The sequence below is a fragment of the Arthrobacter sp. zg-Y916 genome, from assembly GCF_020907385.1.
GTDB lineage: Bacteria > Actinomycetota > Actinomycetes > Actinomycetales > Micrococcaceae > Arthrobacter_B > Arthrobacter_B caoxuetaonis.
Genome location: NZ_JAJJOD010000007.1, coordinates 1 through 115343, shown reverse-complemented (window position 1 = coordinate 115343; position 115343 = coordinate 1). Strand labels below are relative to the sequence as shown.

95 protein-coding genes (1 of these 95 running past the window's edge) are annotated in these 115343 nt (G+C 66.1%); 61 read left to right on the top strand and 34 right to left on the bottom strand.

What is annotated here, in order from left to right; genetic code table 11:
• Nucleotides 1-733, top strand: partial view of a DUF4190 domain-containing protein gene (locus LOC59_RS12500; protein ID WP_229972319.1) — the end only. 767 nt of this gene lie to the left of the window's left edge; 733 of the gene's 1500 nt are visible here — the last part of the coding sequence; its start codon lies off the left edge, out of view; its stop codon occupies nt 731-733.
• Nucleotides 734-901: 168 nt separating this feature from the next.
• On the opposite strand, the gene LOC59_RS12495 is transcribed toward LOC59_RS12500, so the two are convergent.
• From LOC59_RS12495 to LOC59_RS12485, 3 genes are all read right to left on the bottom strand, one after another.
• Nucleotides 902-1492, bottom strand: a complete 591-nt coding sequence (locus LOC59_RS12495) for a rhodanese-like domain-containing protein (protein WP_229972317.1) — start codon at nt 1490-1492, stop codon at nt 902-904.
• Between the two features lie 134 nt (nt 1493-1626).
• Complete coding sequence (locus LOC59_RS12490; RefSeq protein WP_229972315.1) at nt 1627-2181, bottom strand: hypothetical protein; 555 nt, start codon at nt 2179-2181, stop codon at nt 1627-1629.
• Nucleotides 2182-2346: 165 nt separating this feature from the next.
• Complete coding sequence (locus LOC59_RS12485) at nt 2347-3471, bottom strand: thermonuclease family protein (protein ID WP_229972313.1); 1125 nt, start codon at nt 3469-3471, stop codon at nt 2347-2349.
• A gap of 401 nt (nt 3472-3872) precedes the next feature.
• On the opposite strand from LOC59_RS12485, the gene chvE reads away from it, so the two are divergent.
• From chvE to LOC59_RS12465, 4 genes are all read left to right on the top strand, one after another.
• Complete coding sequence (gene chvE / locus LOC59_RS12480) at nt 3873-4994, top strand: multiple monosaccharide ABC transporter substrate-binding protein (protein ID WP_227895445.1); 1122 nt, start codon at nt 3873-3875, stop codon at nt 4992-4994.
• 89 nt (nt 4995-5083) lie between these two features.
• On the top strand, nt 5084-6652 hold the full coding sequence (mmsA, locus tag LOC59_RS12475; protein WP_229972311.1) for a multiple monosaccharide ABC transporter ATP-binding protein: 1569 nt from the start codon (nt 5084-5086) through the stop codon (nt 6650-6652).
• Nucleotides 6649-7857: a multiple monosaccharide ABC transporter permease gene (mmsB, locus tag LOC59_RS12470; RefSeq protein WP_442860590.1), complete on the top strand. Its 1209-nt coding sequence runs from the start codon at nt 6649-6651 to the stop codon at nt 7855-7857. The genes mmsA and mmsB overlap by 4 nt, the downstream gene beginning before the upstream one ends.
• 23 nt (nt 7858-7880) lie before the next feature.
• A complete protein-coding gene (locus LOC59_RS12465) occupies nt 7881-8354 on the top strand; it encodes a hypothetical protein (RefSeq protein WP_229972303.1) in 474 nt (157 codons plus the stop codon).
• 43 nt (nt 8355-8397) lie between these two features.
• Here LOC59_RS12465 and LOC59_RS12460 read toward each other — a convergent pair whose 3' ends face one another.
• On the bottom strand, nt 8398-9960 hold the full coding sequence (locus tag LOC59_RS12460) for a serine hydrolase domain-containing protein (protein WP_229972301.1): 1563 nt from the start codon (nt 9958-9960) through the stop codon (nt 8398-8400).
• Entirely contained in the window at nt 9953-11263 is a 1311-nt protein-coding gene (locus LOC59_RS12455; protein ID WP_229972299.1) for a M20/M25/M40 family metallo-hydrolase, read from the bottom strand. The genes LOC59_RS12460 and LOC59_RS12455 overlap by 8 nt, the downstream gene beginning before the upstream one ends.
• 234 nt (nt 11264-11497) lie before the next feature.
• Here LOC59_RS12455 and LOC59_RS12450 point away from each other — a divergent pair, with 234 nt between their 5' ends.
• The 7 genes from LOC59_RS12450 to LOC59_RS12420 are packed head-to-tail and all read left to right on the top strand — an operon-like array spanning nt 11498 to nt 19951.
• Entirely contained in the window at nt 11498-13339 is a 1842-nt protein-coding gene (locus LOC59_RS12450; RefSeq protein WP_229972297.1) for an ABC transporter substrate-binding protein, read from the top strand.
• Between the two features lie 2 nt (nt 13340-13341).
• A complete protein-coding gene (locus LOC59_RS12445; RefSeq protein WP_229972295.1) occupies nt 13342-14382 on the top strand; it encodes an ABC transporter permease in 1041 nt (346 codons plus the stop codon).
• On the top strand, nt 14379-15278 hold the full coding sequence (locus LOC59_RS12440; protein ID WP_227895439.1) for an ABC transporter permease: 900 nt from the start codon (nt 14379-14381) through the stop codon (nt 15276-15278). The genes LOC59_RS12445 and LOC59_RS12440 overlap by 4 nt, the downstream gene beginning before the upstream one ends.
• The gene (locus LOC59_RS12435) at nt 15278-17017 is read left to right on the top strand and encodes a dipeptide ABC transporter ATP-binding protein (protein ID WP_229972292.1); all 1740 of its coding nucleotides are present in this window, start codon (nt 15278-15280) and stop codon (nt 17015-17017) included. Before LOC59_RS12440 ends, LOC59_RS12435 begins: the two co-directional genes overlap by 1 nt.
• Nucleotides 17014-17937 carry a S66 peptidase family protein gene (locus LOC59_RS12430; RefSeq protein WP_229972290.1) on the top strand — a complete coding sequence of 308 codons (924 nt, stop codon included), beginning with the start codon at nt 17014-17016 and terminating at the stop codon, nt 17935-17937. The genes LOC59_RS12435 and LOC59_RS12430 overlap by 4 nt, the downstream gene beginning before the upstream one ends.
• Before the next feature lie 5 nt (nt 17938-17942).
• Nucleotides 17943-19079 (top strand): serine hydrolase domain-containing protein, encoded by a 1137-nt coding sequence (locus LOC59_RS12425; protein WP_229972288.1) that lies wholly within the window; start codon nt 17943-17945, stop codon nt 19077-19079.
• A 29-nt stretch (nt 19080-19108) separates the two neighbouring features.
• Entirely contained in the window at nt 19109-19951 is an 843-nt protein-coding gene (locus LOC59_RS12420) for a serine hydrolase (protein WP_229972286.1), read from the top strand.
• Between the two features lie 10 nt (nt 19952-19961).
• Here the strand turns inward: LOC59_RS12420 and LOC59_RS12415 are convergent, their stop codons facing one another.
• Both LOC59_RS12415 and mdlC read right to left on the bottom strand, forming a co-directional pair.
• Nucleotides 19962-21113, bottom strand: coding sequence for a mandelate racemase/muconate lactonizing enzyme family protein (locus LOC59_RS12415; protein ID WP_229972284.1), 1152 nt, complete (start codon nt 21111-21113; stop codon nt 19962-19964).
• A 33-nt stretch (nt 21114-21146) separates the two neighbouring features.
• Nucleotides 21147-22742 (bottom strand): benzoylformate decarboxylase, encoded by a 1596-nt coding sequence (mdlC, locus tag LOC59_RS12410; protein WP_229972282.1) that lies wholly within the window; start codon nt 22740-22742, stop codon nt 21147-21149.
• 380 nt (nt 22743-23122) lie between these two features.
• Between mdlC and LOC59_RS12405 the strand changes: the two genes are divergently transcribed.
• The 3 genes from LOC59_RS12405 (at nt 23123) to LOC59_RS12395 (ending at nt 28378) form a co-directional block, all read left to right on the top strand.
• Complete coding sequence (locus LOC59_RS12405) at nt 23123-23443, top strand: MazG-like family protein (RefSeq protein WP_229972280.1); 321 nt, start codon at nt 23123-23125, stop codon at nt 23441-23443.
• Between the two features lie 88 nt (nt 23444-23531).
• Nucleotides 23532-25163 (top strand): DNA/RNA helicase domain-containing protein, encoded by a 1632-nt coding sequence (locus LOC59_RS12400; protein WP_331460456.1) that lies wholly within the window; start codon nt 23532-23534, stop codon nt 25161-25163.
• Nucleotides 25164-25240: 77 nt separating this feature from the next.
• Nucleotides 25241-28378 carry a DUF3427 domain-containing protein gene (locus LOC59_RS12395; protein WP_331460454.1) on the top strand — a complete coding sequence of 1046 codons (3138 nt, stop codon included), beginning with the start codon at nt 25241-25243 and terminating at the stop codon, nt 28376-28378.
• 330 nt (nt 28379-28708) lie between these two features.
• On the opposite strand, the gene LOC59_RS16790 is transcribed toward LOC59_RS12395, so the two are convergent.
• Together LOC59_RS16790 and LOC59_RS12385 are read right to left on the bottom strand one after the other, a co-directional pair.
• Nucleotides 28709-31945 (bottom strand): hypothetical protein, encoded by a 3237-nt coding sequence (locus LOC59_RS16790; protein WP_229972278.1) that lies wholly within the window; start codon nt 31943-31945, stop codon nt 28709-28711.
• Between the two features lie 812 nt (nt 31946-32757).
• Nucleotides 32758-33138 carry a hypothetical protein gene (locus LOC59_RS12385; RefSeq protein ID WP_229972276.1) on the bottom strand — a complete coding sequence of 127 codons (381 nt, stop codon included), beginning with the start codon at nt 33136-33138 and terminating at the stop codon, nt 32758-32760.
• A 34-nt stretch (nt 33139-33172) separates the two neighbouring features.
• Here LOC59_RS12385 and LOC59_RS12380 point away from each other — a divergent pair, with 34 nt between their 5' ends.
• The 11 genes from LOC59_RS12380 to LOC59_RS12330 all read left to right on the top strand — a co-directional run bounded on the left by LOC59_RS12380 (nt 33173) and on the right by LOC59_RS12330 (nt 46704).
• The gene (locus tag LOC59_RS12380) at nt 33173-33568 is read left to right on the top strand and encodes an excalibur calcium-binding domain-containing protein (RefSeq protein WP_229972274.1); all 396 of its coding nucleotides are present in this window, start codon (nt 33173-33175) and stop codon (nt 33566-33568) included.
• A gap of 101 nt (nt 33569-33669) precedes the next feature.
• Nucleotides 33670-34179: an FAD-dependent oxidoreductase gene (locus LOC59_RS12375; protein WP_229972272.1), complete on the top strand. Its 510-nt coding sequence runs from the start codon at nt 33670-33672 to the stop codon at nt 34177-34179.
• A 139-nt stretch (nt 34180-34318) separates the two neighbouring features.
• The gene (locus LOC59_RS12370; RefSeq protein WP_229972270.1) at nt 34319-35032 is read left to right on the top strand and encodes a GntR family transcriptional regulator; all 714 of its coding nucleotides are present in this window, start codon (nt 34319-34321) and stop codon (nt 35030-35032) included.
• A gap of 51 nt (nt 35033-35083) precedes the next feature.
• Nucleotides 35084-36076 (top strand): ABC transporter substrate-binding protein, encoded by a 993-nt coding sequence (locus LOC59_RS12365; RefSeq protein WP_229972269.1) that lies wholly within the window; start codon nt 35084-35086, stop codon nt 36074-36076.
• Nucleotides 36077-36098: 22 nt separating this feature from the next.
• Complete coding sequence (locus LOC59_RS12360; protein WP_229972266.1) at nt 36099-37307, top strand: alpha-hydroxy acid oxidase; 1209 nt, start codon at nt 36099-36101, stop codon at nt 37305-37307.
• 113 nt (nt 37308-37420) lie between these two features.
• Complete coding sequence (locus LOC59_RS16785; protein ID WP_229972264.1) at nt 37421-40330, top strand: McrB family protein; 2910 nt, start codon at nt 37421-37423, stop codon at nt 40328-40330.
• Nucleotides 40327-41634: an McrC family protein gene (locus LOC59_RS12350; protein ID WP_229972262.1), complete on the top strand. Its 1308-nt coding sequence runs from the start codon at nt 40327-40329 to the stop codon at nt 41632-41634. Before LOC59_RS16785 ends, LOC59_RS12350 begins: the two co-directional genes overlap by 4 nt.
• A 527-nt stretch (nt 41635-42161) precedes the next feature.
• Complete coding sequence (locus LOC59_RS12345; RefSeq protein WP_229972260.1) at nt 42162-42593, top strand: excalibur calcium-binding domain-containing protein; 432 nt, start codon at nt 42162-42164, stop codon at nt 42591-42593.
• 216 nt (nt 42594-42809) lie between these two features.
• Entirely contained in the window at nt 42810-43250 is a 441-nt protein-coding gene (locus tag LOC59_RS12340; RefSeq protein ID WP_229972442.1) for a DinB family protein, read from the top strand.
• 174 nt (nt 43251-43424) lie between these two features.
• Complete coding sequence (locus LOC59_RS12335) at nt 43425-44489, top strand: hypothetical protein (protein WP_229972258.1); 1065 nt, start codon at nt 43425-43427, stop codon at nt 44487-44489.
• Nucleotides 44490-44592: 103 nt separating this feature from the next.
• On the top strand, nt 44593-46704 hold the full coding sequence (locus LOC59_RS12330; RefSeq protein WP_229972257.1) for an FAD-dependent oxidoreductase: 2112 nt from the start codon (nt 44593-44595) through the stop codon (nt 46702-46704).
• Between the two features lie 105 nt (nt 46705-46809).
• On the opposite strand, the gene LOC59_RS12325 is transcribed toward LOC59_RS12330, so the two are convergent.
• Both LOC59_RS12325 and LOC59_RS12320 read right to left on the bottom strand, forming a co-directional pair.
• Entirely contained in the window at nt 46810-47301 is a 492-nt protein-coding gene (locus LOC59_RS12325; RefSeq protein ID WP_229972255.1) for an anthrone oxygenase family protein, read from the bottom strand.
• The gene (locus LOC59_RS12320) at nt 47298-48182 is read right to left on the bottom strand and encodes an NmrA family transcriptional regulator (protein ID WP_229972253.1); all 885 of its coding nucleotides are present in this window, start codon (nt 48180-48182) and stop codon (nt 47298-47300) included. Before LOC59_RS12320 ends, LOC59_RS12325 begins: the two co-directional genes overlap by 4 nt.
• Nucleotides 48183-48316: 134 nt before the next feature.
• On the opposite strand from LOC59_RS12320, the gene LOC59_RS12315 reads away from it, so the two are divergent.
• The 6 genes from LOC59_RS12315 (at nt 48317) to LOC59_RS12290 (ending at nt 55851) form a co-directional block, all read left to right on the top strand.
• Nucleotides 48317-49252, top strand: coding sequence for an AraC family transcriptional regulator (locus LOC59_RS12315; protein WP_229972251.1), 936 nt, complete (start codon nt 48317-48319; stop codon nt 49250-49252).
• A 150-nt stretch (nt 49253-49402) separates the two neighbouring features.
• Entirely contained in the window at nt 49403-50002 is a 600-nt protein-coding gene (locus LOC59_RS12310) for a phosphatase PAP2 family protein (protein WP_227916247.1), read from the top strand.
• A 323-nt stretch (nt 50003-50325) separates the two neighbouring features.
• Complete coding sequence (locus tag LOC59_RS12305; RefSeq protein WP_229972248.1) at nt 50326-53313, top strand: beta-glucosidase; 2988 nt, start codon at nt 50326-50328, stop codon at nt 53311-53313.
• Nucleotides 53314-53469: 156 nt separating this feature from the next.
• A complete protein-coding gene (locus LOC59_RS12300) occupies nt 53470-54441 on the top strand; it encodes a D-2-hydroxyacid dehydrogenase (protein WP_227895416.1) in 972 nt (323 codons plus the stop codon).
• Nucleotides 54442-54599: 158 nt separating this feature from the next.
• Nucleotides 54600-55241, top strand: coding sequence for a DUF2867 domain-containing protein (locus LOC59_RS12295; RefSeq protein WP_227895415.1), 642 nt, complete (start codon nt 54600-54602; stop codon nt 55239-55241).
• Between the two features lie 13 nt (nt 55242-55254).
• Complete coding sequence (locus LOC59_RS12290; protein WP_229972246.1) at nt 55255-55851, top strand: TetR/AcrR family transcriptional regulator; 597 nt, start codon at nt 55255-55257, stop codon at nt 55849-55851.
• 512 nt (nt 55852-56363) lie between these two features.
• Here the strand turns inward: LOC59_RS12290 and LOC59_RS12285 are convergent.
• From LOC59_RS12285 to LOC59_RS12265, 5 genes are all read right to left on the bottom strand, one after another.
• Nucleotides 56364-58076, bottom strand: a complete 1713-nt coding sequence (locus LOC59_RS12285; RefSeq protein ID WP_229972245.1) for an amidase — start codon at nt 58074-58076, stop codon at nt 56364-56366.
• Complete coding sequence (locus LOC59_RS12280) at nt 58076-59194, bottom strand: agmatine deiminase family protein (RefSeq protein WP_227895412.1); 1119 nt, start codon at nt 59192-59194, stop codon at nt 58076-58078. The genes LOC59_RS12285 and LOC59_RS12280 overlap by 1 nt, the downstream gene beginning before the upstream one ends.
• Before the next feature lie 24 nt (nt 59195-59218).
• Nucleotides 59219-60907, bottom strand: a complete 1689-nt coding sequence (locus tag LOC59_RS12275) for an amidohydrolase (protein ID WP_229972243.1) — start codon at nt 60905-60907, stop codon at nt 59219-59221.
• The gene (locus tag LOC59_RS12270) at nt 60907-62190 is read right to left on the bottom strand and encodes an MFS transporter (protein ID WP_229972241.1); all 1284 of its coding nucleotides are present in this window, start codon (nt 62188-62190) and stop codon (nt 60907-60909) included. The genes LOC59_RS12275 and LOC59_RS12270 overlap by 1 nt, the downstream gene beginning before the upstream one ends.
• 101 nt (nt 62191-62291) lie before the next feature.
• A complete protein-coding gene (locus tag LOC59_RS12265) occupies nt 62292-62906 on the bottom strand; it encodes a TetR/AcrR family transcriptional regulator C-terminal domain-containing protein (protein ID WP_229972238.1) in 615 nt (204 codons plus the stop codon).
• A 187-nt stretch (nt 62907-63093) separates the two neighbouring features.
• On the opposite strand from LOC59_RS12265, the gene LOC59_RS12260 reads away from it, so the two are divergent.
• Entirely contained in the window at nt 63094-63627 is a 534-nt protein-coding gene (locus tag LOC59_RS12260) for a hypothetical protein (protein ID WP_229972236.1), read from the top strand.
• Between the two features lie 162 nt (nt 63628-63789).
• Nucleotides 63790-64296, top strand: a complete 507-nt coding sequence (locus LOC59_RS12255) for a hypothetical protein (RefSeq protein WP_227895407.1) — start codon at nt 63790-63792, stop codon at nt 64294-64296.
• Here the strand turns inward: LOC59_RS12255 and LOC59_RS12250 are convergent.
• Nucleotides 64280-65221, bottom strand: a complete 942-nt coding sequence (locus LOC59_RS12250; protein ID WP_229972234.1) for an EamA family transporter — start codon at nt 65219-65221, stop codon at nt 64280-64282. The two genes, LOC59_RS12255 and LOC59_RS12250, sit on opposite strands and share 17 nt — an antisense overlap.
• Before the next feature lie 45 nt (nt 65222-65266).
• On the opposite strand from LOC59_RS12250, the gene LOC59_RS12245 reads away from it, so the two are divergent.
• Nucleotides 65267-65743, top strand: coding sequence for a MarR family winged helix-turn-helix transcriptional regulator (locus tag LOC59_RS12245; RefSeq protein WP_229972232.1), 477 nt, complete (start codon nt 65267-65269; stop codon nt 65741-65743).
• 226 nt (nt 65744-65969) lie between these two features.
• Here LOC59_RS12245 and LOC59_RS12240 read toward each other — a convergent pair whose 3' ends face one another.
• The gene (locus LOC59_RS12240) at nt 65970-66122 is read right to left on the bottom strand and encodes a hypothetical protein (RefSeq protein WP_229972230.1); all 153 of its coding nucleotides are present in this window, start codon (nt 66120-66122) and stop codon (nt 65970-65972) included.
• Between the two features lie 18 nt (nt 66123-66140).
• On the opposite strand from LOC59_RS12240, the gene LOC59_RS12235 reads away from it, so the two are divergent.
• The 5 genes from LOC59_RS12235 (at nt 66141) to LOC59_RS12215 (ending at nt 73674) form a co-directional block, all read left to right on the top strand.
• On the top strand, nt 66141-67796 hold the full coding sequence (locus tag LOC59_RS12235) for a bifunctional metallophosphatase/5'-nucleotidase (RefSeq protein WP_229972228.1): 1656 nt from the start codon (nt 66141-66143) through the stop codon (nt 67794-67796).
• Between the two features lie 203 nt (nt 67797-67999).
• Nucleotides 68000-69898 (top strand): FAD-binding monooxygenase, encoded by a 1899-nt coding sequence (locus LOC59_RS12230; RefSeq protein WP_229972440.1) that lies wholly within the window; start codon nt 68000-68002, stop codon nt 69896-69898.
• A 171-nt stretch (nt 69899-70069) separates the two neighbouring features.
• Nucleotides 70070-71362 carry an ion channel protein gene (locus tag LOC59_RS12225; RefSeq protein WP_229972226.1) on the top strand — a complete coding sequence of 431 codons (1293 nt, stop codon included), beginning with the start codon at nt 70070-70072 and terminating at the stop codon, nt 71360-71362.
• 97 nt (nt 71363-71459) lie between these two features.
• On the top strand, nt 71460-72533 hold the full coding sequence (locus LOC59_RS12220; RefSeq protein ID WP_229972224.1) for an NAD(P)-dependent alcohol dehydrogenase: 1074 nt from the start codon (nt 71460-71462) through the stop codon (nt 72531-72533).
• A complete protein-coding gene (locus tag LOC59_RS12215; protein ID WP_229972222.1) occupies nt 72526-73674 on the top strand; it encodes an NAD(P)/FAD-dependent oxidoreductase in 1149 nt (382 codons plus the stop codon). The genes LOC59_RS12220 and LOC59_RS12215 overlap by 8 nt, the downstream gene beginning before the upstream one ends.
• Before the next feature lie 18 nt (nt 73675-73692).
• Here the strand turns inward: LOC59_RS12215 and LOC59_RS12210 are convergent, their stop codons facing one another.
• Nucleotides 73693-74901 carry an ROK family protein gene (locus LOC59_RS12210; RefSeq protein WP_227916264.1) on the bottom strand — a complete coding sequence of 403 codons (1209 nt, stop codon included), beginning with the start codon at nt 74899-74901 and terminating at the stop codon, nt 73693-73695.
• Nucleotides 74902-75074: 173 nt separating this feature from the next.
• On the opposite strand from LOC59_RS12210, the gene xylA reads away from it, so the two are divergent.
• The 11 genes from xylA to LOC59_RS12155 all read left to right on the top strand — a co-directional run bounded on the left by xylA (nt 75075) and on the right by LOC59_RS12155 (nt 86367).
• Nucleotides 75075-76262, top strand: coding sequence for a xylose isomerase (xylA, locus tag LOC59_RS12205; RefSeq protein WP_227895398.1), 1188 nt, complete (start codon nt 75075-75077; stop codon nt 76260-76262).
• Nucleotides 76263-76295: 33 nt separating this feature from the next.
• A complete protein-coding gene (locus LOC59_RS12200; protein ID WP_229972220.1) occupies nt 76296-77735 on the top strand; it encodes a xylulokinase in 1440 nt (479 codons plus the stop codon).
• A gap of 25 nt (nt 77736-77760) precedes the next feature.
• Nucleotides 77761-78690, top strand: a complete 930-nt coding sequence (locus LOC59_RS12195) for an aldose-1-epimerase (protein WP_229972216.1) — start codon at nt 77761-77763, stop codon at nt 78688-78690.
• 227 nt (nt 78691-78917) lie between these two features.
• The gene (locus LOC59_RS12190; RefSeq protein ID WP_227895395.1) at nt 78918-79859 is read left to right on the top strand and encodes a carbohydrate ABC transporter permease; all 942 of its coding nucleotides are present in this window, start codon (nt 78918-78920) and stop codon (nt 79857-79859) included.
• Nucleotides 79856-80770 carry a carbohydrate ABC transporter permease gene (locus LOC59_RS12185; RefSeq protein ID WP_229972214.1) on the top strand — a complete coding sequence of 305 codons (915 nt, stop codon included), beginning with the start codon at nt 79856-79858 and terminating at the stop codon, nt 80768-80770. The genes LOC59_RS12190 and LOC59_RS12185 overlap by 4 nt, the downstream gene beginning before the upstream one ends.
• Before the next feature lie 58 nt (nt 80771-80828).
• Nucleotides 80829-82226 (top strand): ABC transporter substrate-binding protein, encoded by a 1398-nt coding sequence (locus tag LOC59_RS12180; RefSeq protein WP_227895393.1) that lies wholly within the window; start codon nt 80829-80831, stop codon nt 82224-82226.
• A gap of 178 nt (nt 82227-82404) precedes the next feature.
• A complete protein-coding gene (locus tag LOC59_RS12175) occupies nt 82405-83556 on the top strand; it encodes a zinc-dependent alcohol dehydrogenase (protein ID WP_227895392.1) in 1152 nt (383 codons plus the stop codon).
• Between the two features lie 27 nt (nt 83557-83583).
• On the top strand, nt 83584-84171 hold the full coding sequence (locus tag LOC59_RS12170; protein WP_229972212.1) for a hypothetical protein: 588 nt from the start codon (nt 83584-83586) through the stop codon (nt 84169-84171).
• 108 nt (nt 84172-84279) lie between these two features.
• Nucleotides 84280-84810, top strand: coding sequence for an ArsR/SmtB family transcription factor (locus LOC59_RS12165; protein ID WP_229972210.1), 531 nt, complete (start codon nt 84280-84282; stop codon nt 84808-84810).
• A 1-nt stretch (nt 84811) separates the two neighbouring features.
• Nucleotides 84812-85912 (top strand): serine hydrolase domain-containing protein, encoded by a 1101-nt coding sequence (locus tag LOC59_RS12160; RefSeq protein WP_229972208.1) that lies wholly within the window; start codon nt 84812-84814, stop codon nt 85910-85912.
• Nucleotides 85909-86367: a hypothetical protein gene (locus LOC59_RS12155; RefSeq protein ID WP_229972206.1), complete on the top strand. Its 459-nt coding sequence runs from the start codon at nt 85909-85911 to the stop codon at nt 86365-86367. Before LOC59_RS12160 ends, LOC59_RS12155 begins: the two co-directional genes overlap by 4 nt.
• On the opposite strand, the gene LOC59_RS12150 is transcribed toward LOC59_RS12155, so the two are convergent.
• The 5 genes from LOC59_RS12150 to LOC59_RS12130 are packed head-to-tail and all read right to left on the bottom strand — an operon-like array spanning nt 86350 to nt 92807.
• Nucleotides 86350-87342 carry an acetylxylan esterase gene (locus LOC59_RS12150; RefSeq protein WP_227895387.1) on the bottom strand — a complete coding sequence of 331 codons (993 nt, stop codon included), beginning with the start codon at nt 87340-87342 and terminating at the stop codon, nt 86350-86352. The two genes, LOC59_RS12155 and LOC59_RS12150, sit on opposite strands and share 18 nt — an antisense overlap.
• Nucleotides 87343-87353: 11 nt before the next feature.
• The gene (locus LOC59_RS12145) at nt 87354-89708 is read right to left on the bottom strand and encodes a glycoside hydrolase family 3 N-terminal domain-containing protein (RefSeq protein WP_229972204.1); all 2355 of its coding nucleotides are present in this window, start codon (nt 89706-89708) and stop codon (nt 87354-87356) included.
• Nucleotides 89709-89711: 3 nt separating this feature from the next.
• Nucleotides 89712-90530, bottom strand: a complete 819-nt coding sequence (locus LOC59_RS12140; RefSeq protein ID WP_227895385.1) for a carbohydrate ABC transporter permease — start codon at nt 90528-90530, stop codon at nt 89712-89714.
• On the bottom strand, nt 90531-91484 hold the full coding sequence (locus LOC59_RS12135; protein WP_227916275.1) for a carbohydrate ABC transporter permease: 954 nt from the start codon (nt 91482-91484) through the stop codon (nt 90531-90533).
• A 12-nt stretch (nt 91485-91496) separates the two neighbouring features.
• On the bottom strand, nt 91497-92807 hold the full coding sequence (locus LOC59_RS12130) for an ABC transporter substrate-binding protein (RefSeq protein ID WP_227895383.1): 1311 nt from the start codon (nt 92805-92807) through the stop codon (nt 91497-91499).
• Between the two features lie 166 nt (nt 92808-92973).
• On the opposite strand from LOC59_RS12130, the gene LOC59_RS12125 reads away from it, so the two are divergent.
• Nucleotides 92974-93996: a LacI family DNA-binding transcriptional regulator gene (locus LOC59_RS12125; protein ID WP_227916276.1), complete on the top strand. Its 1023-nt coding sequence runs from the start codon at nt 92974-92976 to the stop codon at nt 93994-93996.
• On the opposite strand, the gene LOC59_RS12120 is transcribed toward LOC59_RS12125, so the two are convergent.
• Nucleotides 93993-95294 (bottom strand): multidrug effflux MFS transporter, encoded by a 1302-nt coding sequence (locus LOC59_RS12120; protein WP_227916277.1) that lies wholly within the window; start codon nt 95292-95294, stop codon nt 93993-93995. The two genes, LOC59_RS12125 and LOC59_RS12120, sit on opposite strands and share 4 nt — an antisense overlap.
• A 172-nt stretch (nt 95295-95466) precedes the next feature.
• On the opposite strand from LOC59_RS12120, the gene LOC59_RS12115 reads away from it, so the two are divergent.
• From LOC59_RS12115 to LOC59_RS12085, 7 genes are all read left to right on the top strand, one after another.
• Complete coding sequence (locus LOC59_RS12115; RefSeq protein ID WP_227916281.1) at nt 95467-96390, top strand: DUF5996 family protein; 924 nt, start codon at nt 95467-95469, stop codon at nt 96388-96390.
• An 18-nt stretch (nt 96391-96408) separates the two neighbouring features.
• Entirely contained in the window at nt 96409-97206 is a 798-nt protein-coding gene (locus tag LOC59_RS12110) for a nitrilase-related carbon-nitrogen hydrolase (protein ID WP_227916284.1), read from the top strand.
• Between the two features lie 96 nt (nt 97207-97302).
• On the top strand, nt 97303-97758 hold the full coding sequence (locus tag LOC59_RS12105; RefSeq protein WP_227895374.1) for a DUF3817 domain-containing protein: 456 nt from the start codon (nt 97303-97305) through the stop codon (nt 97756-97758).
• A 62-nt stretch (nt 97759-97820) separates the two neighbouring features.
• Entirely contained in the window at nt 97821-98735 is a 915-nt protein-coding gene (locus LOC59_RS12100; protein WP_229972199.1) for a LysR family transcriptional regulator, read from the top strand.
• Nucleotides 98736-99066: 331 nt separating this feature from the next.
• Nucleotides 99067-100401: an MFS transporter gene (locus LOC59_RS12095; protein WP_227895372.1), complete on the top strand. Its 1335-nt coding sequence runs from the start codon at nt 99067-99069 to the stop codon at nt 100399-100401.
• 54 nt (nt 100402-100455) lie between these two features.
• Nucleotides 100456-101715, top strand: coding sequence for a M20 family metallo-hydrolase (locus LOC59_RS12090; RefSeq protein WP_229972197.1), 1260 nt, complete (start codon nt 100456-100458; stop codon nt 101713-101715).
• Complete coding sequence (locus LOC59_RS12085) at nt 101712-103187, top strand: amidase (protein ID WP_229972195.1); 1476 nt, start codon at nt 101712-101714, stop codon at nt 103185-103187. Before LOC59_RS12090 ends, LOC59_RS12085 begins: the two co-directional genes overlap by 4 nt.
• A 242-nt stretch (nt 103188-103429) precedes the next feature.
• Here the strand turns inward: LOC59_RS12085 and LOC59_RS12080 are convergent, their stop codons facing one another.
• Genes LOC59_RS12080 through LOC59_RS12070 form a run of 3 tightly spaced genes read right to left on the bottom strand, consistent with a single transcriptional unit; the run spans nt 103430 to nt 105922 of the window.
• Nucleotides 103430-104275 carry an SDR family oxidoreductase gene (locus tag LOC59_RS12080; protein ID WP_229972193.1) on the bottom strand — a complete coding sequence of 282 codons (846 nt, stop codon included), beginning with the start codon at nt 104273-104275 and terminating at the stop codon, nt 103430-103432.
• Nucleotides 104276-104303: 28 nt separating this feature from the next.
• Nucleotides 104304-105005 carry a type 1 glutamine amidotransferase domain-containing protein gene (locus LOC59_RS12075; RefSeq protein ID WP_227916294.1) on the bottom strand — a complete coding sequence of 234 codons (702 nt, stop codon included), beginning with the start codon at nt 105003-105005 and terminating at the stop codon, nt 104304-104306.
• A gap of 47 nt (nt 105006-105052) precedes the next feature.
• A complete protein-coding gene (locus tag LOC59_RS12070) occupies nt 105053-105922 on the bottom strand; it encodes an aldo/keto reductase (protein ID WP_227916295.1) in 870 nt (289 codons plus the stop codon).
• A gap of 161 nt (nt 105923-106083) precedes the next feature.
• Between LOC59_RS12070 and LOC59_RS12065 the strand changes: the two genes are divergently transcribed.
• Together LOC59_RS12065 and LOC59_RS12060 are read left to right on the top strand one after the other, a co-directional pair.
• Nucleotides 106084-107562, top strand: coding sequence for an aldehyde dehydrogenase family protein (locus tag LOC59_RS12065; protein ID WP_229972191.1), 1479 nt, complete (start codon nt 106084-106086; stop codon nt 107560-107562).
• Between the two features lie 140 nt (nt 107563-107702).
• Nucleotides 107703-108077 (top strand): VOC family protein, encoded by a 375-nt coding sequence (locus LOC59_RS12060; RefSeq protein WP_229972189.1) that lies wholly within the window; start codon nt 107703-107705, stop codon nt 108075-108077.
• Between the two features lie 24 nt (nt 108078-108101).
• Here LOC59_RS12060 and LOC59_RS12055 read toward each other — a convergent pair whose 3' ends face one another.
• From LOC59_RS12055 to LOC59_RS12030, 6 genes are read right to left on the bottom strand one after another with little or no spacing between them, the layout of a single operon-like run.
• Nucleotides 108102-108869, bottom strand: coding sequence for a glucosamine-6-phosphate deaminase (locus LOC59_RS12055; RefSeq protein WP_229972187.1), 768 nt, complete (start codon nt 108867-108869; stop codon nt 108102-108104).
• Entirely contained in the window at nt 108866-109909 is a 1044-nt protein-coding gene (locus tag LOC59_RS12050) for an amidohydrolase family protein (protein ID WP_229972186.1), read from the bottom strand. The genes LOC59_RS12055 and LOC59_RS12050 overlap by 4 nt, the downstream gene beginning before the upstream one ends.
• An 11-nt stretch (nt 109910-109920) precedes the next feature.
• A complete protein-coding gene (locus LOC59_RS12045) occupies nt 109921-110856 on the bottom strand; it encodes a carbohydrate kinase family protein (protein ID WP_229972185.1) in 936 nt (311 codons plus the stop codon).
• Nucleotides 110853-112343: an argininosuccinate lyase gene (locus LOC59_RS12040; protein WP_229972184.1), complete on the bottom strand. Its 1491-nt coding sequence runs from the start codon at nt 112341-112343 to the stop codon at nt 110853-110855. Before LOC59_RS12040 ends, LOC59_RS12045 begins: the two co-directional genes overlap by 4 nt.
• A 2-nt stretch (nt 112344-112345) precedes the next feature.
• On the bottom strand, nt 112346-114157 hold the full coding sequence (locus tag LOC59_RS12035; RefSeq protein WP_229972183.1) for an ABC transporter permease: 1812 nt from the start codon (nt 114155-114157) through the stop codon (nt 112346-112348).
• Complete coding sequence (locus LOC59_RS12030; protein ID WP_227895359.1) at nt 114154-115242, bottom strand: ABC transporter ATP-binding protein; 1089 nt, start codon at nt 115240-115242, stop codon at nt 114154-114156. Before LOC59_RS12030 ends, LOC59_RS12035 begins: the two co-directional genes overlap by 4 nt.
• Between the last annotated feature and the right edge of the window lie 101 nt (nt 115243-115343).

Below are 115343 nucleotides of genomic sequence, written 5' to 3'. Positions count from 1 at the left end.
GTTCCCCCTGGCAATCGTCGCGCTCGGCCTGGGAATCCCGGCGCTCATCAAGGGCAACAAGGCCCGCAACGTTGCAAAACCACTCTCCATCGCCGCGCTGACCGTAGCGGCGTTGTCCATCGTTACGGCCATCGTTGTGAACACCGTCGTCGTGGACTCGCTGCGGGACGCAGGTCTCTGGGAAAGCGAAAGCGAGACGGGGACGGAGTCCTTCACTGAGGTCGAGGACTACTCCGAGGAACTCACCGAAGCTGAGAAAGAGGATTACTCCTACCAGTTCACTGACTCGTACATCAGCGATATTGCCGCAGAGCCGGCAAACGCAGCCGGCGAGGAAGTGACCGTGGGTGACTACACTGTCACCCTGGTGGAGCTGGACCGCGACGCAGCGGCCGAGGTCCAGGAACGGGACCCGCAGGCCGGCGCACCGGACTACAACTACGTTCTGGCCCGCTTCACCGCCGTCTACAACGGCACCGGAGACGGACGTCCGTGGCTGGACCTGCCGCCGGAACTCATTGGAACTGACAGCAGGCTCTACACCGTCATGGGGTGCTCCAGTGGCCTCGGCCAGCGGAGCATTGACCAGGAACTGCTCAGCAAGGGGGACACCGTCACGGTGGAAGCCTGCTTCGACGTTCCCGATACCGCCCTGGGCGAGGACAGCCGCCTGGGCATGCGCATGATCCTCGCCGAGCAGGACAACGACTACGTCTACTGGCGCCTGCCGTAACCGAAGCGACGTAAGAATAGTCCTCAGGCTGCTGAAACTCAATGGTGCTGGAGATACTTGAGTGCTTTACGAGGAAGAAGTCGGCTGAGGAAGAACTGGCTGTTTTAAGCTGGAAAAGGCCCGCTCCGTTGGGGCGGAGCGGGCCATCACCAGGGAAGGCGTTCGCGGCTAGCGGTCGAGGTTCGCCTGGATCTCTTCCCACGACGGCTCGGAAGCACCCTGGTTCCACGGCAGGTACGCCAGCGCCTTGCCCATGGCGCAGGTGTTGGACAGGGCAGAGAAAACCAGGCCACCGCTGACACCCCCGGCGAGCACCCGGAACTTCGGCGATGCGATCCGCCCTGCCAGCAGTCCCAGCCCCACGAGGCCTCCGGCGGCGAAACGCACCTGGCGCTCCATATCCCAGACCTGCTTGCCGCGCACCACGGAACCGCCGGCCTTCTCGACGTCGTCCACGCTGCCGGTGAGCACCTGCCCGCCCTGAAGGCCGGCTGCGGCCAGGCGCTCGTGCGCCTGCTTGGCGCGGACACCCGACTGGCACAGGATCACGACTTCGCTGCCCAGCCGGGCGGAGAGCTCAACGGTGTGCGCGGAGAGCATGGGCAACGGAATGTTGTGGGAGCCCGGGAGATGTGCGGACTCAAACTCGGCGGGATTGCGGACGTCGATGACCGTGAGGTTCGGGTTGTCCTCAAGCAGTGCCTTCAGGGTGGGGGCGTCGATGGTCTTGGTGGTCTCTGCGGTGGCAGCGGGGGACATTCGGATCCTTCGGGAGTGGTGGCCGGAGTGAAGCATCCACCCTATGGGCCGAATCTGGGAGAAGGCCGGGGACGTTTCGCCGGATGGCCCCGGGCAGCTATTCCCCGATGGACCAGGGGTCCCTGCGCTGGCTCCTAAGGTCCTACCCGCAGAAGACGCCGGTACAGCGCGCCAACCAGGAGTACGGGGACAGCGAACATGATGACAATCAGGGCAGTGGAAGGCAATTCGAGGAACCGTGCCATGGCCGGGGACGCCGGTGCTGCGTCGCTGTAGACATGGCGCAGGAGCATCAGCGCGGCGTGAAGCAATGCCGGTGTGGTGGCGGCTGCCGCTGCCAAACCGCCCAGGACCCGGGACCTCGGGGAGGGTTCGACGACGGCATCCTGGGTGATCTCGTAGATCACCGGCGCGAGGACCGCGGGGATGAGCAGCCACAGCGAGGCGACGGCCAGCCCGGTCAGGAAGACGCCACGGGCGTACGACGGGGCTGCGGGCTGCGAGGTCATGACAAGGACCAGTCCAGTGACACCGACCAGGGAAATGAGTCCCGCGATGACCGGAGCTATGCGCTTCACGGCGTTCATCCCGCGCGCTTGCTGTGCCAGCCTCTCGGCTACCTCTTCCCAGTGCCGGTCTTCGCTGCCGCTGCTGTAAGCGGCTTCGCCGTCCCTGCCCCACGATGCCATGTCCGGATCCCCCCCCGATCTATCGTTTCGTCAGCAAGAATACCGGCTGGGACGGGTGCGGATTGCGGCGGGAGGGAGATCTCCCTAGCTGGGATCGGCCAGGACGGCGTAGGAAAGAGGCGCGCCCGGTCTGCCGGACGCGCCTCATTCGTCAATCAGTACCGGCTATGGGCAGGGCTTCCAGGTTTTGCCGCCCGGTGCGTAGCAACGCGGTCCGGTGTACCCGTCGGGATTGCTTTGGACCGGCGCCGGATCGACGTATATCGGGGGTTGGGGTTGCGGCGGCGGAGCAACGTACTGCTGTTGTTGCTGGCGCTGGGCCTCGGCCTGGGCTGCTGCGGCGGCGCGCTGCCGTTCAACTTCAGCGGCTTCAGCCGCGAGGCGGTTGGCCTCGGCCTGTTCAGCTTCGGCCACCTTACGGGCCTCTTCTTCGGCAGCGACGCGCTCGGCTTCCGCTTTGGCCTCGGCTTCAAGGCGCTTCGCTTCGTCCTCCGCAGCCTGGCGTTCAGCCTGGACGCCTGACAATTCAGTGTGCCGTTTCTCGACACTCTCGGTGGCCTTTTTGGCGCGGGTCAGGAATGCCGCTCGGTCAGCCTCGGATACGGTCTTCCAGATCAGGGAACTTCCAGTCTTGGCGCCGGCCTCCAGCTCACCCAGGGTCTTTCGAACGACGGCCTGGGACGCAAGAACCGCAGCGGCAGCAGTGGCGGCGGATGCAGCCGATGAACCGGCATCCTCGGCCGCAGCTTCCTGCGCTGCATCCTCAAGCGCCGCAACGGTGCCGGGAACGGTGCATTCAATGTCCTCCGCGAACAGCCCGGCCTGGCGTTCCTCGGCCTGCTTATACGCGGCATCCACCGGAGGACGGAATTTCGAGTTCTTCCCATAGGTGACGGGAATCCCGAAACCCTGGCGGGCCACCTCTGCGTTGATGAGGCGGTCCTTGGAGTCATAGACCGCGGCCAGGGTCCGCCCGTAGCGGTCATGGCGCTCGACGTCGAACGCGAGCGTGACTTTGCTGCCGGCAGGGAGCACGTCTGCCAGGAAATCCGTGGCTTCCGGGCCCAGGCACTCCACCGGTTTGTTTGGGTCCTTTGTCTCCGGAGTGTCCACGTTCAGGAGACGAACGGTGATGTCTTCATTCTGAAAGTCGACGACGAGGGTGTCTCCGTCGATGATCCGGACGACCCGGGCCTTGTCAGCGTTCGCGGCGTTGGCGAAGACCACTGAGGTGGCCGTAACGGCTACGGCGGCTACGGCGGCAATGACAGCTTTCTTGGTGAGGATCACTCTGATGCCCCCGACACGGCTGCGGCGAAAGCGGGACGGGAACGCATGGGTGCGTCCGTGGGTGCCGAGCAGGTAACTCCGCTGATGGTGCAGTACAAAATGTCCCCTATGTATTTGAAATGACAGAGGATACTGTCGGCTCTCCCCAAGGTTCGGTAAGCAGGCTTATCGAACCCATGGGTCACCGCGCATTGCGTTTGGATAACGTTCCGGGAACCCCTTGCCGGAGGGGCATCCGCGGGCATATGTTGTGCTGGCCTACAAATTGTCGGTAGGGGTACCGGCAGGGCGCTACAGCGTTGTATCCGCTCGATCCAGCCGTCCGGGTCACAAGGATGTTTCCCGTAGTCTCGCCGCGCAGTGCCCTTGCCGGCGGCAGGATCCTTTTCGAAGGTTCGACCATGAGCAAAAGAAAGAATGTTTCGGCCCTCTTCCTGGCGTTCGGACTGGCAGCAGGTATGGCGGCCTGCGCCCCGGCCGGCACCACCAACAGCGACAGCGAGGGCGGCGACGGCGTCGACTGCAATGTCGGCATCTCCATGCCCACCCGCAGCCTGGAACGCTGGATCAACGACGGCGAAGGGCTGAAGGAGAACCTTGAAGCCCGCGACTGCACCGTTGACCTGCAGTACGCAGATGACAAGACCGACCAGCAGATCAGCCAGATCCAGAACCAGGTGGCCGGCGGCGCGAAGATCCTGGTGGTCGCAGCGATCGACGGCGAAACCCTCGGCCCGGTCCTGGAGGACGCCAAGAACCAGGACGTCACCGTGATCGCCTACGACCGGCTGATCAACGGCACCGACGCAGTGGACTACTACGCCACGTTCGACAACTACCAGGTGGGCCAGCTCCAGGGCGAGTTCATCGAGGAGCAGCTGGGCCTGGCCGACGGCGAAGGCCCCTACAACCTCGAACCGTTCGCCGGCAGCCCGGATGACAACAACGCCAAGTTCTTCTTCTCCGGCGCGTGGGATGTCCTGCTGCCCTACGTGGAGAGCGGGCAGCTGGTGGTTCCGTCCGGCAAGTCCCCGGCCTCGAACGACGACTGGACGTCCATCGGCATCCTCGGCTGGGGCTCGGCGGATGCGCAGGCGGAAATGGACAACCGGCTGCAGTCCTTCTACACCGGCGGTGACAAGGTCGACGTCGTGCTTTCGCCCAATGACAGCCTGGCGCTCGGCATCGAACAGTCGCTTTCCAGCGCAGGGTACGCCCCGGGCACCGACTGGCCGGTGATCACCGGGCAGGACGGCGACGTCGCGAACATCAAAGCCATCCTGGCCGACCAGCAGTCCATGACTGTCTGGAAGGACACCCGGGAACTGGGCGCCCAGGTGGACACCATGATCGAGCAGATCGTCAACGGGGAAGAGGTGGAGGTCACTGACACCGAGACCTACGACAACGGGGTGAAGGTGGTCCCCACCTACATCCTTGAGCCGCAGGTCGTGGTCAAGGACGATGTCCAGCCGATGCTGGTGGACTCCGGTTTCGTGGAGGCCGCCGACATCGGGCTGTAGCGGTCCCCGGCTGTAGCGGTACCGGTTTGCGGGGCACGGCGGCGGCTGCCGCCGTCGTGCCCCACCTTCCCACTTCAGTGAGGCGAGAGATGATCGACGACGACGTCGTCCTGCACATGGACGGCATTGTGAAGGAGTTCAACGGCATCAAGGCCCTGGACGGGGTGTCGGTGTCCGTCCGGCGCGGCGAGGTGCACGGCATCTGCGGCGAGAACGGCGCTGGCAAGTCCACGCTGATGAAAGTGCTCAGCGGCGTCTACCCGCACGGCAGTTTCGAGGGAACCATCTCGCTGGAGGGCAGGCCGGTCAGCTACGGCTCGATCAATGACAGCGAGCGGGACGGGATCGTGATCATCCACCAGGAGCTGGCGCTCAGCCCGTTCCTGTCCATCGCGGAGAACATCTTCCTGGGCAACGAGGTGCAGCGCGGCGGGGTGATCGACTGGAACCAGACCAACCTGCAGGCCGCTGCCCTGCTGAAGCGGGTGGGGCTGGAGGAGAACCCGGCCACCAAGATCCTGGAGCTCGGCGTCGGCAAGCAGCAGCTGGTGGAAATCGCCAAGGCGCTGTCCAAGGAAGTGAAGATCCTGATCCTGGACGAGCCGACGGCGGCACTGAACGACGGCGATTCGGCGCACCTTCTGGGGCTCATTGACCAGCTGCGCGACGGCGGCATCACCTCGATCGTCATTTCCCACAAACTCAACGAAATCCGGGCGATCGCGGACACAGTGACGGTGATCCGGGACGGAAAAACCATTGAGTCCTTTCCGGTGGAAAACACTCCGGAAATCGAAACCCGGATTATCCGGGACATGGTGGGCCGGCCGCTGGACAGCCAGTTCCCGGACCGGGAACCGCAGATCGGCGAGGAGAAATTCAGGGTGGAGGACTGGACGGTGCACCACCCGATCGACGTGGACCGCGTGGTGGTTTCCAACGCGTCCTTCAACGTCCGGGCGGGGGAAATCGTCGGCTTCGCGGGGCTGATGGGGGCCGGACGCACCGAACTGGCGATGAGTATCTTCGGCCGGTCCTGGGGCACCGGGATTTCCGGCCGGGTGTACAAAGACGGCGTGGAAATCCAGACCCGGTCGGTGGGGGAGGCCATCAGGCACGGACTGGCCTACGTGAGCGAGGACCGCAAGCGGTACGGACTGAACCTGATCGGCTCGGTGGTGGTCAACGTGTCCGCCGCCGCGCTGGGGAAGCTGGCCCGGCTGGGCGTGATCGACAAGCACCGCGAATATGCCGTGGCGGATGACTACCGGCAGAAGATGAACATCCGCACCCCGTCCGTCGCCTCCCTGGTGGCCAACCTCTCCGGCGGAAACCAGCAGAAGGTGGTGCTGAGCAAATGGATTTACTCCGGCCCGGAGGTACTGATCCTGGACGAACCAACCCGGGGGATCGACGTCGGCGCCAAGTTTGAGATTTACGGAATCATCAACGAAATGGCGGCGCAGGGCAAAGCCGTGCTGGTCATTTCCAGTGAGCTCCCCGAGCTGATCGGGCTCTGCGACCGCATTTACACCATCGCCGAAGGCAGGCTCACCGCGGAGGTTCCGCGGGCCGACGCCACGCAGGAGGAACTGATGCGGCACATGACGGTCGTCCGTAAGAAATCCGCCCGTAATGAAGGAGCACAAGGGACGTGACCACCACTACTTCCGAACAGGCGAAGACCCCGGCCCCGCCGCCCGCGGGCGGCAACGGCCGGAAACGCAGGCGGGTCGACCTGAGCCAGTACGGCATCCTCGCCGCGCTGGTGGTGATCGTCCTGCTGTTCCAGGCCCTCACCGGCGGGCGGCTGCTGTATCCGGGCAACGTCAGCAACCTCATCCAGCAGAACGCCTACGTGCTGATCCTGGCGATCGGCATGGTCATGGTGATCATTGCCGGGCACATCGACCTCTCCGTGGGGTCGGTGGTCGCCACCGTGGGAGCCATCGCCGCCCTGGCGATGAACAACTGGGGCATGCCCTGGTGGGCGGCCGTGATCATCTCCCTGGTGGTGGGCGCACTGATCGGGGCGTGGCAGGGATTCTGGGTGGCGTTCGTGGGGATACCCGCGTTCATCGTCACGCTGGCCGGCATGCTGGTGTTCCGCGGCGTCGCATTGATCCTGCTCACCGGCGGCACCATCAGCGGCCTGCCCCGGCCGTTCATCGCCATCGGCAACGGAACCCTTCCGGCGACCGGGGTGCCGGACCTGCTCACGCTGGGCATCGGCGTCGTCGCCTCCGTGGCACTGGTGGTTCAGCAGCTCAAGTCCCGCTCCGACCTGAAGAAGCTGGACCTGCCGCGGGAGCGCACGGCGTCGTTCGTGTTCAAGAACGCTGTGGCCGTCGCCGCCATCATGTACCTCTGCTACCTGCTGGCCTACAACCGCGGCACCCCGATCATCCTGATCATCCTGGCTGCGCTGATCCTCGCGTACTCCTTCCTGCTGAACCGGACCGTGTTTGGCCGGCATATCTACGCCATGGGCGGGAACCTGAACGCAGCCATGATGTCCGGGGTGAAGACCCGCTGGGTGAACTTTATGGTGTTCGTGAACATGGGCTTCCTGGCCGGACTGGCCGCCGTGGTGAGCACGGCGCGTGCCGGCAGTGCCGTGGCCTCGGCCGGCGGCGGATTTGAGCTGGACGCCATTGCCGCCGTGTTTATTGGCGGTGCGTCGGTGCAGGGCGGTGTGGGCACGGTGGTGGGGGCCGTGATCGGTGGCCTGGTGATGGGCGTGCTGAACCAGGGCCTGTCCATCCTGTCCGTGGACGCCGCCTGGCAGCAGGTGATCAAGGGCCTGGTGCTGCTGCTGGCTGTGGCGGTCGGGTTCGCCCGGCGGGGCAGGGGTGCCCGGTAGGCGTGCTCGAGTAGGCTCGCCGCATGGGGAATCCAACACACGCCTCCGGGGCGGATCATGACCTTTATCGGCGGCCGGTTGACGGCCAGACGCAGGACGCTGTGCAGGTTGTCGATGACGGTTCCCGGCCTGGGGAACACACGGACCGTTTCGCAGATCCGGCACGCGGGGATGCCACGGAGTACCTCGGCGAACCGGCAGGGGACAGGACGCCGCTGGCCCAGGCCCCGGTCCGGCAACGGGTCAACGTCCCACTGATCGCAGCCTGGGTCCTGGTTGGCCTGTTCCTGGCGGCCGGCCTGGCATGGCTCACGGGAACTCTCCCGGCGTCACAGATGCTCTACGACTCCTCGGGCAACCTGCTCACCGAAAGCTCGACCGCTATCGCGATGAACCTCAATTTCATGGGCCCGTTCCTCTTCCTCTTCGGACTGCTCGGGGCCTTCACCCTGCTCACCGTGCAAGCGGCGGCGTTCCGGCGTGGGGTGCGGTCCTAGATAGGAAAGGCCTTGGGGAAGAGCCGGCGCCGGCACCCTTCGGTCAGAGGTTCCCGGATGCCGCTGTAATGTCCATCCGCTGCACCTGCGGCACTTCGACGGGGTTCAGCTGCGCTCGGCAGCACAGGTCGCCCCGCTGCCCGGGCACAATCCAGCGAAGTTCGGCGGGTGCCTCCCCGCCGGCGGTGCGTGTTTTTTCGGGATGCAGGGGCCCGGCGTCAGCGCGCAGCCGCAGCCAGTCCGCGCGACGCTCCTCCCAGGGCTGATCCTGATCCATGTTTGGGGCAAAACAGGCGCGGAGCGCCTGCTCGGACTCGTCCGTGGGGCTGGACAGCCAGGTGGTCAAGGCTTCCCGGGCAGCATGCAGTTCCGGCCAGGTTGCGGCGTCGGGCTGTTCTCCACTGTCCGCTGCAGGCGGTGGATCTGCGGGTGCCTGCGGAGCAATCCCGAGAGCGGTGTCCAGGGCACGGGTCACGGCTTCCCCGATGCGGGAGTAGGTGGCGTTCTCGAGGCCCAGGGCTATGGTGCCGGTCTCCGGATGCCAGCGCATGTGCGCACTGGATCCGGGATAGCCGCCGGAATGGGAGACGATCCACCCCGCGGCCGGATGCTCCAGGATGTTGAGGCCGAAGCCGTAGCCGCGGCGGGTGCCGGGCAGGTCCTGCGGGCGCAGCGGTACCGGACGGTGGATCCGCTGCATCTCTGCCCGGTCAGCAAGATCCAGCGGGCCTGCGGCAAGCGGCCCGGCGGACAGCGCGCCTGCGGCCAGCGGCCCGGCAGCTGACGGATCGGCAGCATGGGCGGGGCCCGCGGCCAGCCAAGCTGCCCACCGGTGCAGGTCCCGCAGCGTGGAAAAGAGGCCGCCAATGGGCGAGAACATCCCGGGGCCGGAGAAGGGCAGCTGCTGCCAGCCAACGGGCGCACGCCGGTAGCCGCGCACGGCGGGGACGGACAGTTCGGAGGCGGAGAAGGCGGTGTCGGCCAGGCCCAGCGGACGCAGCAGGCTGCCGGTCACCAGGGTTCTGTAGTCCGTTCCCGAGGCCCTCTCAAGGATCCGTCCCAGCAGGGCGTAGCCGAGGTTTGAGTAGCGGAAGCGGTCACCGGGAGCAGAAGCCAGACGGATTCCCCCGGCCAGCAGTTCGTCGAACTGTTCCGCCGGCATGGACTCCTGCCGGTCTGCCCAGGGGTCGTCCTCGGGCAGGCCCGAAGACATGGTGAGCAGGTGCCGGACAGTGACTGGACCGGCTGCGGCAAACGCACCGGTGAACCGAAGCTCCGGAAGCCACTCGCGGATGTCCGTGGCCAGGTCCAACCGGCCGGAGCGCCGCAGTACCAGCGCTGCCGCAGCCGTGAAGCTCTTGGTGCAGGAAGCGATGCGGAAGGCCGTCCGCTCATCGGGCAGGTGCCCGGCGTCGGCGGCGCCGCACAGCACCCGGACCGGTGGCCGGCCGGGGCGGGTCACTTCGGCCACGAGCACCGGGGCTATGCCCTCCTCGAAACGTGCCTGGAACAGGGCTTCCAGCTCAGCTTTCGGCCACCTTCCCTCTCCCGGTGGCCGCCCGCCGGATCCCGCCGCCGAAGGAGCTCCGGGCACGTCGTCAGACATTGGCCAGGAAATCCTGCAGCACCTTCTGTCCGCCCCGCACCGAGGCCACCGGCACCCGTTCGTCGACTCCGTGCACGCCCTCGGGGATGCGCCCGTCGGGGTCGGCCGTGAGCGGCGCAAAGCCGTAGCACTGGATACCCAGGCGGGAAAAAGCTTTGGCGTCGGTGCCCCCGCCCATGCACATAGGCACCACCACCGCCTCCGGATCGTGCCGCACCAGGGCCTGGCGCATCGCCTCGAACCAGGGGGAATCCACCGGGGACTGCAGCGGGCTCTCCCGGGTCAGGAAGCGAAGGCTGACGTCCGGGCCCAGCAGTTCCTTGACCGTAGCCAGAGTTTCCTCTTCCGTGCCGGGCAGACAGCGGATATCGACGTCGGCTTCCGCCAGGCCGGGGATGACGTTCGTCTTGTATCCGGCGCGGAGAACCGTCGGTGTTGCCGAGCAGCGGACGGTCACCCTCGCGACCCGTCCCGCCTCGCCCATGGCATCGATCGCCGCCTCCACGCCAGCCTCGCTGGACAGGTCCGCAGTGAACCCAAGCGCCGCCGTCGTCTGCTCGATGTAGGCGCGGACCACGGGGACGAGCACCTGCGGCCATTGGTGATTGCCCAGGCGGTGCAGTGCGGAGACCAGGTTCTGCACAGCGTTGACAGGAACCGGACGGGAGCCATGGCCGGAAACACCTTCTGCGCGGACGCGGATGTGCATGGTGCCGCGCTCGCCGGCGCCCACCGGGTAGAGGCGGAGGGTACGGCCGTCTGCTCCCGGAAGCAGTGTCGCAGTGCCGCCGGATTCGCCGATCGCAGCCTCGACCCCGGCGAACAATTCGGGATGCTCAGTGGCCAGCCAGTCGGCGCCGTAGGCGCCCTTGTCCTCTTCGTCGGCAACGAACGCGACCACGATGTCGCGGAGTGGCTGCTGGCCGGATTCGGCCCAGTTCAGCAGGGTGGCCAGGGTCATGGCGGCCATGTCTTTCATGTCGGCGGCGCCGCGTCCATAGATCCAGCCGTCCCGTACCAGTCCCTCAAAGGGCGGGACGCTCCACTGCTCCGGTTCGGCCGGCACAACGTCCAGGTGTGCGTGCACCAGCAGTGCCGGAAGCGAGCGGTGCACGCCCGGCACCCGCACCACCACGGACTGCCGGGTTTCCTCGGGGCCCAGGACCACCGGATCCAAGCCCGCGGCTGAAAGCCGGGCCGCGATCCACAGGGCAGCCTCCCGCTCTCCGTTGCTCTTGCCCTCGCCGTAGTTGGACGTATCGAAGCGAATCAGTTCTGCGCAGAGCTCTGCCGGATCGTGCATGCGGTTCCCTTCAGGTGTTTACAAGACAGTAACCAAAATAGGTAAAAAAATCTGTTGATTCGGGAACCTTCAGTAATTAGTGTTCAAGCAGCGATTTCCACGCGATCGAATTCCTCACCGGATTGCCGGCCGCAGATTACGCTATGCCCGAAACTGGGACCGTAGATACGTGTTTACATTTGTTTGCATATTTCCGCTGGCATAAGTCCAGCCTGTTACGGAGGAAAACGTAAATTGCAGCCGTATATCCCGCGCCCGCCGAGGCACCGCTTCCGTTCTTCCTCCGTCGCAGCCGCCCTGGGGCTGGCGGCAGCACTTGCCGTCCCCGTGGCCGCGGCGGTACCGGCAGTCGCCGCCGAGGACAACGCGCCGATGCTCAAGCTCGCCCTCACCGGGGACATTGACACCCTGAACCCCTTCATTTCCATCCTCGCCACGAGCTCGAACGTGCTGCGCCTGCAGTACGAGCCGCTTGTTGCCTACGGTGCGGAAGCGAACGAGGAAATCCCGGGGATGGCCGAGAGCTGGGAGACCTCCGAGGACGGGACTGTCTGGACCTTCAGCATCCCCGAGGGACGGCAGTGGTCCGACGGCGAGCCGATCACCGCCGAAGACGCGGAGTGGACCTTTAACGCCATTATGGAAAACGATGACCTGAAGCAGGCCAACGGCTCAGTGCTGAGCAGTGTGGAATCGGTCGAAGCCGAGGATGACACCACCCTGGTGATCACCCTGAGCGAGGCCCAGGCCGTCAACCCCGGCACCGAGCTGCCGATCGTCCCCGAGCATGTGTGGTCCGAGCTGGACGATCCGGCCGGTTACGCCAATGACAAGGACACGGTGGGATCGGGGCCGTTCGTGGTGGACAACTACGACAAGTCGGCCGGCGTCACCATGACCACCAACCCGAACTACTGGCGCGGAGCCGCGAAGATCTCCGGTGTCACCTGGATTCCGTACAAGAACTCCGACGCCGCCGTGCAGGCGCTGCGCACCGGAGAGATCGACATTGTCAGCGGCCTCACACCGGCCCAGTACCAGGCACTCGAGAACGAGCCGAACATCACCACCAACGCCGGCACCGGGCGCCGCTACCAGGCAATCGGCATCAATCCCGGCGCCCAGACCCCAGACGGCACCCCGATGGGCGACGGACATCCGGCACTGCAGGACGTGCAGGTGCGCCGGGCCGTGGCCCTGGCCATCGACAGCGACACCCTGCTGGAGAAGGTCCTGCAGGGACTGGGGGACAAGGCCACGGGTGAGATTCCCATGACTTACCCGCTCTACCACTGGGATACCGATGAGCTGCCGCTGGCCTATGACCCGGACGCCGCCAACAAGCTGCTGGACGAGGCCGGATACGAAATGGGTCCCGACGGCGTCCGCCTGGACAAGGACGGCAACGCACTGTCCATGCGCCTGATGGGCCGCAACTCTGATCCGACCCACCAGCAGATGGCCGATTACGTCAAACCCTGGCTCAAGGAAATCGGCATTGACGTTTCCGTGGAAATGAAGGCTCCCGCCCAGGTGAATGATGATTCCACCGTCGGCAACTACGATCTCTACTTCACGGGCTGGGGAATCGGTCCGGATCCGGATTTCCAGCTGTCCATCAACCAGTGCAGCTCGCGCCCGAATGCAGACGGCACCGGCGCGACGTCGGAGAACAATTACTGCGATCCGGCGTTCGATGAACTGTACAAAGCCCAGCACGCCGAACTGGACCAGGAAAAGCGCAGCGAGCTGGTGGCCCAGGCACAGGAAATGATCTACAACGCCGCCGTAAACAAAGTCCTTTACTACGCCAACAGCCTTGAGGCCTACCGCTCGGACCGCTGGGAGCCGTTTGTCACCCAGCCGGCAGAGGGCGGCGTCATCACCAGCCAGAACGGCCCGTGGAGCTACTACCAGGCCACTCCGGCAGGTGAGCTGGATGAAGCCGGCGTCGTGACGGACGACGGCAGCAACACCGGAATGTTCATCGGTGTTGGCGGAGCTGTTCTCGTGGCGGGACTCGTGGCCTTCCTGCTGACCCGCCGCCGCTCCGCCACCGCGGACGACCGCGAGTAGCTGTGGCAGAAGCGCTCAGCGAGCAGGACCTGACCCCCGCCCGCCAAGACACCGACAACCAGCGAAGGAATTCCTCCTGGCTGCATTACATCGGCGTCAAGGCGGGCGGGGCGGCCGTCTCCCTCATCATGGTGGTGGTCCTCGGGTTCTTCGCCTTTAGGATCCTGCCGGGAGACCCGGTCCGTTCCCTCGCGGACGGCCGGCAGGTCACTGCCGAACAAATGGACATCCTGCGCCGTGACTACGGCCTGGACCAGCCCCTGTTAGGCCAGTTCTGGCGGTACCTCACCGACCTGTTCCAGGGGAAGCTCGGGGAGTCCTACACGTACAACAGGCCGGTGCTGGAACTGATCGGCGACCGCCTGGGCCCCACCCTGCTGCTGACCGGAACCGCTGCGCTGATTTCGGTGGTGCTCGGGCTGTGGCTCGGGCAGAAGGCAGCGTGGCGCCGCGGCAGCCTGTTCGACAAGACCCAGACCGGGCTGGCGCTGATCTTCTGGTCGGTGCCGACGTTCTGGCTCGGGCTGTTGCTGCTGCTGCTCTTCGCCGGGACCCTGAACTGGTTCCCCACGGGCGGCATGGTCACCGCCGGGAGCAGTGCCGGCGGGCTGGAACGGATCCTGGATATCGGCCACCACATGGTTCTGCCGGTGGCGACCATGGTGGCCGTGGTCTACGCCCAGTACCTCATGGTGATGAGGGCGTCGCTGCTGGAGGAGATGACCTCCGATTACCTGACCACAGCGCGGGCCAAGGGGCTGCGGGAAGACGACGTCCGCCGCCGCCACGCAGTGCCCAACGCACTCCTGCCCGCCGTCACGCTGATTTTCCTGACCTTGGGAGGGCTGATCGGCGGAGCGGTCACCGTGGAAACCGTGTTTTCCTGGCCGGGGCTCGGCTATCTGACCTTCCAGGCCCTCTCCGCGCCGGACTTCCCGCTCCTGCAGGGGACATTCGTGGTCTTTTCCTCGATCGTCATCCTGATGAACTTCGCCGCGGACCTGCTTTACCGCGTGCTCGATCCGCGATTGAGGGCCTCATGAACGCAACCCGCACCGCCTCGCGGGCGGCATGGGCGCGGCGCCGCGCCTCCGCCGCCGCAGGCTGGACACAGTTCCGCAGCAACAAGGCCGGACTCAGCGGGATGATTGTCCTGCTCATTGTGGTGGCGCTGGCGCTGCTGGCTCCGGTGCTGGCACCGGAATCAACCCTCGACGTCACCCGGCTCGATTCCCTGCAGAACGAGCCGCCGTCGCTGGCCAACCCTCTGGGCACCGACCCGTCCGGGCGCAGCGTGCTGGCCATGCTGCTGTGGGGAGCCCGGGTCTCCCTGGTCGTCGGCTTCGCCGCAACGGCCGTGTCCATGGTGATCGGCACCGTCGTCGGGATGGCGGCCGGACACTTCTCCGGAGCCATCCAGGCAGTCCTCATGAGGATCATCGATTTCTTCCTGGTGGTTCCCTCCCTGGTGCTGGCAATCGTCCTCTCCAGCATCCTGGGCGCCGGCGTCATCACCATCGTCGCGGCCATCGGCATCACCTCCTGGGCGTCGACGGCCCGGCTGGTCCGGGCGCAGACCCTGACCATCGAGTCCCGGCCGTACATTGACCGTTCCTGGGCACTTGGTGCCGGCGACGCGCACATCATTGGCCGGCACGTGCTGCCGGCGGTGCTGCCGCTGGTGCTGGCCAACACCACCCTGACCGTGGGTTCGGCGATCATCGCCGAGTCAACGCTGAGTTTCCTGGGCCTGGGGGATTCGACCAGCATCTCCTGGGGGACCATGCTGAAATCCGCCTTGGACACGGGCGCTGCAACCGCCGGGTTCTGGTGGTTCGTGCTCCCGCCCGGTGTGGCGATCGTGATCGTCGTGCTCTGCTTCACCCTGGTGGGCCGTGCCCTGGAATCCGTAGTCAACCCCACCCTGCGAGGACGCTGATGCCCCGGCTGGCTTTTGAAGATATCCGCGTGACCTACACGATCCGCAGCGAGGAAGGTCCCCGCGATCTGGTGGCCGTCGACGGCGTATCCCTGGTCCTCGAGCCAGGTTCCACCCTGGGCCTGGCCGGCGAATCCGGCTGCGGCAAGTCCACCCTGGCCATGTCCGTGCTCCGCCTGCTTCCGTCCAACGCGCGGATAGAGGGGCGGATCATGCTCGGCGAGGAGGACGTTTCGGAACTGAGCTGGGGCCGGCTGCGTGCCGTGCGCTGGACCTCCGCCGCCGTCGTGTTCCAGGGTGCCATGCACTCACTGAACCCGGTACAGCGCATTGGAGACCAGATCGAGGAGGCGCTGCGCATCCATGCCCGCGACCTGGATCCGGCCTACCGCGAGGAGAAGGCCCGCCGGGCGCGGGTGACGGAACTGCTCGGCCTGGTCGATCTGCCCCAGGCGAAGGCGGCGTCCTATCCGCACGAACTCTCCGGCGGACAGAAGCAGCGCGTCATGATCGCCATGGCCCTGGCCTGCGAGCCGGAACTGATCATCGCCGACGAGCCCACCACCGCCCTGGACGTGATTGTCCAGGACCAGGTGCTGCAGGTGCTCACCGGGCTGGTGGCCAGCCGCGGCCTGTCGCTGGTGATGATCAGCCACGACCTGTCCGTGCTCGCGTCGACCTGTGAGCGGATCGCGGTGATGCAGAACGGCCGGATCGTGGAGGAGGGCCCGGCGGCCTCGGTCATGCACGCACCGCAGCATCCCCACACCCAGGCCCTGGCCGCAGCGTTCCCCACCATCGGGGACCCGGCGTCCCGCCTGCGCCTGCCCGGTTATGCCGCCGAACCGGGGGTCCCGGATCCGGACGCGGCGCCCGTCCTGGAGGCCCGGAACGTCTCGGTGAGTTTCGCCGGACGCGGCGCGGGGACGGTCAAAGCTGTCGACGGCGTGAGCATCGCCTGCCGCCGCGGGGAAATCGTGGCCCTGGTCGGCCAATCCGGGTCCGGGAAAACGACGCTGGCGCGTACACTGCTGGGCCTGCAGAAACCGACCGGCGGTGAACTGCTCTTTGACGGCAGCCCGCTGCCGCACCGCCGGCGTGCGTTGAAGGCCTACCGGCGGGCGGTGCAGTTCGTGCTGCAGGATCCCACCGCCGCGCTGAACCCCAAGCACACAGTGTACGAGTCGGTGGCTGAGGGGCCGCGGCTGCACAAACTGCCCGGCGACGAGGTACAGCTGGTGGCCGCCGCGCTGGCCAAGGCGGAGCTCAGCCCGGCGGAGCGGTTCGGTCCGGCCCTGCCGCAGGAGCTGTCCGGCGGGCAGCGCCAGCGCGTAGTGATTGCCGGGGCGCTGGCCCTGGACCCGGAGTTCCTGGTCGCCGATGAGCCGGTGGCCAGCCTGGATGCCTCGGTCCGGGCGGAAATCCTGGCCCTGCTGCTGCGGCTGCGCTCCGAGCTGGGGCTCGGAGCGCTGGTCATCACCCATGACCTGGGCCTGGCGTGGAACATCGCGGACCGGGTGGTGGTCATGTACCAGGGCAGGATTGTGGAGGAAGGCCCGGTGGAGCAGGTCCTGCTGGATCCGCAGCACGAATACACCCGCCGGCTGCTGAGCGTGGTGCCCACCGCGAACGGCCTCGCCGGAGGGGACGGAGCTGGAGGGGACCCAGCCGCCGTCGGGGAACCGGCCGCCGTTGGGGAACTGGCCGCGGGAGATACCGCCGTTGGGGAACCGGCGTGAGCGGGGCGGCCCATCCGGAGCTGGGGCCGCTGCTTCCCGGAGCGCGGGTTGGGCTGGTGGCACCCAGCGGTCCGCCGAAGCCGGAACAGCTGGAGCGGGCTGAGGAGGTGCTGCGCGGCTGGGGCCTGGAACCTGTGCGGGGCAAGCACCTGCTGGACCACCATCCCCGTGCCGGCTACCTGGCCGGCAGCGATGCGGACCGTGCCAGTGACCTGCAGGACGCCTGGTGCGACGACTCGCTGGACGCCGTCCTGTGCGTGCGCGGCGGCTACGGCGCCGTCCGGGTATTGGACCTGCTGGATGTGTCCGCACTGGCCTCGGCCCGGCCGAAGCCGCTGCTGGGATCCTCGGACATCACGGCACTGCATGTGTTTTGGGCCGAGGAGCTGGGCCTGGCCACCTGGTTCACTCCGATGGTGGCAACCGGGGCGTTCCTGGATGATCCGGTGGCGGCCGCGGGCGTGCACCGGGCACTGCTGGAACCATACGCAGGCACGTCGTACACGGGCCCCGCAGCCGAGGCGCTGGTGCCCGGCACCGCCCACGGGGTCCTGACCGGCGGCAACCTGGCCCTGCTGGCCATGCTCAACGGTGCACGAACCCGGAAACCGGTGGACAATACCGGGCGGATCGGGCTGCTGGAGGATGTCACCGAAGAGCCGTACCGGCTGGACGGGCTGCTGCAGACCCTGCTGCGGTCCGGCTGGTTCGACGGCCTCACCGGCCTGGCGCTGGGTTCCTGGTCCGAGTGCGGCGACCTCGCCGAGGTGCGGGCCCTGTGCGTCGAGGTGCTGGCTCCGCTCGGTATTCCGCTGGTCTGGGAACTGGGCTTCGGGCACGGTCCCGCCGCGCACAGCATCCCGCTTGGCGTCCCCGCCACCCTGACGGCAGGCCCGCAGCCGCAGCTGGTCCTGGACTGACCGGCATGGACCTGGCCGGAAAGCTGCAGGACCTGCTCGACGACGCCGTCGGGCAGGGCATGACGCCCTCAGCAGTGTGCGCCGCATCGCTCGACGGCGAAGCGTTGCCTGTGCTCTCCGCCGGTCTGGCCCTGCGCTTCGGCGCCGACGGCGTGCCGCTGCCGGCAGCGGAGCAGGTGCCGGCCGACCCGCAGACCTGGTACGACCTCGCATCGGTGACCAAACCCTTTTCCGCCGTCGCCGTCCTGGCGCTGGTGCGGGACGGGCTCCTGGACCTGGACGAGCCGGTGGCCGCCCGGCTGTCCGCTTTCGCTGCGCCGTATCGGGGGAGCGAAACAGGGAGTCGGGGGAGCGAAGCGGGGAAGCAGCTCGTGACGCTGCGGCATCTGCTTACGCATACCTCGGGGCTGCCGGGCACCTGGGATGGCTGGCGGGAGCCGCTGCCGGACCGGCAGGCCGCGCTGGCCTCCCTGATCTCCGTTCCGCTGGTTGCGGAGCCCGGTACCGGTTTCAGCTACTCGTGCGTGGGATACAACACCGCCATGGCGCTGGCGGAAAGCGTCACCGGCATGGCCTGGCAAACGCTCGTCGAACATTTGGTCCTGGAGCCCCTGGCGCTGGGCGGCGACATCACGTTCCAGCCCGACCCCGGGCACTGCGCCGCCACGGAATGCGGCTCGCCGGACGGGCGCGCCCTGGTCCGCGGGGAAGTGCATGATGAATCCGCCCACGCCCTGGGCGGGGCGGCTGCCAACGCCGGACTGTTCGGTACCGCCTCCGGCGTCCTGCGGTTCGCCGAGGCGCTGCGCGGCGGGTTCCCGGCGCTCCTGCCCGGTCCGCTGGCAGACCTGCTGTGGGAGGACCAGCTGGACGGCCTGCTGGGCTCGGCCGCTGAGGCGGCCCGCACCGGCGTCGGATACGGACAGTCCGTGGGCCTGCGGATCGGCCAGCTCGGCTGGATGGGCGGGGAAGCCGCGGACGCCCGCGGCCACAACGGTTTCACGGGCACCTCCTTCCTGACCGACCGGGGGCGCCGGCTCAGCGTGGTCCTGCTGACCAACCGGGTCCATCCCACCCGCGACGGGACCGACGTTACGCCGCTGCGGAAGGCGGTCAGCGAGGCCGTCTACACCGCGGCTTAGAAACCCCATGCATCCCTCCAGGAGAGTTCATGCCCGTTCTATCCGATTACAGCGACGGCACCCCCGAGATCGCGTTTTGCCTGCTGAACCCCGACGGCGGCACGGCGGCCTCCCGCGGCGCGGACACTGCGTTCTATTCAGCCAGCACCATCAAACTGGCCGTCCTGCTGGCGGTACTGCAGGCGGTGGACCGCGGTGAGCTGTCGCTGGAGATGAGGTTTCCCGCTCGGGACACGTTCTCCAGCGCCGTGCCCGATGGCGGCGAGTTCGGCTTCCCGGGCGATGAGACAGACCCGGGAATGCCGGCGGCGGGCACCGAGATGTCCCTGGCCGCCGTGCTGGACCGGATGATCACTGTCTCCTCGAACGCGGCCACGAACATGGCCGTGGACCTGGTCGGGTTCGACGCCGTGAACCGCACCCTCGCCGGCGCCGGTGCAGCGTCGTCGTACATGCAGCGCTATATCGGCGACCTGGCCGCGTTGGAGGCCGGGCTCACCCACCAGGTGACGGCGGCGGATCTGGCCCGCACCATGTACGCACTGATTTCCGGAAAGGCGCTGGGGCCGGAATCCACGGAGTTCGCGCTGGGCCTCCTGGCCCGGCAGGAGTTCGCCTGGATTGCCGCCGGCCTTGCCCCGGACACGGTCCAGGGCAGCAAGTCCGGCTGGGTGACAGGTATCAGCCACGATGTTGCGTTCTTCGCCCCGGCCGGCACTCTGCTGCAGGCGCCGTTGGAGCGGGCGTGGGTGTTGGCCATCTGCACCCGCGGCTACGAAGCGGATGCCGGCCAGGAGGTGCTTGCCGCCGTCGCCGGCCTGGCTGCTGCGGTGGCAGGAAGCGAGTTCAGTGCCGTGGTGCCGGCCGGCTAGGTCAGTACAGCTAGGCCGGATCGGTGCGGATGCCGGCGGCGGCCAGCCCGGTGTGCAGGCCGGTGATGCCCTGTCCGGGAACTGACGGCAGGTGCAGGACGGGACCGACGTAGCGGACGCCGCCGTCGACCGCCGGCACCGCGGGCCACAGGCCGCCGTCCAGGTCCTGGCCGCTGCGCCCGGGGAACCCCGTGCCCAGTCCCGCGGCTGCGGCCAGCGCAGCACCGGCTCCGGCGCCTACAGTGCTTTCGAGCATGCAGCCGACCAGTACGCCCAGTCCGTGCCCGCGGGCCGCGGCGAGCAGGCGGACGGCGGGATAGATGCCGCCTGCCTTGGCCAGTTTGAGGTTCACCAGCGCCGCCGCACGGTGTTGCAGCAGGGGTTCCAGGTCCCGCTCGCCCTGGACGGATTCGTCGGCCATGACGGGCACGTCGACGGCGGCCCGCACCCGGGCCAGCCCGGCCCAGTTCCCTGCGGCCACCGGCTGCTCAGCCAGCTCCAGCCCGACTCCGGCGTCGGCCATGGCGTTCAGGACCCGCACTGCCTCGTCCGGTGAATAGGCTTGGTTCGCGTCGACCCGCAGCCGCACGTCCGGGCCCACCGCAGCGCGGACAGCAGTCAGCCCTGCCACGGCGTCCAGGTCGGCGCGGAGCTTGACCTTCAGGCAGCGAAAACCTTTCTGCACCCATCCGGTGGCTGCATCGGCCAGAGCCTCAGGTTCCGCGGCGGAGAGGGTCATGTCCGTGAGAACGGTGTCTTCCAGCTTCGACCCGGCGACCTGCGGATACGTGGCTGCCAGGAACCGGTGCAGGGGCTGGCCAACGGTTACCGCCGCCAGGTCATGCAGGGCGCAGTCGAGTCCCATCCGTACCGCGGACGGCACCGGAGCTGCAGCGATGCGGCGCACGAGGCTGTCCAGCTCGCTGACGGGCCGGCCGATCACCAGGGGAGCGAGGTCCTGCCGTGCCCGGGTCAGCACCTCTGCGGTGCTGACCCCGGTCACCCGGCTGACCGGTGTCTCGCCCCATCCGCTGCGTCCATCCGAGTCCTGCAGCCGGAACAGCACTGTTTCCAGGACGGAGGACGTCCGGACGGCGGTGCTGAAGGTGCCGGTCAGCGGGAGGCTGAGGGGGTGCAGGTCCAAGGCGGTGATCGTGGCCATAACTGCTGTGCTCCTGCTGGTGCCGGGCCCGTCTTAGACGACCCGCGCCTCGATCAGCACGGGGCCGTCGGCTTCCAGAGCCTTCCGGTACGCAGCTGCAAACTCTTCCCGGGTCGCGGTGCGGGTTGCCGGAACGCCGTATCCCTCGGCCAGGGACACAAAATCTATGCCGCCGAGCGTCAGCCCCGGCACGTCCGGAACGCCCATGCGTTGGGCGAATCCTGCCAGCGCACCGTAGCCGGAGTTATTGACGATGACGAAGACCGTCCGCGTTCCGTGCTGCGCCGCCGTGTAGAGGGCGCTGATTCCATAGTTGGCGGAGCCGTCCCCAACCGTGGCCACGACGGTCATGTCCGGCTTAGCCAGTGCTACGCCCACAGCAGCCGGGAGCCCGAATCCAAGACCGCCCGACGCGGGAAAGTGGTACATCCCCGGGCGGTCCATGGCGACCCGTTCCAGGTATTCCAGGTCCAGGGTGGTGGTCTCGTTGACGTAGACGACGTCGTCGCGGACCTGTTCGTTCAGGACCTCCAGGATTTCGGTACCCGTCATTCCGTTCGCCGAGGTGGCTGCCGCAGGCAGCTCACGGGCCGGCCGCCGGATTCCCCGGTCCTGCACATTGTCGGCCAGGACGGCGACGGCCGCAGCTATGTCTGCAACTATGGCGCGGCCAAAGGGTGCGCGGGTGGCTTCGGACGGGTCCTGGGTCAGCTGCCAGACCTGCGTTCCGGGATCGAGGTAGTTCGAGGGCTCCCAGCGGTGATAGCGGAAGACGGGGGCTCCGAGCACCAGCACGGTGTCATGGCCGGAGAGCTGGCGCCGGACGGAATCGATGCCGGGAACCATCACTCCGCCGAAGTTGGGATGAGTGGTGGGGAAGGGGCCACGGGGAGGGGACGGGGCGATATAGACGGTGGCATTGAGGTGCTCGGCCAGGCGCACCACCTGGGAGTAAACCTCCGGATCCCTGATGGCCGCTGCGTCCACCTGCGGCCCGAGCACCAGTGCCGGGTTCTGGGCCTGATCGACGGCGCTCACGAGCTCATCGGCCAGCTCAGCGGGGAGGCCGCCGGCGACGGTCACAGACCGGGAGGTGAGCAGTTCGTCGTCAGGAAGAGCCGGCTGGCCCCAGTCATCCAGGGGGACGGAGACGTAGACCGGACCCTGCGGATGAGTGGTGGCCTCCAGCACGGCCTGCGACAGGGTGCGGGGAACATCAGTCGCCGCGAGCGGCTCATGGGTGTATTTGGTGAGGGGATACGTCAGCATGCCGGCATCCACGTTCGCGAGCATGGTCTCTTGTCCCACTGTGCGGCGAACCTGCTGGCCGGCGAGCAGGACCAGCGGAACATGCGCGTAGTGCGCGTTCGTCAAAGCACCCATAGCGTTTCCGGTTCCGGAGGCAGCGTGCAGGTTGACCAGGACCGGTTGGCCCGTCACCCGGGCGTATCCCTCTGCCATCCCCACGACTACCTGCTCGTGCAGGCCCAGGACGAACGTGAAATCCTTGCCCAGCCCGGCCAAGAAAGGCAGTTCGTTGGATCCCGGGTTGCCGAAGATGGTGGTCATCCCGTGGGCCCGGAACACGTTCGCAGATGCCTGCAGGACGGTAGTTTCTTCGTTGATCAAGTCTCTCCTCGAGAATGCGGTGCCAGCTGCGTGGCGGGTCCTTCACGGTCTGGATCCTGCACTGGTTTAGAACGCAGGGGTGAGTCCAGAAAACCCCTGGGGCTCCTTTGCGTTCTTGCCATCACATTCTTGCATGAGTCGTAGGTCACATGTGGCTGGTGTTACGCCCCGGAGAGTGGGTCGTTGTTGCTGCTGAGCAGTGGAAAGGGGGGTATTTGGAAGAGAAACGGGTGGATGCGAAGGGGCGGCGGCGGTAGGGAGTTTAGCGGAAGTGTAAAGCGAGAGCTGGTGGAGCCTGCGTGAGGCCAGCGCAGGGTTATCAAATGACAGTCGGCGAGTGGGAAGCCTTGGAGGGGCACGGGTGCTGATAAATTCTAAGGATGCATGACGAGAAAGCGGTACTCATCGCTCTGAGAGAGTTTGTGAGGGAGCGGGAATGGGCGCAATTTCATACCCCTGAGAACCTTGCGAAAAGTATCAGTATTGAATCCGCCGAGCTCCTCGAATGTTTCCAGTGGGGCGGGGCCGATTTGCCGTCTGCCAAAGAAGAGTTGGCGGACGTACTGACTTACTGTTTGCTGCTAGCTGACCGTCTAGACCTTGATCCCGCCAACATAGTGATGGAAAAGCTCGCGACGACCCGGGAGAAGTACCCCGTCGCCAAATCCCGTGGCAGAAGTGAGAAATATGACCGGCTTTAGGTTGGAACGGTTCCCACTCGAGTCCGACGAAGTGCGAACATGGGGAGAGGCAGACCCCCTGCACCGGAACTGGCCCGTTGTGTACGTAATGAACAACGACACTGAAGTCTACGTGGGGGAATCGCTCAATGCGGAAGGACGGATGCGGCAACACCTCGCCTCCGCGGACAAACGACGGCTCAAATGGGCACGTGTCGTCCTGGATTCAACCTTCAACAAGTCCGCGTGCCTGGACCTCGAATCATTTCTGATCCGAATGTTCTCAGGCGAGGGCCGACTGAAAGTGCTTAACCACAACGCCGGCATCACCGATGCTGACTACTACGACCGAGGCACCTACAAGGAAACATTCGATCAGGTGTTTGAAATGCTTCGCTCACAGGAGCATCTGTTTCAGCGCACCCTTCCCGAAATAATCAACAGCGACCTGTTCAAGCTGTCACCTTTCAAGGCGCTCAACCATGATCAGGCTCTGGCCGTCGAAGATATTCTGGAAGGACTCTTCGAAGATCTTGAACAAAACCGACCCAATACCGTAGTAGTGCAGGGTCTTCCGGGAACGGGCAAAACGGTCGTAGCGATCTATCTTATAAAGCTGCTGAAGGACATAGCAGGCCACGACCCGAAGGATCCGCTCGACCATGATTCCATTTTCAGCGATTTTTTCACTGCGGGTCATGCCGAGCTGCTGAACTCCTTAAGAATCGGGCTGGTAGTACCTCAGCAATCACTTCGCGATTCCATTGCGAGAGTGTTCGCTCTTACGCCTGGGCTCCATAAGAATTTGGTACTGACGCCGTTCGAGGTCGGTGAAAGCAAGGAGCCCTTCGACCTGCTTATCGTTGATGAGGCCCACCGCCTGAATCAACGAGCAAACCAGGCCTCCGGCACTCTCAACAAGAAGTTTGCGGAAATCAACCAAAGACTCTTTGGCAGAGATGATCCTGACTTCACACAGTTGGACTGGATTCGACGGCAGAGTAAGACCAATATCCTCATGCTTGATGTCGGACAGACCGTACGGCCGGCAGATCTTCCCGCAGCCTTGACCGCATCCCTTCTAGAGGAAGCGTCAGCTGGCGGCCGCATATACCGTTTGCGTTCGCAAATGAGGATATCTGCAGACCAGGATTACGTTGGTTATGTACGCGCGATCCTCAGCAGTGCCCCACCCCAGTCTGCGGAACGTTTTGATGGATACGATCTGCGTTTCTTCTCCGATTTGGGGACAATGAAGCGTGAAGTAATTCGGCGAGACGGCGAGTACGGATTGTCTCGTATGGTCGCAGGCTATGCGTGGCCGTGGCGAAGTAAAACCGACAAGGCTGCGTTTGATATCGAGATAGATGGGGAGAAACTTCGCTGGAACTCTACACAGAGAGACTGGATCAATCGCCCCGGTTCTGAATACGAGGTTGGGTCAATTCATACCGTTCAGGGGTACGACTTGAACTATGCGGGGGTCATCATCGGGGAGGACCTTCGATACGACCCTAATAGTGGTAGGACAGTTTTTGACCGCTCCAAGTACTTCGACGTAAAAGGACGCGAAAACAACTCCAAGCGGAGCATCACCTACGACGATGAAGACATCCTTCACTACGTGAGGAATATCTACGCGGTGCTTCTCACCCGGGGAATCTTAGGCACCTACGTGTATGTCTGTGACCCCGCGCTGCGCGAGCACCTGAGGTATTACTTCGACGCCGATGTTGCCTGAAGGACGCCGGGGAAGGTTCCTTTGCATGCGCTGCAGTAAGGCGGCATTTTGTGGCATTCCGAAGGTAGCCTAAAGAGGTGAATATTCCTGGGGGAAACCAAGACCTGGACCACGGTCTTTATGAGGTACTGCACACGCGGGAGCTGCAAGACCTTCTAGGCATGGTCCCGGGACTCCGCGCATCATTCGGCCAAGTTTCCGACGATGAGTCACCGGAACTACTGGCGGCACACATAGCAGGCCACGCCCGGGAAGTGCTGGCAAAGGCCAACCCGCAAGACCGGGTGGCAATTGCCAACACGATTCTCGCGGGCATTTCCGCAGACCTTGTAGAACCCGGCCCCACCCAGCTCCTTTCCCTCTTCCCGCCGAAGTCCCTGAAGCGCCGTCAACTCCGCCGCCCTTCCACACCGCTGCGCAAACCGGCCTTGCTGACCAACGGCAAGGACGACCCCAACCTTGCAGCAGAGCTGCGTGCGGAAATGGGCTCCGCCAACAGCGTCGACCTGCTGTGTGCGTTCATTCGTTGGACGGGACTGCGGCTCCTTGAACCAGCCCTCGAAGATGCCCGCGACCGAGGCATTCCCATTCGAGTCATCACCAGCACCTACATGGGCGCCACTGAACGGCGAGCGATCGATGAACTGGTCCTCAAGTACGACGCGGAAGTCCGGATCAACTACGAGACCCACGCAACCAGGCTCCACGCCAAAGCCTGGCTGTTCCGGCGGAACACCGGATTCGACACTGCCTACGTCGGCAGCTCAAACCTGAGTGCCCCCGCAATGCTGGACGGCCTCGAATGGAACGTGAAGCTCTCCTCCGTCGGCACGCCGGACCTGCTTCGCAAATTTGAGATCACCTTCGACAGTTACTGGGAGCAGCCGGCGTTCCAGCCCTACGATCCAGCAGCCGACGGCGACCGCCTCGACGCAGCCCTGGCCCGCAACGGCGGCCGCCAGACTTCACGCCCGGACAGCACCACGGGACTGGAAATCCAGCCGTACCTTCATCAGCAGGAAATGCTGGAGAACCTCGACGCGGCCCGCACCGTCGACGACCAGCACCGAAACCTGCTGGTCGCCGCCACAGGGACCGGCAAGACCGTCATCGCCGCACTGGACTACAAGCGGCTCTGCGAGGTGGCGGGACACGAACTGTCGCTGCTGTTTGTTGCCCACCGCCAGGAGATCCTCAAACAATCGCTGCGCACCTACCGGGACGTCATGCAGCGCGGGTCGTACGGAGAACTTTACGTTGGCGATCACAAACCCTCACAGTGGAAGCAAGTCTTCGCCAGTGTGCAATCACTCTCCGCACTGGGACTGGAAAAGCTCGATCCGCAGCAATTCGACGTCGTCGTCATCGATGAATTCCACCACGCCGAAGCCCCCACTTACCGCCGGCTGCTGGACCGCCTTCAGCCGCAGGAACTCCTTGGCCTGACTGCCACGCCCGAACGCGGCGACGGGATCAACGTGGCCGATCAGTTCTTCGGCGGACGTATCGCCGGCGAGCTGCGGCTGTGGGACGCCCTCGACGCCGACCTCCTCGTCCCGTTCCACTACTTCGGAGTGGCGGACGCTGTCGACCTCAGCCAGGTGGAGTGGAAACGCGGGAACTATGACATCACCCAGCTGGACGCCCTCTACACCGGCAATGATGCCCGTGCCGCTAAGGTCATTGCTGAACTTCGGGACAAGGTGACGAGCACCAGCGACATGCGCGCGCTCGGGTTCTGCGTTTCAGTGCAGCATGCCCATTACATGGCCGAGGTCTTCAACCGTGCCGGCATCGCATCGCGGGCGGTTTCCGGTGAGACACCCGAGGCTGATCGGACCGCAGCCCTGCGCAAACTGCGGGACCGGGAGCTGAACTGTCTCTTCGCCGTCGACCTCTTCAACGAAGGGCTCGACCTGCCGGAGATCGACACGATTCTGCTGCTGCGGCCCACGCAGAGCGCAACTGTCTTTATCCAGCAGCTGGGACGCGGTCTGCGCCGGGCCAAGGACAAGTCAGTCCTCACCGTGCTGGACTACATCGGCCAGCAGCGCCGGGAGTTCCGGTTCGATGCCAAGCTGAAGGCTCTCACCGGTCTCCGGCGCAAGGCACTGGAGAAGGCTGTGGAGGACGGGTTCCCCTACCTGCCGTCCGGCTCGCAGATCATCCTGGACCGGGTGGCGCAGCAGACCGTGCTGAATAACATCCGGGAACAACTTCGCGTCAACCGAAAGCAGCTGGTGGCGGAGGTCCGGTCCTACGGGGAGTACCTGCTGGAGGACTATCTCCGGGAATCTGGGCGGGACCTGCCCGACGTGTACCGCAAAACCGGGGATTCCTGGACATCGCTCATCCGTGAAGCCGGCCTGGTGGATCTCAGCCAAGCGCCCGCCGTCGTACTGGCCTCCCAGCTGAACGAGACGTCGGAGCTCGAAGAGGATCTGCTCCGCCGGATGACGGCGATGCTCTGCATCGATGATCCGGAACGGGCGGAGACCTACGCCAAATTGGTCTCGGAGGATGCGCCCCGTTATGCGGAGCTGAGCGACAGGGAGCAGATCCTGGCCCGGATGCTCTTCTTTGCGCTGTGGCCGAACGGGGGAGGGCACACATCGTACGACTCCGGACTCCAGTTCCTGCGCAGCTATCCGTTGGTCTGTGCGGAGATCCGGCAGCTGGCCGCCCTGGGCGTTCAGCGTTCCGGGTATGCGCCCAAAGGGCTTGGTCTGGGGCTGCAGCAGATTCCGCTGTACTCGCACGCCACGTACCGGCGGGAGGAAGTCCTGGCCGCGCTGGGATACTTCGCGGTGGGCGGCAAGACCAGCCACCGCGAAGGTGTCGCCTGGTGTGCGGAGACGAAGACCGATGCGTTCTTCGTGACGCTGGAGAAAGATGAAAAGGAACGAGCGGCGTCCATCATGTACAAGGACTACGCGATGAGTCCGGAAGTGTTTCACTGGGAGTCGCAGAACGCGACGTCACCGGAGAGTATGACTGGCAGGCGGTACATCAACCACAAAGCTCTGGGGTCGAAGGTTCTGCTCTTCACCCGGCCTCGGCAGCGGGATGAGAACGGGATGACGATGCCGTACACCTGTCTTGGGCAGATGGACTACATGTCGCATGCCGGGTCGAAACCGGTGGGCATTGTGTGGAAGCTGCAGCGGGCGATGCCTGCCGATGTTTATGTGGAGGCTAGTGCTGTGGCGCAGTAGATACTGTCCTCATAGGCCAGAGGAGGCAGCGCCGGCTAGGTCGTGGCCCGAGAGACGCCACCATCTGACCGCTCCATGGCAAAACTACGGCGAGATGGGTCCCGGCGAAAACCGGGGCATTCAGCTGGGGGGCGCGCATGGGACAGCTCACTGAGTCGTTTCCCGAGACCGAGCGGGTGACGGTGCAATCCATGGGCGTCCCCCGGTAAACGGTAGACGATGGAACTTTAGCATTCCAATGCACCAGAATCCTTGGGGCATATGCGCTGATATCGGCGTTTGCCGACGTGTCCTATCCACACCCCGGCATTCGTGCGGGCTGGTGGTGTTTCAGGCCGTTCGCGCGTTTGCGTCGTCGTGCACACTGTCGGGTGCTCTCTGTGTGATTGAGTTGCCGGAAATAGTGCGTTCTTGTCGACGAGCGGCGGCGACAAATCGAATGAGTGGATTGTTATCTTGCGAAAGAGCATCAAGGACTGCATTGGGGACGTCGGGATTCATGGCAACGAGGATAGCGAGGTCGATGCTGCGCCCGGCGAGTTCTGCGAGAAGAGTTTCCGGCGTTGCACCGTTGAAGGCAACGGCCTGGCGAACTTGGTCGTCTTTGTCGTCTGAGAGTGAGCCCAGTACTGCGGCGGGAGTGTTCGGGTTCGCAGCGACGGCACGCCGCACCTGGGCGCTTCGTCGTTCTCCGCCAAGCAGCGCGAGCAGGTCCGCGTCGGCGACCGGGCTGAAGGCCACTTCCATTCGCACCTCGGCACGCTTGTGAGCGACCATTTCCGCCAAGGCTGCACGGTCGGGACGCGTGTGTCGAGCAGAGAGTGCCAATTCGGCTTCAAGCACGAAGTCCGGCGGCGTGGCAGGGTTCTGAAGAACTGCGGCTCGAACACTGTCCTCGGCATCTAGAAGCAGGATTTCAAGCATGCTTCGTGAGAGATTTGGGTTTCTGGCCGTTCGGGATCGGACGTGTGCCTCCTCGTCCTGGGAGAGAGCTTCGAGGACACTCGCTGGAGACAGCGGGTTACCGGCTACCTCCGCCCGCACGATTGGTTCGGGATCGCCGGCGAGCTGCTCCAACACGATGACCGATGTACGGGAGTTGGCGGCGACCGACCGACGAACACTTACGTCCGCGCTTCGAGCAAGGCGCGACAGAGTCTTTTCTCCGGTTCGCTTGTCGTCCGCGACGATCTCACGCATGTCGGGACAGCGCACTCGACTCTTCGAGAGGCGGTCGAGGGCTGCCTCGATCACCCGCGGAGACATCTTAAGGTCCGCCCGTCTCTCCGTCAGGTCAAGCACCTGATACAGATCCTCGTCGACATCGATCCGAAGCATGGCCTCCGCAACGGAACCAGCCAGATCCCCGGGAGTGGCCGGGTTTTGAAGGACCGACAGTCGCACCGTGCGATGGTGGTCCTCGGCCAAGCGAGACAGGGCGGCAAATGGTGCGGTGGGATGCTTGGCGACGGCAGCACGCACCCCGGCGTCTTTATCCGTTGCCAGCTCGATCAAAACCGTCTGCGGCACGGAGTCCGAGGAAGCAAGCAGCTCACGAGCTGTGGCGGACTTGCTGGTCTGCAGTGAACGGATGAGAGTGACGCGATCGTCGGTTCCCAGAGACGGGTTCTCGATCAGCTGGGCAAGCACCTCCTTCGACGGGTTCGCCATCAGCGCTAGAAGCGTGGTGTAGGGAGTCGCTGGGTGGCAGGCAATGAGGCACAGGGTCTCCTGCTGGTATTCGGCGGCGGTGCACCCCCATTGCCCTCGGGGGCCCATGCCCTCGGTGCGGAATCGTAACCGCGCTTCCTTAGTTGCTGCGAGGTCGGCGAGCAATGCGCTGAGGGACTCGTCGAGCATGGGGAGAGTGCGCTTGAGCGCGAGCCAGCGAATCTCGGGATCGGCGTCGCGCAACAAGCCGTCCCGCACGGCCGGATCGGAGATCGGCATCCTTCGTGCAATCATCCTGCGAACCCAATCTGGGCGGTCTTCCCGGATTAGATCGGCAAGGACCTCTTCTGGTAGACCCGTTCCCGTCCAGTCCTCAACTGCCAGCGGCCGGCCTGCCTGCCGACCCCAGAGCTCGCTCGCGCGCGGAATCGGCAGATGAGGGTAGCCCCACGCCATTTGCAGGAAATCGGAGAACCACGTCGAAGCGAGCGCCGATTCGTCACGGTTCTGGCGGATCTGGATCCCACCCCGGTATCCCGCAGCAGACTGCTTGACCGGTGACAACGCACTGCCCGCTACTGCGTTCCCATCGCGGTCGTTGGTGCGGGCGGTCCATTGCACGTCAGGGGTGGTGTCGGCTGCCAGGACCTTCAGCAGCGGGAGCGGAGCGCCAGGATTGGCTGCAACGGCTCGTCGAACCGCGCTGCTTCGGTCGCGCGCGAGGACCTCGAGCACATCGTGGGGTGCTGCTTCATTCCTCGCGACACCCTCGCGAACCTGCCAACGAGTATCTTCTGCGAGCTTTCGAACGGTTGCCTCGGGCGTCACCGCGTTTCGTCCAGCGCGCCGACGGATGCCGACATCGTCACTTAGCGCCAGCTCAGCCAACATCTCGTACGGGGTGTGCCGATTCTCCGCAAGCAGCTGGTGCTTGCGCCGTGTCGGAGTCGGCGTATGAGGCGCAAGCTGAGTCTTTCCTGTTGCCTTGATGAAAGCTTGTCTAAGCGATGGCAGCAGTTCCTCCGGGTCGCCGCCCAGAAGACGCTCGAGGCTCCAGCTGGGAGTCAGCTTCTGGCGCGGGAGCCAGATACCGACCTGGCGGATACCCAGGCTGTCATCGAGATCGAGCATTACGTACCCAAGCAGCTGACGCACGAAGTCTCGAAGCTTGGGTACGGTCAACGTACCGTATACCTTGCAGTCGATCAGGGTGTCACCGATCACCCAATCAGCATCGGCCCCGCCGACGAGCCCGGAACCGGCGAACCCTGGGTTAGGTTCGTAACGGTCTCCGGTTGCGATCTGCTCGTGCCACGTTTCAAACTGATCAGCATTTGAGAACATCAACGATCTGATATCGGCCAAAGAATGCGGATTAAGCTGATCTGCGAAAGATGCTCCGTCGACAACCGCATCGCAGGAAACGCCGACTGAACCATTCACTGCATTTGGACCCACCCGAGCGACCTGTTCGCAGTAGGCAAGCAGAATGGACGCTCGGTCGAGATCCGAGTCGCTGAATGGTTCGCGCAATAGTGCCTCGGCCACGCCAAACGCTTCAGTTAGGATCTTGGCGCGGTGGGGACCGTTCTCCATGAAGGGAACATAGTTGGCCAGTTGGGCAATACCGGCGGCTGCCGCGGAACGGCGGGGGTCAAACCCTCCGAGCTGTATGCGGGCTCGAAAGTCGAAGGCCGTTCCGGCTAGGCCCAAATCCGTTCCTGGGAAGGGAGAAACTAAAGTCCTGCTTCCTGCCAGTTCCGACAGGCCCAAGGCCTTCGCCGCAGCCCGAGACCGGTCGCTTCGCCCGCTCAAAGCTTCCAAGAACGGAGAAATGCCATCCAAGTAGGCACGCACCGGTGACTGCGGATCACGAAGAAGTGACGTAAGGCTCACGAATTGACTCTATATGGCAGATCCGACTCTTATGGACGGTCCTTCCGCCGTTAGAGAGAGTTTTAGCCGTGTTTACAGCGTCAACGGCAGTGCTTCCGCACAGGAACGCTGGCGCCGTCTCGGGAACGGCAGCTGAACTCAGCAATCCCGGGTTGGGTCAGGCCCTGAGGCTCATGCTGCGATTACATCTTGTCGACGACGGGAGGGATCCAGGGATTGTTTACCTGCGTCACTCCGCCCTGCCTGTCAGGATTCAACGCATGCCTCGCGGTCCTCTGATACTTGGAAAAGTCGGGCACCTATTTGATACCTCTGTCAATTTGAGGGGCTCCAGCCAGTTCATGGAGACCTCCGGGCGAAAACGTCATTTGACGGTACCTGCCCTGCAACCTTGGACAGGGTAGAGCATCTGTCGGGTGCTCCGGCAGCCGTGTTTTCTGCAGGGCCGACGGCGGATTGGTCGGTGTTCTCGGCGCGGATCGGGCACTTTCAGTCCGCCGTCTTTCGGACCGTGCGGCTTTAGCATCGACTCACTGTCTTAGACGCAGCGTCAGTTGACGGGTTTCCAGGCACGGGCTGGTAGCGTGTCGGTTTGGTGCAATCGCATCCATCTGAGTCAGCTTTATCCGTGGGGGACCCGTGTCAACATTCCAGCAAGATAGCCATGCCAAAAAACCGCAAAAGCCGATCCGCTCAACGTGGGTTGTAGCTGTCATTTCAGGCCTTATTCTGGTTCTGTTTATCGCTGCAGGCGACGGCGGGTTCGGCATGTGGCTATTCCTGATGGGGCTGTTGGGATTGCTGACTGCGGCCTACGCGCTGGTCTTCCGGAGGTGGACATGGGCACGGCTCGGAACGCGTAAGACTGCAACGGGCGCGATGGCAGCTGCCGGTGTGCTCACAGTGCTGGGATTGGTGGTATTCAGTTTCACTGCACCTCCAGTGGAGTCGAAGGCTGAGTCTGCTGCCGTGGCGACACCGACTCCGTCGCAGACGACGTCTGCATCTCCGAGCGCCAGCCGTAAGGCAACAGTCGTGGCTGGAGCATCTTGCCCAGTCGCGGGCAAAGTTATAACGGTCACGAATTCGTCGCCAAGTCCCTCACCGACAACCACCTCGGCCAGGCCTTCTCCGTCCGCCAGCTCGACGCCGAAAAGCTCGACGACGGCTTCAGCAGCCGGTGCCGCATTCACTTGCACGGAAGACGACAACAAGAAGCTTGTCTGGATGGCCAGCGAGAAGTCCAAGAAGCTGCTTGCCGATCGCGAGGCAACGGAAGAAAAAGCTGAAGCCGACCGGATCGCCGCTGAGGCCGAAGCGAAGCGGATCGCGGACGAAGCCACTGCCGCTGAAGCTCAGCGACTTGCCGATGAGCAGGCCGCTGCCGATGCTGCAGCAGCTGCAGAGGCACAGCGCTTGGCCGATGAACAGGCCCGCCAGCAGTATGTTGCTCCGGCTCCCGTAGCACCTGCCCCGGTAGCACCTGTCGCTCCAGCCCCGCCCGTTTACTACAAGAACTGCACGGAGGCCCGTAACGCCGGAGGAGCCCCGGTTTATGTTGGCGGCCCCGGCTACGGGACTCACCTTGACCGTGACGGTGACGGTATCGGCTGCGAGAAGTAGAGCCCCCGACAGAGGGAAAGGGTCCGGCGCGGTTCGCGCTGGACCCTTTCCCTTCGTCCGCGCCGCAGCCAACGGCGGCCACAGCCGAGGAAGCCGGAGCCGTGCTCAGCACCCTCGGCAAGATGGGCCGGCTCTCCGGTGTGACCAAGGGCCCCGAGTTCGTCCGGCAGTTCACCAAGTTCTGGCTGCCGATGGGCAAGGACGTGGTGGTGATCGGCGGCTCCCTGGTGGGCCTGGAACTGGCCGAATTCCTCGCCGAACGTGGACGCCGCGTCACCCTGCTGCACGAAAAGCAGCAGCTGGGCCTGCCGCTGGCCATGCCGCGCCGCTGGACCGCTGTCAGCGACGCCAAGAAGCACGGCGTGCAGATCCACCGCAACGCCGTGATCACCCGCATCACCGAGAAGTCCGTGGAATGGACGGTGGGGGAGGAGTCCTTCTCCGCACCCGCCGCCATGGTGGTCTACGCGGACGGTACGACGTCGGCAGCCCCGCTCGCTGACGAGCTGCGGGATGCGGGCATCCCCTGCGACGTCGTCGGTGACGCCGGTGCGGTCAACTATATCCACGGCGCCATCCACTCCTCGTGGAAGGTGACCACGCAGCTCTAGGGCTTCCGCTTTACTGCCGGGCCGTCACTGAGAAGGGGTGGCCCGGCATTTTCGTGTCTGGTCACAGACCTATGCATCCCGGAGGAACCCTTGTATCTCTGAGATATATCTGTAGCATCTTTCTCATGCAGGTCACATCATGACACCCGCCGAGAACGTCCACCCGCTGCCCTCGGGCAGTACGCTGGCCGACAAAAACGCCGCCACTCAGTCCCAGCCCGAACGGATCCGCGGCATGATCCGCCGGCAGATCATCCGGGCCGAACTGCGCCCGGGACAGATCTTCACCGAACCGGACCTTGCCCGTGAATACGGTGTCTCCAAGACACCGGTCCGCGAAGCGCTGCAGATGCTCACCGTCGAAGGCCTCGTCAGTGTGCTGCCGCGCAAGGGCTACATGGTGCGCAGCCTCAGCTTCCACGACGTCCGCGAAGTCATGGACCTGCGGCTCATCCTTGAGCCCCCGCTGGTTGCCGCAGCAGCCCGCAACGTGACCGCCGAACTCGTCACCGAACTCCGCGCACGGATTGAAGACCAGTTCCGCGACGGAAATTCCCTAGAAGAACGGCTCTCCGCAGCCCGCGACTTCCACGTCACCTGTGCCCATGCCTCCCGCAACACCCGTGCCGCGGCCATGGACCGCAGCCTCACCGACGAGGTCATGCGCTTCTACCACTTGATGCCCATGGCACACGACCACTTCTCCTCCACAGAGGAACGCACCGCCCACGAAGCGATCTTCGACGCCGTCGCCACCGGCAACGCCGAAGCCGCCCAGCAGCTCATGCACGACCATCTGCTTGAAGCCAACGCCGCCATGATCCGCACCTTCTACAACGCAGGACCGCTCTAACCCCGTACCTCCTACCCCAGCCAGCACGCCGACAACCCGAAAGGCAACGCAATGAAGCGTTCACTTAGCACCCTCGGTACCGCCGCCCTGATTACCACCGGACTCTTCCTCACCTCCTGCGGATCCGACGCCGGAACCGGCGACGGCGGGGGAGGGGAGCCGGTTAAGATCGGCATCTCCCAGCTCATGGACATCCAGGCCCTCGACGACACTAGGGAAGGTTTCATCAAGGGCATGAGCGAAAACGGATACCCCGAAGGTGAGGGCGTGGAGTACGACTACCAGAACGCACAGGGCGACCAGGCCACCGCCACCCAGATCGCCGCCGGCTTCGCGTCGTCGGACCTTGACCTGGTCTTCGCGATCGCCACCCCGGCAGCCCAGAGCGTGGCTCAGGCCGTCGGCAACATCCCGGTCGTCTTCTCCGCCGTCACTGAACCGGTGGAAGCCGGAATTGTCGAAGCCTGGGACGCACCCGGCGCCAACATCACCGGCACCAGCAACCTCGGCCCGGTGGAAGACCAGATCGCCCTGATCAAGGAACTGGCGCCCGACGCCAAGACCATCGGCGTCGTCTATTCCTCCGGTGAAGTGAACTCCCGCGTGCAGGTCGACCTGGCCCGCGAAGCCGCCGAAGAGCTCGGGATGGAGCTGAAGGAAGCCGCCATCTCCGCGACCTCCGAGGTCCAGCAGGCCGCCCAGTCCCTGGACGTGGACGCGCTCTACGTACCGACGGACTCACACGTGGTCGCCGCCATCGACAGCGTGGTCGAGGCCGCCGAAACCAAGCAGATCCCCCTCGTCGTCGGCGACAGTGCCTCCGTGGAGGCCGGTGGCGTCGCCACCTACGGGCTGGACTACGAACAGCTCGGCTACCAGACGGCGCTGATGGCCATCAAGATCCTCGAAGGCGAAGACCCATCGAACATGCCGGTGGAAAAGCAGACCGAATCGCTGCTGGTCCTCAACAAGTCAGCTGCCGCGCGGATGGGCGTGACCATCCCGCAGGAAATGCTCGACGCCGCTGACACCGTCATTGACTAACCGCACCCTTTCGAAAGCAGCCATGAAGCGCCGAATTCCCCAGTACTCCGAGCTCCGCGAACTCGTCCAGTTCAAGGCCTTCGACCCCGACCGGCGGCGCGCACGCCTGGCCAGGGCCAACACCATCGCGGACCTGCGGGACATCGCCAAACGGCGGGTCCCGACCGCGGCGTTCGAGTATGTGGGCGGCGGCTCCTTCGCCGAACACTCGCTTCGCCGGAACCGGGACGCGTTCGACGCCGTCGAGTTCAACCCGCGTGTGCTGCGCGATGTCTCTGCCGTGGACCTTCGCACCAAGATCGCCGATGCCGAAGCGACGCTGCCGGTGGGCATCGCGCCCACCGGGCTCACCCGGCTCATGCACGCCGAAGGTGAGGTCGCCGGAGCGCAGGCAGCGGCGTCGTTCGGGATTCCGTTCTCGCTCTCCACGATGGGCACGGTGTCCATCGAGGAGGTCGCTCGGGAAGCGCCCGACGCCGACCGCTGGTTCCAGCTTTACCTCTGGAAGGACCGTCCCCGGTCACTGGACCTGATCCGCCGCGCGGAGGCTGCCGGGTTCGGCGCGCTGATCGTCACCGTGGACACCCCGGTCTCCGGGGCCCGGCACCGCGACACCCGCAACGGCATGACCCTGCCGCCGACGCTCACAGCGAAGACCATCCTCGATGCCTCCTACCGGCCGGAATGGTGGTTCAACTTCCTGACCACCAAACCGCTGGGCTTCGCGAACTTTGAGGGGGAGCGGACGTCGGTGGCGGAGCAGGTCAATACGATGTTCGATCCGTCGCTGAACCTGGATGACCTGGCCTGGCTGCGGGAGAACTGGTCCGGGAAGCTGATCGTGAAGGGCATCCAGTCGGCGTCCGACGCCGTCGACGTCCTGGCGCGTGGCGCGGACGCCCTGGTGGTTTCCAACCACGGCGGCCGGCAGCTGGACCGCGCGCCGGTTCCGCTGAAGGTCCTGCCGGAGATCCGCGCCGCCGTCGGGTCTGAGGCGCAGCTGATCCTGGACTCCGGAATCATGTCCGGCGGTGACATCGTGGCGGCGCTTGCCGCGGGTGCCGACTTCACCCTGATCGGCCGGGCGTACCTGTATGGGCTGATGGCCGGCGGGCGTCAGGGCGTGGACCGGGCGCTGGAGATTCTGCGGACGGAAATGACTCTGGTGATGCAGCTGATCGGGGTCACGAGCGTGGCGGAGCTGGGGCCGGAGCATCTGCGGGGCGCCTGAATTTTGCAGCATCGAAATCCGAGATTAGAGTCACAACCCTGCGTCGGGTATACCTGTATACGCGGCGGGGGCGGCAAATAATCTAGAAACGCCTTCCCGGATAGGAGTTTCTGGTGGCCACATATCCACGAATCGATGAATTTCTGAAATGGGCAGCTGAACTTGCTGCAGCCATCGATTGGATCCCCGCAGAACGTCCATACAAGCTTGAGCTGGCCAGTCGGCTGTCGGCTACCCGGCAGCTGGCCGCGAGGGGTGAGCCGGGGTGGCTGGACCAGCTCCTGAATGACCTTGCCAGCACAAACTTGTTGAACTGGCGGTCCCTTGGAAACCTCAAATCCCTTAGCCGGAACCGGCCAGCGGAACTGAAATCGGCAATTGAAAAGCTCTGGGTCACCTATCCGTCACCTGACTCGCTTACGTCCTTCGTCGAGGAAATCCGGGACCTGTCCAAAGACCTAGCACCAGGTAACCTCCTTGCGCTTGGAACAGTCCTGCTGATGTCCGTCGACCCGGCCACTTTTCCTCCGTACCGGGCAAACCCAGCCTCACGTTTCCTAAAGCTCGCAGGCAGCGAAAACGTACCCACAAACTCAGCGCCGGCTGCGGAGAGGTACGAGGTCTTCCTCGGTGCCTTGGACGCACTCATAGGAGCTGCCCCGCAATGCGGGCTGAGCCTCTCTGACCGTCTGGATGCCCAAGGGCTCGTCTGGCTCGTCACCAACTATTCGCCACCGGCGGACTGGACCCCGGCCCAAAAACGGGAGTTTCTCGCCTGGCGCAACCTCGAGGCAGTCGAGGACGTTGACTACCGTTCAGGCCCCAACCCAGAACTGGAACAGGCAGCGGAAACCATCCTCAATCGCGGCTTGGTGGGAGCTTCTTCTCCCTTCGACGAGAACGTCAGCGCTTGGAACGAAGAGAACGCTCTCGAGTTGCACCGCCGAGTTTTTCAGGATTTCGACGCCGGTTCCGGAACCTTTATGGGGAAATTGGAAAGGCAGCTTGCAGGCGCCTCCCGCGGAGTCATCCTGCTGACGGCTGAACTCCTGACGTTGCAGTGCCTCCCGTTGAGCAACCTCCGCCCGGAGACCAAACTGGCCCGAATCCAGACCGTGTTGTCCTGGCTGGACACTTCCCCAGAGATCCCTGGTGTTATCGAGAGCGGGCTTCGAGCAGGCGGTGCCTTCAACGGCGGCACCGGATTCAATGTGCAGCTCTGGCGTCACCTTTGCTGGCTCTGCGACCTCGTCATAAGCATCCACCGCAACTCCGATAACGCGAAGGCGGCCCTGGAGTCCCCGGAAGGCTTCCATGACGTGGCCGAAGCGGTGCCCGGGAACCTGCCCTCCATCCGGTATTCCCTGGAGTACATGGCCTGGCCGGGGTTCTTTGTACCGGTGGTGAACTGGGGGCACCGGAAACGGATCCGCAAAGCTTTCGAGAACGAAATCGAAGGAGCTTCCGGAGACACAGAGTTCGAGGTCGCCAGCGACCTCCACTTGATCCTCGCAGCGCAGGAGCGCCGAACTGGGCACCGACCCAACTGGTATGCGGAGCCATACCTCAGCCAGTGGAACCCGGAAGCTGAACCTGCGCCGCGTGCCTGGCTGGTGAAACAGGCCCAGGGGCGGACCGCGCTGGCCGGCCAATGGGTTTCCGAAGGGTTCGTCTCGCTGGACGCCGAGTATCTGGACACCGCTGAGGGAATCGCCACTCTAGAAGAACTCCAGACGGCTGTTGACCGCGGGTATGAGCACCTTGACTACTCGGAGCGGCGCCTGCGCGCCCGCTCGTATCAGATGTTCTTGAATCTGATGAAGCCCGAAGACCTGGTGCTGACCCTCCGAGGAGAACTGGTCCACCTCGGCGTCATCACTGGCATGCCGGAGCGCCGAGGGGACGAGCTGATGACCAGCGTGGTCCGAGACGTCGCCTGGCAGGGAAGCGGAATTCCCAGAGACACGCTGCCTGCTCCCGTCCTGAGTCTGTTGGAAGAGCAGGGAACTGTTGTGGACCTGACGGGGGTACTGTCGGCCATCCGCACTGTCCTGGAGGACGACGACGTCGAATCCGTCACCGAAGCTGCAAACGAGGAGAGCCCCGTGGAAATGACTCCTCAGGGGATGCCTGTGCTGCGCGCAGCCAGTGATGAACTGGCCGAAAAGCTGCTTATGCCGCGAGATGATCTGCAGGAACTCATCGACCTGCTGCAGTCACGGAACCAGATCGTTTTCTATGGCCCTCCCGGAACCGGCAAGACCTTCCTCGCCGGCAAGATAGCCCGTTATCTCGCAGGGGACGAGCACGCAGACCATGTGACCACAGTGCAGTTCCATCCGTCCTATGCCTACGAGGACTTCTTCGAGGGCTACCGCCCGGTCAAGGGAACGGACGGTCAGGTATCGTTCGCGCTGACACCGGGTCCGCTCCGGCGCATCGCGGCTGAGGCGGCAGCACACCGGAACAAGCCGTACTTCCTGATCATCGACGAAATGAACCGCGGAAACCTCGCAAAAGTCTTCGGCGAGCTCTACTTCCTCCTCGAATACCGCGACCAGAGAATCAACCTCCAGTACAACTCCGACGAGAAATTCGATCTGCCGCCCAACCTGTTCATCATCGGCACGATGAACACTGCCGACCGCTCCATCGCCATGGTGGATGCAGCCATCCGGCGGCGGTTCGCCTTTGTGGAACTGCATCCCCAGGAAGGGATGACCAGCGGCCTGCTGGAACGTTTCCTGGAAGCCCGCGGACTGGACAACCGCCCGGCTCAGCTCCTCAATGCGCTGAACGCCGAGATAGCCATGGAAGACCGCGACCTGATGATTGGTCCGTCCTACTTTATGAAGGAACATACGGGGACAGATGCGGGCCTGAAGCAGTTGTGGAAATACGAGCTGCTTCCCCTGCTCGAAGAGCACTACTACGGGCGGTTGAGCCGCCCAGAGATTCACGAGCGGTTCGGTCTGGCAGCGATTGAGCGGAAGGCCGACGGGACAGCAGCGGCCGCACTGTGAGGCACATCTGCATAGGCGAACTTGACCAGGGTTCCACGGAGGAACTTCCGGACGACGTCGCTGCCGGTTTGGCTGCTTCGGGGCTCATTCGGGTGGAGCCCCGGGGCTCCGGCTTCTGGCAGCTCATTCCCGCTGGGCTTGTTGGCGCCGTCGAAATCCAGGATGTGCTTCTGGAGGTCCGTCCGAAAGACAAGGTGGGGGTCAGCCAGCTGCTGTTCCTGCTGGGATACGCCCGGAATCCCGGTTTCCAGCCGGACGACGTCGCGGCCTCCTCAGCGCTTGATCTGTGGTCGGCTTTGGCCGAATCGCTGGCTCGGTTATGCGAGAGGGCCCTGGCTAACGGAGTCCTGCACGGTTACGTGAGCGTCGAGGAGGCCCTGCGAACCGTTCGGGGACGCATCCGGCTCACGGACCAGATCTCGCGGCGGCCGGGCATACTGCTTCCACTGGAGGTGAGCTATGACGACCACACCGTGAACATCGCCGAGAACCAGATCCTGCGGGCTGCGCTGCGGCTGCTCCTGGGCCTCAACCGGGTGGAGCCACGTGTACGGCGCCGGTTGGCACATTTGGACCGGAGGCTCGACGGCGTCCGGGACCTCCGCCTCGGTGCACCGCTGCCGACATGGCGCACGAGTCGCCTGAATGAACGCTATGTCCCGGCCCTGAGACTGGCAGAAATCATCCTCACGCACTCCGCCGCCGAAACGGCGGACGGCAGGGTGCGGACCGCGGCATTCGCCGTAAACATGGCTAAAGTCTTCGAGGATTTCCTTGAGGTCGCTTTGGCAGAGGCAGTGTCCAAACTGGGGATTGAGGGTGGCCGTATCTCACGGCAGCACCGGGCGGACCTTGACCATCCCGACGAAGATGCGGGGCCGAACCGGATCCGAATGTTCATGGATGTGGTCTTTCAGGCGCCAAACCGGTCCCCGGTTGTTTTTGACGCCAAGTACAAGACTGCGTCAGCCGGTGAAAAGTACGCGAATGCCGACCACTACCAAATGCTTGCCTACTGCACCGTCTTGGATGCCCCGAGAGCCTGGCTGGTGTATGCCGGGGCTGGCCAACGGCGTTCCAGGCGCATCGTCAACACCTGCGTCACGGTGGAGGAGTACCCGCTGGATCTTTCGCTGCATCCGCACGAGGTGTTGGAGCGGGTGCAGCAGCTGGCTGAGCTTGCCGTGGCTGCTTATGGGTCTACACCATCCGTATCGACGGTCGGCGTGGCAAAGTCACCGACAACTCAGGCGGCGCGGAACACAGGTGAACTGCCCCGGAACCGCCAGCTTGGTCCTCCGTGAGCCGCTTGTAGATGTCTTCTTTGACCCACCGATCTGTCCTACTCTGACAGGGTAAGCGGTGGAGAATCTTTACTCAGTGGATCTTCCGTTTGCTACGGACGTGATTTATCCGCGGATTGCCGATTATCGAGCCACAGGTCGTGATCTAAAGAACCTGGCAGCCGATGAAGGGGTCAGCCTGCTCGCTGCAGGGCAGGGCGCCCCGCCCGTTTTCAATGAGGTGATCAAAGGTGCAACGAACAGATTCCTCCAACCCCGATCCGTCAACTGCAGGCAAGAGGAGCCCGTGGTCCACTAGCACGGTCCTTGCCCTCGTCTGCAGTTTCCTAGCTGCCTGCAGCGCTGTGCCCTCGGAGCAGGATGCTCCCGATGAGTCCCCTACACAGAGCTCTTCTGCCTCACAGACTCCAACCGAGGAATCGTTGACCAACAAGGCGTGCGATGTGGAAATGGAGCGAAAGACGCAGGGCGACGCCGAGTACGTTTGCACTCTGAAAGACGATGGAACTCTTGTTTGGCTGCCCAAAGTGGCATCCGAAAAGGTGACCGAAGCACGGAAGCAGGCGGAGGAAAGAGCCCAGCGCCAGGCAGAGGAGGCCGCGGCCGAGGAAGCTCAACGTCAAGCCGAGGAAGCCCAGCGCCAAGCCGAAGAGGCTGCAGCCGAGGAGGCCCAGCGCCAAGCCGAGGAAGCCCAGCGCCAAGCCGAAGAGGCTGCAGCGCAGGAAGCGCAACGCCTGGCAGAAGAGCAAGCTGCTGCGGAAGCTGCGCAGCGAGAGGCAGAGGAAGCCGCTGCAGAAGCCCAGCGACTGGCGGAAGAACAGGCACAGCAACCAGCTCCGGCCGACAGCTTCGAGAACTGTGACGCAGTGCGGGCAGCTGGTGCCGATCCCATTCATCGCGGGGAACCCGGCTGGCATGAAGAACTGGACGCCGACGGGGACGGCGTGGGCTGCGAATGATCTGAGAGACGTAGGAAAGGCTCAGAAATCACCGAGCTAGTGAAGCTCACTTGGCCGCACAGATTGGCTGGTGGCAAACACCGGAATTGGAGCAGGAGTTGGTAGGCTGCGGGCGGGCCGGAACCCAGCCGGCAGCGCCCACAGCCATCGGAGGACCACGTGCACGACGCCGACAGCACCAGCATCCACCATGCACCGTTAGATGTGCAGATCGGCATGTTTATCGACCAGCACCGCAGCATGCTGGCGGCGAGTCTTGACGGGCTCACCGGAGAAGAAGCGCGGAAGCGGCTGGTCCCGTCGAAGACCACGCTGCTGGGGCTGGTCAAGCATGCTGCTTTCGTCGAACACGTGTGGTTCGGTGAAGCGGTGACCGGAACGCGCCGGGCGGATCTCGGTATCCCGGCCACCCCGGATGAGTCCTTCAAACTGGACGAAAAGGACACTGTCGAGTCGGTCCTGGCTGACTATGCCCGGGCAGTCGAACTCTCCCGGCAAGCGGTCGCAGGTCTCGACGGCGACACTCTGCTCCCGGGCAACCGTCGGGGACCGCTGCCGCTGCGCTGGGTCCAGCAGCACGTGCTTCGAGAACTTGCTCAGCACTGCGGACACGCGGACATCCTGCGAGAGCTGATTGTGGCAGCGCGTTCCGGTTAGCGGGCGAAGCCCAGGCCTCATCCATTTCCGTTAACCCTTGAACTGCCTTCCTGCCCAAGCCAAACTGACGGAAATCGACCAATCTACACTCTTGCTGCCGCTTCAAACCGGCAGCAAAAACCGGTACCTCAAGCAGAACCTCAAACCGGCAGCAACCAGGTCAGGTGCGCAGCCATGGAACAGATCCTTATTCGCCAGATGGACGGTTGTTGGCGTGAACCGGCCGCAGCTGGCTACGCATTGGAAGCAGAACTCCAGGAAATCCTGGCAGCCCATCCGGAGCTCATTCCCGGGGTTCGCGGCGGAGCCGCTGCCTGCCGTGAGTTCCAATCCGGCGTCGGACCGGCCGACGTCGTTGTCGTGGATGCCAGTGGCGACCTGACACTGGTCGAATGCAAACTTGCCGCCAACCCTCAGGTTCGCCGGGAAATCGTCGGCCAGATGTTCGACTATGCGGCGCGGCTCTGGAAGCTGGACATCGATGACTTCGAGGCAAAGTGGCGCACGGCGACTGGTGACGACCTGTTCGCAGCCGGGGACGAAAAGGCTAGGGATGACCTCGCCCGGAATCTGCAGAATGGGCAGTTCCGCATAGTGCTGGCGGTAGACGCCATCAACGACCGCCTCAAGCGGATGATCGAATACCTGAACGCCATGTCCGGACCGGAGACCACCATCATCGCGGTCGAGTATGTACGGCTGGTCCAAGGCGAAATCGAAATCTTGGTACCCCGGACCTACGGACAGGAACTGGCCGAAGCCAAAGCTGCGGACGCCAGGGACCGGCGGACCATATGGGATCTTGAGACCTACCGCATCTGGCTGGAAACCAACGAACCAGAAACTGTTCCGAACTTCTCCGTCTTTGCCGACGAACTCGAGGCGATGGAGCTCGAATTCGTCGGCTCACTTTCAGGGCTCCCAACCGGCGGTGCCGCTGTCAGGGATTCAGCCGGCAACCAGCTCGGGACCGTGTCCCTGTTCCACTACTCGGTCCTGGGCACTGCCATCGAATTCAACTTCATCCGGATGTCCCAAATGCCCGACGCGGATGCACAACCACCTGCTGCCCGCAGCCGTTTTCTGGACGAGGTCGAAGTCATCCCTGGGTTCGAGGGTCTGGGCAGAAACCTGCGGGCCACCGCATTCAAGTCCCGTAAGCCGAACGTTTCCCTAGCCGCGCTGGACGTCGACGCGCTGCGGCGCGGTCTCCGCGCCGTCGACATCCTCCGCCGCTGACTAGCCGCTCCTGCGTCTGACCAGCCAGGCTGTCACCCAGAACACACCCCACCACCTCGCTCCTGGCGTATACGGCGTAAACAACGCGACTAAAATTCGAACTATGAGCACCAAGACCTTCCCGCACCTGATGGCACCGGGCCGCATCGGCCCGATGGAAACCCCCAACCGCATCGTCCTGCCTGCCATGGACATGAACGTGTCCGAGCACGGCGAAATTGAGCAGACCGAGATCGACCACTACGTGGCCCGCGCCAAGGGCGGCGCAGGCCTGATCATCACCGGTGCCTGCGCCATCGCGTTCCCGCACGGCGCAGCGTCCATGAAGGAGCCCGGTCTCTCGGATGACAAGTACATCCCCGGACTGAAGGCCCTCGCCGACGCGATCCACGCCGCAGGCAGCAAGCTCTGCATCCAGTCCACGCACCACGGCAAGGTAGCCCGCGTGGACGTCGCCAATGACCGCGCGGTCCTCGCTCCGAACCAGCCGGACTACAGCTACGACATGTCCGCCCTGGCCGACAGCACCCGGGAAGAACTCGGCAAGATGGGCGCCGCTACCGCCGGCAAGCAGACCTCCTACAAGGAGATGACCCAGGAGGACATCGACTGGCTCATTCAGACCTGGGCCGACGCCGCTGAACGCATCGCGAAGGCCGGCGCCGACGCGATCGAAATCCACGCAGCCCACGGCTACATCCTGGGCGTCTTCCTGAACCAGCGGGACAACAAGCGCACCGACGAATACGGCGGCTCCCTCGCCAACCGCGCCCGCCTGGCCTGCGAAGTCATCTCCGCCGTCAAGGCACGAGTCGGCGACAAACTGGCCATCCTGGTCCGCGTCGCCGGCGAAGAATACGGACAGGAAGGCGGCCTCACCCTTCCCGAAGCCACCGAGGCCTCCAAGCTGTTCGAAGAAGCCGGCGCTGATGCCATCCACGTCACCGGCTGGGGCCGGAACCCGTTCGACAACTTCACCGACGGCCCGCTGCCCAACAAGGTGGGCGCCTATCTGGAAAACGCCGCCGCGGTCAAGAAGAACGTGAACGTTCCTGTCATCGCCGTCGGCCGTATGCTCCCGGACATTTCAGAGAAGGCCATTGCCGCAGGCCAGATCGACTTTGCCGCCATGGGACGCCAGCTGCTGGCTGACCCCGAACTGCCGAACAAACTCCGCGACGGCAAGTTCGACCAGGTGCGCCCCTGCATCAACTGCTACCTCTGCGTCGCGGAGAACTTCTTCGACGACACCCCGTTCTGCGCCGTCAACCCGGCCCTGGGCAACGAAGCCGTGCTCCCGCTCAAGCCCGCCTCGCAGGCCAAGCACGTGCTCGTCGTCGGCGCCGGCCCGGCAGGCCTGGAAAGCGCCCGCGTGCTCACCGAACGCGGCCACCGCGTCACCGTGATCGACAAGTCCGACCGCCTGGGCGGCACCATGTGGTTCTCCACCATGACGACGCCGGACAACGAACGCCTGCTGCGCTGGTTCAAGGCCGAGATCAAGCGGCTGCGCATCGCCGTCAAACTGAACACCCCGGCCACCATCGAAACCATCCGCGCCCTGAACCCGGACCACGTCATCGTGGCCACCGGCGCCGTCCGGCCCAAGCCCGACTTCCCGGGCGGCGACCTGCCGATCGTGCAGACCGGCGACACCCTGCGCGCCATGATGCTCGGCACCGCCACCGCGGAGGAGGCCGGCGCCGTGCTGAGTACCCTGGGCAAGCTCGGCCGCCTCTCCGGCGTGACCAAGAGCCCCGAGTTCGTCCGTCAGTTCACCAAGTTCTGGCTGCCGATGGGCAAGGACGTTGTGGTGATCGGCGGCTCCCTGGTGGGCCTGGAACTGGCCGAATTCCTCGCCGAACGCGGACGCCGCGTCACCCTGCTGCACGAAAAGCAGCAGCTGGGCCTGCCGCTGGCCATGCCGCGCCGCTGGACCGCGGTCAGCGATGCCAAGAAGCACGGCGTGCAGATCCACCGCAACGCCGTGATCACCCGCATCACCGAGAAGTCCGTGGAATGGACGGTGGGGGAGGAGTCCTTCTCCGCACCCGCCGCCATGGTGGTCTACGCGGACGGCACGACGTCGGCAGCCCCGCTCGCGGACGAGCTGCGGGAGGCGGGCATTCCCTGCGACGTCGTTGGTGACGCCGGTGCGGTCAACTACATCCACGGCGCGATCCACTCGTCGTGGAAGGTGACCACGGAGCTCTAAGCCGCAACCACGGATCCAGCTGCCCGCCGCCGTCCGACCGGCGGCGGGCAGCTTGGATGCCCCACGGCGGGCACGGAGAGAGTCCGCAGTACTTGAGCGGCATCGCTACCGTGCCGTGAGCAGGAGAACCCCACCCACAACACTGGCCAGCGCACGTGCTGAATTCGCGGCGCCCCACTGGCGGCGGTACGTGGACCACGGTGAGTCCATAGTTCCAGCAGCCAGCTTGCGGTTCAGCGGGACATTCACTGCAGCGGTGAGAGCGAAGGCTGCCAGACTGAGCCCGGCGCCAATCCAAGCCTGGGTGGGACGCTGCAGCTGTCCGGCCAGTACAGCGGTCCCCGTTGCTGCCAGAGCTGATCCGAAGAACAACAGCAGGAACGGCGGGCGCTCTGCGGTGTTGTTGATGCCGCGCATTAACTCCGCTGCCCGGCCCGAACCTAAGCGTTCCAGCCGGTCCAGCGCGGGAAGGACCATCACAGGGAACGCCGCATAGATGCCCCCTGTGACCAGGGCACCCGTGCCCGCCAGGGCACTCAATAGTGCGGCGGGCTCGAGCACAGTGGGCATTTCGGCGAAGTCGACCGCATGGGTCATGACACACCCGCCGCTGACTCGCCCTGCGGCTGCGGGAGCTTTTCATCCCAGAGGCCCTGGGCCGCCGTCCGGGCAATGTACGCCTGAATCGGCCGGGCAGGCCTGCCCAGCAGGCGCTCCAAGTCACCGGTCGAGTGGCTGGCGGAGCCGTCCATCGCCTCCGCGAACAGCCAGACGATCCCCTCCGCTTCCTCGCGGCTCATCCCGGCATCCCCGGCTCCGGCAATGAAATCCTCCGGGGTCGTCGGGACGTGTTCGACTGTTCTGCCGAGGGCAGCAGAAAGGGCTGCGGCGACGTCGGCAAACGTCACCGAATCCGGCCCGGTGAACTCGAGGATTCCCGAGGCCACCTCCCGATAGGCATCCGCTTCGGTGAGGAGGTGCGCCAGCGCCTCGGCCGAGTCTTCGAGGTCCACAAACGGTTCGGAAACTCCGTTCACGGGTACCCGCAGCTGGCCCTCGAGCACCTGCGGGTGCAGGAAGTGCTCGGAGAAGTCCTGCTGGAACCACGCAGAGCGGACGACGACGGAGGCAGGGAAGTTCCGCAGCACCGCTTCCTCACTGGGGTGGGCGGCTGTTCCGCCGCGCCCGGAGAGAAGGATCAACCGGCTGAGTCCGTGGTGGCGGGCGGCCGCGGCGAACTCGCTGAGGATCTCCGGTGCACCGGGGTCGGCAACGTCCGGGGCGTAGCAAATGAAGGCTGCATCAGCACCGGAGAGCTGGGCCGGCCAGGTGTCCGGCGCTTCCCAGGCGAAGGGAGGACCGCCCTGCCGGGAAGCTGCCCGCACGGAAAGCCCGTCGACGCCGGAGAGTGCAGATACGAGCCGGCGGCCGGTACGGCCTGTGGCTCCGGTAATAAGAATGCTGGTTTTTGTGTCCATGTCTTTCATCTCAGCGGTGATTGGCTGGGTGCTCCATAATGAATCCACCGCAGATGTTTCGAATTCGTCCAGCAGGCACAGACTTAAGAAAGCACAGCCCGGCAGTCCTCATCCCATCCTCGGGAGACACCCACATGGTTACCTTGGAATCGCTCGTTGAAGGTCCGCGCGCCCGGGGTGCATTTGTGCTGCGCCTGGAACTGGACGGGGACTGGGCGATCGAGGTCGCCGACGAATCAATGCTCACCGTGATGGCGGTCCTTGCGGGGGACTGCGTGGTGAGCACAGCGTCCGGCGAGGCCACAGCGCAGAAGGGGAACGTCGTCGTCGTCCGCGGTCCCGGACCATTCTCCGTGGCGTCGGAGCCTGGCCGGCCGCCGGACTTCATCATTCCGCCCGACCAGACCTGCGTGGACGTGCGCGGTAACCGGTTGGTCGAGTCCATGAACCGCGGCATCCGCTCCTGGGGAACCACGCTGAGGGGTGAAGACCGGATCCTGGTCGGGACCTATGCGAATCCGCTGGAAGTCGGCCGTCTCTCGGCCCAGCTGTTGCCCGAGGTGATGGTCGAGCGCACCGATCCGGTCACCCAGGCGTTCGCGGACCTGCTGGCCGACCAGGCCGCCACGGATGCTCCGGGACAGGCCGTGGTCCTGGACCGGCTGCTGGATGTGCTGCTTGTAGCGACGGTTCGCGCTGCCGGAAACGGAACTTCCCACCGTACCGATCCGCCGATCGACCGGGTCCTGGACCGTCTGCACAACAACCCGCAGTCCCCGCTGTCGGTCGACGCCATGGCCCGTATGGAGTCGATGTCCCGGGCAGCCTTCTCGCAGCGGTTCAGGGAGCGGACGGGTTTGAGCCCTGGAGCCTACCTGCGGCGCCTGCGCCTGGCCTGGGCCGCTGACAGGCTGCTGGCGGGAACCCGGACCATCGCAGCGATTGCTGAGCAGGCCGGCTACGGGAGCCCGGCTTCCTTTTCCACCGCGTTCAAGCAGGAGCACGGGCAGAGCCCCCGGGACTGGCGGCTGCGGCGGGGACGTGAGGCCCCTTCGCTGCCCGGAGCGTAAAACCCGAATCACCGTCGCAGCGGCTGCGGCAGTTCCTACCGCCCCGACGCTGGCTGCGAAAAACTGCTACCCGGGCTGGCACACCCGGAACAGCGCCGGCTTGCCGTGCCGGTGCACTGGTCCTAGCGCCGTCAGCCGTAGAATCGACGGATGCCAAAAACCCTGCTGGCCCCCGCGGCCCGGTCCTCCCAGCTCGCGCGCATCGTCACGGAGGTTTCGGCCCCGGCCGTCCTGGTGGGGATGCTCCTGCTGCTCCAGCCACTGCTCAGCCCCGGCGTGACCTGGCTGCAGGGCATAGTGGCGGCCGGCTTTACCGTGGGCCTGCCGTTCGCCGGGATCCTGTGGCTGAAACGGCGGGGTTCGGTTACCGACCACCACATCGGCGTGCGCTCCCAGCGGGCTCCAATCCTGGCGGCGACGGCACTGTCTTTGGGGATTGGTGCGCTGGTGCTGATCCTGCTGGACGCCCCGGCCGTGCTGTTTGGCGAAATCGGCGGCGTGTTCATTGGGCTGGTGCTGTGCATGGCAGCGAACCTGGTGTGGAAGCTGTCGGTCCATTCCGCCGTGGCAGCGTACATCGGCCTGGCGCTGCTGGCACCCGTCCCCGTTTTTGGACCGGCCCTGGCACTGATGCTGGCTTCCGTCACCGGATGGTCCCGGGTGAAGCTCGGGGACCACACTCCTACCCAGGTGATGGCCGGACACCTGGCCGGGTGTGCGGCGTTCGCAGCCGCGCTGCTGCTGCCCTGATCCGGGTCCGTCTGCCCTGGTACGGGTACGGTACCTCTGTCCAGGGCGGTGCTTTGCTGTTTCCGGCCAATCCGTTCCCCGGGACCCCTTGCGCCGCAAATCTCGGTTGACCACCCGACGGCCGCCTCTTACCGTCCGACGTGCACCCGACGCCGGAACCTGCGGACGGCGGGTCAGCGGCGGGACCGCTTCTGCTGGGGGAAGGCAGGGCCTGGAAACGGGCCGGAGCGCCCGCCGTGCATCACCCGCACGCACGTTACGCGGGCATCCAGCGGTAGCCGCCGCGCCCAGGGGGTGAACGCGGCCCGTATGAGGGAACAACCATGGAAGAAAGAAAGACAACCAACCCCCCACCCCGGCAGCAACGCCACAGCAAGCGAAGGCAGCCGGCCCGGATCTCCACGAGACACCTGCTGATCCGAAGAGCGGTCGCTGTCCTGGCCGGAGCAGTACTCGCCACCGGCAGTTTCCTGCCCGCCGCGAACGCCCAGGGCGTGCCGGCGGATCAGGCCCCGGGCGCCCAGCTCCCCGCCGAGGCACCCGCCGAGGCACCCGCCCCCGCCGACGCGCCGGCTCCGCAGCAGGACCCGGACCAGCCCTGGCTGGACCCCAGCCTGCCGCCCGCAGAACGCGCAGACCTCCTGGTCGCAGCCATGACGCTGGAGCAGAAAGTCACGCTGCTGATCCAAAGCGGCGGGCCCGGGCTGCCGGAACTGGGCATCCCGCCCATCCGCAGCAAGGACGGCTGCTGCGGGCTAGCCCTGGAATCGACGCCGACGACGGCGCTTCCGGTCGGCGTCGGACTCGCCTCCACCTTCAATCCCAGACTGGCCCAGGCCTATGGGCATGTCTCCGGGGAAGAAGCCCGCACCACCGGCTACAACGCGATTGCCGGGCCCACCATGGACCTGGTCCGCACCCCGTACAACGGCCGGATGTGGGAGGACCTGGGGGAGGACCCGCTGCTGAGCGGCGACACTGCCACTAACCAGGTGATCGGGGAACAGGACGCCCAGGTCTCCTCCCTGGTCAAGCACTACAACCTGAACAACTTCGAAACCCGGCGCGGCCACGTGGACGTGCAGGTGGACGAGCGGACACTGCAGGAAACCTATACCCGGCCCTGGGCCAGCGTTGTCCAGGAAGGCAACGCCGGAGCCGTGATGTGTTCCTTTAACAAGGTCAACGGTGAGTTCGCCTGCGGCAATGACACGCTGCTGAACCAGATCCTCAAAAGCCAGCTCGGCTTCGAAGGATTTGTGTCCTCCGACTTCAACGCCGCGCACAGCTTCGCCGACTACGCCGCCGGGCTGGACGTCGCCGGCCCGGGCGACGAATTCTCCGGGAACAACCTGCTGCAGGCCGTGCTGGCCGGCACCGTCCCGGAAGAACGGATCACCGACGCCGCACGCCGGGTTGCGCTGACCATGTTCCAGTTCGGGATCGTGGACAACCCGCCGCCGGGATCCTTCGAGAACCCGCAGCCGGCCGAACCGCCCATTCCTGACACGTTGCTGGACCAGCATGCCGGAGTCGCCGAGCAGGTCGCCGCGCAGGCGGCAGTGCTGCTGAAGAACGACGGCGCCCTGCCGCTGGATGACGCGTTGCCGAGCATCGGGCTGATCGGCGCGGACGTCGACTGGTACATCGACGGCGGCGGCAGCGGCGCCATTCCCAACCCGGCGCGGCTGACCACCATCCTGGACGGCATCACCGCCCGGGCAGGCGGCACGGTGGAAACCGCCGCCGGAACTGACCCGGTGTCCCTGGCGGATACCATTCCGGGCCCGCCGCCGGTTCCCAGCGGAGTGCTCACCAACGTCAATGCCGAATACCGGCTGGGGCTGAACAACTTCGAAGGCGAGCCGGAACTGGCCCGCACCGAGGAGCAGGTCAACCTGCGGACCGGGATCTCCAATGACACCATCAACACCTCCCAGGTTCCCGGCATCGGCCCGGTCCTGGCCTCCCAGCCGATGTCCGCGCGCTGGACCGGAACGATCGTGGCCCCGGCCACGGCGTCGTACACCTTCTCGCTGACCAACCTGGGGGCCGCGCAGCTGTTCCTGGATGACCAGCAGGTCATCACCAACCCGGCACCGACCCTGGAGACGCAGGAAATCACGCTGGACCTCACCGAGGGACAGAGTGTGGCCGTGCGCATCGACTACACCACCGATGCGCCGAACCAGTTCAACGGCGGCCTGAATGACCAGCCCGGAGCCATGATCCGGTTCGGCTGGACTCCGCCGGAGGACGTGCTGGCCCCGGACATGGCAGAAGCCGTGGAACTGGCCGCGAACTCCGCCGTCGCCGTCGTGGTGGCACGCGACTACACCGGTGAAGCTGCCGACCGCGGCTCGCTGACGCTGCCGCAGGACCAGGACCGGCTGATCAGCGCCGTCACGGCCGCCAACCCGAACACCATCGTGGTGCTGGCGACCAGCGGACCGGTGACCATGCCGTGGATCGACCAGGTGCCGGCGGTACTGGAAACCTGGTACCCCGGGCAGAGCCAGGGCATCACGGTGGCCGGGCTGCTCTTCGGGGACATCAACCCCTCCGGAAAGCTGCCGGTCACGTTCCCGGTCAGCGACGAGCAAGCGGTCACGGTTGGCCCGCCGAATCCGTTCGACCTGATCTCGATCGTGGATCCGGTGGTGGAGTACACCGAGGGCGTGTTCGTGGGTTACAAGGCCTACCTCGCCGCGGACGCCGTGCCGCTGTTCCCGTTCGGACACGGACTCTCCTACACCGAGTTCGACTACAGCCGGCTGCACACGACCCAGCGGGTGAATCCCGACGCCGAGGAACCGAAAGCCTCCGCCTCGCTGAAGGTGCGCAACACCGGAAACGCCGCCGGGCGGGAAACGGTCCAGGTCTATGTCGGTCCGCTGCCCGGCGACGTCCCGACGCCGCCGAAGCAGCTGGCAGGCTACGGCAGCATCACCCTGGAGCCGGGGGAGCGGGGCCGGCTGGAGATCAAGCTGGATCCGCGCTCGCTGCAGTACTGGGATGTGGAAACCGGCGGCTGGGTGACTCCCACCGGAACCGTGCCGATCTACGTGGGCAGTTCTGTGGAGGACATCCGGCTCGAAGGCAGCATCACCATCGGCTGCGGACGCCCCGACCACGGCAAGCACGACCACAGCCACGGCAAGGGCCACGGCCACGGGCACGGTCACGGTGACCAGGCGGGACACGGGAACTGGGACCGGGACCGCGGGCACTGGGGCAACAAGGGCCGCTGGGGACAGCGGGACGACGGCGGCCGCCAGCACTGGGCTTCCTACCGTCACGGCCGCGGCTAGCGGCTGACTCTGCGGCTTGCGGCTGAGACCCGGGCAGCATGGCTTGTCAGGCCGTGCTGCCCGGGCCTTTCTCGGGCCCTGGGACTTTCCGGGCGGCCGGCACAGCCGGGCGTCACGGATACGCTCATTCCGTGCGGGATCGCCTAACCTGAGCGAATGCCCAAACCCGTACTGACCATCCTTGCCGGCTCCCGTCCTGTGACCGGATTGGAGCGGCTGGAAGCGCTCGCTGACGTGCGCCTGGCCACGGACGCGGCGGAGCTGGCCGCTGCGCTGCCGGGCTCGGAAATCGTGTACCTCTGGGACTACTTCGCCGACGGGCTGCGCCAGGGATGGGCTGGGGCGGACGCCCTGAAATGGGTGCACCTTCCCGCGGCCGGCGTGGACCGGCTGCTCTTTCCGGAGCTCGCGGCGTCGAACGTGACTGTCACCAACGCCCGCGGCATCTTCGACGCGGCGATGGCCGAGTACGCCTTGGCCGGGATCCTCTACTTTGCCAAGAACTTTCCGCGCGCCACGCTGAACCAGCGGGAGCGCCTGTGGAAGCACTTCGGCACGTCCAACCTCGCAGGCACCCGCGCGCTGGTCGCCGGCACGGGGAGCATTGGGCGCGCCACCGCCCGGCTGCTGCGCGCCGTCGGCATTGAGGCCGACGGCCTGGGCCGCACCGCCCGGAACGGCGACCCCGACTTCTTTGCGATCCACAACAGTGCGGACTTTGCCTCCGTTGCACGCGGGTACGACTACGTCATCCTTGCCGCGCCGCTGACGTCCGGTACCCGGGACATGCTGAATCAGGAAGTCCTCGCGGCCATGCGCCCGAGCGCGGTGGTGGTCAACATGGGCCGCGGCGAACTCGTGGACCAGGACGCCCTCGTGGCCGCCTTGTCGGCCAACGGGATTGCCGGAGCTGTCCTCGACGTGACACACCCCGAACCCCTGCCCGAATCCGATCCGTTGTGGGGCCTGGACAACGTGCTCATCACCCCGCATCTGGCCGGCGATTCGCGGACCCACCTGCCTGCCCTGGCCGCCCAGTTCGAGGCCAACCTGGTGGCGTACCGTGAAGGCCGTCCGCTGGCGAACGTGGTGGACAAGCGGCTGGGATTCGTGGTGTCGGGCGGCTGATCAGCCGGGATTCCCCGTCGGGGTTTTCGCCGCAATTTCCCGCCGCGGTTTACGGGCTGAATGGGGTTATGTCCCCTTCACCATCGGTGTACCATCTGGTACATCGATGCGCTGTGAGGCGCATCGCAAGGCATGGACTTCCCCAAGGAGGCGCCGCTATGGGCGTTCCGAACCCCCAAAGTACAGTCCGCCGCTGGCGGATCGATGACATCACTCCCGATTTCCAAAATTACGGAGTCTGGGATCTGCCCACCCCGGGCGGCCGGGATGACTTTCCCCGTTTGGTCCAGTTGTTTGCAGGCGGCACGACGGCGGACAACCCCTCCCGCATTGCCCGCCTGCTTTTCGCCATCCGGTGGAAGCTCGGTGCACTGCTGGGCTGGGACGATGCTGACTCCGGTATCGGCCGGAGGGTGGACTCGCTGCGCAGCCGCCTGCCGGCCGATCTTCGCCGGGCAGCACCCGGTCCGGCCTTCAGCACGCTCCCTTTTACGCCCGTCTTCCTGCTGGAAAACGAGTCCGCCGCGGAAATGGCCAACAGCACGATGCACGGAGTGCTGCACCTGCGCTGGGTGCCGGATCAGCGCGGTGCCGACGGCGGCCAGAATGCCCAGGGTGACGCTGACGGTGCTTACCACGGACAGCTGGCCGTGCTGGTGAAGCCCAACGGGCTGTTCGGCCGCGCCTACATGGCGGGGATCAAGCCGTTCCGGCACCTGCTGGTCTATCCGCCCCTGCTGCGCGGAATCGGCCGGGAGTGGCAGGACCTCAGCGCGCAGGGCAGCGGCGGGACCGCATGACGGCCGGCAGCGCATGAACGACAGCCAGACCGGATCCAGCCGGGAGCAGCTGCTGGAGGCAGCACTTGGCTACTTTGCCAAGAACGGCGTGCAGAACCAGAGCCTGCGCAGTCTCGCCTCCAGCATCGGCACCAGCCACCGGATGCTCAACTACCACTTTGGGTCCCGTGAAGGACTCCTGACCGAGGTCGTGGCCGCCGTCGAACGCCGCCAGCGCGGCGCGTTCGAGCAGCTGCTGGATGCCACCGGACCTGCCGTCCTGCCGCGGCAGGCCGTCCAGGACTTCTGGGACCGGATCGTGGAAGAGACACTCACCTACGGCCCGCTGCTCTTTGAGCTGGCTGCCCATGCCATGCAGGGGGAACCCCATGCGCAGGGACTGCGGGACACGCTGGTTCCGCCCTGGTTGGACGCCCTCGAGGAGATGCTCGTCCGCTCCGGACGGGAGCCCCGGGCGGCCAGGGCGCAGGCGCGGCTGGCCCTCGCCGTCGTCAACGGCCTGCTGTTCGATCTGCTGCTCACCGGAAACCGGGAGGGCGTGACGGAAGCGCACCGCGCGTTCATGGAACTGGCCTTCGCGGATCTGCCCAGTTTCGGCAGCAGCGCGTAGCGCAGTCAGGGTTCCCCTCGGCTGCGGACAGCGCTGGCCGTGAATCCTTTCGGGCGGATGATCGGGGCGGGGCTGGGCGGGCGGTGCTCAGGGCGCAGGATCGATCTGCCCTCGCTTCTTTTGCTGCACTAACGATGCTTAGAGGGTGTTGGCTCCATCTCTTGCTGCACTAACGTCGGAAAGCGGACGGCAAAGCGACGTTTGTGCAGCAAGAGATTGATTCCGGGGCTCTAACCGACGTTATTGCAGCAGCAGATGCCCCGGCTGCCGAAGTTCCGCGCGAATACACGGGGGCGCTGCCATAACTCCCACACATCGTTACGCGTGTTAAGGGTGTGACCACAGGAGCTAACAGCTGTCCCATTGGCTGGGAACCTTGGCGTCCCAACTGGGGGTCCCAGCCCGTGGCGGGCCCAACTGGTGCACCCAGCAAGCCCAGCCCACGTCCGGCCCAATACGTGCGGCCCAACAACCCCAAACCCGCACCCAGCCCGCGGCAGGACCGAAAGTCGCTACAGCCGGGGAGTCCGCGGCGGTTCGGTCCGGCGGCTGCCCGTGGCCTCAAAAGCGGCAGCCAGCCGGAGCAGTGCGGTGTCATCCCAGCCGCGGCCTGCGAAGGTCAGCCCCACCGGCATGCCGGTATCCGCCATGGTGCCCATCGGCACGGTGACGGTCGGAATGCCCAGGTGCCGGGGAACCAGGTTGCCGTTCGCCACCCACACGCCGTTGGCCCAGGCCGCGTCAGCAGACTCCGGGTTCACATCCGCATCCGCGGGACCGACGTCGGCCATTGCCGGGAACACGACAGCATCCAGGCCGAGGGCATCCATCCAGTCCTCCAGATCCCGACGCCGGGTCTCCTCCAATCCACGCACACCGTCGGCGAGGTGCGGGATGTCGGTAAAGGACGCCACAGGGTTGGCCCGGACGTGGGCGGGATACTCGGCGATGTCGTCGTCGAACCCGGTGTACCGGTCCGGCAGCGCTCCTTCGGGGTGCGGGAAGATCGCGGCGCCGTCGACGTCGGCCAGCCGGTTGAGGCGCGGATCGCCGTTGGCGGACAGGAAGTCATCCCACGCCCACGCGGAAAGGTCCACGATTTCGCGGTGCAGGAACTCCGGGCTCACGAGTCCCCGGGTGGCGATGGTCGGTGCACCGGGCCTGTCGCCCTCGTAATTGGTGACGGCTGGGAAGTCCACCTCCACGACCTCGGCGCCGGCGGCTTCCAGGTCCCGACGCGCGGTCTGCCACAGGGCCAGGACGGATTCCCGGGTCTCAATCCGCTGCCCGGTGGGCCCGCCGATCCCGGGGGATTCTGCAGTGCCGGCGTCCGGGTCGGCGTTGACGTACATCTTCGGCACGCCAAAGCGGCGCCCGGCCAAGGCGCCGCGGGCGGCGGCGGGATCGGCGACGGCGAGGTCAGCGTACGACGGCGGCCGCACCTCGGACGCGGCCGGAACCTTCACCCAGGGCTGGGCACGCCAGAAATCTCCGCGGGTCTCTGCGTCGTCGGCAACGATCACGTCCAGGACTTCCAGCAGGTCAGCCATGGTGCGGGTGTGCGGGACCACCACGTCCATGGTCGGGACCAGCGGCCAGTTCCCGCGCACGGAGATCACCCCGCGGGACGGGGTGTAGGCGCACAAGGCATTGCACGACGCCGGTGCGCGGCCCGAGGACCAGGTCTCCTCGCCCAGGCCGAATGCCGCGAAGCTCGCCGCCGTCGCCGTGCCCGATCCGTTGGAGGAACCGGACGCGAAGGCCGACGTGAGGAAACCTGCGTTGTAGGGGCTTTCGGCCCGGCCGTACAGGCCGCGCTGCATGCCGCCGTTGGCCATGGGCGGCATGTTCGTCAGGCCGATCAGCACCGCTCCGGCTTCGCGGAGCCGGCCGATCGTGAAGGCATCCTGCTGCGCGACCAGGTCCCCGAACGCCGGGGAGCCTGCCGCCACGGTCAGTCCCCGGGCCTTGAAGCTGTCCTTGGCCGTGTACGGAATCCCGTCCAGCGGGCCGCGGGTTTCACCGCGGGCGCGGCGGGCATCGGAGGCGCGGGCGTCGGCCAGGGCTTCCGGGTTCAGGACGATGACAGCGTTCAGCCGCGGGCCGGATTGGTCGTAGGCCTCGATGCGTGCCAGGTACGCGCGGGTCAGCTCTTCGCTGGTGACGGTCCCGGCCTGCAGTGCAGCGCGCAGCTCGGCAATGCCGGCCTCGACGACGTCGAACATCAGGCGCCCGCCTCAGCCGCGCTTGCCTTAGCGGCGCTTGCGTCAGCGGCCGCGCCTGCTTTAGGCATGCTGCCCAGGGGAGCCGGCTGCTGCTGGGTGATGCAGTGGATGCCGCCGCCGAACTCGAAAATGTCCCGCGCGTCGACCAGTTCAATGGTCCGCCCCGGATAGGCGCGGCCGAGGATGTCGGCGGCAGCGGCGTCGTTCGCATCCTCGAAGGCGCAGAGCACCACCACATTGTTGGCCACGTAATGGTTGATGTAGGAGTAGTCCACGAAGCCGTCCCCGGCGTCGATCACGGTGGGGGCGGGCACATCGATGAGTTCCAGGGTCCGGCCGCGGGCGTCCGTCGCGGCCTCCAGGACCGCACGGATCTCCTGCATCACGTCACGGTCGGGGTGGCGGGAATCGTCCTGGCGGTGCAGCAGCACGGTGCCCGGGGAAGCGAAACATGCCACGATGTCCACGTGCCCGCGGGTGCCGAATTCGTCATAGTCCCGGGTCAGGCCGCGCGGCAGCCAGATGGCTTTGGACGTCCCCAGCCGGGCGTGGATTTCGGCTTCGACGGATTCCCGGGTGGCCCCGGGATTCCGGCCCGGATCGAGCTGGACGGTTTCGGTGAGCAGCACGGTGCCCTCGCCGTCGGTATGGAACCCGCCGCCCTCGTTGACCAGGGTGCTGGCGTGCACCGGCACTCCGGCGCGGCCGGCGGTGAACCGGCCCAGGTGCTGGTCCTTGTCCCACGCCGCCCAGTCCTGCGCACCCCAGCCGTTGAAGATCCAATCCACGGCGGCTACGGAACCGTCCGCGGCATGGACGAAGGTGGGTCCGGAGTCGCGCAGCCACGCGTCGTCCAGGGGGACCGGGAGCACCGTGATGCCGTCTCCCAGAAGCTCGTGTGCCTGGGCCACATCAGCGGGATCGGCGAGGACAGTGACCGGTTCGTAGCGGGAGATGGTGCGCGCGACGGCGGACCAGGCACGGCGGGCCCGGGCCAACGTCCCGCTTCCGGGATCCCCGAACGTGTCATTCGACGGCGGGAACGCCATCCAGGTGCGCTCGTGCGGAGCCCACTCGGCGGGCATGGCGGAGGCGGTCGAGGTGCTGGCGGGGTGCATGTCTTCGGAGTTCCTTCGGGTCGGTCAGGACAGGGTATCGGCCGCGGCGGAAAAGACCGTCCTGCCGCCGGTAACGGTCAGTAACACCGAGTTGGCCAGCAGGTCCTCCGCCGGTCCGGCAAGCGGGTCGGCGGCCAGGACGGTGAAGTCCGCCAGGTGCCCGGGGCGAATCTGCCCAAGGCTGGCCTCCGCACGGCAGGAGTAGGCGGCGTCGCGCGTGGCGTGGCAGAGGGCATCGGCCAGGTCCATGGCGTAGCGGGGCAGGTTCGCGACCAGCTCCGGGTCCATGGCGGACTTGCGAGTGGCCGCGACGTACAGGTTGGGCAGCGCCTGGTACGGGGCGGTGGGGGCGTCCGTGCTGATCGCCAGGACGGCACCGGCCTCGCTGAACTCGGTCCAAGGGTAGGCCCGCTCGGTCCGGTCATCGCCGAGCATGGCACGCCAGTTGTCCTGGATGGCCGGATCCGCGTGGACCGGCTGGACGGAAGCGACGACGCCGAGGTCCGCCAGGCGCTGGACGTTGGCTTCGGTGACGGTTTCCAGATGCTCGATCCGGTGCCGGCGTGTATCCGCCGGTCCGTTGACCCGCACCGCATGTTCCAGGGCATCGAGGGCGATATCCGAGGCTTCGTCACCGATCGCGTGCAGGGCGACCTGCAGTCCGGCGGCATCTGCGGCGGCCACTACGGGGAAGAGCGCTTCGCGGTCCCAGATCGGCCCGGAAGTGCTGCCGTCGGCGTAGGGCTCCTTCATGGCGGCGGTGCAGCTGTCGATCACCCCGTCCACAATGACCTTTATCCCGCACAGCTGCAGCCAGGCGGCCGTGCCGTTCGCGGCCAGTTCCGCCGCGAGTTCCTGCGCCCGGGCCACCTGCGCCAGGTTCTCTTCGGTGCTGTCCCTGCGGTGGATCAGCCAGTGGCCCTTCACCCGGAGCGGCAGCGTGCCGCCGTGCCGGACTAGGGCGCGGGTGAACGCGGCGACGTCGTCGTCCCCCACTGCCATGTCCACGGCGCCGGTGACTCCGGCCGCGGCGTAGTGGGCGAAGGCGGCTTCGAGCCAGGCGTCGCGGTCTTCGTCGCGGGCCGCGTTGGCCAGGGCCGGCCAGACGATCTGCACGGCAGCGGTTTCATACAGCATGCCGTCGGCGGTTCCGGAGGAACCGCGGCCGATCCGTCCGCCGAGCGGGTCGGGGGTGCTGCCGTCGATGCCGAGTTCGGCCAGCGCGGCGCTGTTGACCCAGACCGAGTGCAGGTCATTGGAGTCCAGGTAAACCGGGCGGTCGGGTACGGCGGCGTCGAGCAGATCCCTGGTAGGTTCCGCACCGCCAAGTGCGCTGTGCAGCCAGCCGCTGCCCAGGACCCGGGGCAGTGCCGGGTTGTCCCGGACCGCCTGCCGCAGGCGTTCCTGCAGGTCGGCGAGGGTTTCCGCATCCCGGAGCTGGACCTTGCCGAGGGCCTGGCCGGTCATCAGCAGGTGGGTGTGCGCGTCGATGATTCCGGGCAGGACGAACGCTCCGCCGAGATCGACCGTTGTGGCGCCGTCGCCCGCGGCCTGGGCTGCGGGGGCGGTGTCCCCAGCGAAGAGGAAGCGCCCATTCTCGACGACGAACGCTTCGACGGTGGGCGGTTCGACGGCGTCCGCCTCGTTATGCAGCCCGGCTGCATGCGGTCCCGTGGCCGTGAAGACGATGCCGTTGGTGTAGAGCGTGCGCATCAGGCGACCGCCGTCGTCGTCGTGGTTTCGGCGGGGAGTGCCGCTGCCTTTTCGGCGCGGACCGAGTAACGGGAAATGATCACGAACGGGACCAGCAGGATCAAGGTCATCACGGCCAGGAGGATGCCCAGCGCCGAGTAGCCGGCCGAGGCGGAGACCGCAGTGCCGAGGAACGGGGCAAAAGCGGAGCCGATGAGGTAGACCCCGAGCGCCGGAGCGGACCATTTGCCGGAGGCGTCCAGGGCCGCGGCGATGGCAATGATGTAGATGAAAGCGATCAGGTACAGGGTGTTCCAGAGAATGATGACGGCCATGTAGAGGCCGGAATCCTCGACCGTGCCGGAGATGAATTTCATGGCGGCACCGGCCACCAGCACAACGGCCAGCGGTACGGTGCGGCCCAGCCGGCGGCCGGCCAGCCCGACCAGGGCAGAGCCCAGCAGTCCGCCGAGCGTGGACAGGCTGAGCACCAGGCCCATGCCGGTCTCATCCAACCCGGCCTGGTCTGCGCCCATGGTCGCGGCGACGGCCCAGAGCGAATCCTCGCTCAGGCCCCAGAGGGCAAAGCAGATCAGCAGGCCAAGCCCGGCGAGTGTTGCTTTGCGGGAGGGGTTGCGGATGCCGACGCCGGTGCCTGCGGGGGTGCCGGTGGCTGCGGCCGGTTTGCGCTCCGGCGCTGCCGTGGCGGGCACCAGTGTGGCGGCGGGCGCCGCCGTCGGGCTGTCCGGAAGCCAGGAGGTAACCAGCAGGGCCGCCAGCGCGAGCCCTGCCAGCAGGCCGAACGCACTGCCCATCCCGGCGCCCAACGCCGGAATCACGAACAGCACGACGGACACGATGGCCCGGTTCGTGAAGCCGCTGATGCCGGAGGCACGGTCCGGATTGCGCAGTGCACCCAGCGCGGCACCGGCGGAGGACACCGCGCCGCCGGCCCCAAGGCCGCCGAGAATGACGCCGGCAATCACTGCGGGTTCGGACGGAAGGAACGCTGCCGCACCGAAGCCGGCGGCGGTCAGCACCAGGCCGGCCCGGGCAATCAGGTAACGCCCGGACGCCGCCGCCCAGCGCGAGGTCAGGATGCAGGAGAGCGCGCACGCGAGCAGGGACGCTGTCATCAGCGTGCCGGCGGCCGTGACGGAGAAGCCGAGGTCCGCCGTGAGGGCGACGATCATGATCGGCACCAGGTTGGCCGTCATGAACCCGATGACGCCGATACCGAAGACGGAGACGGCCCGTTTGGGGGTGAGGGGAACCCGTCCCCCGGCGGAAATGGGCTGGACCATGATGTCTCCCTCGGTGCGTGCGGTGGAAAGTAAATGAATGAATTTCATTTACTTTCGGGCACGCTGGCCCGTTGCGCAATAGTAAAACGAAAGGGTTTCAGTTAACTCTGTGTAAACTCCTGGGCCCGCAGCCCCTCGATCAGGACTTCCAGTCCCAGTTCAAAGGCGGCTTCCGCCCGGCCCTCGATGGTAAACGGTGCCTGCAACGCGCGGTCCAGCGCGGGAAAGTCACCCGGGGGAGGGGCCCACACGACGGCCGGGGCCGTCAGTTCCATAACCGAACCAAGTACCAGGTTATCGATCAGTGACAGCGCGGACACGATGCGGTTCGGCGGCAGGCCGGCCTGCTCCAGGGCGAGCGCCATCGTCTCGTAGGCAGCCAGGGCGCCGGCATCCTGGACGGTCTGGGCCAGGATCAGCGGCACCAGCTGCGGGTGGGCTGCGATGCAGCGGCGGTAGGCGCGGACGACGGCGCGCAGTGCCTCGTCCCACGGCAGGTCCTGGACGGGCAGCTGGAGCTTTTCGGAGAAGACGCGCGCGCGGATGAGTTCGATGATGTGTTCGCGGTTCTGGATGTGGTTGTAGAGCGAGGACTGGCTGACCTCCAGTTCCCGGGCGATCCGGGGGAAACTGAAGTTCCCGGTCGTATCGATCAGTTCCAGCGCCGTCGTAACGATGGCCTCGGCCGAAAGCAGCGGCGAGCGGGGGCGGGGCATGGCGGGACTCCTCGATTAGTAGTGTCCACCAATCTACCGATACGGCGGCCGGCGGCGGTGGCGCAGCCTTCCACGAGCAGACCCAGCGGGCCTGCCGCCGTACCGTGACTGTCGCAGCGCCGCCGTCGTACCCCTATAGGAGGCTCTGCCCTCCCGCAGGGTCCGTACCCGGGGCTAAGCTCCGGGCATGAACTGGGGAAATTTCTGGACGGCAGTCTCGGACTGGGCCATCACCTGGATTCCTGTGCTCGGACCGCTGGGCATCCTGACGACGGCACTGGTTGCCTACTTTGCGTACCGGCAGAAACTCGAGGCAGACCGCCGCGCCCAGTGGTGGGTCCGGGCGCAGTGGGCGCTCGAAGCATCCCTGAGCGCAAATCCGCGCCGTTCGCTGGCCGGCCTGGCGGTGCTGAATGACCTGAAGACCAGCTCGCTCGCCACCCGTGAAGACCGGGAGTTGTTCCGGCTCATTGCCCTGACGGCACGGGATGAACTTCTGGGTGAGGCTGCGCCGCCGGCCTCGGTGCGTGCGCGTGAGGCAGCTGGGTCCGGGTCCGGTGACCGGACTGTCCTGGCGACGCGGATCCTGGAGCAGGCTCATCTGCTGCTTGGATCCGCAGAGCCGGAAATGCGCCCGCCAGGAACCCGCCTGCCGGGAACCCGGGGCGCCGCTCCTACGGGTCCGCCGCCGCCGTCCCGCCAGGAGGAACCGAGCGCCTAAGCGGGGTGGTGCTTCAGCACCAGCCTGCCGGCATCCCAATCTCTGCGGCTCCTTGCCGCCCATCCCAGCTGCTCCTACCGTAGAAGGACCCGGAACCATCGACCCCGCAACTGGGAAGGGCAGGCCACTTGCCGTGCGGCGTCCGGACCCTGCGAGGCGATCATGGGCACACAACCGAACGATCCTATGTACAGCTACGGACAGGGCTATCCCCCGAGCGGGGTGCGCTCCAACCAGGGATGGGGGCTGGCGCTCGCCGGGCTGATCTTCGGGGTGGTTGCCCTGGGAATGTTCTGGATCCCGCTGATCAACTACCTGGCACTGGCGCTGGCAGTGGTGGGACTCGGACTCTCGATTGCGGCGCTGGTCATCGCTGTGCGCCGCGGTACTACGGCCAAGATCCTGTCCATCGCTGCTGTTATTGTCTCCGGGCTGGCGTTCGTGCTGTGTGCGATGGCTATCTTCCTGTGGGGTGCCCTTTTCAGCAGCATCGGTGAAGACGAGGACACCACAAGATATGTGCCCGCACCCACAGTCACCATCACTAGTCCGGCTGCGACAGGGAGTTCGGGCGGGATGGCTCCTTCGTCGTCGGCCCCGTCCACCGGAACCGGCACGTCAACCGGCACCTCAACAGGTGCGACGAGCTCCGCTACCTCGTCCGAATAGGCGCCTTCGCTCCGGGGTGGTCGGGCAGCTCCGCTGCCTGGGCCGGCGCCTCCGCTGGCATGAGCGTGCCGAGCCGTGACCCCCAAAGGTTCACCGCGAGCAGGGACCCAAGAATCAGCAACAGTCCGCAGCCCTGGCCGGCGCTGAAGGACTCCCGCAGCACAACAGCACCTGCCACCGCGGCGACGACGGGACTGAGCAGCGACAGGAAAGTCACCTGTGAGGCCGGCAGACGTGTGATGCCGCGGAACCACAGCCAGTACGCCAGCACGGTGCCGGCAAGCGCGAGATAAACATAGCCCGCAATGTTCACGGCCGTGAGGGACGGCAGGGAGGCACCTTCCGCCACAAGCATCACCGGAACGAGGAAGAGCCCGCCGGCCACCAGCTGCCAGGCCGTCGAAACCAGCGGACCGGCCGGCGGCTGCCAGCGCTTAGCCAGCACTATCCCGGCTGCCATCGACACGGCACCTCCCAGTGCCGCCAGCACCCCCACGACGTCGAGCCGGGCATTGGCCTGCAGGACCAGCAGCCCTACCCCTGCTGCTCCGGCAACACCGGCGCCCAGTTTCAGGGGTGTCAGCCGCTCGCCCAGCAGCCGCACCGCCAAGCCAGCCACGATCAAGGGCTGCACCGCTCCAACCAGGGCGGCCACTCCGCCCGGCAGCCGGTACGCCGCCACAAACAGCAGGGCAAAAAACACCCCGAAATTCAGCAGCCCCAGCACCGCCGATTTCCACCACCAGGCTCCGGAGGGCAGCCGGCGCAGGACGACCAGCAGGATCAGTCCGGCGGGAAGGGAGCGCAGCACGGCAGCCAGCAGCGGCCGGTCCGGCGGCAGCAGTTCGGAGGTCACGAGGTAGGTCGTGCCCCAGATGGCCGGAGCAAGGGCAGTCAGGATCAGGAACAGCAATTTACTAAGCACTTAGCAATAATTACTTAAGCACTTAGCAATGTCTAGACTGGAGGCATGAGCGACCACGTCGACAACGTCCTGGCCCAGTGGGCCGCAGAGCGCCCTGACCTGGACGTTTCCCCGATGGCTGTCCTTGGCAGGCTCAGCCGGGCCTCGCGCCGGCTGGACGCCGAACTTGCGCAGACCTTCGCCACCCACAACCTCGACGCCGCCGGATTCGACGTCTTGGCGACCCTCCGCCGGGCAGGTGCTCCCTACGCGCTCAGCCCCAAGGACCTGGCCGCCGGCGCCATGGTGACGTCCGCTGCCGTCGCACAGCGGCTCAATAAGCTCGAGGCGCGCGGTTTGGTGGAACGCTCCCGGAACGACGACGACGGCCGCAGCACCCGCGTGACGCTCACCGAAACGGGCAGGCAGCTGGTCGATGCCGCGCTGCCGGACCACGTCGCCACGGAGCATCGGCTGCTCGAGCCGCTCACCGGCGTCGAACGCCAGACGCTCGCGAAGCTGCTGGCAAAACTCGGCGGCTGACGCCCAATCTCCGGCACATGGTATTCGCGTAATCCGGACCGAAAACGGGGTGCGCACTTCCGCCGGAGGGGCCGGGAGGGGAAGGCTGCCTAAGTACGCAGCACTGCGCAAGTCACTACGCCCTCCAAGGAGCTGGTTTCCCGTGTCTTTCCATCCGCCCCGCCCCCGCACCCGCGTGGCCGCAGTCCTCGCCACTGTCTGCGCGGCTAGCCTGATCCTTATGCCGTCAGCAGCCGCCGCCCCAGGACACGGACATGGCTCCGGCCACTCCTCCGGCCACGGCCACGGTCACGGTCACGGAAACGGACACGGACCTAAACCCGGTCACCCCGGGCATCCAGGCAAACCGGACAAGCCGGGCAAGCCAGGCAAGGACCAAACCGCCACGGTAACCGTGATGGGCACCTCCGACCTGCACGGTTACATCGAGAACTGGGACTACTTCAAGGATGCGGAGTACGACGACGCTGCGGGCAACGATGTGGGTCTCGCCAAAATCTCGGCACTGGCCAACCAGGTCCGGGCGGACCGGGGAGAAGCCAATACCCTGCTGATCGATGCCGGTGACACGATCCAGGGGACGTCGCTCACGGACTACTTCGCCAACGTCGAGCCGATCACCGAGACCGGCGAAATCCACCCCATGGCGGCCGCCATGAACGCCATGGATTACGACGCCGCCGCGCTGGGCAACCATGAATTCAACTACGGCACCGACCTCCTCGCAGAGTTTGAGGACCAGCTGGACTTCCCGCTGCTGGCGGCTAACGCCGTGGATGAGAACACCGGCAAACCCGCCTTCACCCCCTACATCATCAAGACAGTGAAGCCGAAGGGGAATAAGCCGATCAAGGTCGGCATCCTGGGCCTGACGAATCCGGGCATTGCCATCTGGGATAAGGGCAATGTGGAGGGCAAGCTGCGCTTCCCGGACCTGGTGGAGACGGCAGCGAAGTATGTGCCGCGGATGAAGGCCGCGGGCGCCGACGTCATTGTGGTCAGTGCACACTCCGGAACCTCCGGCACCTCCTCCTACGGCGACGGACTGCCGCTGGAAAATGCTGCCACGCAGGTAGCCGAGGAAGTCCCGGGGATCGACGCGATCCTGGTGGGCCACGCGCACCAGGAAATCCCGGAACACTTCGTCACCAACAAAACCACCGGCGAGCAGGTGCTGCTGACCGAGCCGCTGAACTGGGGCATGCGCCTGTCCGTCATGGACTTCGAGCTCACCAAGGTGCGCGGGAAATGGGACGTGACGTCGGCGTCGTCCTCCCTGCTGAATGCCAACACCGTGGAGCCGGATCCGGTGGTCTCCGGCCTGGTGCGCGATGCCCACCAGCGGGTGATCGACTACGTCAACACCCCGGTGGGCACAGCTACGGAATCCATGCCGGCGGCGGAATCGCGGTACCGGGACACCGCGGTGATCGATTTCGTCAACGAAGTCCAGGCCGACGCCGTCGAGCGGGCGCTGGCCGGCACCGAAAACGCGGGACTTCCGGTGCTCTCCATTGCTGCACCGTTCAGCCGCACGGCCGTTATCCCCGAAGGGCCGGTGACCATCCGCGACATCGCCGGACTCTACGTCTTTCCCAACACGCTCTACGCGGTGGACATGACCGGCGCGCAGATCAAGGATTACCTGGAGTATTCGGCGAAGTACTTTGTGCAGACTTCTCCGGGTGTTCCGATTGATCCGGAGACGCTGACCAACGCGGACGGCACTCCGGACTACAACTACGACATGTTCTCCGGGATCTCCTACGACATCGACATCTCCCAGCCGGCGGGGCAGCGGATCACCAACCTGATGTACGACGGCGCTGCGCTGGATCCGGCGCAGCACTTTGCCGTGGCCACGAACAACTACCGCCAGTCCGGCGGCGGGAACTTCCCGCACATTGCCACAGCGCCGGTGCTGCTCAACCAGCAGACCGAAATCCGCCAGCTCCTCATCGATTACGTGGTGGCGAACCAGAGCATCGACCCGTCCGCGTTTGCGGAGGAGAACTGGCGGCTGGTCCGCGCCGGGGTGCCGGTGTTCGGCTAACGGCAGCGGGCAACGCCGGCAGTCCCGCCACCGCCGGCAGTCCCGCGGCCAGTCACAATGACGGGAGTTGTTGTGACCTGCGTCATGCCTCCAGTACAGTGTCTGCACCAGCACAGTTTCGACTATTGAATCGCCTGTTCAAATAACGAACACGCTAATCCGGTCGGACACCCGCAAGAAGACACAACGAAGTGAGGACACCCGTGCAGTTCCACCACCACGGCTACGTATCCGGCGATCCGCGCGTACAGCCCGCAGCCGGCGTCGGAATCAACCGGCCCGAAGAGCTCCCCGATGAGATGGATGTGCTCATTGTCGGCTCCGGTCCCGCCGGCATGCTCGCCGCCGCACAGCTGTCCCAGTTCCCGGACATCACCACCCGGATCATCGAACGCCGTGACAGCCGGCTGGTGATCGGCCAGGCCGACGGCATCCAGGCACGCAGCGTGGAAACCTTCCAGGCTTTCGGCTTCGCGGAGGAGATCATTGCCGAGGCCTACCGGATCACCGAGATGTGCTTCTGGCGCCCGGATCCCGAGAACCCGCAGAACATCGTCCGCTCCGGCCGCGCGCTGGACGATCCGACCGGCATCAGCGAGTTCCCGCACCTGATCGTGAACCAGGCCCGCGTGCTGGACTACTTCGCCCGTGTCATGGCGAATTCACCCACCCGGATGAAGCCGGACTACGGTTATGAGTTCGTGGACCTGGAAGTCGACGACGACGCCGAGTACCCGGTAACAGTCACCCTGCGCCGGACTGCCGGCCCGGACGAAGGCGCCGAGCGCATCGTCAAGGCCAAGTACGTGGTGGGCTGCGACGGCGCCCGGAGCAAGGTCCGCCAGTCGATCGGCAGCACCCTGGCCGGCGACGCCGCCAACCACGCCTGGGGTGTCATGGACGTCCTGGCCAACACCGACTTCCCGGACATCCGCACCAAGTGCGCCATCCAGTCCTCCAACGGCGGCAGCATCCTGCACATTCCGCGCGAAGGCGGGCACCTGTTCCGCATGTACGTGGACCTGGGTGAAGTTGCCGAGGACGACAACGGTGCTGTCCGCCAGACGAGCATCGAAGAAATCATCGATAAGGCCAACGCGATCCTGCACCCCTACACGCTCGACGTGCGCAACGTGGCCTGGCACAGCGTCTACGAGGTGGGCCACCGGCTCACCGACCGGTTCGACGACGTCCTGCCCGAGCAGATTGGCAAGCGCACCCCGCGCGTCTTCATCACCGGCGATGCCTGCCACACCCACAGCGCCAAGGCCGGCCAGGGCATGAATGTGTCCATGCAGGACGGGTTCAATATTGCCTGGAAGCTCGGCCACGTGCTGGACGGCCGCGCCCCGGAAAGCCTGCTCGCCACCTACTCCGCCGAACGCCAGGTGGTCGCCAAGAACCTGATCGACTTCGACAAGGAATGGTCCACACTGATGGCCAAGAAGCCCGAGGAGTTCGAGAACCCCTCGGACCTCGAGGACTTCTACGTCCGCACTGCCGAGTTCCCCGCCGGCTTCATGACCGAATACACGCCGTCCATGCTGGTCGGCGAGGCCCGGCACCAGGACCTGGCGACGGGCTTCACCATCGGCAAGCGCTTCAAGTCAGCTCCGGTGCTGCGCGTCTGCGACACCAATCCGGTGCAGCTCGGGCACCAGGCCAAGGCTGACGGCCGCTGGCGGATCTACGTCTTCGCCGACGCTGCCGAGGCCGGCACGCCGTCGCCGACCACGGAGCTCGCCGAGTGGCTGCAGAACGCTCCGGAATCACCGCTCGCCGCGCAGCCGGCCGACGGCGACGGGGATGCCTGGTTCGACGTCAAGGTCATCTACCAGCAGGACCACACCGGCATTGACCTGGGCGCGGTTCCGGCGGTCTTCAAGCCGCAGGTCGGCCCGTTCAAGCTGAATGACCTCACCAAGGTCTACGGCACCGACCCGGCGGCGGACATCTTCGAGCAGCGCGGCCTGGACCGCGGCGGCGTCGTCGTTGTGGTCCGCCCGGACCAGTACGTTGCCAACGTGCTGCCGCTGACCGCGACGGCGGAGCTCGGTGAGTTCTTCGCTCCGCTGCTGCCGGCGCGCCAGGCACAGCACTAGTACACATAAGCAAAGGACGACGGCGGCACTTTCGGTGCCGCCGTCGTCCTCTGCGTTAACGCCGGCACAGTTTCGCCGGCCGAATATTTGCCGCTCGCCCTCCCGGCCAACCGCGCCCGGCCGTACGCTGGGCTGAGCACAGCTCCGCTCCCGCCGCCCAGGGATGGCACTATGACCGAACCCGCATCTGAGGGCTTCCTGGAGAAAAACCGTGTCCGGACGCTGGCCGCCCTCTCGGTTCCGGCGGTCCTGGTCGGCGTGGTTTCGGCCCTGATCCTTTTTGGCCTGGACGAGCTCAGCTACCTGCTCCAGGAATTGCTCTGGGATGTGCTGCCGCACGCAGCGGGCATCGATCCCGACGGCGGCTGGTGGGTTTTCGGGATGCTCACCGCCACGGGCCTCGCCGTCGGGCTGATTGTCCGGTACCTGCCCGGCCATGCCGGACCCGACTCCGCGGCAACCGAGTTCGGCGGACCTGCCCTCCCGCTGAAGGTGGTGCCCACCCTGGCAGCAGCAGCGGTGATCGGCCTGGCCGGCGGAGTCAGCCTGGGCCCGGAAAACCCTGTCATTGCGATCAACACCGCGGTCCTCACCGCCCTGCTGACCCGCCTGTTCAGCCGGGTCCCGGCCCGCCTGATCATCGGACTCACCGTCGCGGGAACGGTGGGCGCCCTGTTCGGCACGCCGGTGGCCGCTGCCCTGCTCTTCACCGGAATGGCCGGGTCCATGGCCGGCAAGGCTGCCCTGTTCGACAAGTTGTTCCTTCCCCTTGTCGCTGCCGGTGCCGGCGCCGCAACCATGATCCTGCTGGGTGGCACACTGCTGAAGTTCAGCCTGCCGGATGCCGGCGGGGACACGGATCTCTGGGATGTGCTTGCCGGCCTGGTCATCGCGCCGGTGGCCGCCGCCCTGGGGCTGGCCGGGGTGTTTGCGTTCCGGTGGGCGCACCGGCTGTTCCACCGGCTGGCCAATCCCGTGCTCTTCACCACCCTGGGCGGTGCCCTGCTGGGACTCCTGGGCGTGCTCGGCGGCCCGCTCACGCTGTTCAAAGGCGCAACCGAATCGGGGGAACTGCTGCGCAGCACCGGGGAGTCCTTCGGCTATCTGCTCTTTCTGGCGGTGGTCAAGCTCGCCGCCCTGGTGGTTGCCTCGGCTGCAGGTTTCCGCGGCGGCCGGATTTTCCCCGCACTGTTTGCCGGCGTCGCCTTCGGCTTGGCCGCCAACGCGCTCCTGCCGGATGTTCCCGTCAGCGTCACCGTCTCAACTGCGGTCCTGGGCCTGGTGCTGGCTGTGGCCCGGGACGGCTGGCTTGCGCTGTTCGTCGCCGTCATCATCACCGGCGACGCAACCGTGACGGCGCTGCTGTGCCTGGCCGTGCTGCCGGCGTGGCTGGTGGTCACCAACGCACCGCACTGGCTGGCGGACGACGGCGGCGACGGCGTACGCCCCCGCAGGACCGCCTAGCAGGCTCTCGAGTTCTCGCAGTTCGGGGCTGTTGGAGCCGGGATGGGGCGGGATACGATTCCGGCCACAAACACAGTCCATTGCAAAGGAGCAAGGCATGAAAGCTGTTCGGGTGCACGCCTACGGAGAAGACGCACGCATTGACGATGTACCGGAGCCGGAAATTACCGGCCCGTGGGACGTGCTGGTCCAGGTAGGAGCCGCGGGGGTCTGCCGCACCGATCTGCACATCCTGGAAGGACAATGGGATGCTCTCCAGCGGCCCACGCTGCCCCACATCCTCGGCCACGAAAATGCAGGCTGGGTGCTGGATGTTGGCTCGGCGGTAACGAACGTGGCACCGGGCGACACCGTCATCATGCACCCGGTGACCTCCTGCGGACTGTGCCCGCCCTGCCGTGCGGGACAGGATTCGCACTGTGAAAACTCCACCTTTCCGGGCCTGAACACCGACGGCGGCATGGCCGAGCTGCTCAAAACCAACGCCAGGGCCGTGGTTAAGCTGGATGCCTCGGTGCGCCCCGCGGACGTGGCCGCCCTGGCCGACGCCGGCCTGACCGCTTACCACGCCGTGCGGCGGGCCGTACCGCTGCTGCCGCCGGGATCCGAGGCCGTGGTGATCGGTGCCGGCGGGCTCGGCCATATAGGGGTGCAGTCGCTGAAGGCGCTGACCGGAGCCCACATCACGGTTGTCGACACCTCGGACGAGGCGCTCGCCCTGGCCAAGGAACTCGGCGCCGACGCCACCGTGAACCCCCATGACCTGCGCCCCGCGGCCCGCGCTGTCGGCGAGCCGTTCGTGGAGGCCGTCGTGCTTGCCGTCCTGGACATCACCTGCGGGGGAGCCCACGTGGTCTTCGACTTCGTGGGGGAGAGGGGCACGGAGATCACGGGACCGGCGATGCTCCGCAACCGCGGCAGCTACTACGCCATAGGGTACGGCGGGACACTGGCCCTGCCGACCATCGACCTCATCTCCCGCGAAATCAGCGTGGTGGGAAACCTGGTGGGCACCTACCAGGATCTCGCGGAACTGATGACGCTGAACTCCCAGGGCGAGATCACCCTGCATACCACCACCTATGACCTCCTCGATGCGGTGCAGGCCCTGCACGACCTCGACGCCGGCAAGCTCACCGGCCGGGCCGTCCTGGTGCCGGACCGTGGCTGAACCGGAGGCAGAGCGGGTGCCGGACGGCCGGAGGGCCGTGGTGCTCGGCGGGGGAGTGCTGGGACTTTCCACGGCGCTGGAGCTGCTGCGCGGAGGAGCTGAGGTGCTGCTGGTGACCGAGTCGGAGGTTGGCAGCGGAGCATCCGGGCGCTCGTTGTCCTGGCTGAACGCCGGGGGCAGCTACGCAGAATCCTACTTCCGGCTGCGGATGGCCGGCATCGACCGTTACCGGACCCTGCTGGCACGGCATCCGGAGGCGGACTGGCTGGCGTTCGGCGGCGGCCTGTACTGGGACGATGATCCGTTCGTGGTCATCGACCGGCACAACGCGCAGACCCGCCGCGGCTACGAAGCACGCATGCTGGGGCGGGACGACGCCGCCGCCCGGGTGCCGGGGATCGACCCGGGGGTGCTGCCGCACCGGGTGCTGGCCAATCCGGGCGAAGGCTGGGTGTCCCTGCCGCATCTTATGGCGGGGATGGCCGGGGAATTCACCATGCTCGGCGGAACGTTGATTGAACACGCCGGGCTGTGCACCGTGCTTGGGGAAAGCGGCGGGCCGGTGCGCGGGGTGAGCACGGCTGCGGGCCGGGACTACCGGTCCGACGCCGTCGTCCTGGCCTGCGGGGCGGGTACGCCCGCCGTGCTGGCGGCAGCCGGAATCGAGCTGCCCGACGCCTCGGATCCGGCGATGCTCCTGATCAGCCGGCCCCTGGAGCACGGTCTGCGGACCGTGCTGAACACGCCCCGGATCTCCCTGCGGCCCCACCCCGGCGGACGGCTGGCCATGGACCACACCTGGTACCTGGACCGGGTGAAACAGAACGCGGACGGCAGCTGGGACGTGGACGAAGACATCCTGACCGAGGTGGCCGCAGAAGCTTCCCGGCTGCTGGCCGGCAATCCGGAGGTGGCCGTGGAGGCCTGGCAGCCCGGCCTGAAGCCGGTTCCCGGCGACGGCGAACCGGTCTTCGGAGAGCTGCAGGCTCTGCCTGGCTGCTGGGTGTTGTTCACCCATTCCGGTGCCACGCTGGGGCTGATTGGCGGCGAGCTGGCCGCCGGCGAAATCCTGACCGGACGCCGGCATCCGCTGCTGGAACCCTTCCGGCCTGAACGGTTCGGCTACGGCTGGGAATCCTAAACGCCCGGCAGCCCGAAGTCAGCCGTGCTGCTCCGGGGAGGGAATGGCACTGGACAGTGCCGCGGGATCGGAGAGCAGCGGGCTGAAGGCCAGTTCGGCCGCCCCCACCAGCAGCAGGTCGGCGCCCAGGGCAGCACGGCGGATCTCCACCGATCCGCCCAGTCCGCCAATGGCACCGGCTGCAACGGCGCGGTGCAGGCGCTCAGGGTCGAACGCCCACAGCACGCCCAGGAAGCCGCCGAGCAGGACGGTCCGGGGGTTGAAGACATTGACGAAGTTCACGACTGCCTCGCCGAGCAGGTCCAACTGCCTTTCGGCCTCGGCACGGAAGCCCGCGGAATCCTTTGCGGCCGCCATGGCAGCCTCCAGCTCGTCCAAATCCGCGTGCCCTAACCCCAGGGCCTCAAGCAGGCCGCCGAGATTGACCTCGGTTTCCAGGCATCCGCTCCGCCCGCAATGGCAGGGCAGGCCGTCGGTGCGCACCAGGGTATGACCCAGTTCGCCGGCGAAGCCTGCTGCTCCACCCAGCGGAACGCCGCCCACTACCGCGCCGCCGCCGATACCGCTGGCGCTTCCGTTCAGGTAGACCACGTTGGCTTTGCCGACTGCGGCACCGAAGACGCTTTCGGCAAGGGTTCCCAGTGTGGCGTCATTGCCGGCATAGGCGGGAAGCCCCAGGGCATCCTGAAGCGCCGTGGTCAGCGGCTCGTCCTCCCACTTCAGGTGCGGAGCCAGCCGGACAGAGCCGTCCGAGCTGTCCACCAGGCCCGGAACCGCAGCGCCGATGCCGATGACGCGGTCCATCAGCGCCAGGCTGGACGCCATGCCGCCCACCACGGTCCGGGTGATATCCACGGCCTCGGCCACGCTCGGACACCTCTCGGTTTCGTGGCGGATCCTGCGGTGCACCTTGCCGCCCAGGCCCACCAGGCCCACGGTGACGGCGTCGACGTCGGGATGGACTGCCAGCACCGCGATGCGTTCGTTGGCGTGCACGCGGGGACTGGGACGCCCTGCCCGGGCGGCCGCCGCCGGCTCGGTTTCATACGCCAGGCCAAGGCGTCCCAGCTCGGTGGTCAGGGCTCCCACAGTGGACCGGTTGAAGCCGGTGAGACGGGTCAGCTCAGCCCGGGAAAGCGGTCCGCTGCGGTGCAGGAGAGTCAGCACGCGGGCAAGATTCTGCGCCCGGATGCCCTCGCTGCGCGGTTTTCCCGGTTTTGTCGGCATGCGTTGGATCTTTCTCGTAACGGGCAGGGGACGTTCGATTGTTGCACGTAACAGCAAAAAAACGGGATCAATTCGCCCGGAAAGAACAACGGAAAGCCGTTGACAGCGTCCGTTCCGACTCATATGTTGTAGGCCACAACTAATCTCCAAAAACCTCAAGCCGGGAGTGCACCATGCCAACGACGCCATCACCTGCCGACCACTTCACCTTTGGGCTCTGGACTGTCGGCTGGACCGGGAATGATCCGTTCGGCGTACCCACCCGGCCCGACCTTGACCCGGTGGAAGCCGTCCACAAACTGGCCGAGCTGGGTGCCTACGGGGTGACCTTCCATGACGATGACCTGATCCCGTTCGGTTCCTCCAACCAGGACCGGGAACTGATCCTGAAGCGCTTCACCAGTGCCATCCAGGACGCCGGCCTCAAGATCCCCATGATCACCACCAACCTGTTCAGCCATCCGGTGTTCAAGGACGGCGGCTTCAGCTCCAATGACCGTTCCGTGCGCCGCTTCGCGCTCCGGAAGGTACTGCGCAACATCGACCTCGCTGCGCAGCTGGGGGCGGAGACCTTCGTGATGTGGGGCGGGCGCGAAGGCGCCGAATACGACGGCTCCAAGGACCTCTCCGCCGCACTGGACCGGATGCGGGAAGGGGTGGACACCGCAGCCGGCTACATCAAGGAACAGGGCTATGGCCTGAAGATCGCGCTGGAACCGAAACCGAACGAACCCCGCGGCGACATCCTGCTTCCCACCGTCGGCCATGCCCTGGCGTTCATCGCCGAACTGGAGAACGGCGACATCGTTGGCCTGAACCCGGAAACCGGCCACGAGCAGATGGCCGGACTGAACTACACCCACGGCATTGCCCAGGCGCTCTGGGCCGGGAAACTCTTCCACATCGACCTCAACGGGCAGAAGTCGATCAAGTACGACCAGGACCTCGTCTTCGGCCACGGCGACCTGACCAGCGCCTTCTTCACCGTGGACCTGCTGGAAAACGGCTTCCCGGGCGGCGGACCGAAGTACGAGGGCCCGCGCCACTTCGACTACAAGCCCTCCCGCACCGACGGGTACGACGGCGTCTGGGCCTCCGCTGCGGCGAACATGTCCATGTACCTGCTGCTCAAGGAACGGGCGCAGGCGTTCCGCGCCGACCCGGAGGTCCGCGAGGCCCTGGAAGCCTCGGGCGTGTTCGAACTGGGCGAGCCGACGCTCGCCGCCGGGGAAACGGCCGCGGACCTGATTGCGGATTCGGCATCCTTTGAGGACTTCGACGCCGGTGCTGCCGCACAGCGGAACTTCGGCTTCATCCGGCTGAACCAGCTGGCCCTGGAACACCTCCTCGGAGCCCGCTGACCCTCCCGCCGATCCGTCCAGAAAGGTACGCCCATGCCGCTAGTGGCAGGAGTGGACAGCTCCACGCAGTCCTGCAAGGTCGTGATCCGCGACGCCGAGACCGGTGCCCTGCACCGGCAGGGCACCGCCCGCCATGCACCGGGGACAGAGGTGGATCCCGAAACGTGGTGGAGCGCGCTTCTTGAAGCCGCGGACGCGGCGGGAGGGCTCGACGACGTCGCGGCGATCGCGGTCTCCGGCCAGCAGCACGGCATGGTCTGCCTGGACGCTGACGGTGCCGTGGTGCGCCCGGCCCTGCTCTGGAACGACACCAGGTCTGCCGGTGCCGCAGCAGACCTGGTTGCCGAGGCCGGGCCTGACGGGGCCCGGTATTGGGCCGACACCACGGGCAGCGTCCCGGTGGCCTCCTTCACCGCAACGAAGCTTCGCTGGCTGGCCGGGAATGAACCGGACAACGCCGGCCGGACGGCGGCGGTGTGCCTGCCGCACGACTGGCTCACCTGGCGCCTGGCCGGCTACGGTCCGGGCAGCGGAGCCGAAGGACTGGCCGCCCTGCGGACCGACCGCTCCGATGCTTCAGGCACCGGATACTGGTCACCGGCAACGGGCCAGTACCTGCCGGAGATCCTGGAAACGGCCCTCGGCCACGTTCCCGTCCTCCCCAAAGTGCTCGGCCCCCTGGAACCAGGGCTGCAGACGCCATCCGGAGCCATTCTCGGCCCGGGAGCCGGAGACAACGCAGGCGCGGCCCTGGGCGTCGGGGCCGGGGTCGGCGACATCGTGGTTTCCGTCGGCACCTCAGGCACCGTGTTCGCCGTCGTGGACCAGCCCACAGCGGACCAGACCGGCCTCGTGGCAGGATTCGCCGACGCTACGGGCAACTTCCTGCCGCTGGCTGCAACCCTCAACGCGTCCCGGGTGCTCGATGCGACCGCGGCGCTCCTCGGCGTCGGGCTTCCCGAACTCACCGACCTGGCGCTCTCCGCCGAGCCGGGCTCCGGGGGCCTCACGCTCGTGCCCTACTTCGAAGGTGAACGCACACCGAACCTTCCCGAGGCGAAGGCCAGTCTGCACGGAATGACGCTGGCCAACTACACGCCGGCGAATCTGGCACGGGCCGCCTTCGAAGGGGTGGCCTGTTCGCTGGCAGACGCTTTCGGTGCGTTTACTGAGCTGGGCATCGAGGCCCGCCGGATCATCCTGGTGGGCGGCGCGGCGCGCTCTGCGGCTATGCAGCAGGCACTTTCCTCTGTGCTGGGAATGCCGGTGGACGTGCCCGAGCCCGGGGAGTACGTAGCCGACGGTGCGTCCCGGCAGGCGGCCGCTGTGCTGGCAGGCCGGTGGCCGGAATGGAAGACCCAGGACTCCCTGACGGTTGCCGAGGCTCCCGCGCCCCGGGTGCTGGAGCGCTACCTGGCAGCGGCGCTCGGCCAGTACGGTGCCGCTTCTCCCAGCGTTCCGGCCGCCGGGTAACGCAGGGATCCGGGGGAGCGGGCAGATGGCGGAATCCAGGGGGCCCAACGGCCGTCCGCTTGAGCTTGCGTCCGGGCACTACAAGGCTGCGGTTTATCCCGTTGGCGCCGCGCTGGGCAGCCTCACCTGGCGGAACCGGCACCTTGTGCTTCCCCTGGCCCCGCACGAGATTCCGCCGGCCTACTCCGGCAAGGTGCTTCTGCCGTGGCCCAACCGGATCACCGGCGGACGTTACGTCTTCGGCGGCGCCGTGCACCAGCTTCCGGTCAACGAGCCGGAGACCGGCTCTGCCCTGCACGGCCTGGTGGCCTGGCAGGAATGGACCGTCGCAGAATGCACCCCCAGCCGTGCCGTCCTGAAGTACCGGCTCATGGGACAGCCCGGATATCCCTTTCCGCTGGACCTCCGTGCCACCTACACGCTGGACGCCGAAGGCGGGCTGCTGCTGGAACTTTCCGCGCGGAATCCGGGAACAGCCGCCGCACCCTACGGGGCCTCGGTCCACCCGTACCTCACCGCAGACGGCGCCTCCGTGGACCGCTGCGTCCTGGACGTCCCGGCACGCCGGGTCCTCGGCGGCCCCGATTCTCCGGGCCGGCCGCTCCCGCTGGGTGAGCTCCGGGACACCAGCGGCACTCCGTTGGCGTTCCATGCACCCGAAGCGATGGCCGGCCGGTCCGTGGACCATGCCTTCACCGGCCTGCCCGGCGGTGAATGGCAGGTCAGCCTGACCGATCCGGCCACCGGATTTGGTGCCCTCCTCACCGCTGACGGCAGCCAGTCCCCGTGGCTCCAGGTCTACTCCGGAGAAAAGATGGCGCGCCGCGGCGTGGCCGTAGAACCCATGACCTGCCCGCCGGATGCCTTCAATTCCGGGGAAAACCTCATCACGCTGGCCCCTGGAGGGGAGCACCGTATGGCCTGCCGTATTTCGGCTGTTGTCCCGGCGGGCTGACCTGCGGGCCGGCCTGCAGTGTCCGGCCGATTCCGACTTTGTTGCCTCCGGTAAAAATCTTTAGCTACTGTGACTCCTGTAACGCCAGTGCCCGGAGAGTCTGTTGAGCCGGATGATTATGGACGGAAGAAAACAATGAGAGTTTTCTGCAGGAGTGTGCTGCAGCTGGATGGGACCGTCCGCTGTCCACAACCGATCGCCGCGGGAGTCCTCCGCGGCACCGGAGCATGAGCCTTACCAAACCGGCAAAAGCGCCCGCAGCGGACGCGTCTGCGCAGCCCCCCCAGCGGATCACGGACCGTGGAAGCACCCGTGCCCTCTGGTACCTGGTGCCCGCTTTGCTGGTTTTCGCCCTCTTCCTTTTCTATCCCCTGGGGCGTTCGGTCTTCCTGTCCTTCCAGGGCAGCGACCTTTTCGGACGTCCGTCGGGCTTTGTCGGCTTCGACCAATACACCCGGCTGTTCACGGATTCAGGTTTCTGGACCGTCATGGGCGTGACGCTCGGGTTTACCGTCCTGACCGTTATTCCCTCCATTGCCGTGGCGCTGGCGCTGGCTCTGCTGCTGCACCAGAAGATCCGGGGCATCCGGTTCTTCCGCACGGCCTTTGCCCTGCCGTTCGCCTATTCCGTGGCAACGGCGTCGGTGATCTTCGGTGTGATGTTCAACCAGGCCACGGGCGTGCTGAACGGCATGCTGGCGTTTTTCGGCCTGGACCGGGTGGGCTGGCTGACCGACCCGGCCTGGGCACTGATCTCAGTGTCGGTGGCCACCGTCTGGATGCAGCTTGGCTACAACCTGCTGGTGCTCTCCGCCGGACTCGGTGCCGTGTCCGAAGATGTCGTTGAGGCTGCACGGCTGGACGGTGCGCACGGCTGGCGGATGCAGCGCTCGATCATCATGCCGCTGCTGACTCCGCAGCTGTTCTTCCTGCTGGTCACCGGAACCATCCACGCGCTCCAGAGCTTCGGCCAGATCCACATCCTGACCAAGGGCGGACCGCAGGACAGCACCACCACGCTCGTCTACTCCATCTACGAGCAGGCCTTCGCCAACAACAACTCGAACTTCGGTTATGCCTCCGCCCAGGCCGTTGTCCTGCTGATCATCGTGGTAGCGGTGTCCGCCATCCAATTCGGCGTCCTGGAACGAAAGGTGTTCTACCGATGAGCCGCACCGCAACTGCCGCCGCCCCGCGGGGCCGCAAAGCTCAGCAGGGCCGCAGCGGCTCGTCCGCGGCCCTCCGGAAGCCGCAGCGGCGTCCCCTGACACTGGGACGTGTCCTGACCTATGCCGCCCTCACCCTGGGTGCCGTCGTCGTCCTCTTCCCGGTCTACTTCGGCTTCATCGGTTCTTTCATGGGCCCGGCTGACATCAACGCCTATCCGGCTTCCCTGTGGCCGTTCAACGGCTTCCGGGCTGAGAACTTCGCCGGCGCGCTGGACTCGATTCCGCTGGCCCGCCAGTACCTGAACTCCGTGGTCATGGCAGGGCTCATCACGCTGGGACAGCTGGTGACGTCGCTGATGGCGGCGTACGCCCTGGTGTTCCTGAAAGTGCGGGGCAAGGCCTTCTGGTTCGCCCTGTTCCTGTGCAGCATGATGGTCCCCGCCGAAGCGATCATCATCCCGAACTACCTGACCATGTCCTCGGCAGGGCTGATCAATACCATCCCCGCGCTGGTACTGCCGTTCCTGGCCCACGGATTCGGGATCTTCCTGCTGCGCCAGGCGTTTATGTCCTTCCCGCTGGAGCTGTGGGAGGCGGCCAAGATCGACGGCGCCGGACACCTGCGTTTCCTGCTCTCAGTGCTGGTGCCGCTGTCCAAGCCGACCCTTGCGGCGCTGGGCATCTGGTCCTTCCTCTCGGCCTGGAACATGTACTTCTGGCCGCTGCTGGTCACCCAGACCCCGCAGATGCAGACGATCCAGATCGGTATCACGCAGCTGCGCTCGGCGGACAACTTCAACGCCGGGCTCGTCCTGGCGGGAACCGTCCTGGCCATCATTCCCACGTTGCTGCTGGTGATCTTTGGCCAGCGCTTCATTGTCCGCGGCCTCACCGCGGGTTCCATCAAGTAGGCACCACCACCTGCATCATCCGGGAGCCATTTCCGGTTCAACCCTGAAAGGGAATTCAATGCGAAGCACAAGCAGAGCGCGCCGCCTGCCAATGATGGCTGCCGGCGCTGCCGCACTTGCCCTGACGCTCTCCGCCTGCGGCGGCGGCAGCGGCTCGACCAGTGGGTCAGACGCCCCCGGAGCGGACGCGCTGGAGAACGCCGAAGGCGTTACGACCGTCAACTTCTGGCACTCCATGGACGGCACGAACGGCGAGACCCTCAACAAGCTGATCAGTGACTTCAATGCAGCCAATGACGGCAAGATTGAAGTCAAGGGTGTCTACCAGGGCGACTACGACTCCACGATCACCAAGTACAAGGCAGCAGTCCAGTCCAACAGCACGCCCAGCATGGTGCAGATCTATGACATCGGCACCCAGTTCATGATCGACTCCGGGGCCGTCATGCCCACGCAGGCCTTCATCGACCGCGACGAGTACGACGTCTCCGACCTGCAGCCCAACATTGCCGGCTACTACTCGATCAACGACGAGCTGTGGTCCATGCCGTTCAACACCTCCATGCCGGTCATGTACTACAACAAGACCCTGTTTGAGGCTGCCGGCCTGGATCCCGAAAAGGCTCCGGAAACCCTCGACGAGGTCGCCGAAGCAGCCAACAAGCTCTCCAAGAAAAACGGCGGCCCGGCCGAGTTCGGCTTCAACGCCGCGATCTACGGCTGGCTCCTGGAGCAGGAAATCGCCGCGAACGGCGCCCTGTACTGCAGCCCGGACAACGGCCGCACCGGTGAGCGCGTCACCGAGTACAGCTTCAACAATGACACCGCAGTGCAGTTCGTCGACTGGTGGAAGGAACTGGTGAGCACCGGAGTGGCGGGCAACACCGGCCGTGCCACAGCCGATGCGCAGAACGCCTTCAAGTCGGGCACCATCGGCATCACGCTCGAATCCACCGGTGCCCTGGGCGGCATGCAGAAGGCCGCCGAGGAGCAGGGCTTCGAACTGGGTGTTGGCTTCTACCCGAAGATCGAAAAGAACGATTCCGGTCCGATCATCGGCGGTGCCTCGCTCTGGATCTCCGACGAGGGGCACTCGGACGCTGAGAAGGAAGCCACCTGGCAGTTCATGCAGTACCTGGCCGAGCCGGCCACCCAGGCTACCTGGCACGTCGGCACCGGCTACTTCCCGATCTCCAAGGCTGCCCTCGAGGAGCCGGAGGACATCGCCTGGCGCGAACAGTACCCGCAGTTCGACGTCGCCGTGCAGCAGCTGGAATCCACCGAACTGACTGCCGCCACGCAGGGCTGCTCGGCCGGTTCCATGCCGCAGGCCCGCAAGGCTGCTGAGGACGCACTCGAAGGTGCGCTGCTCGGCGGAGACAGCAAGGCCGAGCTCACGGAGTCGGTTGAGGAACTCCAGGCCGAAGTGGATAACTACAACAACTCGGTTCAGTAACCCGTCTTCACCTTGAGCGCCGGTGCGGCCATGATGGGAGTCCCCGTCATAGAAGCACCGGCGCTTTGCTGTCCGCCGGGACAGTTGGGGCAGGTTGCCCTCCCGGAAGCCTCGGTTGACCGTCCGGAAACGGGTATGTGAAGGTTGCTTACTATCTGATCACCGACGAGGAGGACCAGTGGAAGCAATGGTGTACCGCGGCCCGTACAAGATACGCGTCGAAGAAAAGGACATACCGCGCATAGAGCACCCCAACGACGCGATCATCCGCGTGACGCTGGCGGCGATCTGCGGCTCCGACCTGCACCTGTACCACGGGCTGATGCCGGATACCCGGGTCGGCACCACCTTCGGGCACGAGTTCATCGGCGTGGTTGACCAAGTGGGTTCCTCGGTGCAGAACCTCAGGCCGGGGGACCGGGTGATGGTTCCGGCCAATATCTACTGTGGCTCCTGCTGGTTCTGTGTCCGCGGGCTGTACTCCAACTGCCACAACGTGAATCCCAACGCCACCGCCGTCGGTGCGCTCTACGGCTACTCGCACACCACGGGAGGATACGACGGCGGACAGGCCGAGTATGTGCGCGTGCCGTTTGCCGACGTCGGACCCTCCCTGATTCCGGACTGGATGGCGGATGAGGACGCGCTGATGTGCACCGATGCGCTGGCCACCGGATACTTCGGCGCCCAGCTGGGCGACATCAAGGAACGCGACACCGTGGTGGTGTTCGGCGCCGGACCGGTGGGACTCTATGCCGCCAAGTCCGCCTGGCTGATGGGCGCCGGGCGGGTGATGGTGATTGACCATCTGGACTACCGGCTGGAAAAAGCGCGGGACTTCGCGCACGCCGAAACCTACAACTTCACGGAATACGACGACATCGTGGTCCAGATGAAGAAGGACACCGGATTCCTGGGTGCGGATGTAGCGATCGACGCCGTAGGAGCCGAGGCGGACGGGAACTTCCTGCAGCACGTCACCGGAACCAAGCTCAAGCTCCAGGGCGGATCTGCCGTGGCGCTGAACTGGGCGATCGATTCGGTCCGGAAGGGCGGCACCGTGTCCGTCATGGGCGCCTACGGTCCCATCTTCAATGCCGTGAAGTTTGGAGACGCCCTCAACAAGGGCCTGACGCTGAACATGAACCAATGCCCAATGAAGCGTCAGTGGCCGCGACTGTTCGAGCACATCCGCAACGGGTACCTCGTCCCCAGCGACATCATCACGCACCGGATTCCGCTTGAACACATCGCCGAGGGCTACCACATCTTCTCCTCCAAGCTGGATAACTGCATCAAGCCCGTGATCGTCCCCAGCTCCGCAGCCTGACCATAGCGAATCGAAGGAAGAGTCTTCATGGCCTACACCGCCAACAACCCCGTACCCGTCCCCACTGCCGAGGAACTCCGGGCACGCATCCCCGGGTGGGGCGCGGACCTGGATCCGCTCGACCGTCCCTCCGTTCCCAAGCTGCAGTTCGATCCCGGGCGCACCGGCGCACACTGGGACTTCCCGGACCGGCAGGAGGAAACGTACCCCCGGGAACGGTCGATGGAGCACGGGATGCTCACCCCGGTCTTCGGCACGTCCGTGCCGCTCAAGGGCGTCTCCGGAGTAATGCGCCGCTACGCCTACCGCCGCTACAGCGAAGCCCGGGCAGCGCACTGGCTGATCCTGCTGGCAGCGGACCGGGTGGACGCCTTCGAAGCCCGGATCTCTGCGCTGGCAACGCTGCGCCCGGATAACCCGGTTACCGAAACCGGTGTCCTCAGTGAGTTCCGGCGCGGCGGAGTCTCCTCACGGGCAGGACGGCGCCGGGCGGACGTGAGCCACCAGTGGATCGATCCCGTTCTGGTGGGGCTGCCGTGGGTTCTTGCCGGGGGAGCGGCCTTCGCCGGAGTGCGTGCCGTGCTCAGGCTCAGGCGCCGGGCCCACGAGGGGTAGCCGTTTCTGCGAAACGGAGACCCATGTGTTCTTCGTTGAGCTCAAGGACTAGGACGCTCGAATTCAGTAATCCTTGACACCTTTTAGGGATTACGTAATTCTTGACGCATGAGTTCGCATCACGACCGTCTGCAGGCACTCGAGGAACGGGTTGCTGCCCTGGAGGAACGGCTCCTGGCGGCGCCGGCGGCAGAACACCCGGCACCGGCGCCGGACCGCCCGGAGACCGATGATGTTTTCTGGGTGCTCAACGGCATCCGCAACCGCTACCCGGATCCCGGGGCCGTCCTGTTCGCCGGAACCGCCGGCACCCCGGCCGGTGAACGGTACGAATACCAGTACGGCCTGGAAACAGGACACCTGCTCGACGTCGACTGGGCACCCTTCGCTGAGTCCCTCGCCGCGCTGGGCAACCCCATGCGGCTCTCCATCCTCCGCGCCGTCCTGGGCGGAACCGAGACCGTCGCGGCGCTGGCGGAGGAACTGGGCGCCGGCACCGCGGGGCAGATTTACCACCACGTGAACCAGCTCAGCGCCCAGGGCTGGCTCGCCGCCCACGCCCGCTCCCGCTACCGCGTGCCCCCGGCCCGGGTCATCCCGCTGCTGGCCATCCTTACCGCTGCCGCAGGAGGCAACTGAGATGCCCGAAACCAAAACCCGCACCAGAAAGCTGACGCCCCGGCTGATCGCGGGAGGTGCTGCCGCCGCCGTCGTCCTGCTCTGCGGCCTGGCAGCCGCCCCCTGGCCGCCGAAGCTGTCCGGCAACGTCACCGGTGATGCAGCCCTGGCCGAGAGGGTGCGTCCGCTGCTCACCGCTCCGGCGAATCAGGTCAGCGTCGCCTGGATCGACGGGGATAACGTCCGGTACGCAGGCTTCGGCGCCGACGAACTTACCGAATATGAGATCGGGTCCGTCAGCAAGACGTTCACCTCCTCCCTGCTCGCCGACGCCGTCGAGCGCGGCGAAGTCACCTTGGAGACCACGGTGGCGGACATCCTGGGGAAGGACCTCACGGACCCGGACGCCGAAATCGGCACCGTGACCCTGGCCGAATTGGCCAGCCACCGTTCCGGCCTGCCGCGGCTGGCAGCCGGCATCGATGCCCTGCCCTCCCTGCTAGTCGGGCAGCTGCTGAACCGGGATCCGTATACCGCGACACCCGCCCAGATCCTTACCCAGGCACAATCCGCGGGCCTGAATAACCGCGGTGCCGTGGCCTACTCGAACCTCGGCTACGCCTTCCTTGGCCAGCTCCTGGCCAAGGCCGCCGGAACCAGCTGGGAAGAGCTGCTGGCGGACCGGGTACTCACCCCGCTGGCGCTGAAGGAAACCTATGCACCGGTCACCGCGGAGAACCTTCCGGACGGCGCTCCCACCGGGCGAAGCGCCGCCGGCCGTCCGGAAGGAGCCTGGACTTTGGCGGGATCCGCGCCGGCGGGCGGGATCCGGTCCACGGCCGCTGACCTGGCGCGTTACGCGCAGGCCCAGCTGGATGGAACTGCACCCGGCGCCGCGGCGCTGGAACCGCAGTGGGGCGACGGAGACCGGCGGTACGGACTGGGCTGGGTGACCGAGGAACGAGGGGGCCGGGAGATCACCTGGCACAACGGGCAGACCGGCGGTTTCTGGTCCATGGTCGCCCTGGACCGGGAGTCCGGCCGCGCGGTGGTCATGCTCTCCAACGTCTCCGCCGGGCAGGAAGAAGCGGTGTTTGAGCTGCTGGCCGGAGGTCCGGCATGATGCAGGTGATCATCGGCTGGGTCCTGCCGGCCGTGCTGGCGCTCGCCTGCGGCTGGGTTGCTGCCTCCGCCTGGCAGTCCGACGGGATGGCAGCTGCCAGGAGCAGGCGTTCGCTGCTCGCGGCCATGCTGGAGACGGCGTTCGTGGCGCTGGCCCTGCGGCTGGTTGTGGAATGGTCGCCGGTCACCATCTGGTTGTGGATCCTCTCCGTGGCTGCCCTGGCTGCGGCCACCGCCGGTGCCGTGATCCGCTGGGAATCCCTGCCGAGAACTGCTGCCGAGGCAGACGCGGCGGGCACAGCAGGGTCGGCGGCCAGGGCAGGCTCGGCGGACGCCCCGGCAGAATCCAAGCGCGGACGGAGCCGCAGGCAGCCCCGGGAGCCGGGGACAGCGACGCTCAGTGGCTATGCCGTGCTGCTGGCCGCGGCAGTGGCTGTGTCAATCGCCGCCGGCTGAGCCGCCGGGGCTGACCATAACCCGGCGCAGGAAGGCCACAGCAGCCACATCGTCCTCGATCCCGCCGGCTTCGTGCCCGTTGAAGGGCCATACCTGAAGCTCCTTGGCTCCGGAGTAGTTGTTGTACGCCGCATAGACAGTGGACGGCGGCGTTACTTGATCCATCAAACCCACCGAGAACAGTGCCGGAACCCTGGCCCGCTTGGCGAAGTTGACCGAATCAAAGTACTGCAGCGTCTGGTGCACCTGCTGGACCCGGGTGCGGTGGATCGCCAGATAATCAACCAGTTCCCGGAACGGGTACGCATCCGTGACCTGCAGCGCCCGGGGGATGTCGGAGAGGAAGGGCACCTTCGCTACGATGGCAGCCAGCTCCGGTGCCAGCGCTGCGACGGCTACTGCCAGGCCGCCACCCTGGCTCATGCCCACAGCCGCGCAACGGGCGGGATCTACCCTGTCCAATGACCGCAGGGCCTGGACAGCCCGGACGGCGTCCGTGGTCAGCCGCCGGTAATAGTAGGTCCCGGGATCGGTGACGCCGCGGGTCATCACGCCTTGGCCCTGGGGTCCGGCACTGCCCGCGGCATCCGGGGTGACTCCCGTGCTCCAGCCCGCCCCCTGCCCGCGGGTGTCCATCTCCAGGTGCGCGAAACCGCAGGACGCCCAGAACAGATTCTCGTGCGCATCCCCGCGCCCGCCCCCGTAGCCGACAAACTGCACGACGCCGGGCAGCGGACCGGATGCTCCGGACGGCACCCGCAGCCAGGCGCGGATTGGTTCACCGCCATAGCCGTTGAATGTCACGTCCCAGACGTCCACTGTGGACAGCACAGTCTCGAATGGTTCCAGGATCAGGTCCAGCGGATGGGCCTGCGCTTCTTCGAGGGTCTGCGCCCAGAAATCGTCGAACTCCGCGGGGTCGCTTTGGCTTCCCAGATATGTGGTCAGCTGGTCAGCGGGCAGATCCGTATACACGTGAATTCCTCCTACGGGGCCGTGACATCCACCCTGCAGTGCAGGCGCCGGGTGTGGTCCACCGAGCGTACCGGGCCGGAAAGCCTGATCCGGGCAACCAGACGGATATCCGTGCTGGAGGCACCAAACCGCAGTTCCAGGTCCCCGGGTTCGACGAGCCGCTGCAGGCCAATTCCGGTAAACGAGGCCAGGTCTGCCGGAACGGTGAACCGCACCCGGGCTGATTCCCCGGCCTGCAACGGTACGCGTGCGTAACCGATGAGCCGCTGCACCGGCCGGACCACGCTGGCCACGGGATCGTGCAGGTACAACTGGACTACCTCCACGCCCCCGCGGTCGCCGGTGTTGGTGACGGTCAGGGCAGCCTCCGCTTCGCCGTCGGTCCCGATCTGCGTTTGCCCAACGGAGAGGCCGTCCCAGCTGAAGTCCGTGTAGCCCAAGCCGTGGCCAAACCCGAAGGCCGGAGTCGGATCGATGCTGGACACATCGGTAGGCCCGGCAAGGGGAGCTGCCAGGTAGCTGGCCGGCTGGCTCCCGGGCGTCGCCGGAACGCTGATGGGCAGCCGTCCTGAGGGATTGACCGCACCGCTGAGCACCCGGGCCACGGCCGGGCCCCCTTCCTCTCCGGGAAAGAATGCCTGCACGACGGCGGCGGCCTTGGCAGCTGCCGCCCCCAGTGCGTAGGGGCGGCCGGTGAGCAGCACCGTTACTACGCGGGTGCCGGATTCCAGCACGGCGTCCAGGAGCTGCTGCTGGACGCCGGGCAGGACCAGGGACTCCACGTCGCAGCCTTCTCCGCTGGTGCCGCGGCCAAAGAGTCCGGCGCGGTCGCCCAGCACCGCGATGACGACGTCGGCCTCCCGGGCGGCCGCAACGGCGTCGCCAATTCCCGAGACCGACGGATCATCGATTCCGCAGCCCTGAACGCAGGTGATCTCACTGTCCGGGAACTCAGTGCGGAGCGAGGCCGCCACCGTGGGCAGGTCGATGCCTGCGGGGATGTCCGGAAACTGCGATCCGACGTGGGCCGGGAACGAATAGCAGCCCAGGAACGCCAGGGGATTCTCTGCATTGGGGCCAACGACGGCGATGCGGGACGGCGACCTCAGCGGCAGGACCCCGTTGTTGCTGAGCAGCACAATGGACTGCTCTGCCAGTTCTGCCGCCAGCTGCCGGTTCTCCGCCGGGTCAAGGTTGACGGTTCCCTCGACCGCCTGCAGGTCCAAGGCATCGGCGGGCAGGACCTCGGGAACCGGAGTCCAGTCCTCATCGAGCAGGCCGAGGCCGATCTTCTGCACCAGGACCCGATGCGCGGCCCGGTCCACCAGCTTCGGGTCGATGCGGCCGGCGCCCAGTTCTGCCAGCAGGTGGTCTCCGTACGCGTCGACCGTGGGCAGCTCAACGTCCACGCCGGCGGAGAGGGCCTCCACTGCCGCTTCGCCGCGGGTTCCGGCAATGCCGTGGAGTTCCTCGAGGAAACCGATTCCGAAGTAGTCCGCCACAACTGTCCCGCTGAAGCCCCAGGTGTCCCGCAGCAGGCCGGTGAGCAGCTGCCGGTCAGCCGCCGAGGGCACGCCGTCAGTGTCGGTGTACGCGTGCATCACGGACCGCACACCGGACTCGCGGAGCGCCATCTCGAACGGCGGCAGGACGACGTCGGCGAACTCGCGCGGTCCCATCGAGACCGGAGCAAGGTTCCGTCCCGCGCGGGACGCTGCGTAGCCGGCGAAGTGCTTGAGCGTTGCTACGATCCCGGCGTCTTCCAACCCCTGGACGTAGGCAGCCCCAATTGAGCCCACTAGGTAGGGATCTTCGCCCATGGTCTCCTCCACCCGGCCCCAGCGGGCGTCGCGGACAACGTCCAGCACGGGAGCCAGGCCCTGGTGGATTCCGACCCGGCGCAGGTCTGTGCCGATGGCATGGGCCATGCGTTTCACGAGCGCCGGGTTGAAGGTGGCGCCCCAGGCCAGCGGCACCGGATACGCCGTCGCACCCCAGGCAGCGAACCCGGCCAGGCATTCTTCGTGCGCCAGGGCAGGTATTCCGAACCGGTTGGAGGCGGCGATTCTCTCCTGGGTGCGCATCAGCGACAGGGCGCCGGCACCGGCGTCGACCGGTTTGGTGCCGAAGGGCCGGGTGAGCTGGCCCAGACCGTTCGGCAGCAGCGCCTCCAGGTCCGGAGGTTCATTCATCTCATGCTGGTGCGGGGCCACCTCGGCGCCGTCGGCCGAAGCGCCTACCCACACGCCGAACAGCTGGGCAGTCTTCTCCTCCAGGGTCATTTGGGCCAGCAGGGCGTCCGCGCGTTCGGCGGGGGAGAGGGAGGCATCCCGCCAGGGGACGCGCTTGGTGGTGGTGTTCGACATGGGTCACTTTCCGCCAGCGCCCATGAGGCCCTGGACTAGTGCGCGGCGCGCGAAGAGGTACACCAGCAGCACGGGAATCATGGAGAGCATCACCGCGGCGAGGATGCCGGGGACGTTGATTCCGTACTGGGTCTGGAAGTTGAAGAGGCCAAGGGTGATGACCCGGGTCGATTCCGACTGGGTCAGGATCAGCGGCAGCAGGAAGCCGTTCCAGCCCTGTAGCGCGGCGAACACGGCGATCGTGGAGATCCCCGGCTTGGACAGCGGCAGCACCAGCCGCACGAAGGTCCGCCAGGTTCCGGCGCCGTCAACGGCCATGGCCTCGTACAGCTCAGGAGTGATGTCCCGCATGGTTCCGGAGAGAATCAGCGTGCAGATCGGCAGGGCGAACGCCGCGGTGGGCAGGATGATGCCCAGGAGGGTGTCGTAGAGTCCCACCGTATTGATCAGGTAGAACATCGGAACAATCACCGCCTGGACCGGAATCGCCAGGCCCAGCAGGAAGAACCGGAAGATCACGGTGGTGGTGCGGGACTGGTTGCGCACAATCGCGTAGGCCAGCGGCGGCACCACCAGCAGCACGATTCCCACCACGCCGCCCGTGACGATCAGGGTGTTCAGGAAGTACAGCCCGAACCCGCTCTGGAAGACCCCGACGTAGTTCTCCAGCGTGAAGCTGGTGGGGAAGGAGAGCGGGCCGCCGGCGCTGAAGCCGCTGCGGGTCTGCACGCTGGCGGCAATCATGACGTACAGCGGAAGGGCAACGATCAGGAGCCAGACGACGGCGGCTGCTCCGGCAATGTAATTGGGGCGCGTGCGCATCTAGACCCCTTCCATGGTGCTGCGCATTTTGTCGTAGCCGGAGACCTTGACCATGATCAGCGAGATGGTGGTGGCTACGACCACGAGCACCAGGGCCACGGCGGCGCCAATGCCGAAGTCGAAGCGGCGGAAGGCCTGCTCGAACATGTAGAAGGCCGTGATGGTGGTGTCCGTGCCCGGCCCTCCGTTGGTGAGGATCAGCACCGTCTCGAAGGTGGTCAGCCCGCCCACCACCATCAGGATCACCGAAGTGATGATGGAGTTGCGCAGCTGGGGGAGCGTGATGCTGAAGAAGGTCCGTGCCCGTCCCGCGCCGTCGATCTCCGCTGCCTGGTAGAGCACCTGTGGAATAGCCCGCGCGGCGCCCTGGTAGATCAGTGTGTGGAACGGCGTGAACTGCCACATGCTCACGAAGATGATGACGCCGATCGCAGTGGCCTGGTGGCCGAAAAGGTTGCCGTCGCCGAAGAGCCAGCGGAACTGTGACGGCACTCCGAAGTTGGGGTCCAGCAGCGCCCGCCACAGCACCGAAATAGCGGCCGAGGAGAGCAGCAGCGGAACGAAGTAGATGGCGCTGAGGATCGCCCGGTTGCGCTGCGGTCCGGCAGCCCAGACACCCAGCAGCATGCTCACCGGCGTCTGGGTGGCAACACCGAGGACTATGAAGAGCAGGGAAAGCCAGAGGCTTTTGAGCATCACCGGGTCTCCGGCGAGTTCCTGCCAGTTCTCCGTGCCGACGAACTTAGGCTCGCCGATGCCGCGCCAGCTCATGAAGGACAGGACAACGACGGCGATCAGCGGGATCACTGCGAACAGCAGGAAGAACACCGTGGCCGGCAGGGTCCAGGCCAGCCCGGGGCGGGGTGTGCGGGCCGAGCGGCCGGCGGCTGCCGGACGGACCCGTTCGGATCCGTCCGGCAGCGCCGGCGGCTTGGGAGGAAGCAGCGCAGTCATAAGGAGGAGTTCCTAGAGACCCTGCATGGCGGCAATGAAGCCGTCTTCATCGATCCGGCCGCTGAAGAAGTCGGACATGGCGCCGTGGATGGCCGGGGTGGCCGAGGGTGGGTAGGCCTGGTCCCAGGAAAGCTGGAATGCCGGTGCCTGCTCCACCAGTCCGTACTGGAAGCGGGCGTAGTCCGGATCAGCGGACTGGTCCAGGAACTGCTCCGTGTTGGTGGTGGTGGGCAGGTTGCCGATGGCCACGTGCTCCTGGACGAATTCGTCCGAGTACATCAGCTTCAGGAAGTCGCGGACGGTTTCCGGGTACCGGGTGTTCGCCAGGACGGAGTAGAAGTTGTTGGTGTTGCCCACCAGGTTGGCCGGGTCGCCCTTGCCGCCGTCGATGGTCGGGAACTCGCTGTAGCCCAGGAGGCCTGCCTCCACGAATTCCGGAGCGGCATCCTGGTGTGTTGAGTACGCCCAGGAGCCCATCAGCTCAAAGCCCGCCTGGCCGCTGGAGAGCAGCGACGGGGAGCCGCCGTCGGTGAACTTCACGGACTGGAAGTTGGTGCCAAAAGCACCGGTGTCCACCAGCTCGCGCAGCATGCCCAAAGCTTCCCGGCTTTCGTCGGAGTCCCAGACCTCGGTGTCTCCGGCCAGGGCGCTTTCAAAGAGTTCCGGTCCGGCTACGCGGTCATACACATACTCAACCCACATCAGGGTGGGCCACTCGTCCGCCCCGCCCAGTGCGATCGGGGTGACCCCGGCCGCCTTCAGCTTCTCCACCGCGTCCAGCAGGTCCTCCCACGTTTCCGGAGCACCGTCGACGCCGGCGCTGGCCAGGACCTCTTCGTTGCTGAAGAGCATCACCGGCTGGGTGCCGCGCATTGGAATGCCGTATGCCTGGCCATCCACCACAGCGGTATCGAAGACCGAGGGCAGGAACGCGTCCTTGAGCTGCGGATCCTCCTCGATGAAGTCGTCCAGCGGCATCAGCAGGCCCGCGTCCACGTAGTCGGTGATGGATCCGCCGCCCCAGTTGAAGAACACGTCCGGGGCGGAGTCCGTGTCGATGACGGTCTGGAGTTTCTGCTGGTAGTCGGCCCCGGGAATGGTGTCCAGGACAACCTTCACGTCAGAGGTTTCGTTGAACTTGTCCACCATGGCCCGTTCAACATCGTTGCCGGCGTCTCCGTAGACCAGGACGTGGATTTCGTTTTCGGGCCGGTTGCCGGCAGCGGATTCTCCGCTGTTTGAACAGGCGGCCATGGACATGCCGAGTGCCAGCGCACCCGCGGCTGCGGTAGCTGGTTTCAGCCAGCTGCGGTTGTTCCTCATTGAACTGCTCCTCACTGGAAGTTCTCCCGGGAAGCGGTGTTCCGAAAGTTTCGAAACACTTGCCGAAAGTTCTGGAATGCGGCTAGCTTAGGATGCAGGGATGTGATCCGCAACACTTAATTGCTGCGTCTTCACGCCGGCGGCCTTTCGTGTGGAGGAGAAACAGATGGCACAAACGCCTGCAGCAGGGCGCGTCACGCTCGCGGAGCTGGCGGCGGAGGCGGAGGTTTCGCTCTCGACAATCTCGAAAGTCCTGAACGGCCGGGCCGATGTTTCGCGGAAAACCCGCACGAAAGTTGAGGCCCTGCTGGACGGGCACGGGTATCAGCGGCGGGCGAGCCGCAGTTCCAAGTCAGGGCTGCTGGAGCTGGTGTTCCATGAACTGGAGAGTGCCTGGGCGCTGGAAATCATCCGGGGTGTGGAGAACGTGGCCCGCGAACACGGACTGAGCGTGGTGCTCACCGAAAGCGGCACCCGCCACTCGCCCGGGCCGGAGTGGGTGGAGGGTGTCATCGCGCGGCGCCCGGCCGGCGTCGTACTGGTCTTTGCTGACCTGGCACACGAATCGCGCCGGCTGCTCGAGTCCCGCGGCATACCGTTCGCGATCATCGACCCAGCGGGGGACCCGGCTCCGGATGTTCCTTCCGTGGGGTCTGCAAACTGGGCCGGGGGCATGATGGCAACCCGCCACCTGATCGACCTGGGCCATCAGCGGATTGCTGCCATTACCGGACCGGAGGACCTGATGTGCTCCCTCGCCCGGATCGACGGCTACCGGTCGGCCCTGAATACAGCCGGGCTCCCGTTTGATCCTGCGCTGGTGCGTTACGGAAACTTCCACGTCGACGGCGGCCGGGACCATGCGCTCGAGCTGCTCGCCCAGCCGGACCGTCCCACCGCGGTGTTTGCCGGCAGCGACCTGCAGGCCCTGGGTGTCCTGGACGCGGCCCGGCAGCTGGGCATCAGCGTTCCGGACGAGCTCTCGATAGTTGGCTACGACGACCTGCAGGTGGCCCGCTGGTCCTCGCCCGCGCTCACCACCGTGCATCAGCCGTTGATCGAAATGGCCGAGGAAGCGGCGCGGATGGTGCTGATGCTGCGCGACGGCGAACAGCCCAAGAACACGCGCCTGGACCTCTCGACCTCGCTGGTGATCCGGCAGAGCACCGCAGCGCCTCCGGCTGGCTAGCCCGCGGTTCCGCTGGCTTGTGTGGTCGGGTCCCCGGGCTCGGTCCCGTTCGGGGAGGTGCCCAGCCGCAGGCCCCGGCGGCGGTAGGCCGGCGTCGTTGCCAGGATCAGGTTGATGGCCGCGGCGCAGCCGATGATCACCCCTGCCATCGACAGCGCTGTGCCGCCAAAGACGCCAACCAGCGGACTGATCAGCCCGGCCAGTCCCACTTGCAGGCAGCCCAGCAGTGCGGCTGCCGTTCCGGCCATGTGCCCGTAACCGTCCAGGGCGAGGGAGGTCGCGTTGGAAAGGGTGAAGCCCAGCATGCCCAGGACCAGCCACAGGCCGGCCACCAGGCCGATCACACCGCCGAAACCGGTGGCAATGATGATCGGCAGGATCACGGCCAGCAGCAGCAGTACCGGCGCAGCGACGCGCAGGATTCCCGCGGAGGGGAAGCGGTTGAGCAGGGAAGCGTTCACCTGGGAGGAAATCACCATGGCGACGCCGTTGACCGCGAAGATGAGCGCGAACGTCGCGGGGGAGAGACCGTACTGCTCCTGCATCACGAACGGGGAACCCACCACGTAGCTCATGATGATGCCCATCGACAGGCCGGGAATGACGGCGAAAGCGAGGAAGCGGCGGTCGCGCAGCAGGATCCGGTAGCCGCCGGGTTCACCGGTTTTTGCGGCACCCTTCACCTTCTTGGGCAGGCGGCGTTCGGGCGGAAGGGTTTCCGGCATCCAGCGCCAGACGATCACCACCAGGATCACACCGATCAGCGCGAGGGCGTAGAAGACTGCCCGCCAGGCCCAGATCCCTGCAACCGCCTGGCCCAGCGTCGGGGCCAGCAGTGGAGCGAGGCCGATCATCAGCATCAGGCGGGACAGCAGCTTGGCCGCAGCGGAGCCGGTGAAGCGGTCGCGGATGACCGCGATGGCCACCACCGAGGCTGCGGCGTTGAAGAATCCCTGCATGATCCGCAGGCCGATCAGGAGCCCGATGTTGGGCGCAATGGCGCAGAGCAGCGACGTCACAATGTGCATCGAGATGCCGATCAGCAGCGGCAGCCGCCGCCCGAACCGGTCCGAGAGCGGTCCGATCACCAGCTGTCCCACAGCCGTTCCCAGCAAGGTGCCGGAAAGCGTGAACTGGGCCGCCGTCGTCGTAGTTGAAAGGTCTTCGGCGACTGCGGGCAGCGCCGGCAGGTACATGTCGGTGGTAACCGCAGGCAGGGCAGCCAGGGCGCCGAGCATCAGGATGTACTTCAGGCTGCGGGAACGTGATGAGGTGCGTGCGGTGGGGGATTTGGGCACCGGGAAAGGCTCCTAGGGAGGGGTTGTGAGGGCTGCTGGCCATGGTCAGTATAGTCCCGGACGCAGAAGCAGGCCGGGGCGTTGACCGGCTCCCGGGCGGTCTTCACACTTGGAAAACAACCCGCACTCCTGAGTCCCCGCCGCACCGAGCCACCGATTCGAGGCGAAACCCATGGAAAATCGGATTCTCGACTACACCGAATGGCAGGACACCGCCGATACCCTCCATCTGTTCCTGCAAATGGCGGGCAAGGTGAAGATCGAGCGCAGTACCAAGAGGCCCGAGTGGGGCCACGTGCGCATGCCGCTGACCATCGACGGTATCGGCACCGGGATAATCCCGGGCAACGGATCCAGCTTCGAGATTTACTTCAACCTTCGCCAGCACCATGTGGACGTGCAGAACACCGACGGCGGCAGGTCCCGGATCCCCATTGAGGACGGACTCAGCGTCGCGGACTTCTACGCCCAGCTCATGAGTGCCCTGGACTACATCGGCATGGCAACGGAGATCAACACCACCCCGCAGGAGTTCTACGACGAGACTCCCTTCGAACAGGACAACAAGCACCATTCCTGGGACCGGGAGGCCGTCGCCGCCTATTTGGAGAACTTGCACTTCGCCCACCGGAGCCTCTCCCGGTTCCTATCGCCTTTCCGGGGCAAGGTGGACATGCCGGAGTTCTTTTTCGGGACCATGGACCTCAGCGGTTCGGTCTTTGCCGGACAGGCTGCCCCGTACAGCGGTACGGACATGGTCGGGGTGAACTGCTTCGATGAGAAGTTCGTGGAGTACGGTTTCTGGCCCGGCGACGTGAGGATGTCCAAGCCGGCGTTCTTCGGGATGCCGTATCCCTTCATCCCGGGAATCGAGAGCTACGCCTCCATGCTCAAGCCGGACCGTGCAGAATTTCGGACGCAGATGAGCGAGTTCATCCTCACCCTGGAGGACGCCTTCTCCTATCCGGATCCCGAGCAGGCCGTGGTGGACATGTGCCGGAGCAGCTTCGAGATTGTGCAGCGGATGGACCGGTGGGCGGACCTGGACTGGATCACCGAGCCGCTGACCTATCCGGCCGCATCATCCCGGGGGTAGGAACGGAGGGGAGCGGAAATGCCACGGATAGGGGTTTTGCAGGCAGCATCCCGGGTGGGCGCCCTAGAGGAGAATCTCTCACTGATCCGGCGGTCCGCGGTCCGCGCCGCTGAAGCCGGAGCTGACCTTCTCATTACCCCGGAGCTTTTCGCCACCGGCTATGCGCCGGCACGTGCGGCGGAGTCCGACGGCGCGGGGCTGCGGAAGCAGCTGGCTGCCATCGCGGACGAGGAAGGCATCGGCGTCGTCGCCTCGACTGTGGAGGATGAGGCCGGCACCCGCTTCATCGCCGCGTCGCTCTTTGATGAAACCGGTGCGGAGCTGCTGCGGTACCGGAAGGCACACCTGCTCGGCACCGAGGAACGCAGTGCCTTCACTCCCGGCGCCGGAGTGCCCCGGGCAGCGCTTTTCCGCGGGCTGCGGGTGGCGCTGGGGATCCGCTATGACATCGAGTTCCCGGAGTACGCCCGCGCCGCGGTACGGGCAGGCGCTGACCTGCTGTGCATTCCGACGGCGGTTCGCGCCACCGGGGACGTCGGCGGCCCGCAGCCCCTGCATACCTATAACGCGGAACGGATCTCCACCCTGCTGGTGCCGGCCCGCTCACTGGAGAACGGGGTGTACATCGCCTACGCGAACTACTCGGGTCCGGACTTCACCGGCACCAGCGTCATCGCCTCGCCGTACGGAACGCTGCTGGCAGAGGCTGCGGACGGGGAGGAGCTGCTGCTGACGGACATCCACCCGGATGAGGTCCAGCGGGCGCGGCGGCTCAATACCTACGCCCAGGACATCCGTCCGGAGTTGTACCGCTAGGGGTCAGCCTGAATAAGGGGCCGCCCTGAATTAGGGGCACGCGGGGACATGCTGACATAATGTTGGCAAACGCCCTTCGGAAGGTGGCCCAGCTCCATGACTCCACGCAAACTGTTCACCACCTTGGCCTTTGCCGAGGCCGTGACGTGGACTCTCCTGATCGCGGCCCTGGTGGCCAAGTACGCCTTCGGCAACGAAGCGTTCACGCCCATCGCCGGCGGACTGCACGGCTTTGTGTTCCTCTCCTATGCCGCAGTGACCGTGTTTGTGTGGGTCAACCAGAAGTGGTCGGCGGCTACCGGCGTGCTGGGCGTTGCGCTCGCCGTCGTTCCCTGGGCCACCATCCCGTTCGAGAAGTCGCTGGATAAGCGCGGACTGCTCGACGGCGGCTGGCGCCTGGGTCCGGGCGGTGAGGAGCCGAAGAACTTCGTGGACAAGGTTCAGGCACTTGTGCTGCGCCGCCCCGTGGCTGCTGCCCTGGTTGCCGTTGCCGGAGTCGCCGTCGTCTTTCTAATCCTGCTCTACCTCGGCCCGCCCATTCCCAAGGGCTAGCTCCGCCGCCCCCGGGCGTCACAACTCCGTGAGCCGGATCCCTGTGCTGGCAGGATGGGCACATGGCAAAACCGTTTACCCTGGTTCAGCTGCGGTATTTCGCCGCCGTTGCAGCAGCGGAGAGCATGACTGCGGCGTCGCGTGAACTCAATGTCACCCAGTCGGCGCTGTCGGCGGCGATCTCCCAGCTGGAGAAGGACCTCGACGTCCAGCTTTTCATTCGGGGCCGGCAGCGCGGAATGCGCCTCACTGCCCCCGGCAGGCAGTTCGCCAAGGACCTGGCACCGTTCCTGGAAGAAGCCGATGCACTGTACGAAGCTGCCCGCGGCTACTCGGATGTTCTCAGCGGTGAACTGCGCGTCGGAGTCTTCGCTCCGCTGGCGCCCTTCCGTGCGCCGGTGATCCTCCAGGCCTTCGAAGCAGCCCACCCCGAGGTGCAGATCTCGTTCCTGGAAGGTGACCAGGAATACCTCCGCCGGTCCCTGCTCGAAGGCGAATGCGAACTCGCGCTAATGTACGGCCTCGGGCTGGATGAAGGCTTTACCACCAGGGTGGTGGAACGGATCGCCGCTCACGTGCTCGTGGCCGCAGACCATCCCCTGGCGGCGAATCCGGACGGGGAAGTGTCCCTGGCGCAGCTCGAAGACGAGCCTTTGATCCTGCTGGACCTTCCGCACACCCGCGAGTACTTCATGAGCCTGTTCGCCGCAGCCGGGGTTCGCCCGAAAATCCGCCACCGGGCCTCCGGGTATGAGACCGTGCGCTCCTTCGTGGGCCGGGGGCACGGCTACTCCGTCCTGAACCAGCGCCTCCATCACGACCAGACCTATGCCGGCGGCCGGGTGGTTCCGCTGCGGCTCACCGATGACGTTCCTGGTATTGAGGTCATGCTGGTGCGTCCCCGTGGAGTGCGGCCCACGCGCCGCGCACTCGCGTTTGAGGCCGTCTGCGGCCGCCTCTATGGGGCGGGCAGCTGATTCCTCGCATCGAGAAAATCGATCAAACACTTCAGAAACATCGACTAGACATCTGTGATGCGGATCACCAGAGTGGAGCCATCATCATCTCTGCCCTGCAGGTGAGCGGCAGGCTGCAACCTGCAAAGACGCGGAAAATGCGCCCGCCGCCCCGGCACTGACCCCCAGGAGTGCAGTTGGCCAGTCAAGAACCACGTTTCCGCAGCATTACGTACTTCCCGGTCCCCGGTCCGGCCGTGGGAAATACTGCCGTCACAACGGCCAGCCGAACGTTACTTCCCGGAAACGGCGGGCAACGGCGCCTAAACCCGGTTTGCGTACGGTGGCATTCATGACTACGAACGAAGCCCCACCGAGTGTCCAGTCCGCTCCGGCGGAAGCAGCCAAACCCCGCATCACCGGCATGCAGAAGCGTGTCCTGGCCGGCGGCAGTGTTGGCCAGTTCATCGAGTTCTACGACTTCGCCCTGTACGGGCTCTCAGCAGTGGTTCTTTCGCAGCTCTTCTTCCCGAGCGAGAGCGCGTTCATCGGGCTGCTGTCCACCTTCGCAACCTTCGGCGTCGCGTTCCTGATCCGGCCGCTCGGCGGACTGTTCTTCGGAGCCCTCGGTGACCGGATCGGCCGCCGCCGCGTCCTGTACATCACCCTGGTCTCCATCGGAGCAGCAACCGCCGCAATCGGCCTGCTGCCGACCTACGCCACCATCGGTGCCCTGGCCCCGGCACTGCTGGTGCTCTGCCGCCTGGTCCAGGGCTTCTCGGCCGGCGGCGAATCCGTTGGCGCCCCGTCGTTCGTCTTCGAACACGCTCCGGCGAACCGCCGCGGCTTCTGGCTGAACATCACCCTCGCCGCCACGGCGCTGCCTTCCGTGGTGGCCGGAACGCTGATCCTGGTGCTGAGCCAGTCGATGAGCGAGGCCGACTTCCAGAGCTGGGGCTGGCGCATTCCGTTCCTGCTGGCGCTGCCGCTGTCCCTGTTCGGCCTGTGGATCCGGGCCAAGACCGAGGAAAGCGAAGTGTTCAAAGCCGTCCTGGCCAAGAACCAGACCAAGGAATACAGCCCCATCCGCGAGACATTCCGCACCAACAAGGTCCGCATGCTCCAGGTCATCTTCGTCATGGGCCTGACCGCCATGGGCTTCTACTTCCTCTCCGGGTACTTCGTCTCCTACGTCCAGACCACCGGCAACCTCAGCCGCGACCAGTCGCTGCTCGCCAACGCCGCAGCCATGGCGTTCTACGCACTGCTCCTGCCGCTGGGCGGAATCATCGGCGACCGGGTTGGCCGCAAGCCGATGCTGATCGCCGGTTCGGCAGCACTGGCAGTCTTCGCAGTTCCCTGCTTCATGCTGGTGACCAGCGGCGTGCTGGGACTGGCCATCCTGGGCCAGCTGCTCTTCGTCATCCCGCTCTGCATCTACGGCGGCGGCTGCTACACGTTCTTCGTGGAAATCTTCACCACCAAGACCCGCTTCACCTCCGCCGCCATCAGCTACAACGTCGCCTACGCCATCTTCGGCGGCACCGCTCCGTTCGTCGGCACCGCACTGGTGGCCGCGACGGACGTGGCGTACTCGCCCGGTTTCTACATGAGCGCCGCAGCGGTGATCGTGCTCCTGCTGCTCACCCTGACCCGGGTTCCGGAAACCCGCGGACGCATGGGCTAACACCGCCCGGCGCAGCCGCACGAACCAAGCCCGCCTGAATCAAAGGAAAGAACCATGACTTCATCCCAGGCATTCCTGAAGGATTTCCACGACGTCGCCGCCATTGGCGCCACACCCGCCAACGGCGTCGACAGGCAAGCAGCAACCCCGGAAGACAAGCAGACCAGGGACTGGTTCGCCGCCTACGCCGAAGCCCGCGGCTGGGAGGTGCGCGTGGACGGGATCGGCAACATGTTCGCGCTGGTGGAGCTGGTTCCCGGCGCACCGTACGTCCTGGTCGGATCACACCTGGACAGCCAGCCGCTGGGCGGACGGTTCGACGGCGCGTACGGCGTGATTGCCGGCCTGCACGCAGCTTCCCGGATCACCGAGCGGCTGGCCGCCAGCGGTGGAACACCGGTCTTCAACCTGGCGGTGGTCAACTGGTTCAACGAGGAAGGCGGGCGGTTCGCCCCGTCCATCATGGGCAGTTCCGTATTTGCCGGGCTGATGGATGAGGACGCCATGCTGCAGGTCCGCGACCTCGCCGGTATCTCGGTCCGGGAGGCCCTGGACGGAATCGGCTACCTCGGCACGGACCAGCGCCCGGAAGTGGCCAGCTACGCGGAAATCCACATTGAACAGGGACGGATCCTGGAACGCGAACAGCTGCCGCTCGGCGCAGTCGACTACTCCTGGTACACCCAGAAGCTGGATATTGAAGTGCTCGGTGAACAGTCGCACACCGGGGCAACTGCCATGGCAGACCGCCATGATGCCCTGGTGGCGGCGTCGAAGGTGGTTTTGCTGGTCCACGACGTGACGAAGAAGTTCACCGAAGAAGCCCTGGTTTCCTCGGTAGGCCGGATGACACTGGAGCCGAACTCGCCAATCGTCGTCGCGCGCCGGGTCCACCTGGTCGCAGACCTCCGCTCGGCGTCGCCGGAGATCGTCAGCGAGGCCCGTGCCTCTCTGCTCGCCGATATCGACGCTATTGCCCGGGAACATGACATCACCATCAATGTGAACGATTTCGATATCCGCGGCATCCAGTACTACCCCGAAGAAGGTCTGGAACTGGCGGAGAAGGTCGCCGCGGAGCTGGGCCTGGGAATCCGGAGAATCCAGACCATGGCCGGACACGACTCCGTGGCACTAAACCGCATTGCCCCCACGGTCATGCTGTTCATTCCTTCGGTGGACGGCGTCTCGCACTGCGAACGCGAATTCACCCGCGACGAAGACATGGTTGCCGGACTGGACGCCCTCACCGAACTGGGCTGGAAGCTGGTGCACGGTGCCCTCACGGACCAGGCCACGGGGCCGGCGGCATGAGCACACCCACCGGTGAGGCTGCGGGTAGCCGGACTCCGCAGGAGGCGCCGCTGCACTATTTGGACGCCGTCACGGCACTGAAGCTGTTCCGCTCCCGGGAGCTCTCCCCGGTGGAACTGCTGCAGGCGGTGGTTGAGCGCGCGGGCACCGCGAACGCGTCAGTCAATGCCCTCACCGAGACTCTGTTCGACGACGCCATGGTGCTGGCCCGGGACGCGGAAGCGCAATACCTGCGCGGTGAAGCCGGTGCTGCTGACCGGCCGCTGCTCGGGCTGCCCGTCGTGACCAAGGAGAAGCACGCCCTCGCGGGGCGCAGCTTTTCGCAGGGGCTGCTCTCCCATGCCGGGCGGACGGCAGCGGCCGACCACCCCGTGGTGGAACGCATCCGGGCCGCGGGAGGAATCGTGCACGCACGGAGTACGTCGCCGGAGTTCAGCTGCGCCACCGTGACCCACAGTCCCATGTGGGGCGTCACTCGCAATCCCTGGAATCTTGAGCGGTCACCGGGTGGATCCTCCGGCGGTGCGGGAGCGGCGCTGGCCGCGGGCCTGGCTCCGTTGGCCACGGCGTCGGACATCGCCGGTTCAACCCGGCTGCCGGCGGCATTTACCGGAACGGTTGGGTACAAGGCTCCGTACGGCCGGATCCCCGGCCTGGCGCCGCTGTCCGCTGACTGGTACCGCGGCGACGGTCCCATGGCACGCACCGTTGCGGACACGGCCCTGCTGGCCAACGTCATGTCCGGCCGGCACCCGGGCGACCACTCCTCCCACGGCAGACCGGGAACCCTGCCGCTGGAGTACCCCGACACCGGAAATGTTGCCGGTCTCCGGGTGGCTCTGTGCCTGCGGCTCGGGGATTACCCGCTGGAGGACGCCGTGGAGGCCAACACCCGGGCCGTTGCCGAAACCCTGCGGGCAGCGGGAGCTGTGGTGGAGGAGGTGGTCCTGCCGTGGACAAGCGCTGAGATCCGCGACACGATCTTCACTCACTTCGGCCACATCCTGGGGCCGGCCATGGAAACGGCCACTGCGGGGTCTGAAGACACCCTGGCCCCCTACACCCGCCGGTTTATGGCTGACGCGCGGGCCGCGGCGGAACGCAGGACGCTGGTCGACGGACTCGGAACTGAGGCCCGGATCCAGTCGCAGCTGGCAACCGTGATGGACGGTTTCGACGTGCTGCTCTGCCCCACCTCCGGAGCCGGATCACTGGCCGCCGACGCCGATTACCTCGACGGCATCACCGTCGCCGGGACCCGGCTGGAGCACTACTGGGAGGGCCATCTCACGGCGCCGTTCAACATCACCAACCGCTGCCCCGTCCTGGCGGTGCCGTCAGGGTTTGGTGCTGACGGCGTGCCCACCGGGGTGCAGGTGGTGGGCCACCCGTTTGCGGAGGAATCCGTCTTCCGAGTGGGTGCTGCCATCGAGGTGCTGCGGCCCTGGGCGGGGCGGTACCCGGACCTGTAGGCGTTCAGCCGTGCCGGCTATGGCGTCCAGTCCTCCGGGCCGGCAATACCTGGCTATACCGCACCGGCTGGTGCTGCAGTTCGGACCCGGGATGTTCGTGCGCCATCCCGGCTTGTGCCTGCAGGCCCAATCCCTCCGTCTCGGGACACCCCTGCCGGTTTGGGACATTCCTGCGCGGCGCCACGGCAGGAATGTCCCAAACCGGTAGGGAAATCCCAAAGTGGAGGAACCCCCGACAGTCTTTAGCCGTGCCGGATTCCCTGCCCGGCAAGCACCGCGCGGTAGCCCTCGCGGTACGTCGGATAGGTGAACTCGAAGCCCGTGCCGCGCAGCCGGGCGTTGGACAGGCGGCGGTTGCCTCCGCGGGTTGAGCTGCGGGGTTCCTGCGGCGCCAGCAGCGGTTTGCCCAGCTCGGCGGAGAGGAAGGCAAGCACGTCGCGCTGCTCCGCCGGCTCGTCGTCGACCCCCAAATACAAGGGCGCCGGCTCCGGGACCGCGGTGGTCAGGTGCACGATCGCAGCGGCCGCATCATCCCGGTGGATCCGGTTGGTCAGCTGTCCCGGCCCGGGATCCGGCGCACCGGCGCGGACCTGGTCGATCAGCCGGGTACGGCCCGGTCCGTAGATTCCGGCCAGCCGCAGCACCACCGCATCCGGGCGGCGGGAGTGCAGCAGGTCCTCGGCTTCGCGGATGACGGCGCCGGTCACCGATGCGGGAGCAGTGGGGGAGTTCTCATCCAGCCAGCCGCCGCCGGCATCGCCGTACACCGCTGTGGAGGAGACGAACAGGATCCGCCGAGGACGCACGCCGTCGCGCTCCAGGGCATCCAGGACGTTCGCTGTGCCGTCCACGTAGGCGGCCCGGTACGCGGCCTCGGTGCGCTCGGCGGCAGCCACCGAAATGACAACGACGCCGGTGTCCGCCGGAACCTGCGGCAGGGTGCCGGTGAGGTCGGCTGCCTGGCCGTTCAGCGGAGCGGGAATCTTCTCGGGTGAGCGGCGCCAACCGAGCACGGGAAAGCCGGCCGCGGCGAACCGCAGGCCGGCTTCCGTGCCCAGGTCGCCGCAACCGGCAATCAGGACAGTCATGGCTTTAGTCTGCCAGCAGTTGATCAGGCTAGTCCGGCAGGGAGGCGAGGACCTGGCGGGCCACGTCCACGCTGGACTGCGGATTCTGGCCGGTGATGAGGTTGCCGTCGGTGACGACAAAGCTCTCCCATGCGGGCCCGGAATCGACCACGGCGCCCTTCTCGGCCAGGGCGTCAGCGACCATCCACGGTGTGTTTTCGCCGGTGCCGCCGGTCAGCTCCTCCTCGTTGGTGAACACCGTGAGCCGGCGGCCGGAGAAGGCGAATCCAGTCTCGGGGGTTTCGGCGCTGAGCAGCGCCGCCGGGCCGTGGCAGAACGGGGCAATAACCATTCCGGCGTCGTTCGCGGCGATGAGGATCCGTCCCATGTCCCAGTCCGTGGCCAGGTCCGCCATTGGGCCGTGCCCGCCCGGGATGACAACGGCGTCGTATTCCAGGGGCACGACGTCGGACAGCGCCATCGGCTTCTCGAGTTCCGGGCGCAGTTCCTCCAAGTAGGACGTGAGGTGTGCTGCCTTCTCTTCGCCTCCGGCCTGGTCGGGCTGCAGGCTGATCTGGTCCACCGTGGGGGCCTTGGCGCCGGGAGTGGCGAACGTGATGCGGTGCCCGGCCTCGGCGAGGGTGCGGTGCGCTTCGACCAGTTCCTCGGCCCAGAAGCCGGTGGGGTGCTCGGATCCGTCCTTCATGGTGAGCGAATCGGCGGCGGAGACAACCATCAGGATGTTGTTCATGCGGGTCCTTCTTTCGGGGGAGTTTTCGGGGGAGCGGGCGGCCGCTCCTAGCGTGCTGCCGCGTCGATCTCGGCGAAAGCCGCGTCGTCGAGAACCAGGTCCCTGGCGCCCAGGTTCTCTTCCAGGTGGGCTACCGAGCCGGTGCCTGGAATCGGCATCATGACCGGTGAGCGCTTCAGCAGCCAGGCCAGGGCGACCTGGGAAGTGGTGGCTCCAAGCTTCTTGGCGGCAACGTCGAGCACACCTCCGGGCCGGGCCAGTTCGCCGGCGGAAACCGGGGCCCAGGGGATGAAGCCGATTCCGTTTTCGGTGGCGTACTCGAGGACGTCCTCGGAAGAGCGGTCGGTGAGGTTGTAGCGGTTCTGCACGGTGGAAACCGTGAAGTACTTCTCCGCCGCCTTCAGCTGTTCCACGCTGACCTGGGACAGGCCAAGGGCCTTGACCTTCCCCTCCTGCTGCAGGTCCCGCAGCACGGCAAACTGTTCCTCGGCATCGACGGTCGGGTCAATCCGGTGCAGCTGGAACAGGTCCAGCGAGTCCACCTTGAGTTTGCGCAGGCTCAGCTCGGCCTGCTGGCGAAGGTACTCGGGGCGGCCCAGCGGAATCCATTCGTCCGGACCGGTACGCACGAACCCGGCCTTGGTCGCGATGCGCACGCCTTCGGGGTAGGGGTAGAGCGCCTCGGCAATGATCTCTTCACTGATGTTGGGTCCGTAGGAATCGGCGGTGTCAATGAAATCGACGCCCAGTTCGACGGCGCGGCGCACCACCTCGACGGCGGTTCCGCGGCTCTGCGGCTCACCCCAGACGCCGGGGCCGACAATGCGCATGGCGCCGAAGCCCAGGCGGTTCACGGTGCCGAGGTCCTTGAGGTCGATGGTCGGGGACAAATTGGGTTCTACAGTCTGCTCGGTCATATAGGCGGCAACAGCGTGCCCCCAAGGGCTTATTCCTCAGCACCCTGATATTTCCGCCGCAATCAAGGTACGTTGTGCCCTGTTGCTGCCGGGATCCGGCGTGCATTCTGTAGTTTCCGGGAGAAACCGAGAAGACAGCTATGGCTGAAGGAGTGTTTGCGATGACGGAAACTACTTCCACCGAGGTGGTGACAGGGCTCTACATCGGGGGTGAGGCGCGGGCCGGTGAGGACATGCTGGAGGTCGCTGACCCGGCCCGGCCCGGGGCGCCTGCAGGTTATGCGGCCGCGGCATCTGCCCGGGACGTCACAGACGCCGTGGAGGCGGCGAAGGCAGCGTTCCCGGCTTGGGCTGCGCTGAGCCCGCAGGAGCGGGCGGCGCAGATGGCCGAAGCGATCGCCGGCATAGCCGACCTGCGGGATGAGGACGCCGCCATCCTCACGCGTGAAAACGGCAAGATCGTCAGCGAAAGCTGGGTTGATGCGCTTGTCTTCGAGATTCGTTGGCAGCTCGCCCTGGCCCTGGCCGGGGACGTCGAGCGCGAGGAGATCCTCGAAACTGCTCCGGGGATTCCGGTGCGGACCAGTGTGACGTATCAGCCGCTGGGCGTGGTGACGGTGATCGTCCCGTTCAACTGGCCCGTGGCCATCCTGGGAGCGTCCCTGCCCCACGCGCTGCTCGCCGGCAACACCGCGATCGTCAAGCCGCCGCCCACCGCCCCGCTGGCCACCACCCGGATTGTGCAGAGGGTGGCCGAGAAACTGCCGCCCGGAGTGATCAACGTGGTCACCGGCCGGGACGAGGAAATGTCCGGACTGATCCGGAACGACGACGTCGCCAAGGTCTGTTTCACCGGAAGCGTCGGAGGCGGCAAACGAATCATGGAAGCAGCCTCCGGGACGTTGACCCGGGTGACCCTGGAACTGGGCGGCAATGACGCAGCAATTATCCTGGACGATGCGCTGCTCGACGAGACCCGCCTCGACCGCTTGTTCGCAGCGGTGTTCGATACCACCGGCCAGATCTGCATGAATGCCAAACGCATCTATGTGCATCGCTCCCGCATGGAGGAACTGGTGGCCGGGCTCTCCAGCCGCCTGGAAAAGGTGGTCATCGGGTACGGCCTGGAGGAGGGGGTCACCATGGGGCCCCTGCATTCTCCGGCCCAGCGCACCTTCGTGCGTGAGCTGATCGAGGAGGCAAGGCAGGCAGGCGCCGAGGTCCGCGAGTTCGGACAGCTGCCGGAGGAACCGGAGATCCGGCAGGGCAACTTCCTGAAGCCGGCACTTGTCCTCAACCCCTCCCCGGAGCTGCGGGTGGTAACCCAGGAGCAGTTCGGGCCCGTCATTCCGATCATGGCGTTCGACAGCGACGACGAAGCTGTGGCCGCCGCCAACGACAGCTGGGCGGGCCTTTGCGGGTCCGTTTGGACCGAGGACACGGCCCGGGCGAACGCCGTTGGCAGCCGGATGGAGTGCGGCTACGTCTGGGTGAATGACCACGGCGCCACCAGGCTGGACCTTCGCGCACCGTTCGGCGGAATGAAGCAGTCGGGCATGGGCCGCGAACAGGGAATCCACGGCGTCCGGGCCTTCCAGGACACCCGTTCCATTGCCCATCTGGATGAGGGTGCACTGTGAGGGGAAACCGGGGATGACGCATACTTCTTTGGCGGAAATCGGCGGGAGTCCAGCCGACCGCCATGGGACGGCCGATTAGCGGACTGAACCTGTCCGCTAATCGGTTGGACCCGGGAAGGGGAGGGCGTACGCTCGCGGCCATGGACTGGAAAATAGAACTCGTGCCCGTGCCGGTGTCCGACGTCGACGCAGCCAAGAACTTCTACGTGAACCAGGTGGGTTTCGCGGACGACTTCGACCAGCGGGTCGATGAGAACCTGAGGTTCGTCCAGCTGACCCCGCCCGGTTCCGCCTGTTCGGTGGTGATCGGCGAGGGGACCACGGACATGCTCCCCGGCAGCCAGCGGATCCAGATCGTTGTGCCCAGCGCTGCGGACGCGCGGCAGCATCTGGTGGACCACGGCGTGGAGACCAGCGAGATTACGCCGCTGGACTGGGGTACCTTCGTGTACTTCAGTGATCCGGACGGCAACCAGTGGTCGCTGCAGGAACTGCCTGCCCTTCCTGGCCAGTAGGAGGGCAGGCGTGGTGTGTCCGAATTAGTGCCGCTCGGCGCGTGCTGCCCGGACCAGGCTGTACTCCGCGGGATCCAGTGCCGCTTCGGCACCGCCGGACAGCAGGACTGTCACGTCAGGATGCAGCTGCAGGACAGAGGCCGGGACATCCGGAGTGACCGGGCCCGTCAACGCCGCTGCAATGGCTTGTGCCTTGCGGGGCCCTGAGGCCAGGAGGACCAGCGACCGGGCCTCACGGATGGTGCCCAGCCCCTGGGTCAGCGCGTGGGTGGGGACATCCCGCAGCGACGGGAAGAACCGGGCATTCGCTTCCCGGGTACTGGCTGTCAGCGCCACGACCCGGGTGCGGGAATCCAGCGCCGACCCCGGCTCGTTGAACGCCAGATGCCCGTTGCTGCCAATCCCCAGCACCTGTACATCGATGCCGCCTGCGGTCCGGATGGCGGCCTCGTAGCGGTCGGCGGCGAGATCCGGATCCGCCGCCGCGCCGTCAGGCACCCGTACCGCCGCCGGATCCAGGCCCAGCGGATCAATGACTTCGCGCCGGACCACCGCGTGGTAACTCTGGGGGTGCCCGGGCGGCAGCCCGAGGTATTCGTCCAGGGCGAAGCCGCGCAGCGGAGACAGGTCCCCGGCCCGGCGTGCCAGCTGCTCATAGAGCGGCAGCGGCGAAGATCCGGTGGCAATGCCCAGGACCGGGTTTCGGCGTGCGGCCAGGCGCGCCAGGACTACATCCGCTGCCGCCAGGCCCAGGTCCCGGGGGGACGCGGCGGCAAGCACCTGAACGCTCATGCCTGCGCCGCGTTCGAGGAGAGCGAGGCGGCCAGAGCGGGATCCGCCGGCGCCCATTCCGCGAGTCCGAGCAGCCCGGCCGCATTGGCTCCGAAGATCCGCTGTACGTCAGCCGCCGGCATGCCCATCTCCCAGCAGATCCGCAGCTGGTCCACCAGGTAACGCCGGGCGTAGCCCCGCGGGAACCAGGAGGAGTCGGTGCCGAAGACGATCCGCTCCGGGCCATGGGTTTCGTAGAATCGGCGGAAAACATCCTCCAGGGTCAGTTTCTGCGCCATGAACCGCACCCACTGGTTGGAGCCGGAGGTGTCCACCAGCACGTTGGGACAGGCCCACATCAGGAACAGCACCTGCTGCACGTGCTGGATTCCGAAGTGCGGCACCACAAACGTCACATCAGGGTGGCGTTTGGCCACGGCTTCCAGCCAGGCGGGTTCAATCATCGCGTTGTGCGCAATACCTCCGGCAGAGCCGCAGTGGCCAAAGTGGATCAGCACGGGAACCTGGTACTCGGCGGCCACGCGCCACACCGCATCCGCGCCCGGGTCATCGATGCGGGAGGACATCAGCGGGGCAAACAGCTTCAGCCCGCGCAGCCCGTGGTCGCGAACTGCCCGCCGGAAATCTTCGGCGGCCCCGGGGAGAAAAGGATCCGCCATGGCGGCCAGGCCCAGGAATCGCCCGGCGCCGTGCTGCACCAGTGCGGCCATCTCCTTGTCACCGCCGGCGGTGACGAAGGCCGCGTGCTCAACGTGGTGCTCGTCCAGTTCGGTGATCCAGCGGTCAGCTTCCGCCTCCCAGCCGGCGTCCTGTTCTGTGCTTTCCGGGTCTGCGAAATCCCAGCTGCGCCGCCACTGGGCGGACATACCGGCTACCTTCGCGGCGCGGGCCGCAGCAGCCGGTCCGGATTCCTCACAAGCGAACTGGCCGCCGGACAGGGACCGGGTGAGCGGGTCGAACGGCATCCGGAAATGCAGGTGGAAATCGATGATGGAGATGCCCTGCACCACAGGGCGGTTTCCGATTCGGGCGACGTGCACGGTGTGGTCTCCTACAGGGGCAGCGGCTCGGGCAGTACGACGGCGCCGCGGTGGTCCGGAGCGGTTGCCACCAGGTCGGTGGCATAGCGGACGGCTGCAGCCAGCGCCTGGCCGGGTTCATCTCCGCGCGCGAGGCAGGCAAGGAAAGCGGCGTTAAAACCGTCCCCGGCGCCGGTGCTGTCCACCGGTGTCACCGGGCGGGCCGGTGTGTGCAGCCAGGTCCCGTCCGGCAGGGCAAGGCCGGCACCGCCGGCCCCCAGTTTTGCGGCCACCATGGTGGAGGTCTGCTCAGCCAGCAGCAGGGCGGCGGCCCGCGGATCCGGGTTCCCGGTGAGGCCAGCCAGCTCGTCGCTGTTTGGCAGGAACAGGTCCACTGAGCCCAGTACGCTGCGGACCTCCGCCCGGATATCTTCGGTCCAGCCCTCAGAAGGCCAGCCGGTGTCCAGCACGGTAAGGGCGCCGTTCGCATGCGCTGAAGCGAACAGCTCGCAGGCGGCCTGCCCGCGCAGCTTGGGCAGCAGGAAGTAGCCGGCCAGCACCAGGGTGCCGGTGTTCAGGGCGCCGGCAGGAACGTCCTGCGGTGTCAGTTCAGCCATGGCTCCCAGTGAGGAGATGAAGGCACGGTCCCGGCCGGGCGCCTCAACTGCCACAGTGATGCCGCTGGGCTGCCCGGCGTCCCGCACCAGCACTGCCTGAAGCCCGGGCAGCGCGAGCTCCTGCTCCACCAGGCGGGTGGAGGCGTCTTCTCCGACCTTGCTGACCAGGATGGTTTGCTGTCCCAGCCCGGCACAGCGCACGGCGAGGTTCCCCGCGGATCCGCCCAGCCGGATGTCGATGCCAAGCACAATCGCTTCCGTGCCGGGCTCCGGCAGGGCCGCAGCTCCGGACACCATGATGTCCAGGTTGGTGTTCCCTGCAACGGTGATGGTGGCCTTTGCACCGCTCATGCCGCGGCCGCCAGGGCCTGCGCGCGTTCCAGCAGGGCAGCGCGGGCAGCATCGATGCCGGTGCGCAGTTCCGCGGCGCGGACGGCAAGGGTACGGGCGGCTTCCGTCGCACGGTCCGCGGTGGCAGTAACAGCCTTGATGCCGGGGCTGCCTGCCTGCGGCCGGTCCAGGATCCGTCCCGGATCAGTTCCGGCGGCAAGCACGAGGTCAGCCAGGTCCGTGCTGATGTTCCCGGCGGACAGGGCCCCGGTCACCTGCTCCCGCGACCACGCTGTGGGGTCAGCGGACTTGAACAGCCGCCCGACGACGTCGTGCGCGCCCCGCCAGGGCACGCCGGCGACTGCCAGGGCTTCTGCCACGGACGTGGTGGTTGCACCGGAGCGGACGATCTCCGCCTTGTCCGGAAGCCGCAGCACGGTGAATTCGTTCAGCAGCCCGTCCAGCATGCGCACAAACCGGATCACCCGGTCCGAGGCACGCCAGAGGTGCTTCTGCACATCGGTGGTGGCGTTGTTGGAATCCTCGTACCAGCCGGAGTTGATGTTCGCGTAGGTGGCGGACATGTCTGCGGCAGCGGCGCCGGCCATGGACACCATGTGTTCCAGCACCACCGGGTTCTTCTTCTGCGGCATGATCGAGGAGCCCTGGGTGTAGGCGTCCGGGGTGGCCACCCAGCCGAAAGTCATCCATTCCAGCAGTACCCGGGAGAAGCGTGCGCCGGTGGCACAGATCCGCGCCTGCGCTGCGGCCAGGCGCATAAAGTGCTCCGCGCCGGCGACCGCCTCATAGCTGGACGTGAACGTTGACTCAAAGCCCAGCAGGTCAGCGACGGTCTGCGGGTTGATCGGCACGTCGGATCCGGTAAACGCCGCGGAGCCCAGCGGGGAAACGTTCATCTCCGCGTAGATGTCCAGCAGCTCCCGTCCCTGGCTCAGCAGGGCTTCGGCCAGGCCTCCCAGAACATGGCCGATGGTGGTGGGCTGGGCAGGACGCCGATGGGTGAAACCGATGATCAGCGCGTCGGCATGCCGGCGTGCCAGCTCGGCGGCGTCCGCGGCGCTCTGGAGCACCAGGTCCGCCTGGTCCAGGATCTGGCGGCGCAGCACCATCCGGAAGGCCCCGGCGTCAAGGTCGTTGCGGCTGCGGGCCAGCTGAACGTCCAGCTCCGAGGTGGAGATGCCGCAGGCTGCGGCGAGCTGCTGTTCCATGAAGTAGTACGGGTCTTCCACGGAGCCGTCGAAGCTGTATTCCTGCCGGCCGTCGGTGATCCGCTCCCACAGTTCCAGCAGGCCCTTCTCCAGCCGGGCGGAACGCTCCCGCGGAAGGATGCCTTCGTCGTCGAGCATCCAGACATGGGCCAGGGAAGCTTCCACCATGGGCGGGTAGATGTTCGCGGCAGCTTCCTCGAACGCGTCGCGCAGGTGGTTGTCCCAGTAGACGGACAGATCCGGGCGGTCGGTCAGGAGCGTACGGGAGGGGGTGTTCATGCTTATTTCACCGGCTTCAGGTCGGGGGAGGCGGAAGAGGGAATCGGCAGCGGGGAGGCGGCGGCTGGGATGGGACCCGCCAGCGGTGTCTCCCCGGTGGGACGGCGGCGCCGCAGCATCTTGGCGATGCCGCCGCTGCCCGGGTTTTCAAGCCGCTGGGAGATGATCAGGACAATCAGGATCAGGCCCATCTGCAGGGTGCCGTACGCCGCGGCGGTGCCGAACTCGTTGGAGTAGATCCGGTTGTAGATCTCAACGGACAGCGGAGCGAACCGCGCCGGGTAAATCACCACGGAGGCCACGTACTCGCCGAAGCCCTGGATAAAGGCCATCAGGGCGCCGGCAAGGATGCCCCGGTACATCAGCGGCACTGTCACGGTGCGCAGCACCCGCCAGTGGCCGGCACCGAGGTTGCGGGCAGCTTCTTCCACAGAGGGATCGATCTGGGCCAGGGCGGCGTTGGCTGAGCGGAAGACCAGGGGAAGGAACCGCACAAAGTAGGCAACCGGGAGGATCCACAGCGAACCGATCAGGACCTGGCCCAGGTTGAAGGGCGAGGGGCTGGCGAACGCGGTCACCAGGTTGACGCCGACGACGGTGCCGGGCAGCGCCCAGGGAATCATGACCATCACGTCCAGCAGTCCCTTGCCCGGGCCCTTCCACCGGGTGACCACCCAGGAGGCAATAACACCGACCACGGTGCACGCGATCATGGCGATGAAGGCCATCTGGCTGCTCACCAGAATGGGACGCAGGGTCGCCGGATCGGTGAAGATCCGGGAGAAATTCCCCAACGTGTACTGGCTGGGCAGGATCTGCACGGTCCAGGAGCCGTCCACGGTGAAGGCCAGCAGCACGATCACGGCTGCCGGTGCCATCAGGATCAGCACCAGGACGGCGGAGCCGAGGCCTGCGCCGAGCCGGGGGAGCGTTCCGTGGATGACCTTCACGGCCTGCGGGGTGCCCTTGGACGCGCTGCGGTGAACCCGCCGGTTCTGGTACCAGCGCATCGCCAGCAGGAAGAGGATGGAGACGATGGACAGCACGGTGGACTGGGCCGCCGCCAGTTCGTAGGCGCCGGAGGTACGGGAGGCCACAATCTGCATGGTCAGGGTCTGCACGTTGTAGAACTGCGGCGCGGTAAAGGAAGCCATGGAGACCATAAAGGTCAGCAGGGCGCCGGAAACCAGGGCCGGGGTCAGCATGGGCAGCAGCACGGTGCGCCACATGGTGAAGCGGCTGGCCCCCAGGTTCAGGGCGGCTTCTTCCATGGAAGAATCGGACCCGGCCAGGCCGGAGGAGACCGCGAGGTAGAAGTACGGGTACATGGTCATGGTGTGGACCAGAAGCACGCCCAGGACGCCGTTGGCGGAGACTGCCCCCGGGTCGGCGCCGAAGTACTGTGCCAGGAACCGCGGCAGGATCCCGCTCTCGGCGTAGAGGAAGTAGAAGGAGACGGCGCCGATCAGCGGCGGCAGTGCCATGGGCAGCATCGCGAACAGCCGCAGCACGTTGCGGCCGGGGAAATCGAAGCGGGTCAGGAGCACGGCCAGCGCCGTGCCAATGACACCGGTGGTGATTACGGAGACCACCGAGATGCCTACGGAGAGGCCCAGCGCCCGGCCGGAGTTTCCGCCGAAGAAGCCGCTGTAATTGCCCATTCCGCCGTCGACGCTGGTGCGTGCCGTGGCGAACATCGGAATCACGATGTACAGCAGCAGGACCAGGACCAGGGGAATGGCCAGCCAGTAGATGAACCGGTCCGAGGACGTGGTTCCGCTGCGGTTTCGCAGTCTTGCGGCGAGGCCGGTCACGGCGCTACCAGCCAGACCCGGTCCGGATGCGGGAACAGGGTGACCCGGTCCCCGGGCTGCGCCCGGTCCTCTGAGTCAGGGACGGAAACCACAAGTTCCTTGCCGTTCCAGTCCACTTCGTAAACGTTGACGGCACCGGTAAACTCAGCCGTCTTGACCGTGCCCCGCAGCGTGCCCGGTCGGCTCTGGCCGCCGGTGTCCGTGTGCATGGTGAAGGATTCAGGGCGCAGGCTCACCGCTGCCGTGTCGCCGGCGGCGGCGTTGCCGGATACTGTTCCGGCCACCCGCGGGGCGCGCAGCACCGAACCGTCGGCCAGCTTGAGATGCACGGTGTCGGTTGAGGACTCCAGCACGGTGCACTCCAACACGTTGGAACGTCCGATGAACCGTGCCACGAAGGACGTGGCCGGCCGGTGGTAAACCTCCCGGGGCGGGGCAACCTGGTGCAGCCGCCCGGACTCCAGGATGGCCACGCGGTCGCTCATTGCCATTGCCTCGGCCTGGTCATGGGTGACATAGATGCTGGTGATTCCTGCAGCCTTCTGGGTGCCGCGGATTTCTGCACGGGTTTCCTCGCGCAGCTTGGCATCCAGATTGGAAAGCGGCTCATCAAGCAGCAGCACCGAAGGCTGGATGACCAGTGCCCGTGCCAGCGCCACACGCTGCTGCTGTCCGCCGGAGAGCATGTCGATGCGGCGGTCAGCGTAGCTCTCAAGGCCAACCTGCTGCAGTGCGCGGTCCACGCGCTTGTTCTTCTCAGCCCTGGCGGTGCGGCGGACGCTGAGGCCGTAGCCCACGTTGGCACGCACGGTCATGTGCGGGAACAGGGCGTAGTTTTGGAACACCATGCCGGTGTCGCGGCGGTTGGGGGCAGTGTTTGTGACGTCGCGGTCATTAAAGAGGATCCGTCCGCGGGAGGGCTGGATGAACCCCGCAACCATGCGCAGGGTGGTGGACTTGCCGCACCCGGACGGGCCCAGAAGGGTGAAGAACTCTCCGTCTTCGATGGTGAGGTTGAGGTCTGCCACAGAAGGCGCGGAACCCGGGTACCGTTTTTCGATCGATTCGAGGAAGACTCGTGTCATGGCTGCTCTCCGCAGGGGATAGTGGGTGGAAGGTTCAGGAGGCGGGGGGGGGCCCCCGCCGCCCCCCCCCCGCCCCGGGGGGGTTGTCCCCGGCGCCGCTG

What these genes read in the sequence shown, in the direction of transcription:
- LOC59_RS12495 (WP_229972317.1), bottom strand. Translation starts at nt 1,492, where the DNA reads ATGTCCCCCGCTGCCACCGCAGAGACCACCAAGACCATCGACGCCCCC.
- LOC59_RS12490 (WP_229972315.1), bottom strand. Translation starts at nt 2,181, where the DNA reads ATGGCATCGTGGGGCAGGGACGGCGAAGCCGCTTACAGCAGCGGCAGC.
- chvE (WP_227895445.1), top strand. Translation starts at nt 3,873, where the DNA reads ATGAGCAAAAGAAAGAATGTTTCGGCCCTCTTCCTGGCGTTCGGACTG.
- mmsA (WP_229972311.1), top strand. Translation starts at nt 5,084, where the DNA reads ATGATCGACGACGACGTCGTCCTGCACATGGACGGCATTGTGAAGGAG.
- LOC59_RS12465 (WP_229972303.1), top strand. Translation starts at nt 7,881, where the DNA reads ATGGGGAATCCAACACACGCCTCCGGGGCGGATCATGACCTTTATCGG.
- LOC59_RS12460 (WP_229972301.1), bottom strand. Translation starts at nt 9,960, where the DNA reads ATGTCTGACGACGTGCCCGGAGCTCCTTCGGCGGCGGGATCCGGCGGG.
- LOC59_RS12455 (WP_229972299.1), bottom strand. Translation starts at nt 11,263, where the DNA reads ATGCACGATCCGGCAGAGCTCTGCGCAGAACTGATTCGCTTCGATACG.
- LOC59_RS12440 (WP_227895439.1), top strand. Translation starts at nt 14,379, where the DNA reads ATGAACGCAACCCGCACCGCCTCGCGGGCGGCATGGGCGCGGCGCCGC.
- LOC59_RS12435 (WP_229972292.1), top strand. Translation starts at nt 15,278, where the DNA reads ATGCCCCGGCTGGCTTTTGAAGATATCCGCGTGACCTACACGATCCGC.
- LOC59_RS12425 (WP_229972288.1), top strand. Translation starts at nt 17,943, where the DNA reads ATGGACCTGGCCGGAAAGCTGCAGGACCTGCTCGACGACGCCGTCGGG.
- LOC59_RS12420 (WP_229972286.1), top strand. Translation starts at nt 19,109, where the DNA reads ATGCCCGTTCTATCCGATTACAGCGACGGCACCCCCGAGATCGCGTTT.
- LOC59_RS12415 (WP_229972284.1), bottom strand. Translation starts at nt 21,113, where the DNA reads ATGGCCACGATCACCGCCTTGGACCTGCACCCCCTCAGCCTCCCGCTG.
- LOC59_RS12405 (WP_229972280.1), top strand. Translation starts at nt 23,123, where the DNA reads ATGCATGACGAGAAAGCGGTACTCATCGCTCTGAGAGAGTTTGTGAGG.
- LOC59_RS12400 (WP_331460456.1), top strand. Translation starts at nt 23,532, where the DNA reads ATGAACAACGACACTGAAGTCTACGTGGGGGAATCGCTCAATGCGGAA.
- LOC59_RS12380 (WP_229972274.1), top strand. Translation starts at nt 33,173, where the DNA reads ATGGCCAGCGAGAAGTCCAAGAAGCTGCTTGCCGATCGCGAGGCAACG.
- LOC59_RS12370 (WP_229972270.1), top strand. Translation starts at nt 34,319, where the DNA reads ATGACACCCGCCGAGAACGTCCACCCGCTGCCCTCGGGCAGTACGCTG.
- LOC59_RS12365 (WP_229972269.1), top strand. Translation starts at nt 35,084, where the DNA reads ATGAAGCGTTCACTTAGCACCCTCGGTACCGCCGCCCTGATTACCACC.
- LOC59_RS12360 (WP_229972266.1), top strand. Translation starts at nt 36,099, where the DNA reads ATGAAGCGCCGAATTCCCCAGTACTCCGAGCTCCGCGAACTCGTCCAG.
- LOC59_RS12340 (WP_229972442.1), top strand. Translation starts at nt 42,810, where the DNA reads ATGTTTATCGACCAGCACCGCAGCATGCTGGCGGCGAGTCTTGACGGG.
- LOC59_RS12335 (WP_229972258.1), top strand. Translation starts at nt 43,425, where the DNA reads ATGGAACAGATCCTTATTCGCCAGATGGACGGTTGTTGGCGTGAACCG.
- LOC59_RS12330 (WP_229972257.1), top strand. Translation starts at nt 44,593, where the DNA reads ATGAGCACCAAGACCTTCCCGCACCTGATGGCACCGGGCCGCATCGGC.
- LOC59_RS12325 (WP_229972255.1), bottom strand. Translation starts at nt 47,301, where the DNA reads ATGACCCATGCGGTCGACTTCGCCGAAATGCCCACTGTGCTCGAGCCC.
- LOC59_RS12320 (WP_229972253.1), bottom strand. Translation starts at nt 48,182, where the DNA reads ATGGACACAAAAACCAGCATTCTTATTACCGGAGCCACAGGCCGTACC.
- LOC59_RS12315 (WP_229972251.1), top strand. Translation starts at nt 48,317, where the DNA reads ATGGTTACCTTGGAATCGCTCGTTGAAGGTCCGCGCGCCCGGGGTGCA.
- LOC59_RS12310 (WP_227916247.1), top strand. Translation starts at nt 49,403, where the DNA reads ATGCCAAAAACCCTGCTGGCCCCCGCGGCCCGGTCCTCCCAGCTCGCG.
- LOC59_RS12305 (WP_229972248.1), top strand. Translation starts at nt 50,326, where the DNA reads ATGGAAGAAAGAAAGACAACCAACCCCCCACCCCGGCAGCAACGCCAC.
- LOC59_RS12300 (WP_227895416.1), top strand. Translation starts at nt 53,470, where the DNA reads ATGCCCAAACCCGTACTGACCATCCTTGCCGGCTCCCGTCCTGTGACC.
- LOC59_RS12295 (WP_227895415.1), top strand. Translation starts at nt 54,600, where the DNA reads ATGGGCGTTCCGAACCCCCAAAGTACAGTCCGCCGCTGGCGGATCGAT.
- LOC59_RS12290 (WP_229972246.1), top strand. Translation starts at nt 55,255, where the DNA reads ATGAACGACAGCCAGACCGGATCCAGCCGGGAGCAGCTGCTGGAGGCA.
- LOC59_RS12285 (WP_229972245.1), bottom strand. Translation starts at nt 58,076, where the DNA reads ATGTTCGACGTCGTCGAGGCCGGCATTGCCGAGCTGCGCGCTGCACTG.
- LOC59_RS12280 (WP_227895412.1), bottom strand. Translation starts at nt 59,194, where the DNA reads ATGCACCCCGCCAGCACCTCGACCGCCTCCGCCATGCCCGCCGAGTGG.
- LOC59_RS12275 (WP_229972243.1), bottom strand. Translation starts at nt 60,907, where the DNA reads ATGCGCACGCTCTACACCAACGGCATCGTCTTCACGGCCACGGGACCG.
- LOC59_RS12270 (WP_229972241.1), bottom strand. Translation starts at nt 62,190, where the DNA reads ATGGTCCAGCCCATTTCCGCCGGGGGACGGGTTCCCCTCACCCCCAAA.
- LOC59_RS12265 (WP_229972238.1), bottom strand. Translation starts at nt 62,906, where the DNA reads ATGCCCCGCCCCCGCTCGCCGCTGCTTTCGGCCGAGGCCATCGTTACG.
- LOC59_RS12260 (WP_229972236.1), top strand. Translation starts at nt 63,094, where the DNA reads ATGAACTGGGGAAATTTCTGGACGGCAGTCTCGGACTGGGCCATCACC.
- LOC59_RS12255 (WP_227895407.1), top strand. Translation starts at nt 63,790, where the DNA reads ATGGGCACACAACCGAACGATCCTATGTACAGCTACGGACAGGGCTAT.
- LOC59_RS12245 (WP_229972232.1), top strand. Translation starts at nt 65,267, where the DNA reads ATGAGCGACCACGTCGACAACGTCCTGGCCCAGTGGGCCGCAGAGCGC.
- LOC59_RS12235 (WP_229972228.1), top strand. Translation starts at nt 66,141, where the DNA reads ATGGGCACCTCCGACCTGCACGGTTACATCGAGAACTGGGACTACTTC.
- LOC59_RS12225 (WP_229972226.1), top strand. Translation starts at nt 70,070, where the DNA reads ATGACCGAACCCGCATCTGAGGGCTTCCTGGAGAAAAACCGTGTCCGG.
- LOC59_RS12220 (WP_229972224.1), top strand. Translation starts at nt 71,460, where the DNA reads ATGAAAGCTGTTCGGGTGCACGCCTACGGAGAAGACGCACGCATTGAC.
- LOC59_RS12210 (WP_227916264.1), bottom strand. Translation starts at nt 74,901, where the DNA reads ATGCCGACAAAACCGGGAAAACCGCGCAGCGAGGGCATCCGGGCGCAG.
- xylA (WP_227895398.1), top strand. Translation starts at nt 75,075, where the DNA reads ATGCCAACGACGCCATCACCTGCCGACCACTTCACCTTTGGGCTCTGG.
- LOC59_RS12200 (WP_229972220.1), top strand. Translation starts at nt 76,296, where the DNA reads ATGCCGCTAGTGGCAGGAGTGGACAGCTCCACGCAGTCCTGCAAGGTC.
- LOC59_RS12195 (WP_229972216.1), top strand. Translation starts at nt 77,761, where the DNA reads ATGGCGGAATCCAGGGGGCCCAACGGCCGTCCGCTTGAGCTTGCGTCC.
- LOC59_RS12190 (WP_227895395.1), top strand. Translation starts at nt 78,918, where the DNA reads ATGAGCCTTACCAAACCGGCAAAAGCGCCCGCAGCGGACGCGTCTGCG.
- LOC59_RS12185 (WP_229972214.1), top strand. Translation starts at nt 79,856, where the DNA reads ATGAGCCGCACCGCAACTGCCGCCGCCCCGCGGGGCCGCAAAGCTCAG.
- LOC59_RS12180 (WP_227895393.1), top strand. Translation starts at nt 80,829, where the DNA reads ATGCGAAGCACAAGCAGAGCGCGCCGCCTGCCAATGATGGCTGCCGGC.
- LOC59_RS12170 (WP_229972212.1), top strand. Translation starts at nt 83,584, where the DNA reads ATGGCCTACACCGCCAACAACCCCGTACCCGTCCCCACTGCCGAGGAA.
- LOC59_RS12165 (WP_229972210.1), top strand. Translation starts at nt 84,280, where the DNA reads ATGAGTTCGCATCACGACCGTCTGCAGGCACTCGAGGAACGGGTTGCT.
- LOC59_RS12160 (WP_229972208.1), top strand. Translation starts at nt 84,812, where the DNA reads ATGCCCGAAACCAAAACCCGCACCAGAAAGCTGACGCCCCGGCTGATC.
- LOC59_RS12155 (WP_229972206.1), top strand. Translation starts at nt 85,909, where the DNA reads ATGATGCAGGTGATCATCGGCTGGGTCCTGCCGGCCGTGCTGGCGCTC.
- LOC59_RS12145 (WP_229972204.1), bottom strand. Translation starts at nt 89,708, where the DNA reads ATGTCGAACACCACCACCAAGCGCGTCCCCTGGCGGGATGCCTCCCTC.
- LOC59_RS12140 (WP_227895385.1), bottom strand. Translation starts at nt 90,530, where the DNA reads ATGCGCACGCGCCCCAATTACATTGCCGGAGCAGCCGCCGTCGTCTGG.
- LOC59_RS12135 (WP_227916275.1), bottom strand. Translation starts at nt 91,484, where the DNA reads ATGACTGCGCTGCTTCCTCCCAAGCCGCCGGCGCTGCCGGACGGATCC.
- LOC59_RS12130 (WP_227895383.1), bottom strand. Translation starts at nt 92,807, where the DNA reads ATGAGGAACAACCGCAGCTGGCTGAAACCAGCTACCGCAGCCGCGGGT.
- LOC59_RS12125 (WP_227916276.1), top strand. Translation starts at nt 92,974, where the DNA reads ATGGCACAAACGCCTGCAGCAGGGCGCGTCACGCTCGCGGAGCTGGCG.
- LOC59_RS12115 (WP_227916281.1), top strand. Translation starts at nt 95,467, where the DNA reads ATGGAAAATCGGATTCTCGACTACACCGAATGGCAGGACACCGCCGAT.
- LOC59_RS12110 (WP_227916284.1), top strand. Translation starts at nt 96,409, where the DNA reads ATGCCACGGATAGGGGTTTTGCAGGCAGCATCCCGGGTGGGCGCCCTA.
- LOC59_RS12105 (WP_227895374.1), top strand. Translation starts at nt 97,303, where the DNA reads ATGACTCCACGCAAACTGTTCACCACCTTGGCCTTTGCCGAGGCCGTG.
- LOC59_RS12100 (WP_229972199.1), top strand. Translation starts at nt 97,821, where the DNA reads ATGGCAAAACCGTTTACCCTGGTTCAGCTGCGGTATTTCGCCGCCGTT.
- LOC59_RS12095 (WP_227895372.1), top strand. Translation starts at nt 99,067, where the DNA reads ATGACTACGAACGAAGCCCCACCGAGTGTCCAGTCCGCTCCGGCGGAA.
- LOC59_RS12090 (WP_229972197.1), top strand. Translation starts at nt 100,456, where the DNA reads ATGACTTCATCCCAGGCATTCCTGAAGGATTTCCACGACGTCGCCGCC.
- LOC59_RS12085 (WP_229972195.1), top strand. Translation starts at nt 101,712, where the DNA reads ATGAGCACACCCACCGGTGAGGCTGCGGGTAGCCGGACTCCGCAGGAG.
- LOC59_RS12080 (WP_229972193.1), bottom strand. Translation starts at nt 104,275, where the DNA reads ATGACTGTCCTGATTGCCGGTTGCGGCGACCTGGGCACGGAAGCCGGC.
- LOC59_RS12075 (WP_227916294.1), bottom strand. Translation starts at nt 105,005, where the DNA reads ATGAACAACATCCTGATGGTTGTCTCCGCCGCCGATTCGCTCACCATG.
- LOC59_RS12070 (WP_227916295.1), bottom strand. Translation starts at nt 105,922, where the DNA reads ATGACCGAGCAGACTGTAGAACCCAATTTGTCCCCGACCATCGACCTC.
- LOC59_RS12065 (WP_229972191.1), top strand. Translation starts at nt 106,084, where the DNA reads ATGACGGAAACTACTTCCACCGAGGTGGTGACAGGGCTCTACATCGGG.
- LOC59_RS12060 (WP_229972189.1), top strand. Translation starts at nt 107,703, where the DNA reads ATGGACTGGAAAATAGAACTCGTGCCCGTGCCGGTGTCCGACGTCGAC.
- LOC59_RS12055 (WP_229972187.1), bottom strand. Translation starts at nt 108,869, where the DNA reads ATGAGCGTTCAGGTGCTTGCCGCCGCGTCCCCCCGGGACCTGGGCCTG.
- LOC59_RS12045 (WP_229972185.1), bottom strand. Translation starts at nt 110,856, where the DNA reads ATGAGCGGTGCAAAGGCCACCATCACCGTTGCAGGGAACACCAACCTG.
- LOC59_RS12040 (WP_229972184.1), bottom strand. Translation starts at nt 112,343, where the DNA reads ATGAACACCCCCTCCCGTACGCTCCTGACCGACCGCCCGGATCTGTCC.
- LOC59_RS12030 (WP_227895359.1), bottom strand. Translation starts at nt 115,242, where the DNA reads ATGACACGAGTCTTCCTCGAATCGATCGAAAAACGGTACCCGGGTTCC.